The organism is Actinophytocola sp. (genome assembly GCF_035762905.1).
Classification (GTDB): domain Bacteria; phylum Actinomycetota; class Actinomycetes; order Mycobacteriales; family Pseudonocardiaceae; genus DASYTH01.
On record NZ_DASUCC010000131.1, the window covers coordinates 1 to 114202 of the forward strand.

Genomic DNA, 114202 nt, shown 5'->3' on the forward strand with positions numbered 1-114202 from the left:
GACGTCGTCAAGGCGTGGAAGGCCCAGGGGCGCCCCGGCGGCCGCGTCGAGCTCCTCGCCCGCCTGGCGCGGGTGGACGGCGTGTACGTGCCGTCCTTCTACGCCGTCTCCTACGGTGCCGACGGCGCGATCGCCGCCGTCCAGCGCACGCGGGACGACGTCCCGGCGCGGATCGGCAAGCGCACCGTCATGGACCTCGACGAGTGGCCCTACCCGAAGACCCCGCTGGTGCCGCTGGCCGAGAGCGTCCACGAGCGCATGAGCGTCGAGATCTTCCGCGGCTGCACCCGGGGCTGCCGGTTCTGCCAGGCCGGGATGATCACCCGCCCGGTGCGCGAGCGGTCCATCGACGGCATCGGCGCCATGGTCCACACCGGACTCGAGGCCAGCGGCTTCGAGGAGGTCGGCCTGCTGTCCCTGTCCAGCGCCGACCACTCGGAGATCGCCGAGATCACCAAGGGCCTCGCCGACCGCTACGAGGGGACCAACACCGGCCTGTCGCTGCCGAGCACCCGGGTGGACGCGTTCAACATCGACCTGGCCAACGAGCTGTCCCGCAACGGCCGGCGCTCCGGCCTGACCTTCGCTCCGGAGGGCGGCAGCGAACGGATCCGCCGCGTCATCAACAAGATGGTGTCCGAAGAGGATCTGATCCGGACGGTCAGCGCCGCCTACGCCAGCGGCTGGCGACAGGTGAAGCTGTACTTCATGTGCGGTCTGCCCACCGAGACCGACGAGGACGTGCTGCAGATCGCCACGATGGCGCACGAGGTGATCAAGGCCGGGCGGGCGGCCAGCGGCCGCAAGGACATCCGGTGCACGATCTCGATCGGCGGGTTCATCCCCAAGCCGCACACCCCGTTCCAGTGGGCGGCCCAGGCCGATCCGGACACTGTGGACGGCCGGCTGCGCAAGCTGCGTGCCGCGGTCAACTCCGACCGCGGCCTCGGCCGCAACATCGGAATGCGCTACCACGACGGGGAACCCAGCCTGATCGAGGGTCTGCTGTCCCGCGGCGACCGCAGGGTGGGCCGGGTGATCGAGCGGGTTTGGCGGAACGGCGGCCGGTTCGACGGCTGGAGCGAGCACTTCTCCTACCGGCGCTGGGTGGACGCGGCGGCCGCCGAGCTCGAGCCGCTCGGCGTGGACCTCGCCTGGTTCACCACCCGGGAGCGGCCGGAGTCGGAGACCTTGCCGTGGGACCACCTGGACTCCGGTTTGGACAAATCCTGGCTGTGGACGGACTGGCAGGACGCGCTGGACGCGCGGGAGCAGGACGACTGCCGGTGGACCCCGTGTTTCGATTGTGGCGTCTGCCCGTCGATGGGAACGGACATCCAGATCGGACCGACCGGGCGAAAACTGCTTCCGCTGACCCCGGTGTAGCGGTGTTCACCCGCATCGGGTGATGCGACACCGCTCGGTCGTGCGCAGTCTTCGGGCACTGTTGGCCATTACGCGCCCCCGAGGAGCTGGGATGACGCTCTGGGAATTCATGCTGTCAATCTTCTGGTTCATGCTGCTGTTCGCCTGGATCTGGCTGCTGATCATGATCATCAGCGACGTGTTCCGGGACCACGAGTTGTCCGGCTGGTCAAAGGCGCTGTGGACGGTGTTCCTGGTCTTCATCCCGTGGCTCGGTGCACTGGTGTACCTGATCGCCAGGGGCGGGTCGATGCAGGAGCGGGCCATGGCACACGAGGCCCGCAACATGGCGGATCTTCGGCGCTACGTGCAGACCGCGGCACCGGCCAGTGCGCCCAGCCCGGCCGACGAACTGGCCAAGCTGGTCGACCTGCGCGACCGCGGCGCGATCTCGCCGGAGGACTTCGACCGGGCCAAGGCACTCGTCCTTGGCGAGAGGCACGCTTCGACGGTCTGACCGGTCAGGTCCGCGGAGGTGAACGCCAAGCCGCTGGTCGCCCTCGGCGCAGCGCAGTTCCTGATGGTGCTGGACACCTCCGTGATGAACGTGTCGATCAGCCAGCTGGTGGAGGACTTCGACACCGACGTCACCACGATCCAGGCCGTGATCACGGTCTACACGCTGGTGATGGCCGCCTTCCTGATCACCGGCGGCAAGCTCGGTGACATCCTCGGCCGGCGGCGTGCGTTCGCGATCGGCATGGTGGTCTACGGCGTCGGGTCGCTGCTCACCGCGGTCGCCCCGACGCTGCCGGTCCTGGTGATCGGCTGGTCGGTGCTGGAGGGGCTGGGCGGGGCGCTGGTGCTCCCCGCCCTGGCCGCTCTGGTCGGCGGCAACTTCACCGGGGCGGACCGGGCGATGGCCTACGGCGTGATCGGCGGCCTGGCCGGCGCCGGCATCGCGGTCGGCCCGCTGCTCGGCGGCTGGGTCACCACCTACCTCACCTGGCGGCTGGTGTTCGCCGGCGAGGTCGTCGTGGTCGTGTTCATCCTGCTGGTGCTGAACTGGATCACGGATGTGCCGCCCACCGGCCCGCGCCGCCGGCTCGACGCCGTTGGCGCGGCGCTGTCCGTGCTCGGCCTCACCCTCGTCGTCCTCGGGGTGCTGCAGAGCTCGGTGTGGGGCTGGCTGATGCCGCGCGATTCGCCGATCACCATTCTCGGCTTCGCGCTCACCCCGTTCGTGATCGGCGCCGGGCTGCTGACCCTCGGGCTGCTGCGTTCCTGGCTGCGGCACCGGGAGGAGCAGGGCCGCGAGCCGCTGGTGCGCTGGGCGCTGATGGACATCCCGCCGTTGCGCGCCACGCTGTCCACCCTGCTCGCCCAGAACCTGATCCTGCTCGGCCTGTTCTTCACCATCCCGCTGTACCTCCAGGTGGTGCTGGGTCACGACGCGTTCCAGACCGGGCTGCGGCTGCTACCCGTCTCGATCACCATGCTGATCACCGCGATGAGCGCGCCCCTGCTCAACCGGTTCCTCACGCCCCGCCAGGTGGTCCGGCTGGGCTTCGCCGTGCTCGTGCTGGCCACGCTCTGGCTGCTCGCCGCCGTGGAACCGGAGCTCAACGAAGCCTCGTTCGCGCTCGCTATGGCGGTGCTGGGCATCGGCATGGGCCTGCTCGCCGCGCAGCTCGGCAACGTGGCCCAGTCCAGCGTCGGCGAGAACGACCGGAGCGAGGTGGGCGGCCTGCAGTACACCGCCCAGAACCTCGGCTCCTCGCTCGGCACCGCGTTCATCGGCTCGATCCTGATCGGCGTGCTCACCGCCGCGACCCAGTTCGGCATCGCCGCCCGCCCGGAGATCTCCCAGGCGGTCCAGGACGAGATCGGCGTCGCGGTCCACAGCGGCGTCAACTTCGTCCCGGTCGACCAGGTCCGTGCCGCCCTCCAGGACGCCGGCATCCCCGGCGACGAGGCCGCCGCCCTGATCGAGACCTACGCCGACGCCCAGCTGCTCGGCCTGCGGGTCGCCTTCCTCACCGCCTCCGCCATCGCGCTGCTGAGCCTGTTCCTCACCCGCAACCTCCCCAACACCCGCCTGGCCACCCGCCCGAACCAGCCCAGAGAGCCCGCCGCGACCGGCTAGGTGTACTGCCCCGTGGATCTTGTGTGAAAGTCCGCACCCGGCCAACAGCTACCTCAGGGGACCGTGACGGCACCCAGCCACAATCAACCCGCTAACCGCACCTCCGCTGGAACGCAACAACAGCAGTTAATCCTCGGAGAGGCGGGCTAGCTAGCTCACTGCGTCGAGCGCGTCGACCATGCCGTGGCCGTGGAAGCTATTGTACGGGGCGTAGCCGGTGCAGTAGGCGTCCTGCGCACCGGTGCCGTGCAGGTCGTAGTCGTCCGGGCAGGGCACCGCGTCCGCCTGGGTGGTCAGCATTCGGGTCAGCTCCTGCGGCGAGGCCTTCGGATGCCGCGCGGCCAGCAGCGCGGCCACCCCGCTCGCGTGGGGTGCCGCCATGGACGTGCCGCAGGACTGGGCGTACCCGCCGGGCACCGTGGACAGCACGCACTGGCTGGCCTTCTGCCGGCCGGTGACCACCTCGCCACCCGGCGCGGTCACGTCGACCACGCCCAGCCCGTAGGAGCTGTAGCTGGCCTTCAGCCGCTGCGGCCCGACCGCGGACACCGCGACCACCCCGCGCAGCCCGGCTGGCAGCACCCGGCAGCTGCTGTCCAGCCGCCGGGCCAGGTCGACGCCCTCGTTCGTGGCGGCGGCGACGGTCAGCACCCCGTGCCGGGTGCTGTACTCCACGGCCCGCCGGACCGCCTCCTGGACGACGTGCTCGCCGTCCCGGTTGCAGGTCATCTGCCAGGGGTCGACGAAGTAGCTGTTGTTCGTGATGGTCATCCGCTTGGCCGTGGCCCACATCAGGCCGCAGACCGCGTACTCGGGGTAGATGTACCCGTCGTCGTCGACCACCTTGACCGAGGCGATCCGCACGCCCGGTGCCACTCCGGTGATCCCGCGCCCGTCGTCGGCGGCGGCGATCGTGCCGGCCACGTGGGTGCCGTGCGGGGACGCGGTCGGCTCCCAGGCGGATCGGTCCGGGTCGGGCCGGCCGGTCAGGCAGCCCGCGGACAGATCCGGGTCCAGCGCGCTGCGCAGGTCCGGGTGGTTCGGGTCAACCCCGGAGTCGAGCACCCCCACCACCACGTTCCGGTTACCGGTGCTGATCCGGTGCGCCGACTGGGCCTTGATCAGGGTCAGGTCCCACTGCTCGGCACCGCGGTCGGTGGCGGGCACCGCGCCCGGGTCGGCGGTGACCAGGTCCCGGGTCGAGGCGGTCTCGTCCGGCTTGCGCGCGGTGGCGTCGTGCTCCCGTTCGGCACTGAACGCCCGGTCCTTGCCCAGCCGTTCGACGAACCGCCGGTAGGCCGAGATCGCCACGGCTACCCCGATCTCGGGGTAGTAGGCGACCAGCTCACCACATGCCCGGGTGATCTCCTCGCCGGCCGTGTGCTCGTCCGGGTTGCCGTCGAACAGCACGAGGTAGCGCCACGCGGGGCCGCCGGTCGTGCACGCAGGCACGGCGGCGGCGTCGTCCGGCTTGGCTTCGGCGACGCTGCCGCTGGTCAGCGGTACCGACACCAGGACAGCGACACCAACCACTGCCGCCCTCGCGCGCCGGAGCAGAGGCACAGGGACGAGACCTCCATCGTGTGGACGATCGGTTTGGGGGCACCGGCCTCCCGGCCGGACGGTAGCCAGCCAACCGCGACCAGACAAGCGCGGCACCCGAATTCGACTGCGAGTACCGTCCCAGCCGGCCCACCTCACCACCAGCGGAGCAACTCGCTTCCCACCGTTAGGAGTACCGCTGAGCCGCGACGACAGGCCCAATCCATCCCCGGAACCCGTGCAGAAGGTGCGGGTGCGCTACGCCAAGCGGGGACCGCTGCGGTTCACCTCACATCGTGACGTCGCCCGCGCGTTCGAGCGCGCGCTGCGCCGGGCCGGGGTGCCGATGGCCTTCTCCCAGGGCTTCAGCCCGCACCCGAAGATCTCCTGGATCGGCGCGTCGCCGACCGGGGTGGCCAGCGAGGCCGAGTACGTGGAGATCCAGGTGATCGAGCGGATCGACCCGGCCGGGCTGGTGCCCCGGTTGGACGCGGCCATGCCGCCCGGCCTGGACGTGCTCGAGGCCGTCACGGCGACCGGGGGCTCGCTGGCCGAGGAGATCGAGGCCAGCCGCTGGGTGATCGAGTTACCCGGGGTGAACGCCGACCGGTTGCGCTCCGCCACCGGCCGGTTGCTGGCCGCCGATCACGCCTGGGTCGAGCGGCTGACCAAGCAGGGCATGCGCAGCATCGATGCGCGACCCGCCGTGGTTACGGCGGAGGTGTCGGGCGATTCCGGGGCGTATGGGATACTCGAGGTGGTCGTTCGGCAGGTGACTCCTGCGGTACGGCCGGACGACGTGCTGAGTGCGCTTCGCGTCGTCGCCGCTCTGGAACCGCCGGTACCCGCGAAGGCGACCCGGATGGCCCAAGGGCGGCTCGACGACAGCGGAGGTCTGTCCGACCCGTTGGCCCGGGACAGGGCCGCGGCATCCGGGTGGACGCTGCGGGAGCCGACTCGGCGCGAAGTGGACTGACCTGCCGCGACACGGTCGCCGGATGTGCGCGTTCCGGAGGCCCGCGGCACAGAGGCGAGGATTCCCGCCGCATGGCGGCGGAATGAAGCAACAGTCTCCATCGCGCGCGATGGAGCGAGACAACTACAGGGCCCCTGCGTGGCCGCGACCGACGAGTGCCGGCGCCCGATGGCGCCAGCCCAGTTGGCCGCGCCCGGGGGCGAAGGAGCTACATGTCGGAAAAGTCGACGCCTGCCGGGCAGACCGGCGGGAACACTTCTGCATCCCCCACCCCCAACCTGGCCGCGATCCCGGACCGGGTCAGGGTCCACGCGCTGGCCAAGCTGCTCGATCGCAGCAGCCGCGAGGTGCTCGACACCCTGACCGACCTCGGTGAGGACGGGCGCAGCGCGCAGTCCAGCATCACCCGCGCCGTCGCGCTCAAGGTGGCCGAGACGCTGCTCGGCAGCGCGCCGGAGCCGGAGCCCGAGCCGGCGGCGTCCAACGCGCCGGTCCGGCCGCCCGCCCCGCCGCTGCCGGTGTTCGCCTCGGCCTCCCCGTTGTTCCTGCCGCCGGACCCGAGCCAGGCACCGGCCAAGCCGCCCCGCGAGGTCCGTGAGGTCCGTGAGGTCCGGGACACGGTCGTCGAGGAGCCGGAGGAGGACGAGGAGATCGAGTCCGCCGACGATCTCGGCGACGATGGCGAGGGCGCCGGCCGGCGTCGTCGGCGCCGGGGCCGGCGTGGTCGCGGCCGGGGCAAGGGCGGCCACGACGATGACACCGCCGAGGACGACACCCCGGACGAGGAGCCGCCCGCGGAGAAGCCGGCCAGGGCCAAGAAGTCCAAGGAACCCAAGGAGAGCAAGGAGCAGGCGGACGGGCCTGCTGGCGCGGACGACGAGGCCGAGGGCGTGGTGGAGACCGCCAGCCAGCGGCGCCGCCGCCGGCGTCGCCGCCGGGGTGGCGACGACTCCGGGACCGTCGAGGACGATCCGCCGAACACCGTGGTGCACGTGCGGGAGGCGCGCGAGGAGCGCTCCGACGGCGGCGCCGAAGCCCGGGACGAGGTGCGCAGCGTACGCGGCTCGACCCGGTTGGAGGCCAAGCGCCAGCGTCGCCGCGACGGCCGGGAGGCCGGTCGCCGGCGCGCCCCGATCCTGTCCGAGGCCGAGTTCCTGGCCCGGCGGGAGTCCGTGGACCGGGCCATGGTGATCCGGGAGCGGGGTGACCGCACGCAGATCGCGGTGCTCGAGGACGGGGTGCTGGTCGAGCACTTCGTGACCACGTCGGGCAGTGGTTCGCTGGTCGGCAACGTCTACCTCGGCCGGGTGCAGAACGTGCTGCCCAGCATGGAGGCGGCGTTCGTGGACATCGGCCGGGGCCGCAACGCCGTGCTCTACGCCGGCGAGGTCGACTGGGACGCCGCCGGCCTGGAGGGCAAGGCGCGCAAGATCGAGCAGGCGCTGTCCACCGGGGACAGCGTGCTGGTGCAGGTCACCAAGGACCCGGTTGGGCACAAGGGCGCCCGGCTCACCACCCAGATCAGCCTGCCCGGCCGGTTCCTGGTCTACGTGCCGGGCGGCGGGGCCACCGGGATCTCCCGCAAGCTGCCGGAGAACGAGCGGCGGCGGCTCAAGGACGTGCTCAAGCGGGTGGTGCCGGAGGACGCCGGCGTGATCATCCGCACCGCGTCGGAGGGCATCAGCGAGGAGGAACTGGGCCGCGACGTGCGCCGGCTGCAGGCGCAGTGGCAGGTGATCAACGACAAGACCAAGGGCGCCAACGGGACCAAGAAGGCCAACGCGCCGTCGCTGCTCTACGAGGAGCCCGACCTGCTGATCAAGGTCGTCCGCGACCTGTTCACCGAGGATTTCTCGGCGCTGGTCGTCGAGGGCGCGGGGGCCTGGGAGACCATCGACCCCTACGTCCGGCACGTCGCGCCCGAGCTGTCCGAGCGGCTGCGCCGGCACGTGTCCAACACCGACGTGTTCGCCGAGTTCCGGATCGACGAACAGCTGGTGAAGGCACTGGACCGGAAGGTGTGGCTGCCGTCCGGCGGCTACCTGGTGATCGACCGCACCGAGGCGATGACCGTCATCGACGTGAACACCGGAAAGTTCACCGGATCGGGTGGCAACCTCGAGGAGACCGTGACTCGGAACAACCTGGAGTCGGCGGAGGAGATCGTCCGCCAGCTCCGGCTCCGGGACATCGGCGGGATCATCGTCATCGACTTCATCGACATGGTCCTGGAGTCCAACCGGGACCTGGTCCTGCGCCGGCTGACCGAGTGCCTCGGCCGGGACCGCACCCGGCACCAGGTCGCCGAGGTCACCTCGCTCGGCCTGGTGCAGATGACCCGCAAGCGGGTCGGCACCGGTCTGCTCGAGGCGTACAGCACCCCGTGCGAGCACTGCAAGGGGCGTGGCGTCCTGGTCACCAGCGATCCGGTGACCAAGTCCGGCGGCAACGGCCAGGCCGGCGGAGCGCAGGGCGGTGGCGGCCGGCGCTCCCGCGGCGGCGGAGACAAGGACAAGGACAAAGACAAAGAGTCGGCCAAAGACGCCGTGGCCAGCCAGGCCGCCAAGGCCGTCCGCGGCATCGCCAAGGCCAGCGGCGTGACCGCCGCCGAGCAGGAGGCCGCCCCACCGGTCGCCCCCGAGCCGGAGGCGGAGTCGGCCGCGCCGGTCGCCGCCGAGCCGGTGGCCGCGCCGCCGGTGCGGACCCCGGTCACCCCCCAACCGGTGGAATCGGCCGAGGTTCCCGCTGCTGAGAGCCCGGTTGCCGGTGAGTCGGAGATTGCTCCCGTGGAGCCGGTCGGGGCTTCCGTTGCCGCCGAGCAGGAGTCCGCGGGGTCGGCCGAGTTCCCGGTTGTCGGCGAGCCGGAGGCCGTTGCGGCGGATTCGGCCGAGGCCGCCGAGCCGGTTGGCGCTGCCGCGACCGCGGGTCGGGATGCCGAGTCGATCGAGGCTCCGGCCGCCGGATCCCCGATCGCCGGCGAGCCGGATGCAGGTTCGGTGGAATCGGCCGAGGCTGCGGGTGCGGTTGTTGCCGGGTCGGAGCCGGTCGGTGCCGCCGAGCCGGACTCTGTGGCGCGGGCCGAGGCCCCGATTGCCGGTGGGTCGGAGGCCGTTGCGGCGGATTCGGCTGAGGTTGTCGAGCCGGCTGGTGTCGCCGCGACCGCGGGTCGGGATGCCGAGTCGATCGAGGCTCCGGCTGCCGGGTCTCCGGTTGTCGGCGAGCCGGATGCAGGTTCGGTGGAATCGGCCGAGGCTGCGGGTGCGGTTGTTGCCGGGTCGGAGCCGGTCGGTGCCGCCGAGCCGGACTCTGTGGCGCGGGCCGAGGCCCCGATTGCCGGCGAGCCGGATGTCGTTGCGGCGGATTCTGCCGAGGCTTCGCCGGCTGAGGCTGCCGAGCCGGCCGGCGCCGAGACCGTGGGCCCGGATGCCGAGTCGACCGAGGCCCCGGCTGCCGAGTCCCCGGTTGCTGCCGACCCGGATTCGGCGGAGCCGGTCACCGCCGAGTCGGACTCCGTGACGTCGGCCGAGGCCCCGATTGCCGGCGGCTCGGCTGCCGGTGCAGCGGAGTCGGCCGAACAGGCTTCGGGTGAGCCCGAGGTACCGTCCACCGGCGAGCCGGCGGTCGCCGCCAGCTCGTTCGGGGCTCCGGAGCGCGGCGCGGGTGGCTATCTCCCGTACTCCGCGCCGGCCGGCCCGGCGGGGGAGCACGCGGACGAGGAGTCGGCCGAACAGCAGCCGGAGGAGCAGGGCGCGCTGTACAACAGCCGGCGCCGGCGGGCCGCGGTCCGTCCGGCCGGGCCTCCGGTCTCGGCGAACACCGATGGCTGAATACCGGACCCGGTTTGACCCCCGTTCGGCGCGGCACGTAATCTTTACTTCGGCCCGCCGCTCACGGTGGGCCGTGTCGTGCGCGAGACCGCTGACGCCCCATGGCCAGCACGGACGTCGCGTGACCCCCAGTTTTGATCTATCCGTCGAGTAGCAGGAGAGTTGCGTCCCGATGTACGCGATCGTCAAGACCGGCGGCAAGCAGTACAAGGTGGCTGTCGGCGACGTCGTCGAGGTCGAGAAGCTCGAGGGCGAGCCGGGCACCGAGCTCACCTTTCCGGCGCTGCTCGTCGTCGATGGTGACGACGTCACCACCGATGCGGCCGCCCTGGCCAAGGTCTCGGTGACCGGCAAGGTCGTCGAGCAGTCCAAGGGCCCCAAGATCCGCATCCACAAGTTCAAGAACAAGACCGGCTACCACAAGCGGCAGGGGCACCGGCAGAAGCTGACCCGTGTCGAGGTCACCGGCATCAAGACCAAGTAGGGGAGCAGATCAGCCATGGCACACAAGAAGGGTGCGTCCAGCTCCCGCAACGGTCGCGACTCGAACCCGCAGTACCTCGGCGTCAAGCGCTACGGGGGCCAGGTCGTCAAGGCCGGAGAGATCCTGATTCGTCAGCGTGGCACCAAGTTCCACCCGGGCGTGAACGTCGGTCGTGGCAGCGACGACACGCTGTTCGCGCTGGCCGCCGGTTCGGTCCAGTTCGGGACCAAGCGCGGTCGCAAGACCGTCAACATCGTCCCGGTCGAGGCCTGAGCGCCCGATTCGGAAGAGCATGACCCTCGACGAGGGGCGGGCCACCGTGAAACGGCCCGCCCCTCGTCGTCGTTCGAGAGGAAGATCCAGTGTCCCGGTTCGTTGACCGCGTCGTGATCCATGTGGCCGCGGGCAACGGCGGCAACGGCTGTGCCTCGGTGCATCGCGAGAAGTACAAGCCGCTGGGCGGGCCGGACGGTGGTGACGGTGGCAACGGCGGCAACGTGACCCTGGTGGTGGACAGCGGCGTGCACACGTTGTTGGACTTCCACTTCCGGCCGCACGCCAAGGCGGCGAGCGGCCGGCCGGGCCAGGGCAGCAACCGCGATGGCGCGGCCGGCGACGATCTGGAGCTGCGCGTTCCGGACGGGACCGTGGTGCTGACCGAGGCCGGGGAGGTGCTCGCCGACCTGGTCGGCAACGGCACCCGGTTCGTGGCCGCCCGGGGCGGCCGGGGCGGGCTCGGCAACGCCGCGCTCGCCTCCAAGGCGCGCAAGGCTCCCGGGTTCGCGCTGCTCGGCGAACCCGGCGAGGCCCGCGACCTGGTGCTCGAGCTGCGTTCGGTGGCCGATGTCGGGCTGGTCGGGTTCCCCTCGGCCGGCAAGTCCTCGTTGATCTCGGTGCTGTCCGCGGCCCGGCCGAAGATCGCCGAGTACCCGTTCACCACGCTGGTGCCCAACCTGGGCGTGGTGACGGCGGGGGAGGCGGTGTTCACGATGGCCGACGTGCCCGGCCTGATCCCGGGGGCGAGCGAGGGCAAGGGCCTCGGCCTGGACTTCCTGCGGCATATCGAGCGGTGTGCGGTGCTGGTGCACGTGGTGGACTGCGCCACCTACGAGCCGGACCGCGACCCGGTGTCCGATGTGGACGCACTCGAGGCGGAGCTGGCCCGGTACACCCCGGCACTCGGCGGCGAACTGGCCGACCGGCCGCGGGTCGTGGTGCTGAACAAGGTCGACGTGCCGGACGCGCGTGAGCTGGCCGAGCTGGTGCGGCCGGACCTCGAGGAGCGCGGGCTGCGGGTGTTCGCCGTGTCCACGGTGACCCACGAGGGACTGCGGGAGCTGTCGTTCGCGCTGGCCGCCGTGGTGGAGGAGGACCGGCGTACCAGGCCGCCTGCGGCACCGACCAGGATCGTGCTGCGACCGTCCGCTGTGGACGACGCGGGGTTCACCGTCGAGGAGGATCCCGACGAGCCCGGGGCGTTCGTGGTGCGCGGCGACCGGCCGGAGCGGTGGGTGCGGCAGACCGACTTCGGCAACGACGAGGCCGTCGGCTATCTGGCCGACCGGTTGGCCCGGCTCGGGGTCGAGGAGGCGCTCGCCGGGCTCGGCGCGTTGCCGGGGTGTCCGGTGTCCATCGGCGGGATCACGTTCGACTGGGAGCCGTCCACCCCGGCCGGGATCGCGATGCTCATGCACCAGCGCGGGTCCGATCCGCGGCTCGAGCAGAGCCTGCGCACGACCGCCGCGGAGCGCAAGGCCGCCAAGCGGGCCCGCCGCGGGCTTGACGGGGAGGAAGCCGACGAGGAATGAGCGTCTCCGCCGGAACCGTCCCGGACACCCGCACCCTGGTCGCGAACGCCCGCCGGGTCGTGGTCAAGGTCGGATCCTCGTCGCTGACCACGGCGGCGGGCGGGCTGGATCCCGCCCGGCTGGACGCGCTGGTCGACGCGATGGCCGCCCGACGGACCGGGGGCAGCCAGGTGGTGCTGGTGTCCTCGGGTGCGATCGCAGCCGGCCTCGCGCCCCTGGGCATTCCCCGTCGCCCGGCCGATCTGGCCACCCAGCAGGCCGCCGCCAGCGTCGGCCAGCTTGCCCTCGGACACGCCTACGTCGCCTCGTTCGCCCGGCACGCCCTCACCGTCGGCCAGGTTCTGCTCACCGCCGATGACGTGGTGCGCCGCGCGCACTACCGCAACGCGCAGCGGACCTTGTCCCGCCTGCTCGCGCTCGGTGTGGTGCCGGTGGTCAACGAGAACGACACCGTGGCCACCGAGGAGATCCGGTTCGGCGACAACGACCGGCTGGCCGCCCTGGTCGCCCATCTCACCGGCGCCGACGCGCTGATCCTGCTGTCCGATGTGGACGGACTCTACGACGGCGACCCCCGGCTCGGCGACGCCCGCCGGATCGACGAGGTGCACAGCCCGACCGATCTGCACGGCGTCAACGTGGGCGCGGGCCGCTCGTCCGGGCTCGGCACCGGCGGCATGGCATCCAAGCTGCAGGCCGCCCGGCTCGCCGCCGCCGCGGGCATCCCGGTCCTGCTCGCCGCCGCCTCCGCCGCCCCCCGCGCCCTCAGCACGGCCGACGTGGGCACCGCCTTCGCCGCCAGCGGCCGCCGGCTGTCCGCCCGCCGGTTCTGGCTCGGCTACGCCGCCGGTGCCGCCGGCACGCTCCACCTGGACGACGGCGCGGTGTCCGCGGTCGTCACCCGCCGCCGGTCCCTCCTGGCGGCCGGCATCACCGCGGTCACCGGCACCTTCGAAGCTGGCGACGTGGTCGACCTCGCCGATCCCGCCGGCACCGTGGTGGCCCGCGGAGTGGTCGCCTTCGACTCAACCGAACTCCCCGCCCTGATCGGCCAGTCCACCCACCACCTCCCCACCGAGCACCGCCGCGAGGTGGTCCACGCCGACGACCTGGTCCCGTTCCGGCACTGATCACTCGCGCCGTGCGGACTCAGGACGGGTGGAGGTGGCGGACGAGCCGGGACAGTTGGTCGGCGTAGCGCTCGGCGAATGCGGGGGTGTCCGGGTCCGCTCCGCAGACCATGCGGGCCACCTTGGGCAGGGTGACGCCGGCGCAGGCGGCCGCGAACAGGGCGAGGAACAGGTAGGCCGGGTCGAGGTCGTCCGGTAGCTCGCCGGCCTCCTGGCGGCGCCTCAGTTCCGCGACCTGGGTCTGCATGAACCCGTAGTCGGCAGCCTCGTCCGGGGTGCTGGACTCGGTGTCCAGATTGGACCAGACCATCAGCCTGGCCCAGTCCCGTTCGTACAGGTTGCTCATCACGAAGCCCGCCAGCACGGCGTCCAGCGGCAGGTCGGACTGGGACAACTCGCCGCTGGCCCGCTGCCACCGGGTGGTGAGTTCCTTGTAGAGACCTTCCTTTCCGCCGAAGTAGTAGGAGATCAGCTGCTTGTTCACGCCGGCCCGGTCGGCGATGTCGCTGATCCGGGCCGCGGCGAACCCCCGCGCGCCGAACTCGGCTTTGGCGGCGTCCAGGATGCGCGCCTTGGTGCGCTCGGGGTCTCGTTGCCGCTCGCCGGACCCGGGCGATCGTCGAGGAGTTCGCGCGGTCATGCGGACACCGTAGTCAATCGTCACATTTATCATCCTATGGGTTGACTTAATCAACTCAAGAGATGATTATAGTGAGCATCGAGGATCCGACAAGGAGAAGGCCGATGTCCCAGCACTCACAGGTAGCGATCATCGGTGGCGGAACCGGCGGGCTGTGCCTCGCACAGGCCCTGCGTCGAGCGGGCGTCAGTGTCGCGGTCTACGAGCGCAGCCGCACCCGGTCCGAGCGGCTGCAGGGCTACCGCGTGCACATCAACCCGCAGGGTTCGCAGGCGTTGCACGAATGCCTGCCGGCCGAGCGTTGGCAGGCATTCGTCGACACCTGCGGCACCTCGGGCGGAGCGTTCGGGTTCGTCACCGAGCAGTTGGACGAGCTGATGCTGATCGAGGACGAGCTGACCTCCGGCGTCGAGCGCGACCCGACCCGGGCACACCATTCGGTCAGCCGGATCACCCTGCACCAGGTGCTGTCCGCCGGCCTGGACGGCGTTCTGCACCACGACAAGGAGTTCCGCCACTACTCGCGCGGCCCGGACGGAACGGTCACCTGCCAGTTCGCCGACGGCACGACCGCCACCGCCGACGTGCTGGTCGGTGCGGACGGTGCGGCATCCCGGGTGCGGGCGCAGTATCTGCCGCACGCCGAACGAGTCGACACCGGCATCAAGACGATCGCCGGCAAGTTCCCGCTCACCGAGCGGACCAGGAAGCTGCTTCCGGCCCGGATCGTCGACGGCCCGAACACCGTGCTGCCACCTCGGGGCTGCGGCATGTTCATCGCACCGCACGACCTCGGTGACGGCATCGCGGTCACCGCCGACGGCATCGGCGGCAACGACGCGACCCTGACCCACGACACGGTCCTGTTCGACAACACCACGAGCTACGTCATGTGGGTCTACGCCGCCGCCGACCACCACTACCCGGCCGATGTCGCACTGTCCGACCTGGACGGCCGGCAGCTGCGGGACCTGGTCGGTCGGATGATCGCGGACTGGCATCCCGCGCTCCGCCGGCTGGTGGCCGACTCACCGGCGCAGAGCGTCTCCTTGCTGCCGATCCGAACCTCGGTCCCGGTCGCGCGGTGGGAGAGCACGAACATCACGTTGCTCGGGGACGCGATTCACAGCATGACCCCGTTCCGAGGCATCGGTGCGAACACCGCCCTTCGGGACGCGACCCTGTTGGCCCGCAACCTGATCGCCGCCTTCCGGGGCGAACGTGGCCTACTCGACGCCATCTCCGACTACGAGATCCAGATGACCGGCTACGGGTTCGCCGCGGTCCGCGACTCGCTGCGCACCGCCAAGCAGTTCATCTCGGACAACCGGACGGGCCGGCGCATGTTCCGCATCGTGCTCCGCTTCTTCTCCGCGGTACCTCCTCTCAAGCGCAGGGCGTTCAGTGACCAGGGCAACAAGTAGCGGTCCTGGTACTGGGGGTGGGTAGGTCTGGGGGCCGGGTTCGCCGACCCCCAGACCTACCCGTGTTCGCCGGGTTCAGCTGGTCACCGCCAGGGCAAAGGGCAGGACCGCCGGGGCGCCGGCGTCGCGGAGCAGTTTGGCCGCGAGCGTCATGGTCCAGCCGGTGTCGACCATGTCGTCCACGAGCAGCACCGGTCCGTCGAGCGTGGCCAGTCGGGACTCGAGGTCCGGTTCGACTCGCAGCGATCGCCACAGCTGACCCAGCCGCTGCGCGCTGTTCAGCCGGGCGCCGTCCATCGGCTCAACGGTGACCCGTCCCAACGGGGGCAGCCGGCCGACGGTGGCGATCCGCTCGCCGACGCTGGCGACCAGCCTGGGGCGACGGCTCGACCCCATGGTGACCACGCCCACCGGCCGGGCGGACCACTGCCACGCGGCCAGCACCGCGACGCACGCGTTGAACAGGTCGTCGGGCACCGGAGCGTCCGCCGTGCCGGAGAACAGCTCGCGTAACCGGTTGCCCCAGCCGATGTCGGTGAGCCGGCCGACCGCTCGTCCGGGTTCGGCGGCCTCGCCGGGGGCCACCTTGCCGGACAGCGGCACCCCGAGCGCGGCCATCCCGGTCGGCCACACCCGCCGTGGTGCCACCTCGACGCCCGGCCGGCGTAACCGCTCCCCGGCCGCGGCCGCGGCGACCTCCGAGACCTCGGTAGCCCACCGCCGGCCGGTGCAGTTGTCACACCGGCCGCACGGCGCCGCGTGCGGATCGTCGAGCTGGCGGAGCAGGAACTCCATCCGGCATCCGTCGGTGCGCTGGTAGGCCAGGATCGCCTGCTGCTCGACCTGCCGGGCGGCGGCGATGCTGCGGTACCGCTCCGCGTCGTAGCTCCACGGCTGCCCGGTGGCCACCCACCCACCACGGACCCGCTGCACCGCGCCGTCCACGTCGAGCACCTTGAGCACCATCTCCAGCCGGCTGCGGGACAGGTCGACCATGGGCTCGATGCCGGCCACCGACAGCGGCCGGCCGGCGCCGGCGAGTGCGGCGAGCACCTGGCGCACCACCGGCTCCGCCGGGAAGGCCAGCGACCCGAAGTAGGCCCAGATGTCCCGGTCCTCGGTGCCGGGGAGCAGCAGCACCTCGGCGTGCTCGACCGCCCGGCCGGCCCGGCCGATCTGCTGGTAGTAGGCGATCGGCGACGGCGGGGCACCGAGGTGCAGCACGAATCCGAGGTCCGGTTTGTCGAAACCCATGCCCAGCGCTGACGTGGCCACGAGCGCCTTCACCCGGTTGTCCAGCAGATCCCGCTCGGCCTGCTCCCGCTCGGTCGGATCGGTCCGGCCGGTGTAGGACGCCACCGCGAATCCCCGGTCGCGCAGGAATGAGGCGACCTCGGACGCGGCGGCGACGGTGAGCGTGTAGATGATCCCGGAGCCGGGCAACTCGCCGAGCCGGTCGCCCAGCCAGGCGAGCCGGGCCTGCGCGGTGGGCAGCGTGATCACGGCCAGCCGCAGGCTCTCCCGGTCGAGAGCGCCGCGCAGCACCAGGGTGTCCCGGTCGCCGAGGCCCAGCTGGTCGGCAACGTCCCGGACCACCCGGTCGTTGGCGGTGGCGGTGGTGGCCAGGACCGGCACGCCGGCCGGCAGGTCGGCGAGCAGGGTGCGCAACCGCCGGTAGTCCGGCCGGAAGTCGTGTCCCCAGTCGGAGATGCAGTGCGCCTCGTCCACCACGAGCAGTCCGGCCGACGCGGTCAGCTCGGGCAGCACCGTGTCCCGGAAGTCCGGGTTGTTGAGCCGTTCCGGGCTGATCAACAGGACGTCGATCCTGCCGTCCAGCACGGATTGCTGGATGTCGCGCCACTCGTCCATGTTGGCCGAGTTGATCGTCGCCGCGTGCACGCCGGCCCGGGCCGCGGCCGCCACCTGGTTGCGCATCAGGGCGAGCAGCGGCGAGACGATGATCGTCGGGCCCTCGCCCAGATCCCGCAGCAGGGCGGTGGCCACGAAGTACACGGCCGACTTCCCCCAGCCGGTTCGCTGGACGACCAGCGCCCGGCGGCGGCCGGCGACCAGGGCCTCGATGGCCGTCCACTGGTCGTCGCGCAGGCGGGCTTCGGGTCCGGCCAGGGCCCGGAGGCGGTGTTCCGCGGATTCGCGAAGGGCGTGTTCGTCCATGGCTCCACCCTGACGGAGGGGACCGACGTTCGGCCAGTGACAGGCCGTACGAATGGACCGTTCGTACGGGTTGGTCGTGGCGCCGGTTCGGAAAAGTTCAGACTTTCTCGCCGGTTCGCGTCATCACCGGGGTGCCCGTCTGGTCTCAACACGCGGAGCCCGCATGGTCGGCGCGGCTTCGCTAGTGACGTGGGCGGTGTCTCGTCCCGGGAGACGCCGCCCACACCTGGCCTGACCGGTTCACCGGTGGCCCTACGCTGGTCGGACTATGGCTGAGCACAAGCGCATCGGGATCATGGGCGGAACGTTCGACCCGGTGCACCACGGACACCTCGTCGCGGCCAGCGAGGTGCAGTCCCGGTTCGAGCTGGACGAAGTGATCTTCGTGCCCACCGGCCAGCCCTGGCAGAAGAGCCATCAGTTGGTGAGTCCGGCCGAGGACCGCTATCTGATGACGGTGATCGCCACCGCGTCCAACCCCCGGTTCTCGGTGAGCCGGGTCGACGTCGACCGGGGCGGTACCACCTTCACCATCGACACCCTGCGTGATCTGCGCGCCGTCCACCGGGATGCCGAGCTGTTCTTCATCACCGGCGCCGACGCCCTCGAGCAGATCCTCACCTGGCGGGAGGCCGACGAGCTGTTCGACCTGGCGCACTTCGTCGGCGTGACCCGGCCGGGTTACGACCTCAACGACCACCATCTGCCGAGCGGCGCGGTCAGCCTGATCGAGGTGCCGGCGATGGCGATCTCGTCCACCACCTGCCGGGCGAGGGTCGCCGCCGGCAAGCCGGTCTGGTATCTGGTCCCGGACGGGGTCGTGCAGTACATCTCAAAGCGTGGTCTGTACGCGCCGGCCTGAAATCCCGCACGGTCAGGCTGGCCGTCGCGGGTACTCTCGAGGAATTCTGTATCCCGGCAGTTCGGACAAGGGGAGTGACGTGTCAGCAACGCACGATGCGCGCAGGCTGGCTCTGGTGGCCGCGACCGCGGCGGCGGACAAGAAGGCCAGCGACGTGATCGTGCTGGACGTCTCCGATCAGCTGGTGATCACCGACTGCTTTGTGATCGCGTCCGCGCCGAACGAGCGGCAGGTGGGCGCGATCGTCGACAACGTCGAGGAGAAGATGCGCGACGCCGGCACCAAGCCGGTCCGCCGGGAGGGCGCCCGCGAGGGCCGGTGGGTGCTGCTGGACTTCGTGGACATCGTCGTACATGTCCAGCACGCCGAGGAGCGCGCCTTCTACGCCCTCGAGCGGCTGTGGAAGGACTGCCCGCGCATCGACTTCGATCCGCTCGCGGGAGGGGAGGGCGGCGGGCAGTGACATTGCGTCGGATCGTGCTGTGGCGGCACGGCGAGACCGACTACAACGCGACTGGCCGGATGCAGGGCCATCTCGATGCGGCGCTGACCCAGGTCGGCTGGAACCAGGCCAGGTTCGCGGTTTCGGTGTTGGCCAGGTTCGCCCCGGACCTGGTGGTGGCCTCGGACCTGCGCCGGGCGACCGACACCGCCACCGTGTTCACCAACGCGACCGGCGTCCCGTTACGCATCGACAAGCGGCTGCGGGAAACCAATCTCGGCATCTGGCAGGGCATGACCAGCGCTCAGATCGACGAGCAGTGGCCCGGCAGTCGGCAGAACTGGCAGACCGATTCGACCTGTTCCCCACCGGGCGGCGAATCCCGGGTGGAGGTCGCCGCCCGGGCCTATGAGGTGGTGGCCGACCTGGACCGCGACGACGTGTCGACCGCGATGCTGTGCGCACACGGCGGCCTCGCCACGGCCCTGACCGGCCACCTACTCGAGTTGCCGGTCATCGCGTGGGCCAAGCTCGGGGGCATCGGCAACTGTCACTGGACGGTGCTCGAGCGGCGGCTGACCAGCGGGATGGCCTGGCGCCTGATCCAGTACAACGCGGGGATCACCGGCTAGACATGACACCGACGGTGTTGCTGTTCGGCGATTCGCTGAGCTTCCACGGGCCGGACGGGCCGCATCCGGCCGACGACAAGCGGCTCTGGCCGAACGTGGCGGCCTCCGCGCTCGGCGGCACCACCGAGATGGTCGCGGGGTTCGGCTGGACGGCCCGCGACGCGTACTGGGCGCTGGTCGGCGACCCGCGCGTCTGGACCCTGCTGCCCAAGGCGGACGTGCTCGTGCTCGCGGTCGGCAGCATGGACACGCTGCCCTCGCCGCTGCCCACCTATCTCCGGCTCGGCCTGCGCTACCTGCGCCCGGACCGGCTGCGCCGGTGGGCCCGGGGCGGCTACCTGGCCGCCCAACCCTGGCTGGCCCGGGCCACCCGGGGCCGTCCGGCGGCGTTGCCGGCCCGGCTCACGGTGCGGTACCTGGACCAGATCCTGGTGTCCATCCGGGCCCTGCGGCCGGACCTGCCCGCGGTCGGCGTGCTGCCGCCGGTGCATCGGGCCCACTCGTACGGGTTCGTGCACACCGCCCGATCGGGTGCGGTCGAGGCGATCCGCGCCTGGGGGCAACGTTCGGACGTGCCGCTGCTCGATCTCGCGGCGCTGACCGGTGACCACGTGCTGGGTGGGCACGGCAACCCGGACGGGATGCACTGGGGCTGGGAAGCCCATCAGGTGGTGGGGGACGAACTCGCCGGGGTCATGCGCTCGCTGCTGAAGACCCAGGGCCACCCGTAGGCTCACCGTTCGTGCCCGTCACTGTCGTCACCGACTCCACCGCGCACCTGCCGGAGGGCTTCGCCGCCCGGCACGCGGTCCGCGTGGTTCCGCTGCGCGTGCTGGTGGACGGGCGCGCGGGACGCGACGGCGTGGACATCGGCCCGGCCGAGTTGGCCGCCGCGTTCGCGAGCCGGCGCACCGTGACCACCTCCAGGCCCAACCCCGACGAGTTCATCCCGGTGTACCGGGAGCTGCTGGACTCGGGCGCGTCCGCGGTGGTCTCGGTGCACCTGTCCCGGGAACTGTCCGGTACCTGGGAGTCGGCCCGGCTGGCCGCCGAGGAGGTCGGACCCGATCTGGTGCGGGTGGTCGACTCGCGCACCACGGTGATGGGGTTGGGGTTCGCGGCGCTGCGGGCGGCGGCCACCGCGGCCGGTGGCGGATGCGCCGAGGAGGTCGAGCGGGCCGCGGTCCAGGCGGCGGCGCGCAGCCGGGCCTTTTTCATGCTCGAGACGTTGGAGTACCTGCGCCGGGGCGGCCGGATCGGTTCCGGCGCCGCGCTGCTGGGGACCGCGCTGGCGGTGAAGCCGGTGTTGCATGTGGACAACGGCCGGATCGTTCCGTTGGAGAAGGTACGGACCACCGGGCGGGCGCTGACCCGCCTGGTGGATCTCGCCGTCGCGGCAGCTGGGAACGAGTTCGTGCAACTCGCCGTGCACCACCTGGACGCGCCGGACCGGGCGGTCGAGCTGGCCAACCGGCTCGACGAGCGGATTCCACACTCGTCCGGGTGCGTGGTTTCCGAGGTGGGCGCGGTGATCGGAGCGCACACCGGTCCGGGGATGCTTGGTGTCGTCGTCTGTCCTGATGCGAGTCCGGCGTAACCGCAACGGTTGTACACAACCCATCGAACTGTCCACAGTTGACCATCCACACGCGACGGTTTGACGCTCCACCCGCATAGCGTCGGTGCCATGTTGCTCACCACCACCCGACGGGCCGACCGGGAGTTCCCGGCGCGCAGCCGGCTCACCCGCATGTCCACCGATCCCGGCGCCACACCACCGAATCCCTCCGGCGACCTCGCCGCCGACCAGGAATGGCTCGAGGCCGGCACCCCATCGGCCCAGGCTGAACCGCGCGGTGCCCCATGGTGGCGGCGCGGCCGGCCGGGCCGGCTGGTGGAGCGCTGGTTGCCCGGCGCGGATCCGCCGCGTCGCCGGCTGTCGTTCGGGCTGCTCGCCGGGCTGGCCCTGGTTCTGGCGGTGGCCGTCGGCGTCACCCTCTCCTCGGGCGGCGTGCGGGAACCCCCGCCCGGTCTCCCCGTCGCGCAGGCCGTTCCGGATCCGGCACCCATGCCGTCCACCGCCGCGGCGACCGGCGGCTCGATCGTGGTCAGCGTCGCCGGCCGGGTCGTGCGTCCCGGGCTGGTCACCCTGCCGGACGGGGCCCGCGTCGCCGATGCCGTGCAGGCGGCCGGCGGCCCGGCGCCGGGCGTCGACCTCAGCATGCTCAACATCGCCCGGCGCCTCACCGACGGCGAGCAGATCAACGTCGGCATCCCCGCCGCACCGGAGAACGCCGTCCCGGCGGCCCCGGACGTGCCGGACAAGGTCGACCTGAACACCGCCTCGCCGGCTCAGTTGGACGCCCTGCCCGGCGTGGGCGCGGTGACCGCGCAGCGGATCGTCGACTGGCGCATCCGGCACGGCCGGTTCATCCGGGTCGAGCAGCTGCGTGAGATCGACGGGATCGGGCCGGCCCGGTACGGCCAGCTCAAGGACCTGGTGGCGGTCCGATGACCGAGTCGGTGGAGCGGGCGGCGCCGGAATGGCGGCTGGTGCCGGCGGCGGCCTCGGTCTGGCTGGCCACGCTGGTGGGCCTGCTCGTGGACTGGCGGCTGGCCGCGGTGACCGGTGCGGTCGCCGCCCTGGCCGGGCTGGCGGTGCTGCTCGGCCGAGGCGATCGGGCTGCCCGGCTGGGGACGGGCATCTCGCTGCTGGCATGCGGGTTGGCGGTGGCCGGGCCGACCGCCTTCCGGCTGCAGGGAGCGGCCGAGGACTCGTTGCGCGCGTTCGCCGCTCGGGGCGCCTTCGGCACGTTCCGGGTGGAGCTCGCCGAGCGTCCCCGCCCGGTGAGCTCGCCCGGCTTCGGTGGCCGCCAGGGCGGTGTGCGGGCGGTCGTCGTGCCGGCCGTTGTGCGCCACGCGGTGGTCGACGGGCAGCGGATCGCCACCACCGGAGCGGTACTGGTGATCGCTTCGGTGGCCGGCTGGTCGACCCTGCTGCCCGGTCAGGACGTGGATGTCGACGCCGTACTGGCCCCGGCCGAACCGGGCGGGATGACGGTCGCGGTGCTGCGCGTCCGGGGACCGCCGCGGGTGCAGAGCGAGCCGGCCGGGTGGCACCGCGTCGCCCAGTCGCTGCGGACCGGGCTGCGGCAGGCCGCCGGGGTTCTCGACCCGGAGCCGGCCGGGTTGCTGCCGGCCCTGGTCGTGGGCGACACCGATGGGGTGCCCCGGCAGGTGGTCGAGCAGTTCCAGGCCGCGGGTACCGCGCACCTGCTCGCGGTCAGCGGAGCCAACCTGGCCATCGTGTGCGTCGCGGTGCTGCTGCTGTTGCGGGCGCTGCGGCTCGGTCCACGCGGCTGTGCGGTGGGTGCCGTGCTGGCGCTGATCGGGTTCGTGGTGCTCGCCGGCCCGGAGCCGAGCGTCCTGCGCGCCGGGGTGATGGGTGCCGTCGGTCTGCTGGCGTTGGCGATCGGCCGGGACCGGGCGGCGCTGCCGGCGCTGTGCGGGTCGGTGATCGTCCTGGTGCTGGTGGATCCCGGAATGGCGGTCAGCGTCGGCTTCGCACTGTCGGTCATCGCGACCGGCGGCCTGGTGCTGCTGGCGCCGCGGTGGGCGAGCGCGCTGGCGGCTCGTGGCGTCCCGCGGGGTCTGGCCGAGGCGATCGCGGTGCCGGCGGCCGCCCACCTGGTGACCGCGCCGGTGATCGCCGGACTGGCCGGGCAGGTCAGCCTGGTGGCCGTGCTGGCCAACCTGCTCGCGGCGCCGGTGGTGGCGCCGGCGACGGTGCTGGGTGTGCTGGCCGCGGTGACCGGACCGGTCGCTCCGTGGCTCGCGGAGCTGCTCGCCCGGTTGGCCGGTCCCGAGCTGAGCTGGCTGCTGCTGGTCTCCCGGCACGCCGCGCGCCTGCCGGGCGCCACCCTCGGCTGGCCGGCGGGTTGGTGGGGCGCGCTGGCGCTGGTCGCGATCGTGGCCGTCGGGCTGGCGGCGGTCCGGGTCCGTCGGGTCCGGGTGATCATGGCCATCGGGTTGGGGGTGCTGTTGCTCGTGGCGGTTCCGGTGCGGGTGATCGCGCCCGGCTGGCCGCCGGACGGTTGGGCGATGGTGGCCTGTGACGTCGGGCAGGGTGACGCGGTCGTGCTGTCCACTTCGGACTCCGGCCGGGCGGTGGTGGTGGACACCGGGCCGGAGCCGGGGGCGGTGGGGGACTGCCTGGACCGGCTGGGTGTGGACAGCGTGCCCCTGCTGATCCTGAGCCACCTGCACGCCGACCACGTCGGCGGGGTGGCCGCCGTGCTGGCCGATCATCCGGTCGGCGGGGTGGCGGTCGGCCCGGCCCGCGTGCCCGGCTGGGCCTGGGCGGAGGTGGCCGGGGCCGCCGCGCGAGCCGGGGTGCCGGTCGTCCAGCTCGGGGCCGGCCAGCGGCTGACCTGGCCCGGTCTGACCATCGACGTGCTGGGGCCGCAGCCGGGTGGGCCGCTGCCGCGAGCCGACGCCGAGGGAACTGAGATCAATGACGCTTCGCTGATTCTGCGGGCGGGAACGCGGGCCGGCCGGGTGCTGCTCACCGGCGACATCGAGCTGGCCGCGCAGACCGACCTGCTCACCGCCCGGGCCGACCTGACCGCGGAGGTGCTGAAGGTGCCGCACCACGGCTCGCGTTACTCGAGTCCCGACTTCCTGGACGCGGTCCGGGCCCGGATCGCGGTGGTGAGCGTCGGCTCGGGCAACCGGTACGGCCACCCGAGCGCGACGACCCTGGGCTTGCTCACCCGGCGGGGCACCCAGGTGCTGCGGACCGACATCGCGGGCGACAGCGCCATCGTTCCCGGGGACGCCGGACCTCGGGTGGTGACCAGGGGCCGGCCGCGCGCTCCACCCCGGCGGGCCGGTGATCAGCCGCTGAGGGCCTGGCGGACGGCGTCGGCGGACGGTGGGACGGTCGCTCGGGGCCCGATCCGGTCCTGGACCGCGTCCAGGGTCTTGAGGCCGTCGCCGGTGATCAGCAGGACGGTCTCGGCGTCCGGGTCGAGCTGACCGGTCTCGATCAGCTTCTTGGCCGTGGCCACGGTGACTCCGCCGGCGGTCTCGGCGAAGATGCCCTCGGTCCTGGCCAGCAAGCGGATGCCCTCGACGACCTCCTCGTCCGATACGTCCTCGATCGCGCCGCCGGTGCGGCGGACCGCGTCGAGCACGTACGGGCCGTCCGCGGGTGCGCCGATCGCCAGCGACCGGGCGATGGTGCTCGGCTTGACCGGGGTGACGACGTCGTGGCCGGCCTTGAAGGCGGCGGAGACCGGTGAGCACCCGGTGGCCTGGGCGCCGAACACCCGGTAGGGCGTCGGTTCCACCAGGCCGAGCTCGCCGAACTCACGGAACCCTTTGTCCACTTTGGTCAGTTGGGCGCCGGAGGCGATCGGCACGACGACCTGATCGGGCAGCCGCCAGCCGAGCTGTTCGGCCACCTCGAAGCCGAGCGTCTTGGAACCCTCGGCATAGTAGGGCCGCACGTTGACGTTGACGAACGCCCAGTCCTCGTGCTCCGCGGCGAGCTCGGTGGCCAGGCGGTTCACGTCGTCGTAGTTGCCGTCGACGGCGATCAGCGCGCCGCCGTAGACGGCGGTGGTCAACACCTTGGCGCGTTCCAGAGAGGAGGGAATCAGCACGACCGACTCCCACCCGGCCCGAGCCGCCGCGGCCGCGACCGCGTTGGCGAGGTTGCCGGTGGACGGGCAGGCCAGCACCCGGAAACCGAGCTGCCTGGCGGCGGCGAGCGCGACCGCGACCACCCGGTCCTTGAACGAGTGGGTGGGGTTTCCGGTGTCGTCCTTGACCCACAGCGACCGAACACCGAGCGCCGCGGCCAGCCGGTCGGCCTTCACCAGCCGGGTGAGGCCGGGTTCGGTGTTCGGATGAGCGTCCACATCGGACGGTACGGGCAGCAGTTGCCGGTACCGCCAGATGGACTTGGGCCCCGCTTCGATGTCGGCACGGGTGATCGCCGGAAACTCGTAGGCGACCTCGAGCGGGCCGAAACACTCGGCACACGCGAACTCGGCGGCGAGCGGGATACGGTGCCCGCACTCGCGGCAGGACAGCGCGCGCGCTGGGCCGAGGTCGAAGGCGGTGGTCGTGTTGTCTTGCACACTGGCATGTGTCATCGCGAGGTCACTCCTCATCTGTCCCGCGGTACGGGTCGGAATTGGCACCGTGGTCGTCGCCGTCCTCGCGATGAGGTGTGGCGAAACGCCGGTTGCCGGGGCTTCGTCGGGCCGTTCCCTCTGCCCCTCTGGATGAGCGGTATTCAGTTGTGATCACTCCGGGTCATCTCCCGGAGCCAACCAACACGTTACGGCACCGGGCCCCGATCCGGCCAACTCCGGTGTCCACTATTCGAGCGTGCTGCCAGGACCGTCGAACCGCTCTGGCACAGTTGCCGACGTGAAGGGACTACCCCGGTGAGTGCCCCCAGCGTGACTCCACCTCCTCTCCAACTCGTGCTCGGCGAGGAGGAGCTGCTCGTCGAGCGAGCCGTGCGGGCGGCCTTCGACACGGCCCGGCTGGCCGATCCCGCCGCCGAGCTGACCAGGGCACGGGTGGCTGATCTCACACCGCCTGAGCTCGCCGAACTGGTCAGCCCGTCGCTGTTCGCCGATGGTCGGGTGATCGTTCTGGACGGAGCGCACGAGGCCGGGCAGGAGATCGCCGCCGCGATCGGTTCGTATGCCCGGCAGCCCGCCGAGGGCATCGTGCTGGTGGTCGTGCACAACGGCGCCGGGCGCAAGCCGGCCAAGGATCTGGTCGGTGTGCTCAAGTCGGCCGGGGCGACGGTCGTCGAGTGCGCGAAGATCACCAAACCGGCCGACCGCGAGGCGTTCGTGCGCAACGAGATTCGGCGCGCGGGCGGCAAGAGCGACGGCGAGGCCGTGGTCGCGCTGATCGACGCGGTGGGCTCGGATCTGCGCGAGCTGGCGTCCGCGGCGGCCCAACTGGTGGCCGACACCGGCGGCACGGTGACCGAGGAGGCGGTCCGGCGCTATCACCGCGGACGGGCCGACGTGACCGGGTTCGCGGTGGCGGAGAAGGCGATCACCGGGGATGTCGCCGGTGCCCTCGAGTCCCTGCGCTGGGCGATGCAGCTCGGCGTTCCGCACGTGCTGGTGGCCGACGCGCTGGCGGACGCGGTGCGCACGGTGGCCAAGGTGGCCGGAGCCGGGCGGGCCGACCCGTACCGGCTGTCGTCGGAGCTGGGCATGCCCACCTGGAAGGTGCGCAAGGCGCTGGCCCAGTCCCGGGGCTGGCATCCGGTCGGCCTGATCGAGGCGATGCAGGTGGTCGCCGACGTCAACGCGGACGTGAAGGGCGTGGCCGCCGACCCCGACTACGCCCTCGAACGCGCGGTCCTCCGACTCGCCAAGGCACACCGCCTGCACGAGTGACGCCGGTGAAGGGTGACCTGGTTCGGGTCTGGAGCGGGGCGCGGCCCGGAGGCGCGAGCCGGATCGGGGGGCGAGCCGGATCGGGGGGCGAGCAGGTGGAGTCCGGGGGGGGTCTGGGTGGTGCGAAGCCCGGGGGCGCTGATCGGGGGGCGAACGGGCAGCCTGGTTCTGGCCTGGAACGGCGCGAACCCCGGTCGGCGGGGGCCTGACCGGGGTTCGGGCGGGTGGCTCAGATTTGGTTGGCGCGCTTGGCCATGGCGGACTTCTTGTTGGCCGCCTGGTTGGCGTGGATGACGCCCTTGCCGGCCGCCTTGTCCAACTTCCGGCTGGCGTCACGGAGCAAGGTGAGCGCCTGATCCTTGTCGCCGGCGTCGGCGGCCTCGCGGAACTTGCGGATCGCGGTCTTCACCGAGGACTTGACGGACTTGTTGCGCAGCCTGCGGCGCTCGTTCGTCTTGATCCGCTTGATCTGGGACTTGATGTTGGCCACGCGGTGAACTCCTCGGTGTCGATCACGGATTTGTCGTGCCGCAGCTGTGCTGGCCCCGCTCCCGGCTTGGCCGGGTAAACCGCGGGCTTCCTCCCTGACGGAATGCCGCACGGCACGACGGCTCAGAATAACAGCGGGTGAGCGTCACTCCGAAGCCGGGCCGGAGAACTCGGCCGGTCGCTTGGCCCGGATCGCGGCCACCCCCTCGACCACGTCCGGCCCGCCGAAGCCGAGGAACTCCAGTCCGAGGGACGCGTCGAAGATCGGCCCAGCCGAGCGCAGCCAGTTGTTCAGCGCGTACTTGGTCCAGCGGATCGCGCTCTGTGACCCGGACGCGAGCCGGGCGGCCACCTTGCGGGCGGTGTCGTGCAACTCCTCCGGCTCGACGCACAGCGAGACCAGACCGATCCGCTCGGCCTCCGCGCCGGACACCGGCTCGCAGGTCAGCAGGTGGTACTTGGCCTTGGCCATCCCGCACAGCAGCGGCCAGACGATGGCGGCGTGGTCGCCGGCCGCCACGCCGAGCCGGGTGTGCCCGTCGATGATCCGCGCGGTGCTGGCCGCGATCGACACGTCGGCCAGCAGGCCGACGACCAGCCCGGCGCCGACCGCCGGCCCCTCGATCGCCGAGACCACCGGTTTCGCGCAGTTGATCACGTTGTAGACCAGGTCGCGGGCCTCGCGGAGCACCCGGACCCGGACGGCGAAGTCCGCGGCCATGTCGGACACCAGGTCGAGGTCGCCGCCGGCGGAGAACACCCCGCCCTCCCCGCGGATGATCGCCACCCGCACGTCCGGGTCACCGTCGATCGTGGTCCACACCGCGGCCAGATCACGGTGTCCCTCGTGGCCGACCGCGTTGAGCCGGCCCGGTGCGGACATGGTCACCTCGAGCACCCCGTCACCAAGATCGGCGAAGCGCAGGCTCGGGTACAGACTGCCGTAGTCATGCATCGGACCATCCTGGCAGGAAAGCTGGTCACGACCTTGCTGGGCGGGGACCAGGAGCCGGGGCGGGGAACGGGAGGGCGCGGTGGGTCCGGTCGCGGTGGCGCTGGTGGTTGCGGCCGCGGTGGCGCACGCGGGATGGAACCTGTGCGCGAAGCGGGTGCCGCACGGCGGAGTGGTGTTCGTCTGGCTGTACGGGTCGGTGACGGCGCTGCTCTGCGTGCCGCTGGTGCTGGTCACCGTGCTGGGGTTCGGGGAGCAGCCGCGACCGGGTTGGGTGCTCGCGATGGCCGGGAGCGGGGTGCTGCACGTGACGTACTTCGTGCTGCTGCAGCGCGGGTACGCGGTGGGCGACCTCTCGGTGGTGTACCCGTTGGCCCGGGGATCGGGGCCGCTGCTCGCGGTGGTGGCGGCGGTGCTGGTGCTGGGCGAGCGGCCGGGGGTGACCGCGCTGATCGGCGCCGGGGCGGTGGTGGCCGGGATTCTGGTGATCGGCGGCGTGGGGCGGGGGAGTGCGGGCTGGTCGGCCGGGGCGCTGTACGGGCTGGCCACCGGGACGCTGATCGCGGCCTACACCCTGTGGGACGCCCGCGCGGTGACCGCGTGGGCGGTGCCGCCCGCGGTGCTGATGATGGGGTCGGCGCTGACCGAGTTCGTGGTGCTGAGCCCGGTGGCGCTGCGCAGGCGGGCGCGGGTGCGGGAGCTGTGGCGGGCGCACTGGGCGATGGTGCTTGCGGTGGCCGTGCTCTCCCCGCTGGCCTACCTGCTGGTGCTGTTCGCGATGCGGCTGGCGCCGGTGAGCATGGTGGCGCCGGCCCGGGAACTGAGCATCGTGTTCGCCAGCGTGGCGGCCTGGTTGCTGCTCGGGGAGCCGAACCCGGGACGGCGGCTGGTCGGTGCGCTGGTGGTGCTCGCGGGTGTGGCGGCGATCGCGATGTAGGAGGCTGGACCGCGTGGAGTTCTTGAGCAGCCGGGTGCTGCTCCGGCCGCGGGACCGCGACCGGTCGGTGGCGTTCTACCGGGACGTGCTCGGACTGGCCGTGTACCGGGAGTTCCCGGGCGGCACGGTGTTCTTCACCGGCACCGGACTGCTGGAGGTTTCCGGCAAGGGCGAGGCCGGACCGGGGCCGGACGTGGGGCTGTGGCTCCAGGTTCGGGATCTGGCCGGCACCGCGGCGGAGCTGGCGCGCCGGCAGGTGCCGGTGCTGCGCGAGCCGCGCGAGGAGCCGTGGGGCCTACACGAGATGTGGATCTCCGACCCGGACGGGCTGCGGATCGTGCTGGTGGAGATCCCCGAGGATCACCCGTTGCGCCGCGACCAACGGGACTGATCGGTTCACCGCACGTTCGCACGGTCCCTGCTCGACGGGTTGCCGCCGGGCACGGGCGGTGCGCCTAGCCGAACTTCTCGGCGAAGATCATCCCCGGACCGGGGCGGCCGATGCCGGGTGGATAGGGCAGCGGCCCGGCGGGTGGGTCCGGCTGGGCGCCGCCGAGGATGGTTCGGGTCAGGGCGTTGCGTTCGGCGAGCAGGTCGTCCAGGGCCGAGCGCAGGATCGGTTCGTCCAGACGCACCGGGACGTCCGGCGAGCGGTCCAGCGCGATCAGCACCGCCCGGCGGGCCAGTTCCCGGATGAACGAGGCGGTGACGCCTTCGGTGGCCGCCACCAGCGCGTCCGGATCGGGTAGGTCCAGCTCGACGTCCCGGGTGTAGAGCCGGAGCAGTCGCTCCCGACCGCCTGCGTCCGGTCGCGGGATCTCGACCGCGAGGTCCACCCGGCCGGGCCGGTCGGTGAGCGCGTGCTCGAGGACCTCGACCCGGTTGGTGGTCAGCACGAACGTCACGTCCGCGTCCGCCGCGACGCCCTCCATCTGGTTGAGCAGCTCGAACAGCAGCGGGTTGCCGGTGGGGGAGAACATCCGGTCCTGCGCGATCAGGTCGACGTCCTCGACCACCACGACGGACGGCTGCAGCCGGCGGGCGAGCGTGGTGGCCGCCTCGATCATGCGCAGTGCCTGGCCGGACACGATGATCGCGGTGCTGCCGGTCAGCCGGCTGAGCAGATAGCGCACCGTGTGGGTCTTTCCGGTGCCGGGCGGCCCGTGCAGCAGCAGCCCGCGCTTGAGATGCTGCCCGGCGGCCAGCAGGGCGGCCGAGCGTCCGGCGGCCAGCACCACGTGCCGCTCGATGGTCTGCAGCACACCAGCCGGCAGCACCACGTCGTCGGCGGACAGCTCCGGCCGGGGCTGGAAGGCGACCAACTGGTTGCCGCGATGTTCGTTGAACCCGAAGGTGAGGATCTGGCCGCGGAACACGTCCCGTTCCCGCATCAGCGTGCTGACCCGCTCGCGCACCTCGGTCGCCGTGCCGCGGTCGGCGGCCAGGACCTGGAGCGTGCAGGTCGGCTCGCCGTGCTCGGCCGGGCCACGCACCGCCAGCACCACCGGGGTGCCGTCCGGCGCGACGGTTGGCACCAGGCCGAACCGCACCGCGTCCATGCTGCTCTCCGGCCCGATCGCGACGCTGAGGTAGTCCACCGCACCCAGCTTGAACATCCCGTGGCCGGACGAGGTCAGCATGTCCATCAGGTCGTTGTGCATGCGCATGGTGCCGGCGATGCCGAACCAGGTGGCGTCCGGCGAGTGCTCGGCGAGGTAGGCGTCCAGACCGCGTTGCAGGTTCGCGTGTTCCCACGCCGGCCAGCGTTCGAGCACGTTGGGGATCTCGCCGATCGGGCAGCCGATGTGCTCGGTGATCAGGGTCCCCAGCCGGGAGTCGCCGTCCTCGGCGAGGACCCCGTCGGCCGCCCGCAGGACGTCGCGCAGCGAGCGGGCCAGGGTTCGGGCGGATTCGGTGTCCAACACGGGCTCGGTCACCTTGCCGAGAATGGCACAACGACACCGCCCGGGTCGTAAGGTTTTCCCATGAGGCGCGCGTTTCCGGTGATCTGCACGGCGGTCCTGCTCACCGGCTGCGGGGCCGCGAACCAGCCCCGGTCGACGGAGGTTCGGCAGAGCCAGGTGGTGATCAGCGCGACCGCGTCCGGCAGTGCGCGGGTGATCCCGGCGCAGCTCGCGTTCACCGGCAAGACGGTGGACGGCCAGGACTTCGCCGGCGCGGACCTGGCCGGGACGCCGGCCGTGCTGTGGTTCTGGGCACCGTGGTGCCCGAAGTGCCAGGGCGAGGCCGAGGACATCGCCAAGGTGGCCAAGGAGAACGAGGGCTCGGTGAAGTTCGTGGGCGTCGCCGCGCAGGACGAGGTGCCGGCGATGCGCGCGTTCATCGAGGAGTACGGGCTCGGCTCCTTCCCGCACATCGCCGACACCGAGGCCCGGGTGTGGCAACGGTTCGGCGTGTACGCGCAGCCGGCCTACGCGTTCATCTCCGCCGACGGCACGATCGACCTGCAGACCCGGCAGTTGCAGACCGACGACCTGAACCGGCGCGTCCGCGCGCTGGCCGGCTGACCGGCGCCGGTGCCGGAAGGCCTCACGTTCGCACTGGTCGCCGGGATGCTGGCGACCGTGAACCCGTGCGGGTTCGCGCTGCTGCCCGGCTACCTGGCGCTGGTGGTGGCCGGCGGCTCGCGCACCGCACGGCTTGGCCGGGCGGTGCTGGCCAGCGCGCTGATGACCGCGGGCTTCGTCGCCGTGTTCGGGGTGTTCGGGCTGCTCAGCGGGCAGATCGCCGGCATCGCCCAGCGCTACCTGCCGGTCCTGACGGTACTGGTCGGACTGGCCCTGGTGGTCGCCGGCGGGCTGCTGCTGGCCGGCCGGGAGCTGAGCCTGCTGCTGCCCCGGCCGGCGCGCGGCGCCCCGACCGGACGGGTCGCGTCGATGCTCGGCTACGGCGTGGCGTTCGCGGTGGCCTCGCTGTCCTGCTCGATCGCGCCGTTCCTCGCGGTTGCCGGGGTCGCACTGCGCCGCGGTGACCTGGGCTCCGGGCTGTCCGCGTTCCTCGCCTACGCGCTCGGCATGGGTCTGGTGGTCGGGGTGCTCGCCGTGGCCGCCGCGCTGGCCAGCACGACCGTGGCCACCGGAATCCGCCGGCTGTTCCCGTATCTCGGCCGGATCGGCGGGGCATTGCTCCTGCTCACCGGCGGCTATGTGGCCTACTACGGGTGGTACGAGCTGCGGCTGTTCCACGCCGATGGGGCGGCGTCCGATCCGGTGGTGGACGCGGCCGGCCGGGTGCAGGGCGCGCTGGCCGGCCTGCTGGACGCGATCGGCCCGGTTCCGCTCGTGCTCGCCCTGATCACGCTGGCCACCGGCCTGCTGTTACTGAGGCATCGGCGTGTGACCAGCGCGGCATGGGACGATGGGCGGGTGCCCGTTGATCCCGATAAGGAATCTGAGTGACCACGTTCGCCGACACGACGTTCACGGCCCCTGAGCTGATCCGCAACTTCTGCATCATCGCCCACATCGACCACGGCAAGTCGACGCTGGCGGACCGGATGCTGCAGCTCACCGGCGTGGTCCAGGAGCGCGACATGCGCGCGCAGTACCTCGATCGGATGGACATCGAGCGCGAGCGCGGGATCACGATCAAGGCGCAGAACGTGCGGCTGCCCTGGCAGGTGGGCGGCCGGGACCACGTGCTGCACATGATCGACACGCCGGGCCACGTGGACTTCACCTACGAGGTGTCCCGGGCGCTCGAGGCGTGCGAGGGCGCGGTTCTGCTGGTGGACGCGGCGCAGGGGATCGAGGCCCAGACGCTGGCCAACCTCTACCTGGCGCTGGACAAGGACCTGACGATCATCCCGGTGCTGAACAAGATCGACCTGCCGGCCGCCGACCCGGAGAAGTACGCCGCGGAGCTGTCGCACATCATCGGCTGCGACCCGTCCGACGTGCTGCGGGTGTCGGCGAAGACCGGCAAGGGCGTGCGGGAGCTGCTCAACGAGGTGGTGCGGCTGGTGCCGCCGCCGACCGGGAACCCGGACGCACCGGCCCGGGCGATGATCTTCGACTCGGTGTACGACACGTACCGCGGCGTGGTCACCTACATCCGGGTGGTGGACGGCAAGATCACCCCGCGGGAGCGGATCCGGATGATGTCCACCAACGCCACGCACGAGCTGCTCGAGGTGGGCATCATCTCGCCCGAGCCGAAGCCGAGCGTGGGGCTCGGGGTGGGCGAGGTCGGTTACCTGATCACCGGCGTGAAGGACGTCCGGCAGTCCCGGGTCGGCGACACGGTGACCCGGGAACGCAAGGGCGCCACCGAGCCGTTGGCCGGGTACCGGGAGCCGCGGCCGATGGTCTACTCCGGACTGTATCCGGTGGACGGTTCGGACTACCCGGATCTGCGCGAGGCGCTGGACAAGCTGCGGCTCAACGACGCCGCGCTGAGCTACGAGCCGGAGACGTCCTCGGCGCTGGGATTCGGTTTCCGGTGCGGGTTCCTGGGTCTGCTGCACCTGGAGATCGTGCGCGAGCGGCTGGAGCGGGAGGCCGGCCTGGACCTGATCTCCACCGCGCCCAACGTGGTCTATCGCGTGGTGATGGAGGACGGGGTCGAGCATATCGTGACCAACCCGTCGGACTGGCCGGCCGGCGGAAAGATCTCCGAGGTCTACGAGCCGATCGTGAAGACGACGGTGATCGCGCCGTCCGACTACATCGGCTCCATCATGGAACTGTGCCAGGGCCGCCGCGGCCAGCTCGGCGGGATGGACTACCTGTCCACCGACCGCGTCGAGCTGCGCTACACCCTCCCGCTCGCCGAGATCATCTACGACTTCTTCGACGCACTGAAGTCCCGTACCCGCGGCTACGCCTCGCTCGACTACGAGGAGGCCGGCGAGCAGACCTCGGATCTGGTCAAGGTGGACATCCTCCTGCAGGGCGAGACGGTCGACGCGTTCAGCTCGATCGTGCACCGCGACGCGGCGTACAACTACGGCACCCGCATGGCCGCCAAGCTGCGCGAGCTGATCCCCCGTCAGCAGTTCGAGGTCCCCATCCAAGCCGCCATCGGCTCCCGCGTCATCGCCCGCGAAACCATCCGCGCCATGCGCAAGGACGTGCTCGCCAAGTGCTACGGCGGCGACATCACCCGCAAGCGCAAACTGCTGGAGAAGCAGAAAGAGGGCAAGAAGCGCATGAAGATGGTGGGCCGCGTCGAGGTCCCCCAGGAAGCCTTCGTCGCCGCCTTGTCGACCGACGAGTCGCCCGACAAGGCGAAGTCCAAGAAATAGTTGTAGCCGCTCACTGATCACTCGATCAGGCGAAGCGCGAGGAATAGCCCCGAATGCTGTCGGCGTGGCGTGCTGGGATTGACCCGCGCCGAGAGAGGAGGGTTATGACAGCAGGCCCGTTCACCGTCGCCGACCTGGAGGCGATGCCGGACGACGGCAACGCTACGAGCTCATCGACGGGACGATGATCGTGAGTCCCACACCTGGTTTGCGCCACCAGGTAGTGCTGTTCGAACTGGCCATCGCGTTGGAACAGGCGTGTCCCAAGCATCTTCTCGTGATCTTGGGGCCCTTCGCGGTCCGCCCGTCGTCGACCATGGAACTCCAGCCGGACGTGCTTGTAGCACGCCGGGCGGATCTGACCGATCAGCTTCTGCCTGTCGCTGCCGTGCTTGCTGTCGAGGTGCTCTCGCCCAGCAGCGCCCTCCTCGACCTGAATACCAAGAAGGCGAGCTACGAGCGGATCGGAGTGCCGAGCTACTGGGTGGTCGATCCGCAGGAGCTGGCCGTCGTCGTTTTCGAGCTGGACGGCGCCGGTCGTTATCAGCAGGTGGCCGAGGTCAAGGGCGAGGACGTGCTCGAGGTCGAGCGGCCGTTTCCGGTGCGGATCGTGCCGGTGGAGCTGTTGGACGAATCGGAGTGAGCCGGAGCGGCGTGTGCAATCGGTGACGAGGGCGCAGGTCGTGGGTATCGTGGGGGCAAGCGTTCCGAGGCGCTTGCGGTCCGCGCGAAGGGCTGAGCCTGCTCGGGAGTCGGTGAATGTGATCGACGTTCGGACCCTCCTTTCGGCCTGACGATGCGGACCGCAGGCGCATCGGAAGGAGGCCGTGATGCTGGCCTATCCTCTGCCCGCCAACCCATCCCTGGAACAGCTGCACAAGCAGGCCAAAGAGGTCCGGGACCGGGTTCGGAGCGGCGATCCCGTCAAGTCGGCGCTCGAGGCGCGGGAGATGGCGGTTCAGCTGCATCCTCGCTGGATGGGTGTCGCTCCGCTTGGCGCCGGGTGGGTCGCGTTCACCCTGGCCGACGCGCAGTTGGTCGTTGCTCGGTGGTACGGCTTTCCCAGTTGGCGCCGGCTCCGCGATTACGTCGCCGTCGTTGACCGGTTCGGCCGGTCGCCGCAGCGTCGCCCGGTCAACGACGCCGGACTGGCCGACGAGTTCCTGCGGTTGGCCTGCCTGACCCACTGTTCCAGCTTCGGCTTCGGGCCCAAGGCCGGTGAGGAGGGCGACGACCCGCGGCGGAGGGCCGAGGCCCGCCGGTTGCTGGCGGCGCACCCGGAGTTGGCCTCGGCCAGCATCCACACCGCCGCGGCGGTCGGCGACGTCGACGCCGCCCGGGTGCTGCTGGCCGGCGACCGGTCGCTGGCCGAGCGGGAGGGCGGGCCGCACGGTTGGCCGCCGCTGCTCTATCTGACCTTTTCCCGGCTGAACAGCACCGAGGCGAACCACTCCACGCTGGAGGTGGCCCGGCTGCTGCTGGTGAACCTCGCCGATCCCAACGCCGGCTACCTGCCCGACGGCCAGCCACCCCCGGTGACCGCGCTCAGCGGCGCGTTCCGCGGCTACCACGATCCGGTCAACCAGCCGGCGCATCCCCATCGGCTGGCGCTGGCCCGGCTGCTGCTCGACGCCGGTGCCGACCCCAACGACGCGCGCGCCCTGCAGAACGTGTGCGGCTACCCGCATGATGACGACGACGCGGGTTTGTCGCTGCTGCTCGAATACGGGCTCGGTCGCCCGTCCGGCGGGCCGTGGCGGTCCCGGCTCGGCACTCGGTTGCCCACCCCGGCGCAGCTGATCCAGGACCAGCTCCGCCATGCCGCCGGGTCGAACCTGGTCGACCGGGCCCGGCTGCTGCTGCGCCGGTGCGCCGAGACCGGCATCGACATCGACGCCCCACGCGAGGGACCCGACGCCGGCACAACCGCATACGAGCTTGCGATGATCTTCGGAAACACCGAGATCGTCGACCTGCTCACCCCGGCCGGGGCCCAGATCACACCGCTGGACCCGACCTTCGAGCTGGTCGGGGCGTGCATGCGCGGGGACCGCCCGGCCGTGGACCGGTTGCTGGCCGCCGACCCCGGCCTCGCCGAGCGGACCGTCCACACCCCATGGTGGCCGGATCCGCTCACTCAGGCCGCCGCCCTCAACCGGCCGAACGCCATCGAGCTGCTGGTCTCGGTCGGCTTCCCGGTCAACGACGGGAAGGTGTCGGCGCTGCACATCGCCGCGCTGACCGGCCATCTCGACGTCGTGCGGCTGCTCGTCGACCTCGGCTCCGACCCCACCGCCGAGGCCGTCAGCGACACACCCGGCACGCCCGTGCAGTGGGCCCGGTACACCAATCAGCAGGAGGTGATCGCCTACCTCACCCGGGTGATCGATGCCGCGAGTTAGGTGTCCAGCAGGGAGATCTGGCGGATCTTGTTCATCGCGTCGAGGGCGGCGACCTTGTAGGACTCGGCGAGGGTGGGGTAGTTGAAGACGGCGTCGACGAGGTAGTCGACGGTGCCGCCGCAGCCCATCACCGCCTGTCCGATGTGGACCAGCTCGGTGGCGCCGGTGCCGAACACGTGCACGCCGAGCAGGGACCGGTCATCCGGGGACACGAGCAGCTTGAGCACGCCGTAGGAGTCGCCGATGATCTGGCCGCGGGCCAGTTCGCGGTAGCGGGACACACCGACCTCGAACGGGATCCGGTTCTCGGTGAGCTCGTCCTCGGTGCGGCCGATGTAGCTGATCTCGGGAATCGTGTAGATGCCGATGGGTTGCAGGGCGTGCATCGCCCGCACCGGCTCGCCGCAGGCGTGGTGGGCGGCGAGCCGGCCCTGTTCCATCGACGTCGCCGCCAGCGCGGGGAAGCCGATCACGTCGCCGACCGCGTAGATGTCCGGCACGGCGGTGCGGAAGTACTCGTCGACGGTGATCCGGCCGCGGGCGTCGGCGGACAGGCCGGCGGCCGGGAGGTCGAGGTTGCCGGTCATGCCCTGCCGCCCGGCCGAGTACATGACGGTCTCGGCCGGGATCTTCTTGCCGCTCTCCAGGACGGTGACCGCGCCGCGCTCGTAGCGCCGAACCGCGGCCACGGTCTCGCCGAACCGGAACGTCACCGCCAGGTCGCGCAGGTGGTACTTGAGCGCCTCGACCACCTCGGTGTCGCAGAACTCGAGCATCCTCATCCGCTGCTCGATCACGGTCACCTTAGTGCCGAGCGCGGCGAACATCGAGGCGTACTCGATGCCGATCACCCCGGCGCCGACCACGATCATCGACTGCGGCACCCGGTCCAGCCCCAGGATCCCGTCCGAGTCGATGATCGTCTGCCCGTCGAAGTCCACACTGGACGGTCGGGCGGGTGTGGTCCCGGTGGCGATCACGACCTTGGCCGCGGTCACGTCCCGCTCGCTGCCCGAGCCGTCGGTCACCGCCACGGTGTGCGCGTCGAGGAACCGGCCCATGCCGGGGAGCACGGTGACGTGGTTGCGGGCGAGCTGGCTGCGGATCACGTCGACCTCGCGCCCGACCACGTGGTTGGTGCGGGCGGTCAGGTCGGTGATCGTGATCTCCTCCTTGACCCGGTAGCTCTGCCCGTATAACTCGCGCTGGCTCATGCCGGTGAGATAGACGACCGCCTCGCGCAGCGTCTTGGACGGGATGGTGCCGGTGTTGATGCAGACGCCGCCGATCATGTCTCGGCGCTCCACCAGGCCGACCCTGCGCCCGAGCTTGGCGGCGGCGATCGCGGCCTTCTGCCCGCCTGGCCCGGACCCCAGCACCAGCACATCGAAATCGCTCATGCCGGCACCTTCGCAAGCTCGGTGCCGGCCGACCCTGCCGCCTCGCAGGCTCGGCGGCAGGGCAGTGCCAAGGATTCGCTCGCAAGCTCGCTCATGGGCGCCAAGTCTTACGTGAGCGGCCTCGGTTACACTAGGGGCAAGGTCATGAGCGCCAGCGTCAAGCCCCGGCTTGCTGGCCGGCAACCCTCCAACCGCGGTGGGGTGCCCCGGGTGAGGACCTGGCCCTCCGCGAGGTGCGGGTTGGGCAAGCGCGGGCCCTCCCCGGGTCCGATGTGGACCTGGAGGCCCACCCGTGACCGTTGCCGTCGATCCCCGTGCCGTCGCGCTGCCCGCCGTCGCCGGCGCCCGGCTGGCCGTTCCGCTCGTGGACGGCACCCGCGTGCCGTACGCGAACCTCGATCACGCGGCCAGCGCGCCGTGCCTGGACGCCGTGCGGGACGCGGTGGACGAGCTGCTGCCCTGGTACGCCAGCGTGCACCGGGGCGCCGGGTTCGCCTCGCAGGTGTCCACCCGGGTCTACGAGCAGGCCCGGGACGCGCTGCGCCGGTTCACCGGGGCGCACCGTGCGGACACCGTGGTGTTCACCCGCAACACCACCGACGCGCTGAACCTGCTGGCCCGGGCGGTGCCCAGGGACACATCGGTGCTGCTGTTCGACACCGAGCACCACGCCGCGCTGCTGCCCTGGCGCGGCCCGAACGTGCGCCGGCTGGTCACCCCGGACCGGCCGGACGACGCGGTGGCCGCGCTGGACGAGGCGCTGCGCCGGTGCCCGACCGGCCCGCGCCTGGTGGTGGTGACCGGCGCGTCCAACGTCACCGGCGAGCTGTGGCCGGTGCGCCGGCTGGCCGAGGTGGCCCGGCAGCACGGCGCCCGGATCGCGCTGGACGCCGCCCAGCTCGCCCCACACCGCCGGATCGACATCCGGGCGCTGGACGTGGACTGGGTGGCGCTGTCCGGGCACAAGCTGTACGCGCCGTTCGGTGCGGGTGCGCTGGTCGGGCGCGCGGACTGGTTGCAGGCGGCGCCGCCGTACCTGGCCGGCGGCGGCGCCACCCGGCAGGTGCTGGCCCGCGGCGAGCAGCTCGGCGTGTCCTGGTCGGCGGTGCCGGAGCGGCACGAGGCCGGCACGCCCAACGTGGTCGGGGTGCACGCGCTTGCGGTTGCCGCCGACACACTCACCCGGCACTGGGAGCCGCTGGTCGCGCACGAACGGGCGCTGCTGGACCGGTTGCGCGCCGGGCTGGCGGCGATCCCGGGGGTGCGGGAGCTGAGCCTGTTCGGCGCCGGACAGGCGCGGGTCAGCGTGGCCAGCTTCGTGGTCGAGGGCCGGGACGCCGGGCTGCTGGCCGCGGCGCTGTCCGCCGAGCACGGCATCGGGGTGCGGGACGGGCTGTTCTGCGCACATGTGGCCACCCGCCGGTTGCTGGGGGAGGCGCAGCCCCGGGCGCTGCGGGCCAGCCTCGGGCTGGGTAGCACCGAGGAGCACGTGGACCGGTTCCTTGCCGCGCTGCGCGGGCTGGTGGCGCACGGCCCGGCCTGGACCTACGCCGAGGTGGACGGGCGCTGGGTGCCGTCGCCGGACCCGCGGCCGCTGCCGCCGTTCCTGTCCATCTGATACAGGCACAGGGCGCAGGTGGGCAGGTCGCCCGGGGGCGGGGCCAGTTCGGCGGGCGCGCCGCAGAGCGACCAGACCACCGGGACGGAGCGGAACACCAGGCGCGGGGTCGGGTCGGCGACCGCGTGCAGCCGCGGGGTGAAGATGCCCTGGAGCCAGGTCGCCATGCGCTGAACGTCGCACCTTGCAGTGAGCGACTGCAAGATAACCGATCGTGTGATTGCGTTGTCATCCTTGGGAACCGAAGGATTCGGCGCATGACGGAGAACCCGAATCCGAGCGTGCGCAGCCGGCAGGTGGCCAACCAGCTGCGGGCGCTGCGCGAGGACGCCGGCCTGACCGGAGCGGAGGTGGCCAAGCAGCTCGGCATGTCGCCGAGCAAGATCAGCCGGATCGAGACCGGACAACGGATGCTGAGCGTGGACGTGGTGGCCGCGCTGCTCGGGCTGTACCGGGTGCCCGAGCGGCACCGTGACCAGATTCTGGACCAGGTAAGGAAATCCGCCGAGCGCGGCTGGTGGGAGAGCCAGGGTCTCGGGCTGCCGGAGCTGTGGAAGGCACTGATCGACTTCGAGTCCCGCGCCACCCGGATCCAGAACTACGAGGCGCTCGTCGTGCCCGGCCTGCTGCAGACCGACGAGTACACCGGCGCGATCATCAAGGGCATCAACAAGGCCATGACCGAGTCGGAACTGAGCAATCTGGTGGCCTCGCGCCGGGCTCGGCAGACCGTGTTGCGGCGCCAGGACTTGCAGTTTCTCGCGGTGATCGACGAGGGCGCGCTGCGCCGGCCGATCCCGGAGGGTGGCCTGATGCGCGGCAACTGCGCCAATTGGCGGACTCGGCCGAGCGACCCAACATCACGGTACGTGTGGTTCCCTTGCAAGCGGGGCCATACGCCGGGCTTCGTGGGCCGTTCATCGTCATGGATTTCGCTGAGGAGCCAAGTCTCGTGCACATAGAGCATCAGAACGTTGGGTTGTTCTTGGATGAGCGGGAGGATATCGCGGCGTACCGTGTCACCCTCAGCAATATCCTGAACGTGGCACTGGAGCCGGGCGACTCAGTTGAGTTGATCTGCAGAATCGCCGCCGAGCAAGAGTGATGAGGAGGGGGCAATGTTCGCGAACTGGCGCAAGAGCAGCAGAAGCACCGCCAACGCCAACTGCGTTGAGATCGCCTTTTCGGATTGGCGCAAGAGCAGTCGCAGCACCGATACGTCCAACTGTGTTGAGATCGCCATGTCGTCTTGGTGCGAAGGCGGCCGGGGTGGCGACCGGGTGATCGAGACCGCCGTTTCGTCCTGGTGCGAGAGCAATCGGGGCGGTGACCGGGTGAAGCCTGTCGAGATCGACGCATGGTCCTGGTGCAAGAGCAGCCGGAGCACCGATACGGCGAACTGCGTGGAGGTGGCGGTGGGGGAGGCGGTGTTCGGGGTGCGGGACTCGAAGAACGCCGACGGGCCGATCCTCGTGTTTCCTCAGGCGAGGTGGGAGCCGACGAAGCGCATGATCTCCGGAAGGACCTTGTGCCAGTAGGCGTTGTCGTGGGCGCCCTTGGTGATGGCGGCGTGCTCGGGGTGGGCCTTGCGGATGAACTCGCGCGCCGGACCGGCGAACGAATCCTCTGAGCCGCACCAGAGGCCGATGGGCGCGGCACCGAGTTCGTCGATGTGCTGGAGCGGCTCGTGCTCGCGCCACTGGCGCTCGCTGGCGAACGCCTTGCGGGTCTCGGCGACCGACCAGCGCTGGAACAGGGCGGGGCTGGCGAGCGCCACGGCGCGGAGGTCGGGGCGGCGGCGGGCCAGGTTGAGCGCGCCCCAGCCGCCCATGGAGAAGCCCAGCACGGCCGTCGGCGCGGCGTGGCGGCGGTGCGCAAGCCAGCGGGGGACCTCCTCCACCAGCATGCGCATCGGGTCGTCGCCGCCGTGGTTCATGTAGTACATGCGGCCGCAGTCCACGGCGACGGCGGCGAACGGGGGAGCGCCGGCGCGCACCGCACCGGTCAGCAGGGCCGGGATGCCGAACGGGATGTAGTCGCGGGCCGCGCCGCCGCGGCCGTGCAGGATCAGGCACACCGGCAGCGGCCCGGCGCTCACCCCGGCCGGGCGCATGGTGACCAGCTCCACGTACATCCCGCGGGCCTGCGACCACACCCGCTCGACCAGGGCGTTGCCGGGTGCGGAGTCCTTCGTCACAGCCGGCACGGCGGACCGGGGCCGGCTCGCGATCGTGGGCGGGACCGGGGAGACCGGAACCGCCGCGCCGCCGGCCGCGCCGACCAGGCCCAACCCGAGCCCGCCCAGCAGCAACCGCCGCCGGGTGATCGGTGCTGCGGGCATGGCGGAAACCCTGGTCCTTCGCGGGAGACTGGCGACAGCATGGACAATAGGCTGATGAGCGAGCCCAGCACATACCCCCAACCACCTCGGCGCGGGTTCGTGCTGGCGGTGGTCGCCGCGGTCGTGCTCGCCGCCGACGTGCTCACCAAGATCGCCGTGGTCGCCTCGCTTGAGGGCGAGGCGCCGGTCCGGCTGCTCGGCGGCGCGGTCTACCTCCAACTCGTCCGCAACCCCGGGGCGGCGTTCTCCATGGCCACCGGGATGACCTGGGTGCTCAGCCTGATCGCGTTGTCGGTGGTGGTCGCGATCATCTGGATGGCGCCGAAGCTGCGCTCGATCGGCTGGGCGATCGGGCTCGGGCTGGTGCTGGCCGGCGCGCTCGGCAACCTGTCCGACCGGATCTTCCGGTCGCCCGGGCCGATGCGCGGGCACGTCGTCGACTTCGTCTCGGTGTTCGCCCCGAACGGCGACTTCTTCCCGGTGTTCAACGTGGCCGACTCGGCCATCGTGTGCGGCGGCGCGCTGATCGTGCTGCTCGCCCTGCTCGGCAAGGACTACGACGGGCGCTCCACGAAGGAGAAGGCCAAGGCCGGGTCGTCCGAGGCTCCGGCATCGTGAGTAGTGACCTGCGCACGCTGCCCGTCCCCGAAGGCCTGGACGGAATGCGCGTGGACGCCGGGCTGGCCAAACTGCTCGGACTGTCCCGCACGGCGGTCGCCGAACTGGCCGAGTCCGGCGACGTGCTGCTCGACGGCCGGATCGCCGGCAAGTCCGACCGGCTGGTGGCCGGCGCCACGCTCGAGGTGAGCCTGCCGGCACCGGCCGCCCCGGTAACCGTGGCCCCGGTGCCGGTGCCCGGGCTGATCGTGCTGCACCAGGACGACGACATCGTGGTGGTGGACAAACCCGTTGGCGTCGCGGCACATCCGAGCCCCGGCTGGACCGGTCCGACGGTGATCGGCGGCCTCGCCGCGGCCGGGATCCGGGTCTCCACCTCGGGCGCGGCCGAGCGGCAGGGCGTGGTGCACCGGCTCGACGTCGGCACCACCGGGGTGATGGTGGTGGCCAAGAGCGAGCACGCCTACACCGTGCTCAAGCGCGCGTTCAAGGAACGCACGGTGGACAAGATCTACCACGCGCTGGTGCAGGGCCACCCCGACCCGACGGTCGGCACCATCGACGCGCCGATCGACCGGCATCCCCGGCAGGACTACAAGTTCGCCATCGTCGCCACCGGCAAACCGGCGGTCACCCACTACGAGGTGCTCGAGGCGTTCCGCGCCGCGTCCCTTGTGGACATTCGGCTGGAGACCGGCCGCACGCACCAGATCCGGGTGCACTTCGCGGCGCTGCGGCACCCGTGTGTCGGCGACCTCACCTACGGCGCCGACCCGGTACTCGCCCGCCGGCTCGCCGTGACCCGGCAGTGGCTGCACGCCCACACCCTGGCCTTCGACCACCCCGCCGACGGCCGGCGGGTGGAGTACACCTCCGCCTATCCGGACGACCTGTCCGCCGCACTGGAGCTGCTGCGCGCGGAGAGCTGACCGGCGCCGCGCACAGCGCGGCCGGTCCGTTGGGCGAGTCCCCGGGCCGGGCAGCCGAACCCCTGGCTCGGGAGGATGCGCCGAGCGGCGCATTGTTGCGCAGCACGGTGACATGAGTTGGCAGATCGTGGTGCTGGAATCGGGGACTCGCGCATGAAGTAGAGACTCGCCGGGCTGAATCGGCTGCTCGGTTGCTGGACCCGGGGACTCGCCGAGGATCGCGGCGACATTCGGCGAGTTGCCGACTCGGGCACCCGAGTTGCCGACTCCGGCACCCGAGTTGCCGACTAGGGCACCTGAGCCACCAACTTGGGGCACACGAGCTGCCACCTCGGGGCCGAACCCGGTCAGCCGACCGGGCCCGCGCCTGCGGCGCGGCCCGGCGCCGCAGGCGCCGGGCCAGACCCTGGCGTCGTGCCCGACTTGGCAACACCCGGTCGGGAACCGGCCAGGTCGTCCTAACTTTCTATTGTCCAGTTGAGGGTGCGGGACTGATCGTCGGGGCGCGGGCTCCAGCGCACCGAGCTGATCACGGTGCTCTCCGGGACGACGTAGACGGTGTGACCGCCCGCGGTCTCGCCCGGCGCGACGCCGATCCGGTGCGGCGGGCGGGAGGACAGCGACACCGGGGCTTTGGCGATGGTCCGGCCGTCCGGGGTGACCAGCACCAGGTACAGGTCGGGCAGGCTCTGGAACGGCACGCCGCCGCGGTTGGTCAGCTCGGTGTGCACAACCACGGAGCGCTCGCCGTCCTGCAGCCGGTAGCCGGCGGCGGTGAACAGGTAGTCGGCCGGGTCGACCACCTCGACCAGCTGGATGGCCAGGCGCTCGCCCTCGAGGCCCTCGGTGAGCAGGGTCGCGCCGACGGTGCCGGTGCGGGCGCCGTTGGCCGGGCCGGACCGCGCGGTCGGCACCGTGAGGTCCTGCGGCGGCTGGTCGCCGCGCGCCCAGGACGCGGTCTGCGGCGGACCCCAGGTGCTCATCGGCTGCGGGAACGGGTTGCTGGGTGGGCCGGTCTGCGCCGGAACCGGGTTGCTCGGCGGGGGCGGCGGGTACGGGCCGCTCGGCACCGAGTACGCCCCGGACGGCACGCCGGGCGCAAAGCCGCCGGGGGCCGGTGTGGGGTAGGGCTGCGGGTAACCGGCCGGCGGGGCGTAGGCACCGGGCTGCGGCCGGGCGGCCAGCGCCGCGCGTAACCGGTTGGGATCGCACTCGACGCCGACCAGCAGCGGCAGCCCGGAGGCGGACAGCGCGACCAGCCGGGACGCCACCTCACGCGGATCCATGCCCAACCGCGCGGCGATGTCGTGCACCGCGGCCCGGCCCATCTCGGCCACCAGGCTGAGCAGGCGGACGTCCACCGGATCCGTTGCGACCACGATTCGAGACGCTACCCGTTCCGGGCGGGCATTGGGTCGATTGCCGCGCGCGCCACCTGCGGGATCGGGATCTTGGTACTAGTTGTCATACTCCCCTAAGTAATAGAAGATTTCTGGCGCCCCTCGACGATGAGAAAGGTGCCCACATGCGACGGAAGATCTTCCTGGCCGCGGCGGTGTCCGCCACGCTGGCCCTGTCCGGGTGCCTGGGACAGCAGCAGGACAGCGACACCGAAGGCAACGCCAACCAGAACGCCGACGCCAAGGACGTCACGCTCACCATCACCTCCAACTCCGTGGCCGGCGGCAAGAACGCGCTCGGCGCGGCCTGGATCACCGACTGGGTCATCCCGAAGTTCACCGAGGCGCAGAAGGCCAAGGGAGTCAACGCCACGGTCAAGTTCGACGGCATCGGGTCGGACGACAAGGACTACAAGACCAAGATCGCACTGGACTTCAACACCGGCGGCGGCGGTGACGTCGTCGAGATCGACGGCATCTGGCTCGGCGAGTTCGCCCAGGCCGGCCAGGTCAAGCCGCTCGACGAGCTGGTCGGCGCGGACAAGGTGGACTCCTGGGACGGCTGGGGCCAGATCCCGGACGCCGTCGAGGCGCTCGGCCGGTTCGAGGACAAGCGCTACGGCGTCCCGGTCGGCACCGACGGCCGGGTGCTGTTCTTCAACAAGAAGCTGTTCGCCCAGGCCGGACTGCCGGACAACTGGCAACCCAAGAGCTGGGACGACATCGTCGCGGCGGCCGAGAAGCTCAAGACCCTGTCCGGGGTCGTCCCGATCCAGCTCAACGCCGGCACCGTGATGACCGAGGCGACCACCATGCAGGGCGTGCTGCCGCTGCTTGCCGGCACCGGCAAGACCGTCTACCAGGACGGCAAGTGGCTCGGCGCCAGCCAGAACGTCAAGGACGTGCTCGGGTTGTACCAGCGGATCTACGGCAGCGGGCTGGGTGACCCGCTGCTCCAGCAGGAGGCCAAGGGCCGGGACCGGTCGTTCGCCCTGTTCGCCGAGAACAAGATCGGCATCCTGCTGGAGAGCGACTACTTCTGGCGCTCGGTGGTCGAGCCGAACAAGGGCGTGGCCAAGATGGCCGACCGGAACACCGCCGTCGGCTGGGCGATGGTCCCGGCAAGGACCGCCGGCTCCGGGGTCGGCGGCCAGGACTTCGTCAGCATGTCCGGCGGGGCCGTCCGGGTGGTCAACCCGCACACCAAGTACCCGCAGCAGGCCTGGGAACTGCTCCAGTTCATGAACTCCTTCGAGGCCACGAAGGCCAGGCTGGCCGGCACCGCGCAGATCACCCAGCGCGACGACGTCAACAAGGAGGTGCTCTCCGGCGACCCGATGCTCAGCTTCGTGGCCGCCAAGGTGCTGCCGATCACCCGGTTCCGCCCGGGCCTTGCCGACTACCCGAAGGTGTCCGCGGCGCTGCAGCAGGCGACCGCCGACGTGATCACCGGCAAGAGCCCGGACGAGGCCGCCGCCACCTACCAGGACGCTCTGGTCAAGGCGGTGGGTCAGGACAAGGTCGCCGGTGGCTGACCCCGGGGTCGGCGCCGCGACGCTGGTCGAGGCTCCCCGGCCGGAGGAGCCCCGGCCGGCGCGCGGTGCCACCCGGATCGACGGCGCCGGGCTCGGCGTGTCGCGGGCGCTCGGGTTCGTCGCGCCCGCGCTGCTGCTGATCGGGATCTTCCTGATCTTCCCGGCGCTGTGGACGATCTACATCGGGCTCACCGACTACCAGCTCACCGGGCCGGCGTCGGTGGCGCCGGCCGTGGTCGGGCTGGGCAACTATCTCGAGGCACTGGCCGACCCGCTGTTCGGCAACGCCCTGTGGCTGTCCGTGCTGTTCGTGCTCGGCTCCGCGGTGATCGGGCAGAACGTGCTCGGCTTCGCGCTTGCCTGGACGCTGCGCTCGGCCGGGCCGGGACTGCGCCGCACGGTCGAGGCGCTGGTGCTGCTGTCCTGGATCCTGCCCGGCGTCGTGGTCGCCTACCTGTGGGTGGCGGTGCTGTCCCGGGACGGCGGCACGCTCAACGCGATGCTGAACACGCCCGGGGTGGCCTGGCTGATCCAGTACCCGATGACCTGCCTGATCGTGTTCAACATCTGGCGCGGCACGGCGTTCTCGATGATGCTGTACGGCTCGGCGCTGGCCGCGGTGCCGCCGTCGCAGATCGAGACCGCGCGGATGGTCGGCGCCAGTCGGCTGCAGACCGTGCGGGACGTGGTGTTCCCGCACATCCGCGGGCACGTGCTGACCAACACGCTGCTGATCAGCCTGTGGACGTTCAACGACTTCACCCCGTTCCTGCTCACCGCGGGCGGCCCGAACCACCAGTCGGAGACGCTGCCGGTGTTCATCTACCAGCAGGCGATCGGCGGCGAGGGCAACGGCCGGCTCGGCTACGCCTCGGCCATCTCACTGCTGTTGCTGCTGGCCAACCTGGTGCTGGCGCTGGTGTATCTGGGTGTGCTGCGCAGGAGGCGGGCATGAGCGGACTGGTGCTGCGCCGGATCGGCTACACCGTGTTCATGGCGGTGGTGCTGGCGTTCTTCGCGATTCCCATGCTGTGGCTGGCAAGTGCGCCGTTCGACAGCCGGCCCGGGCTCGGGCTGCGCTGGCCGGACTGGACGCTGGACAACGTGCGGGCCACCTTCGAGCACCCGTATGCGCTGGGCTCGCTGGTCAACTCGCTGATCCTGTGCGTGGTGGCGACCGCGGTGACCACGCTGTGCGCGACGCTGGCCGCCTACGCGCTGTCCCGGGTACGCATCCCCGGGCGGGACGTGCTGCTGTACGTGTTGCTGTTGCTGTCCAGCGTGGTCACCGGGACCGCGGCGATGGTGCCGATCTTCGTGATGATGAAGCAGCTCGGTCTGATCAACTCGCACTACGGCACCGCGCTGGTGATCGCCGCGGGCATGCTCCCGGCGGCCATCTTCATCCTGAAGGATTTCGTGGACGCGGTGCCGCGCTCCTACGAGGAGTCCGCCCGGGTGTTCGGCGCCTCGCCTGGCCAGGTGCTGCGGCACGTCGTGCTCCCGGTGGCCCGGCCCGGGATCGCCACCATCCTGGTGTGGTCGTTCGTGCAGGCCTGGGGCAACTTCCTGTTGCCGTTCCTGCTGCTGCGCGACGTGGAGACCCAGCCGGGCGCGGTGCTGCTGCAGACGCTGCGGGACGAGGGCGGGACCGCGAACCTGACCGTGATCCCGGTGTTCTCGCTGCTGTACTCGATTCCGGTCGTCGCGCTCTATCTGTTCGTCAGCAAGCGGTACGGGTTCCGCTTTCATGGAGGGATCAAGGCCTGATGGCGGGAATCGAGCTGACCGGACTGTCCACCGTGTACCCGAACGGGGTGCGCGCGGTGGACTCGCTGGACGTGAGCATCAAGGACGGCGAGTTCTTCGCGCTGCTCGGGCCGTCCGGGTGCGGCAAGACCACGCTGCTGCGCACCATCGCCGGGCTGGAGCCGGCCACCTCGGGCACCGTGTCGATCGGTGCGCGGGACGTGACCAGGGTCGAGCCGGGGCAGCGCCGGGTGGCCATGGTGTTCCAGGACTACGCGCTGTTCCCGCACATGTCGGTGGCGGAGAACATCGCCTACCCGCTGCGGGTGCGGCGGGCGCCCCGGCCGCGGCAGCGTGAGGTGGCGGCGCGGACCGCGGCCGACCTCGGGCTGGACGGGCTGCTCGAGCGCCGGCCGGGTCAGCTCTCCGGCGGGCAGCAGCAGCGGGTGGCGCTGGCCCGGGCCATCGCCGTGTCGGCCGACGTTCTGCTGCTCGACGAGCCACTGTCCAATTTGGACGCCCGGTTGCGGCTGGAGGCCCGGACCTTCCTCAAGCGGCTGCAACGGGAGCTGGGCCTGACCACCGTGTTCGTCACGCACGACCAGGCCGAGGCGCTCGCGCTGGCCGACCGGATCGCGGTGATGGAGGCCGGCCGGATCCGCCAGCTCGGCAGCCCCCGGGAGATCTTCCAGCGCCCGGGCAGCACCTTCGTGGCCAACTTCATCGGCTCCACCCCGATGAACCTGCTGCCCGGCGCGGTCCGGTCCGGTGCGGTCGAGGTGGCCGGCACGTCGTTGACCGAGGTCGACCTTCCGGACGGAACCGAGGTGGTGGTCGGCATCCGGCCGGAGTACCTGACGCTGGGGGAGGAGGGCATCCCCGGCACGGTGTCGATCGTGGAGAACCTCGGGATCACCTCGCTGGTCACCCTCGAGTGCGCCGACGGCACCCTGATCGGCGTCACCGTTCAGGAACATGCCGAACCCCGGATCGGCGCCCAGGTCAGTGCCGCCCCCCAGCCCGGCAGGCTGCTGCTCTACGGCCAGGACGGCGTGTTGCTCGGCTGACCCGGCCACCCGCCGGGCTGGCGGCGCAGCCACTGGACGACCGAGCCGGTGCACGCCAGCGCCAAGCTGATCACCGGCATGATCGCGAGGAAGGTCGCGCTGCCGATCATCACCACCTTCATGCCCAGCGTGTCCTCGTCCACACCGGGCAGGGTTGCGAAGGCGATCAGGTAGACCAGGCAGATCGCCAGCTCGAGCGCCGTGCCGATGATGAGGATGGTCCGGCCGGTGCCGTGCACGAGCTGGACGCCACCCGCGATCAGCAGCGCGACGCCGACGAGCTGGGCCAGCAGCACCAGCCAGGCGACCCCGGAGGCGAACTCGTCCTGGGTTTCACCGCTGGCCACGCCGATCATGCCGAAGCAGGTGGTGAGCAGCGTGATCCCGGCCTGGACGAAGGCCAGCACGGCGGCCGCGGTGGCCGTCCCCGGCCGGAAGCCGGCCGGCGCGTGCTGCGGCGGATACTGCGCTGAATACTGCGGCGGATACTGCGGATAGCCGGCGGCGGGATAACTCGGTGCGCTCGGGTAGATGCTCGGTTGGGGGATCCCGCCCGGGGGTGACGGCGGGCTGGCGAACGGCGGAAAGTGACTGCCCTGGTATGGAGTTCCCTCAGGCTGCTGACTCGGGTCCTCGGGTGACTGGTCTTGGGGCGCACCGTCCATGCCAGACAGTCTACTTCGGATCGACCTGCGGGCCTCACCCGGAGCTACTCCGTGATCGTGCCGATGCGGGCCGGAACCGGGGCGAGGAACGGGATGATCGCGCCAGGCGCCGGCCGGTCCGCTACGAGCGCACGCGGCCGGTCCCGCCGCTACCGAAGGTCCGACCGCACCATGCCGTAGATCACCTCGTCGTGCCACGCGCCGTTGCGGAACGCCGCGCCGCGCAGCACGCCCTCCCGGGTGAAGCCGGCCCGTTCGAGGGCGCGCTGCTCGGCGATGTTGTCGATCGAGGTGCCCGCCTGCACGCGGTTCTGCGTGGTGTGCGCGAACAGGTAGTTCACCAGCAGTCGCTGCGCCTCGGTGCCGAGCCCTTGGCCGCGCCACTGCGGCCACAGCGCGAGCCCGAACTCGACGCACTCGAACGCGGAGCCGGGGTTGGTCAGCCGCCAGTTGACGAACCCCACCCGCTCGCCGTCGAGCGTCTCCACCATCAGCGTCCAGCGCGGCGCGCCGAGCAGTCGGTTCTCCTGCCAGCCCGTGCGCCAGAACCGGGGGTCGCGAAACCCCGCCCAGTTGAACTCCCCGATGGCCTCGGGGTCGGCGAGCATCCGCTCCAGGTGGTCCAGGTCCTCCTCGGCGACCGGCCGCAGCCGGACCCGACTCCCCTCCGGCGCGCCGACCGCCTCCGGAGACCGGGTCACGCCAGGGCGGCGTCGAGTGTGATCTTGGTTCCGGTGAGCGCCTTGGAGACCGGGCAGTTCTGCTTGGCGCTCTCGGCGACCTCGGCGAACGCGGCGGCGTCGAGGCCCGGGATGGTGGCCCGCACGGTCAGGTGGATGCCGGTGATCCCCTCGCCCGGCTGGAAGGTCACGTCGGCCTTCGTGTCCACGGTCTGCGGCGGCGTGCCGGAGGTGGCGAGCTGGTGCGACAGCGCCATCGAGTAGCAGGTGGCGTGCGCGGCGGCGATCAGCTCCTCCGGGCTGGTCTTGCCGTTGGCCTCCTCGGCCCGCGAGGGCCAGCTGACGTCGTAGGTGCCCAGCCCGGACGAGTCGAGCGACACGGTGCCGGAGCCCTCCAGCAACGAGCCGTTCCAGTGCGCGTTCGCGGTTCGTGTTGTCGCCATGGACGAATCAGATCAGACCGGACCCTCGTCGAGCAGCGCGGGGTGTGCCGGATCGTCCATTCGGACGGCGGTGTCCGCGGTCAGCAGGGGACGCACCTCGGCGTCGTACCGGGCGTACGCCGGCAGCGCCCAGGCCTCCGCCGCCCCGTCCCCGGTCCGCCGGGCCAGCGCCGGGGCGGACATCCAGAGATGCACGGTGTGGTCGAAGGCCAACCCCCGACCGAGCAGCAGCTCGCCGTCCAGCACCAGTACCGCGTCCCCGGCCAGGTTCAGGTAATCGGCCCGGGTGGCCCGGTCGGTGTCGGCGTTCCACAGCGACGGCAGCACCCGGCCGGACCCGCCGGGTTTCATCGGGTCGAGCACCTCGCGGGTCAGGCCGCCGGCGTCCAGCCAGTCCTCGTAGCGGGCGTCCGGGTTCTGTTTGCCCCGCTCGAACCGCAGCGACGCCGGGCGGAGGAAATCGGCCGCGGCCACCCGCAGCACCGGCCGGCCACGCAGTCGTAGGGCCTCGCCCAGCGCATCGGCAAGCCCGCCGGGGCCGGCCGGCGGCGCCCCGTCCACCGCCACCCGGAGCCGACCGGCACGCCGGGTGATCATCTCGATCAGCTCGGCGACCAGCCGCTCGGCGGACACCGGTCGGAAGCGCACGGGCACCAGTATTGTCGGGCCCCCGGGGTAGAACGGTGGGGTGCTCGACACGCCTCGCCGGTTGACCCTCAGCCGCTTCGATCTCGTCGTAGGGTGATGCCTCGTGGCGGCTGACTCCTTCGTTCATCTTCATGTGCACACCGAGTACTCGATGCTTGACGGCGCCGCCAAGGTCACGCCCCTGCTCGAGGAGGCCAAGCGCCTCGGGCAGCCCGCCGTGGCCATGACCGACCACGGCAACCTGTACGGGGCCGACGAGTTCTACCAGACCGCAAACCGGGTCGGCATCAAGCCGATCATCGGTATCGAGGCCTATCTGGCGCCGGTGAGCCGGTTCCACAAGAAGCCGGTGTTCTGGGGCGACGCCCGACAGCGCGACACCGACGAGCTGGGCGAAGGCGGCGACGTCTCCGGCGCAGGCGCCTACACCCACATGACCATGTGGGCGGCGAACTCGGCCGGGCTGCGCAACCTGTTCGCGCTGTCGTCGCTGGCCAGCCTGCAGGGGTACTACCGCAAGCCGAGGATGGACCGGGAACTGCTGGCCGAGCACGCCACCGGGATCATCGCCAGCACCGGGTGCCCGTCCGGCGAGGTGCAGACCCGGCTGCGGCTGGGACAGCCCGCCGAGGCGCTGCAGGCCGCGGCCGACTACCGGGACATCTTCGGCGCCGAGAACTTCTTCCTCGAGCTGATGGATCACGGTCTGCCGATCGAGCGCTCGGTCCGCGACGGGCTGCTGGACATCGGGCGCCGGCTCGACCTGACCCCGCTGGCCACCAACGACTCGCATTACGTCACCAAGGACCAGGCCAACGACCACGCCGCGCTGCTCTGCGTGCAGTCCGGCAAGACGATCACCGACCCGAACCGGTTCAAGTTCGACGGCGACGGCTACTACCTGAAGTCCGCGGCCGAGATGCGCGAGCTGTGGGACGGCCAGGTGCCCGGCGCTACAGACGCCACGCTGTTGATCGCGGAGCGGGTCGAGTCCTACGCCGAGGTGTACTCGCACGTCGACCGGATGCCGATGTTCGACGTGCCGGCGGGGGAGACCCAGGCGACCTGGCTGCACAAGGAGGTCATGGCCGGGCTGCACCGGCGGTTCCCGGGCGGCATCCCGGACGGCTACGTCGAGCGGGCCGAGTTCGAACTGAACGTGATCAACCAGAAGGGCTACCCGGCGTACTTCCTGGTCGTGGCCGACCTGGTCAACCACGCCAAGGACGTCGGCATCCGGGTGGGGCCCGGCCGGGGCTCGGCGGCCGGCTCGCTGGTCGCCTACGCGCTGGGCATCACCAACCTCGACCCGATCCCGCACGGCCTGCTGTTCGAGCGGTTCCTCAACCCCGAGCGGCCGTCCATGCCCGATGTCGACATCGACTTCGACGACCGGCGGCGCGGCGAGATGGTGCGCTACGCCACCGAGAAGTACGGCGTGGACAAGGTGGCCCAGGTCATCACGTTCGGCACGATCAAGACCAAAGCGGCGATCAAGGACGCCGCCCGGGTGCTGCACGGCCAGCCCGGGTTCGCCATCGCCGACCGGATCTCCAAGGCGCTGCCGCCGCCGATCATGGCCAAGGACATCCCCCTGTCCGGCATCGTGGATCAGACCCACGAGCGGTACGGCGAGGCCGCCGAGGTGCGCACCCTGATCGAGACCGACCAGGACGTCGCCAAGATCTTCGAGACCGCCCGGGGCCTTGAGGGGCTGATTCGCAACGCCGGTGTGCACGCCTGCGCGGTGATCATGTCCTCGGAACCGCTGATGAACTCGATTCCGCTGTGGCAGCGGGACGACGGGTCGATCATCACCGGCTGGGACTATCCCTCGTGCGAGGCCATCGGCCTGCTGAAGATGGACTTCCTGGGGCTGCGCAACCTGACCGTGATCGGTGACGCGATCGACAACATCCGGGCCAACCGGGGCTCCGACATCGATCTGGAAACCCTCGCGCTGGACGACCCGGACACCTACAAGCTGCTCGGCCGGGGCGACACGCTGGGTGTGTTCCAGTTGGACGGTGGCGCGATGCGCGACCTGCTGCGCCGGATGCAGCCCACCGGGTTCGACGACATCGTGGCCGTGCTGGCCCTGTACCGGCCGGGTCCGATGGGCATGAACGCGCACAACGACTACGCCGACCGGAAGAACAACCGGCAGAAGATCACACCGATCCACCCGGAACTGGAAGAGCCGCTGCGTGAGATCCTGGCCGAGACCTATGGCCTGATCGTGTACCAGGAACAGATCATGCGCATCGCGCAGAAGGTCGCCGGCTACTCCATGGGACGCGCCGACGTGTTGCGCAAGGCGATGGGAAAGAAGAAGAAGGAGGTCCTCGAGAAGGAGTACGAGGGCTTCGACGAGGGCATGCGCGCCAACGGGTTCTCCAAGGCGGCGGTGAAAGCCTTGTGGGACACCATTCTTCCGTTCGCCGGGTACGCGTTCAACAAGTCGCACGCGGCCGGCTACGGTCTGGTCTCCTACTGGACGGCCTACCTCAAGGCCAACTATCCGTCGGAGTACATGGCCGCGCTGCTGACCTCGGTGGCGGACAACAAGGACAAGTCGGCGGTGTACCTGTCCGAGTGCCGCCGGGCCGGGATCAAGGTGCTGCCGCCGGACATCAACGAGTCCGGGCTGCGCTTCGCCGCGGTCGGCACCGACATCCGGTTCGGGCTCGGCGCGATCCGCAACGTCGGGGCCAACGTGGTCGAGTCGATCATCGAGACCCGGTCGAAGAAGGGTGCCTACGTCTCGTTCACCGACTTCCTGGACAAGTCCGAGCTGGTCTGCTGCAACAAGCGGGTGATCGAGTCGCTGGTGAAGGCCGGCGCGTTCGACTCCCTCGGGCACACACGGTTGTCGCTGGTGCAGGTGCACGAGGAGGCGGTGGACGCGGTCGTCGGGCTCAAGCGGCAGGAGGCGATGGGTCAGTTCGACCTGTTCGGCGACTTCGGCGGCGGTGAACCGGCGGTGGACGCCTCGCCGCTGGCCCATCTCAAGATCAGCTCCGAGGAGTGGGCGCGCAAGCAGCTGCTCGGCTTCGAGCGGGAGATGCTCGGGTTGTACGTCTCGGCGCACCCGCTGGACGGCGCCGAGCGGTTGCTGCGCAAGCACGCCCCCAAGCCGATCGCCGAGATCCTGGCCGACCCGCCCAAGGAGGGCGAGCTCGTGCTGTCCGGCATGATCTCCGCGCTCGAACGCCGGGTGAACAAGCAGGGCGAGCCGTGGGCGATCTGCACGGTGGAGGACCTGGACGCCTCGATCGAGGTGCTGTTCTTCCCCAAGTCCTACTCGGTGTTGTCGATGGACCTGGTCGAGGACGCGGCCATCGCCGTCAAGGGCCGGGTGAACTGGCGCGAGGACAAGATGTCGGTGTTCGGCTCGGGGCTGATTCCGTTGGACATCAGCGACATCGAGCACACCCCCGGCGCCCCGCCGCCGTTCGTGTTGCTGTGCAATCCCAACAAGCTCAACGACGACGTGGTCGGCGAGCTCAAGCACACCCTGTCGGCACATCGTGGTGACACCCCCGTTCATCTCAAGTTCGCGCACAAGGACAACGGCGTCACCCTGGCTCTGGACGACTACCCGATCACCGTCACCCCGGCATTTCTCGGCGAGATCAAAGCTATCCCTGGAATAACCGTCGACGCGTGACCGCGCGGTCGCCCCGCGAGTCCCCGTTTCCAGCAACCGAGTTGCGTCTTCTAGTCCGGCATGCCGCGCTCGACGACTTCGTCAGCAGGGCGCGGTGGCCGCCGCACCGGATGCTGGCCGAAGTGCGGATCGCCGGACAGCCGACCATTGTGGACACAGCGGTCCGGAGTAAGGGAAGGTCGACGAGATGTGCGCAACCCGGTCCAAGCGCTGGCGGGATCTGTCGCCCGGTCAGCGGCGGATGGTCGTCCTGGGGGGAGTGGTGCAGGTGGCGTTGGCCGCTGTCGCGTGGATCGACCTCGGCCGGCGTCCGGCAGAGCGGGTGCGGGGGCGCAAGGCGGTGTGGGCTGTGGTGATCGCGATCAATTATGTCGGGCCGATCGCCTACTTGTGTTGCGGCCGGACCAAGGGCGGGGTCGACGGGGGCAGGACGTAGCCTGCGGGCGTGGATGTCAGGGAGCTGCTGGCGCTGGACCGGGCGCATGTGTGGCATCCGTACGGGCCGATGCCGGGGCTGGCGGAGCCGCTGGTGGTCGAGTCGGCGCGCGGGGTGCGGCTGCGGCTGGCGGATGGGCGTGAGCTGATCGACGGGATGTCGTCGTGGTGGGCGGCCATTCACGGGTACCGGCATCCGGTGCTGGACCGGGCGATGGTCGAGCAGGCCGGGCGGATGAGCCATGTCATGTTCGGCGGGCTCACCCACGAGCCGGGAGTGCGGCTGGCGCACCGGCTGGTCGAGATCACTCCGGAGCCGCTTGAGCACGTCTTCCTGTGTGACTCGGGCAGCGTCTCGGTCGAGGTCGCGATCAAGATGTGCCTGCAGTACTGGCGGTCGACCGGCCGGCCGGACAAGCGCAGGCTGCTGACCTGGCGCGGCGGGTACCACGGGGACACTTTCCACCCGATGAGCGTGTGCGACCCGCACGGCGGGATGCACAGCCTGTGGCGCGGGGTGCTGCCGGAGCAGGTGTTCGCCGGGATGCCGCCGGTCGGCTTCGAGCACGACTACGTGGCACACCTGGCCGAGCTGATCGAGGCCCACGCCGGCGAGCTCGCGGCGGTGATCGTCGAGCCGGTCGTCCAGGGCGCAGGCGCGATGCGCTTCCACGATCCGCGGTACCTGCATGTGCTGCGTGAGCTGACGCTGGCCAACGACGTGCTACTGATCTTCGACGAGATCGCCACCGGATTCGGCCGGACCGGCACGCTGTTCGCCGCCGACCACGCCGGGGTCAGCCCGGACGTGATGTGCCTCGGCAAGGCGATGACCGGCGGTTACCTCTCGATGGCCGCGACGCTGTGCACCGCGAAGGTGGCCACCGGAATCTCGGCGGGTGCCGTGCCGGTGCTGGCGCACGGTCCGACGTTCATGGCCAACCCGCTGGCCGCAGCGGTGTCCCGCGCCTCGATCGACCTGCTGCTCGAGTCGGACTGGCAGAGTACGGTCAAACGCATCGAGCTGGAACTGGCCAGCGGCCTCGCCCCGGCCGCCGCCCTGCCCGGCGTTCGCGACGTCCGCGTCTTGGGGGCGATCGGAGTCGTGCAGCTGAACCACCCGGTGGATGTGTCCGAGGCGACCCGGACTGCGGTGGACGCGGGGGTGTGGCTGCGCCCGTTCCGGGACGTCATTTATACAATGCCGCCGTTCATCTGTGAAAATGGTGAAATCCGGGCGATTGCGAACGCCGTTGTCGCGGCCGCCGCGGCCGCCGGCTAAATGGTATTTGGTAATAGCCTTCTGGCCAGTTCCGCGTCGGTCGGCTCGATCAGCACCGACCCGTCCGGAAGCACCACCACCGGGATGTTGGTCCGCCCTTCGGCCAGCTCAATGGCCCTGTCGCGGGCAACGGCGTCGCGCTCGACATCGACGTCGGTGAATGGCACCTTGTTGTTCCGCAGCCATGCCTTGGCCTGCCGGCAGTCCCCACACCACTCGGCGCCAAACACGACGACGTTTTCGCTCCCACCCATACGCACGGCACGGAATATACCCAACCCCCGGACGCACGTGGGTGGTGCAATCGGGTTGGGTCTAATCTGACTCTCCGTGAGTGTGCTCGTGCTCAGCGGAACCGGTACCGGGGTCGGAAAAACCGTCGTCGCGGCGGCGGTCGCGGCGCTCGCGCTGGCCGCGCGCCGCCGGGTCGCGGTGCTCAAACCGGTGCAGACCGGGGTCGGCCCGGACGACCCGGGCGATGTCGACGAGGTGGTCCGGCTGGCCGGCGACCTGACCGGTCTGGAACTGGCCCGGTTCGCCGACCCCCTGGCCCCGGCGACCGCGGCCCGGCTGGCCGGCCGGCCGGCCGTGCGCCCGGCCGACATCGCGGCGGCCGCGGTGGAGCTGAACCGCACGCACGGCCTGGTGATCATCGAAGGGGCCGGCGGGCTGTTGGTCCGGTTCGACGACGAGGGCGGCACCCTCGCCGACGTGGCCTGGGCGCTCGGCGCGCCGGTGCTGGTGGCCGCCGAGGCCGGGCTGGGCACGCTGAACGCCACCGCGCTGACCACCGAGGCGTTGCGCCGCCGGGGGATCGGCTGCGCCGGGGTGGTGGTCGGATCCTGGCCGGCCGAGCCCGACCTGGCCGCCCGGCACAACCTGGAGGATCTGCCGGCGGTGGCGGAGGCGCCACTGGCCGGGGTGCTGCCGGCCGGCGCGGCCGCGCTGGACCGGGCCGAGTTCCTGGCCACGGCCCGGCGTTCGCTGGCCCCCGGGCTGGGTGGCGAGTTCGACGCCGAGGATTTCGCCATCGGGCAGCTCCGCGCGGGCTGATCGAGCCGCGGTGACTGACGTCTCGCTCGGACCGATCGGGTGTGCGGCAGACTGGCGCGAGACGTCGATCCACTGAGGAGGAAACCGTGACCGCCGCCGCCCAGCGAACCGACGACACGCTGCTCGACGCGGCCAGGGAGCAGGTACTCGAGCGCGGCGAGGGGCTCCGCGAGGACCAGGTGCTGCGGGCGCTGCGCGTCGGCGACGAGCGGCTGCCCGACCTGCTCGCCCTCGCCCACGCAGTGCGGATGCGGTGGTGCGGCCCCGAGGTGGAGGTCGAGGGCATCGTCAGCCTGAAGACCGGCGGATGCCCGGAGGACTGCCACTTCTGCTCCCAGTCCGGCCGGTTCCCCACCCCGGTGCGCTCGGCCTGGCTGGACATTCCGGGGCTGGTCGAGGCGGCCCGGCAGACCGCGGCGACCGGGGCCACCGAGTTCTGCATCGTGGCGGCGGTGCGCGGGCCGGACGCCCGGTTGCTGTCGCAGGTCCGGGACGGCATCGCGGCGATCCGCGCGGCCGGCATCGAGATCCAGATCGCGTGCTCGCTCGGCATGCTGACCCAGGCTCAGGTGGACGAGCTGGTCGGAATGGGGGTGCACCGGTACAACCACAACCTGGAGACCGCGCGGTCGCACTTCCCGGCGGTGGTCACCACGCACACCTGGGCGGAGCGCTGGGAGACGCTGCGGATGGTGCGGGACGCCGGGATGGAGGTCTGCTGCGGCGGCATCATCGGGATGGGGGAGACGGTCGAGCAGCGGGCCGAGTTCGCCGGGCAGCTCGCCGAGCTGGACCCGCACGAGGTGCCGCTGAACTTCCTGATCCCACAGCCCGGCACGCCGTACGAGACGTACCCGGTGGTGGCCGGCCGGGACGCGCTGCGCACGGTGGCGGCATTCCGGCTGGCGATGCCGCGCACGATGCTGCGGTTCGCCGGCGGGCGGGAGTTGACCCTGGGCGATCTCGGCGCCGAGCAGGGCATGCTCGGCGGCATCAATGCGATCATCGTCGGCAACTACCTGACCAACCTCGGCCGGCCCGCGCAGCAGGACCTGAACATGCTGGCGGAGCTGAAGATGCCGATCAAGGCGCTGAGCGACACGTTGTGAGTGAGCTTGCGAGCGAACCAATGTCACAGGGCGTCCGATCACGGCGGCTCCGAGCCTGCGAGGAGGCGGCGTGAGCGAGCTTGCGAGCGAACCAATTTCACAGGGCGACGTGAGCGAGCTTGCGAGCGAACCATCGGGTACTGCCCCGGCGCCGAGTCTGCGAGGCGGTGGGGTTCGGCGGCACCGAGCTTGCGAGGCGCCGTTGTGACCGGTGGGTTTTGTGTGCGGTGCGGGCAGCCGGCCGGTACGGGCGAGCACGCCGCGTGCCTCGGGTTGCGGGCCGAGCTGGAGCCGCCGCGGTTCTGCCGGGAGTGCGCCCGGCGGATGGTGGTGCAGGTGACCCCGGCGGGCTGGACCGCGCGGTGCAGCCGGCACGGAGAGTGCTCCTCCTCCGGCCCGGCGCCGGCAACGGACTAGTGTCTTCGGGGTGTCGACCCCAGCCGATCACCCGCCGCCCGAGTCGGGCTGGGTCGTCGGCCTACCCACCCCGCTGCCCTGGCGGCCGCCACCCAGGGTGATCATCCGGGCCGACCTGGTGCCGGCCGTGATCGTGTTCGTGGCCGTGGGGCTGCTGGGGATCGGCATCGGGTGGATCTGGTCGCTGATCGCCCCGCCGCAGCGGATGCGGGTGCTGGCCGACCGGCAGGTGCCGCTGCCGGTGGAGAGCTACCACAAGTTCGACGATCTGGCCCTGTTCGTGTTGCTGTCGCTGGGGGCCGGGCTGGTCACCGGCACGGCCCTGTGGTTGTTGCGCGGTCGCCGCGGCCCGGTGGTCATGGTCGCCGCGGTGCTCGGTTCGTTCGGTGCCGCGGCGCTGGCCATGGCGCTGGGACTGGCGTGGGCGCAGGCTCGGTACGCGCTGCCGGAGGCGCCGACGGTCGGCGACGTGGTCGCCCAGGCACCGGTGCTCGAGACCGCGTGGTGCGTGCTGGCCTGGCCGCTGGCCACCGCGCTCGGCTACGGCATCCTGTCCGCCTGGAACGGTGCCGACGACCTGGATCGCTGACCGGTGTTCAGTTCAGGCTGAACTCGGTCTGGAACTCGGCCGGGGGAGCGGGAACCGCGCGCAGCGAGGTGAGGATCCCGGCCTCGCGGTTGAGGATCTTGCGGACCATGCGCAGGCGGTGCAGCGGGCGGATCTCCTCGAGCAGGCGCTGGCGGTCGTCGATGGTGAGCAGGCAGTCGGAGGCCAGCAGGTGAGCCAGGCCCGCGGCGTCGGTGTCCTCGGGTGGTTCGGACCAGTCGCCGCCCTGCCAGGCCGCATGGCAGTAGCGCCGGTGCGCGGACCGGGCGCCGTGCGACAGGATCCGGATCGCCTCGTCGCCGATGCTCGGCGGGTCCGCGTCGGGCACCCATTCGATCGCGCCGACCAGGTACGGCGCGCTGGTGCTGTCGATGGCCAGCAGCCGGAACCGCCGCTCGCCCATGGTCACCACGTCGAACCGGCCGTCCGGCAACCGTTTCGCCGCGCGCAGCAGCGCCGAGCAGCCGTAGGCCCGGACCTGGTCCACCGAGGTCACCTCGAGGTCGAGCGATGGCCGCAGCGCCACCACGCCGAAGCGCTTGCCGGGCACCACTCCGGTGACCAGATCCACGGTCAGCTGCCGGTAGCGCGGCTCGAAGATGTGCAGCGGCAGTCTCGCTCCCGGCAGCAAAACGGTCTGCAGCGGGAAGAGCGGGAGCGACTCGGGCACGGATTCAAACTACGACGACGAGTTCAAGATCGCTTTCTGGTGTCTTCCACCCGGGTGGGCGGACGCAGCACGGCGAACGGGTCGGTGACCGCCATGCTGCGCTTGGCGAAGGTGAACAGCGCGGCCGGACGGCCGCCGGCCCGGCCAGGCACCGCGGTCTCGCCGGTGGTCTCGAGCAGCCCGCGCCGGGACAGCACGCGTTGCAGGTTGGTGGCCGACACCCGGTACCCCAGCGCCGCCGAGTACAGCCCGCGCAGCGCGGAGATCGTGAACACCGGCGGGGCGAGCGCGAACCCGATGTTGGTGTAGGAAAGCTTGGCGCGCAGCCGGTCCCGCGCTCGAAGAACGATCGACTCGTGGTCGAACGCGGTGGGCGGCAACGCGTCCACCGGATGCCAGCGGGTGTCGGCCGGGATGGCCGGGTCGTTGTCCGACGGCACCAGCCCGAGGAACGCGGTCGCCACCACCCGCGGACCCGGCACCCGGTCCGGTGCGCTGAACACGGCGAGCTGTTCTACGTGCGCCAACTGCCGAACGTCGACCTTCTCGGCGAGCTGGCGCTTGATCGACCGTTCCACGTCCTCGTCGGTCCGCAGCCGGCCGCCGGGCAGCGACCACCGGTGTGCGTGCGGCTCCATTGCGCGTTCCCACAACAGAACTTGAAGTGATCCCGCTCTCACCTGTAGCACCGCGCCCAGTACTTCATGGGCGAGCGGTGCGGCGGCGGTGGTAGCATCGGCCATGTTTTCGCCCCTAAGGCGAAAACCTCCGGTCAACTCGACCCGGATGGCACACGGAGGAGCACATCATGGCCGCGACCGCCTCTCTGGAGCTGGGATCCGATCTCACACCGTACGGGGGAGTGGTTCCCGACGCGGGCTGGCGCGCCGAAATCCGGCGGCTGGCCGAGGAACAGAACGCGGTGCTGCTCGCGCACAACTACCAGCTGCCGGAGATCCAGGACATCGCCGACCACACCGGCGACTCGCTCGGCCTGAGCCGGATCGCGGCGACCAGCGACGCGGCCACCATCGTCTTCTGCGGCGTGCACTTCATGGCCGAGACCGCCAAGATCCTCAGCCCGGACAAGCGGGTGCTCATCCCGGACGCCCGGGCCGGCTGCTCGCTGGCCGACTCGATCGACGCCGCGCAGCTGCGCGCCTGGAAGGCCGAGCACCCCGGTGCCGTGGTCGTCTCCTACGTCAACACCACCGCGGAGGTGAAGGCGGAGACCGACATCTGCTGCACCTCGTCCAACGCGGTCGACGTGGTCCGGTCCATCCCGGCCGACCGCGACGTGCTGTTCCTGCCGGACCAGTTCCTCGGGGCGCACGTCAAGCGCGAGACCGGCCGGCAGAACCTGCACATCTGGGCCGGCGAATGCCATGTGCACGCCGGGATCAACGGCACCGAACTGGCCGAGCGGGCCGCCGCCAACCCGGACGCGGACCTGTTCGTGCACCCCGAGTGCGGCTGCGCGACCTCGGCGTTATATCTGGCCGGCGAGGGCATCGTGCCCAGCGAGCGGGTCAAGATCCTGTCCACCGGCGACATGGTCACCCAGGCCCGGGCCACCCGGTCCCGGTCGGTGCTGGTGGCCACCGAGATCGGCATGCTGCACCAGCTCCGCCGGGCCGCTCCGGAGATCGAGTTCACCGCGGTCAACGACCGGGCCTCGTGCCGGTACATGAAGATGATCACGCCCGCGGCGCTGCTCCGGGCACTGCGAGAAGGACGCGACGAGGTGCACGTCGACCCGGCGATCGCCGAGCGGGCCCGCGGCGCGGTGCAGCGCATGATCGAGATCGGCAAGCCAGGAGGCGGGGAATGACCGTCCGCTGGGAGGCCCGGGCCGACCTGGTCGTGGTCGGCACCGGGGTGGCCGGGCTGACCGCCGCCCTTGCCGCGCACGCCCTGGGTCTGCGGGTGCTCGTGGTGACCAAGTCCGCGGCCGACGACGGCAACACCCGGTGGGCGCAGGGCGGGATCGCCGCCGTGCTGCCCGAGGCACACGAGCCGGGCGACACGGTGGCCCGGCACGCGGCGGACACCCGCCTCGCCGGCGCCGGGCTGTGCGACGAGGCGGCGGTCGCGGCGATCATCGCCGGCGGGCCGGCCGCGGTGCACCGGCTGCGCCGGCTGGGCGCCGCGTTCGACCTGGGTGCCGACGGGACGACATTGGCCCGTGGCCGGGAGGGTGGGCACAGTGCGTTCCGCGTGGTACACGCGGGCGGCGATGCCACCGGCGCCGAGGTGGAGCGGGCGCTGCTGGCCGCGGCGCGCGACGGCCGGGTGCCGATGCTCGAACGGCACGTGGCCGTGGACACGCTGCGCACGCCGCTCGGCGCGGTGGCCGGGCTGCTGGTGCTGGACGGTTCCGGCGAGTTGGGCCGGATCGGGGCGCCCGCTGTGCTGCTGGCCACCGGCGGCCTTGGCCAGCTCTACCAGGCCACCTCCAACCCGGCGGTGGCCACCGGGGACGGGATCGCACTGGCGCTGCGCTCCGGCGCGCCGGTCGCCGACCTGGAGTTCGTGCAGTTCCACCCCACCGTGCTCTACACCGGAGCCGGCGCGCGCGGCCGCTGCCCGCTGGTCACCGAGGCGGTGCGCGGCGAGGGCGCGGTGCTGATCGACGCGACCGGTGCCCGGGTGATGGCCGGCGTGCATCCGCTCGCCGACCTCGCGCCGCGCGACGTGGTGGCGGCGGCGATCACCCGCAGGCTGGCCGAGGAGCCCGGCGGGGTCAACGACCACGTGTTCCTGGACGCCACCGGGATCGGCGCCGAGCCGTTCCGCCGCCGATTCCCGACCGTCTACCGGGCGTGCCTGCGGGTGGGCGTGGACCCGACCAGGGAGCCGATCCCGGTCGCCCCGGCCGCGCACTTCTCCTGCGGCGGCGTGACGTCCACCGTGGCCGGGCGCACGCCGGTCACCGGCCTGTACGCGGCCGGCGAGGTGGCCCGGACCGGGCTGCACGGCGCGAACCGGCTGGCGTCCAACAGCCTGCTCGAGGGGTTGGTGGTCGGTGGCTGGGCGGCCGAGGCGGTGGCCGCGGACCTGGCGGGCGGCCGGCTCGCCGATCCCCGGCAGGCCGAGCGGCCCGCGCTGCCGGTCGCTCCGGTCGCCGAGCGGGACCTGCTGCAGCGGGTGATGAGCCGCTACGCCGGGATCGGCCGGGACGGCGAGGATCTCGCGGTGATCGGCTCGGTGCTCGACATGTCCGCTGTGGACAGTCCGCTGGCCAGCCGGGAGCTGGTCGAGGACGCCGCGCTGACCCTGACCGCCCGGGCGCTGATCGCCAGCGCCGCCGAGCGCACCGAGTCCCGCGGCTGCCATGTGCGCACCGACCATCCGGCGCCCGACCCGGCCTTGGCGCGCAGCCTTTCGGTCCGGCTCACCCCGTCCGGCCAGCCGATGCTCGCCGGCCGCGGTCTGATCAGGAGTGTCGCGTGAGCGGAGCTTGCGGAGCGAAACATCGAGCACTGCCCGGCCGCCGAGGGACGAGGCGGCCGGGCAGCCAGCATCGAGCTTGCGAGGTGCTGGCGTGACCGAGGAGTTGGAGCTGGACCTGGATCTGGACCGGGTGATCACCGCCGCGCTCGACGAGGACCTGCGGTACGGGCCGGACGCGACCACCGTGGCGACCGTGCCGGCGGACGCCGTGGCCACGGCGGAGCTGACGCCCCGACGGGCCGGCACGCTCGCCGGGGTCGGGGTGGCGCTGGCGGTGTTCGAGCGGGTGCTCGGCTCGGTCGAGGTGCTGCATCGGGCCACCGACGGCTCGCCCGCGGTGCCGGGAAGTCCCGCGCTGGTCCTGCGTGGCTCGGTGCGCGGGTTGCTCACCGCCGAGCGCACCGCGCTCAACCTGGTCTGCCATCTGTCCGGGGTGGCCACCGCGACCGCCGCCTGGGTGGCCGCGGTGGCCGGCACCGGGTGCGCGATCCGGGACACCCGCAAGACGCTGCCCGGCCTGCGGCTGCTGGAGAAGTACGCGGTGCGCTGCGGCGGCGGGGTGAACCACCGGTTCGGTCTCGGCGACGCCGTGCTGATCAAGGACAACCACGTGCTGGCCGCGGGTTCGGTCGGCAAGGCCCTTGCCGCCGCCCGCGCGCACGCCCCCGGCCTGCCCTGCGAGGTCGAGGTGGACAGCCTGGAGCAGCTCGACGAGGCGCTCGCCGAGCGCGCGGAGCTGGTGCTGCTGGACAACTTCACGGTCGAGTGGTGTGCCGAGGCGGTCGGCCGGGCCGCGGGCACCCCGACCCGGCTGGAGGCCTCCGGCGGCCTGACCCTGGACGTGGCGCGCGGCTACGCCGAGACCGGGGTGGACTTCCTGGCGGTCGGCGCGCTGACCCACTCGGCGCCCGCGCTCGATCTGGGTCTGGATCTGTGCTGAGCTCTTGTCCGACCGCTATACACACGGTGTAGTGTCCGCCGCATGATGAAGCTCACGGCCACCGTACTGGCCGCGGTGCTGCTGGCCTCGGCGTGTACCGCGTCCGGCCCGCCACCCTCGGTACCGGACCTGGCCGCCCGGGGGACCACGCTCACCACTGCGACGCTCACCCGGCAGGATCTGGCCAACAAGGTCAGCCTGTCGGCCAAGGTCACCATGAACCCGATCTTCGGTCTGGTGGCGCCGATGGACGGACAGATCCGGTTCGTCGACGTGAAGCCGCCGAACGGCACGCCGATCAAGCCCACCAAGGTGGCCACGGTGAGCGCGCGCGGCAAGCAGCCGGCCACCCTGGAGGTCCCGGCCGGCGCGACCTTCGCCGGGCGGCTGGTGGACGACAAGTCGACGGTCACAACCGGAATGCCGGTCGTGTCGGCGAAGTACGTCGGGTACGGCATCGTCGCCGACATCGACGGCGCCGACGCCTACAAGCTTTCCGACCAGCTCGGCACCGTGCAGGCGCAGGTGAAGAACGGGCCGGGGCCGTTCCCGTGCACCGTGCTCGGCACCATCGCGGCGCTGCCCGCCGGCACGATCCCCGAACCGCCTGCGCCCCCGGCCCCGCCGCAGGACCAGCAGCAACAGGTGCCGGGCGCGCTCCAGCCGGTGCCGCCCCCGGCCCAGCCCGACTCCGGCAACGGGGACCAGGGCGGTTCCGAGCCGACCGGGCTGCGCCTGGTGTGCACCGCGCCGGCCGACGTGAAGCTGATCAACGGCGCCGCTGCCACCATCGAGGTGATCACCGCGCGGGCCAGCCAGGTGCTGGTCGCTCCGGTCGAGGCCGTTGCCGGACGGCAGGGCGCCGGGCAGGTCGACGTGATCGGCCCGGACGGCAGCCGGCAGACCACCCAGGTCGAGTTAGGCCTGACCGACGGCCGGATGATCGAGATCAGGTCCGGGCTGACCGGCACCGAGTCCCTGGCCGTCCCCGGGCCCAACCTGCCGGACGCGCCGGGCGGGCCGAACGAGCAGGGCGGACCCGGCGGGGTAATCCGGAAATGACCCCGCTCATCCAGCTCACCGGGATCAGCAAGACGTTACGGGGGCAGGGCAAGCCCCGGTCCGTGCTGACCGGCCTCGACCTGACCGTCCACAGTGGAGAGAGCGTCGCCATCCTCGGCCGGTCCGGATCCGGCAAGAGCACGCTGCTCAGCCTGATCGGCCTGTTCGACCGGCCGGACAGCGGCCAGTACCTGTTCTGCGGCAACGACATCAGCCGGATCGGGGAGCGCCGGTCGGCCCGGCTGCGCAGCGACGAGTTCGGTTTCGTGTTCCAGCGCTTCTTCCTGCTCAAGCACCTCACCGCGGCGCAGAACGTGGCCATGGCGCTGGTGAACGGGCAGGGCTGGCTGCCCCGCCGCAAACGCCGCGCGCGGATCATGGCCGCACTGGACCAGGTCGGGATCGCGCACCTGGCCAAGCACAAGCCGGCCCGGCTCTCCGGCGGCGAGCAGCAGCGGGTGGCGATCGCCAGGGCCCTGGTCCGCGAGCCGCGGGTGCTGCTGGCCGACGAGCCGACCGGGGCGCTGGACACCGAGACCGGCAACCTGGTCGTGGACGCGTTGCAGGCCACCACGGCGCGCGGCTGCGGGCTGATCCTGGTCACCCACGACCATGATCACGCCGCCCGGATGGGCAGCATGCTGCGGCTGGCCGAGGGCGCGCTGCACCGGGCGGAAGCGCGGGTGCCGGCATGATGCGGCTGTCCGGCCGGGCCCGGTCCGCGATGATCATCGGCGGCCAGGGCATCCGGTCCCGCAAGCTGCGCACGCTGCTGTCCATGATCAGCCTGTTCCTCGGCGTGCTGGCCGTGGTCACCGTGCAGGCCGGGCTGGAGATCGCCAACCGGGCCCTGCTCTCCGACGTCGAGCTGACCCGGGGCCGGGATGGCACGGTCGTCATGTACATGCCGCCGTACGAGGTGGCCACGCCGATCGCCATGGACACGGTCAAGGACCGCTCGGACGCGGTGGCGATGATCAACCTCGAGGCCGTAGTCGGTGAGCCGGGGGTCACCCCGGTCAACCCCGGCGGCTCCCCGTTCGACCAACCCGGCGCCTTCTACGGCGGGCCGAGCAGTCCCAGCCAGCAGTCACAGGACCAGGGGCGGCCGACCGGCGCGGCGATCGCGGTGCGCCTGGTCGGCCTCAGCGGCGACATCCGTCAGTTCCGCCCGTTCCAGACCGACTCGGGGGAGTGGCTCGACTTCAGCGGCCCGCCGGAGCTGAGCCCCCGGATCGTGCTCAACCGGGAGGCCGCCAAGGGGTTCAACCGGTTCCGCGTCCCCGCCGAGATGCGGATGTCGGGCGCCAAGCTCAACCCGACGCCGAAGATCGTCGGGGTGGTTCATGACGCCGACTACGGTCCGGTCGCCTACGTCCGCGCCGACGAGCTGCAGAACTGGGTGTCGGCCGCCGAACTCGGCCAGATGGGGGTGTCGCTGATGCTCTCCCCGACGGCCACCGGGGTGGAGCAGACGCTGCGCGCCCGGCTGATCGCCCAGGGGGTGGACAAGGACACCATCTACCGGGAGTCGATCAACTCCCGGGAGCAGTTCACCGACCAGCTCGGCCTGTTGCGCTGGATCTTCTTCGGCATGGCCGCCCTGGTCCTGCTGATCGGCGTCGCCGGCATCCTGAATGTCGGTCTGGCCACCGTGGGCGAGCGGGTCGAGGAGTTCGCCCTGCGCCGTGCCGTCGGCATGCCCCGGCTGCTGCTTGCCGGCATCGTGCTGTCCGAGACGCTGATCATCGGCATGCTCACCGCCCTGGCGGCGATCGGTGCCGGCGTCGTCGGCCTTGAGCTCGCCGGCCGCGTCCTCGGCGACCGCGAACCGTTCCTGCGCGATGTCACGTTCCCCTGGCAAGCCGGCGTCGCCGGGGTGATCGCCGGCCTCGCCGCCGGTGTCCTCGGCGGCCTCATCCCCGCCATCCGCGCCGCCCGCATCCCGATCGCCACCGTGATGCGCGCCTGACTGCCGGGTTACAGCCGCCGGTTGGCCAGGACCGGGATCGTGCGGCGGGTGTGCGCCACCAGCTCGGTGTCCACGTCGACGACCAGCATGTCCGGGTCGGGTCCGGCCTGGGCGTGCACCCGGCCCAGCGGGTCGGCCACGGTGCTGTAGCCGATTCCGGTGGGCGCCTTGGGGTCGGGGACGTGCGGGTCGGCCTGGCCGCAGGCCAGCACCCAACAGGTCGAGTCCAGCGCGCGGGCCCGGACCAGCAGCTCCCACTGGGCGAGCTTGCCCTCACCGGCGCCCCACGAGGCACCCAGCAGGATCACCGCGGCGCCCTGGTCGGCGAGCGCGGTGAACAGCGCCGGGAACCGGATGTCGTAGCAGGTGGCGACGCCGAGCACGGTTCCGTCCAGCGGCACGGTCACCGGCGAGTGACCCGGCGCCACCGTCTTCGACTCCTCGAAACCGAACGCGTCGAACAGGTGGATCTTGTCGTAGCCGAGGTGCTGGCCGCGACCGGTGATCAGCTGCGTGTTGTAGACCCGCCCGTCCGGCGCCGGGGTGAACATCCCGGCCAGCACCAGCACGTCGTGGTCGGCGGCGATGCCCCGCACCGCGGTCGCCCACGGCCCGTCCAGCGGCTCCGCGATCGGGCCGAGCGGGACGCCGAACCGGGCCATGGTCGCCTCGGGGAACAGCACCACCGACGCCCCCTCCGCCGCCGCCCGCGCCACGCTGGACTGCACCTCGGCGAGGTTGGCGCCCGGGTCTTCGGTAGCGGTGATCTGGCACAGGGCTACACGCATCGGTCCAGCCTCGCATACGCCGCACAACGGACGGTGGACGCCGGATAGGGTCGGGCATCGTGCTCCTCGTGTCCCGCCTCCGCACCGTGGCGCTGCTCGCCGCGCTGTGCGGCGTGACCGCCGCGTGCACCGCCGACCCGCCGTCCCCGGCGTCCGGCGACCCGGCCGGGACCTCGCTGGTGCTCGCGGTCGCCGACGAGCCGGCCACCCTGCATCCGCTCGCCGGGTTCGCCGAGCACGGCGCCGCGAAGCTCTACGACGGGCTGGTCGAGCACCGGGCCAACGGCTCGCTGCGGCCGGCGCTGGCCGAGCGGATGCCGGAGCCGGCTCCGGACGGCCGGTCCTGGACGGCCCGGCTGCGCACCGGCGTGACGTTCTCCGACGGCAGCAACTTCGACGCCAAGGACGTGGTCGGCACCTACCGCGCGCTGCTCGACCCCGCCTTCGCATCCTCGGTGCGCCAGCGGTTCCCGATGCTGACCGGGGTCTCCCAGGTCGACTCCACCACGGTCCGGTTCGACCTGGCCCAGCCCTACGCCCCGTTCGACGAGCTGCTCGTGCTCGGCATCGTGCCGAGCGAGTCGCTGGCCACCCCCGGCCCGGTCGCCGCAAGCGCCACGCCGCCAGGGACCGGGCCGTACCGGTTGACCGACTGGCGGCGCGGCCAACAGCTGACCCTGGAGGCCAACCCGTCCTATTTCGACGGTCCGCCGGTGATCAAGAAGGTCACCGTCGAGTTCATCCCCGAAGACGACGCCCGGGCCGCCCGGATGAAGGACGGCAAGCTAGACGGCACGGCGCTGCCTCCCACCGTGGCCCGCACGTTCGAGAACGCCGACGGTCTCCAGGTGGTCGCGCACTCCGCCGCCGACCTGCGCGCGGTGCTGATGCCGGGCGGAAACCCGGCCACCGCCGACCCCGCGCTGCGCCTGGCGCTCAACTACGGGATCAACCGCAAGGCCATGGTGGACGGCCAACTCGCCGGCAAGGGCACCGCGGCGTCCACGCCGCTGCCGGACGTGCTCGCCGAGTTCGTCGAGCCGAGCGCCGCCTACCCCTACGACGTGACCAGGGCGCTGGATCTGCTCGGCGAGGCCGGCTGGACGCCCGGCACCGACGGCACCCGGACCCGGGGCGGGGTGCCGGCCGCGTTCACCCTGCTGTATCCGACCGACGACACGCTGTCCCGGGACCTGGCCGCCGCGTTCGCCACCGCCGCGCAGGGGATCGGGATCCGGGTGACCGTCGAGGCCGCGGAGGCCACGGCCATGCTCGCCCGGTCGGACCGGGACGCCGTGCTGGTCGAGTTCGGTGACCCGTTCGACCCGGACTTCCGGCTGTACTCGCTGCTGCACGGCAAGGTCAACGCCACGGTGGACGCGGCACTGGACACCGGGCGCACGACCACCGACCCGGCGCAGCGGGCCACCGCGTACCGCCGGCTGCAGCGCGCCTACCTCACCGCGCCGCCGATGATCGTGCTCGTCGCGCCCGCCCACACCTACGTCATGCGGGACAGCTGGACCGGCTACCAGCCGGTGATCGACGGCACCGGCCCGGACTTCACCTGGGGCGCCTGGTGGAACCTGAACAAATGGACGCCGCGCTGAGGGGCATACCCTGAGGACCATGCTCACCCGTATCGACCTGCGTGACCGGGTCCCGTCGCCGGCCGAGCTGCGCGCCACACTGCCGCGCGCCGAGCTGGACGTGGACGCGGTGCTGCATCAGGTCCGGCCGCTGGTCGACGCGGTGCGCGATCGCGGCGTGCCCGCGGTGCTCGAGCTGACCGAGCGGTTCGACCGGGTGCGGCCGGAGACCGTGCGGGTGCCGAGGGAGCGGCTCGCGGCGGCGCTGCGCGAGCTGGAGCCGGCGGTCCGGGCGGCGCTGGAGGAGTCGATCGCGCGGGCCCGCGCGGTGCATGCCGAGCAGCGCCGGGCCGATGTCACCACCCAGGTGGTGCCCGGCGGAACGGTCACCGAGCGGTGGGTGCCGGTGGCCCGGGTCGGCCTGTACGCGCCGGGCGGCCGGGCCGTGTACCCGTCCAGCGTGATCATGAACGTGGTGCCGGCGCAGCTGGCCGGGGTGGAGTCGCTGGTGGTGTGCTCGCCGCCGCAGGCCGAGTTCGGCGGGCTGCCGCATCCGACGATCCTGGCCGCCGCCGAGCTGCTCGGCGTGACCGAGGTGTGGGCGGCCGGGGGAGCCCAGGCGGTCGCGCTGCTGGCTTACGGCGGGGTGGACACCGACGGCACCGAGCTGGACGCGGTGGACATGGTCACCGGGCCGGGCAACGTCTACCTGACCGCGGCGAAACGGTTGCTGCGCGGGGTGATCGGCATCGACGCGGAGGCCGGGCCGACCGAGATCGCCGTGCTGGCCGACGCCACCGCCGATCCGGTGCACGTGGCCGCCGACCTGATCAGCCAGGCCGAGCACGACACCCTTGCGGCCAGCGTGCTGGTCACCGACTCGGTCGAACTGGCCGACGCGGTCGACCGCGAGCTGGTCCGTCAGGTGGCCGCCACCAAGCACAGCGAGCGGATCGACATCGCGTTGCGCGGCAAGCAGTCCGGCTGCGTCCTTGTGTCCACTGTGGACGAAGGGCTGCGGGTGGTGGACGCCTACGCCGCCGAGCACCTGGAGATCCAGACCGCGGACGCGCGCGGGGTGGCCGCCCGGGTGCGCAACGCCGGCGCGGTGTTCGTCGGGCCGCACGCCCCGGTCTCGCTCGGCGACTACTGCGCCGGCTCCAACCACGTGCTGCCCACCGGCGGCTGCGCCCGGCACTCGTCGGGCCTGTCGGTGCAGACCTTCCTGCGCGGCATCCACGTCGTGGACTACACCGAGGACGCGCTGCGCGCGGTGGCGGACAAGGTGGTCGCGCTGGCCAACGCCGAGGACCTGCCGGCGCACGGGCAGGCCGTGACCGCGAGGTTCCCGACATGATCGGCGAGGAGGTCGGGCTCGGGGATCTGCCGCTGCGGGCCGACCTGCGCGGCCGCACCCCGTACGGCGCGCCGCAGCTGGACGTGCCGATCCGGCTCAACACCAACGAGAACCCGTACCCGCCGCCGGCGTCGCTGGTCGCCGACATCGCCGCGGCCGCCGCCGAGGTGGCGGCGACGCTGCACCGCTACCCGGACCGGGACGCGGTGGCGCTGCGCACCGACCTGGCGGCCTACCTGGCCGGCTCGACCGGGGTGCCGCTCGAACCGGGGAACCTGTGGGCCGCCAACGGATCCAACGAGATCCTGCAACAGCTGCTGCAGGCGTTCGGCGGGCCGGGCCGGATGGCGCTCGGGTTCGAGCCGTCCTACTCGATGCATCCGATCATCGCCGCCGGCACCCGCACCGAGTGGGCGCCGACCCCGCGCCGGGACGACTTCACCGTGGACGCGGCCAAGGCCACCCGGATCGTCGCCGAGCGCGCGCCCGACGTGGTGTTCCTGACCAGCCCCAACAATCCGACCGGCGGGTCGATTCCGCTCGACGACCTGCGCGAGGTGGTGCGGGCCGCGCCGGGGTTGGTGGTGATCGACGAGGCGTACGCGGAGTTCTCCGGGCGGCCGAGCGCGGTGCGGCTGATCGAGGAGTACCCGGCGAAGGTGGTGGTGACCCGGACGATGAGCAAGGCGTTCGCGTTCGCCGGCGGCCGGCTGGGTTACCTGGCCGCCGCGCCGGCCATCGTGGCCGCCCTGCTGCTGGTTCGGTTGCCCTATCACCTTTCCGCGCTCACCCAGGCCGCGGCAAGGGCGGCGCTGCGGCACGCCGGGCAGACGCTGCGCTCGGTGCACGCGCTGGCCGCCGAGCGGGACCGGGTGGTGGAGTCGTTGCACGGGTTGGGTTTCGCGCCGGTGCCCAGCGACGCGAACTTCGTCCTCTTCGGACGGTTCGGCGACGAGCGGGCGGCGTGGCAGGCGTACCTGGACCGCGGGGTGCTGGTCCGGGACGTGGGCATCGGCAACCATCTGCGGGTCACCATCGGCACCCCGGCGGAGAACGACGCGTTCCTGGAAGCGAGCAAGGAGATCAGGTGAGCGGAGCGAACCGTTCGACACAGGGTGTGAACCGAATCGCCAAGGTCGAACGGATTACCAAGGAGTCCAAGGTCACCGTCGAGATCAACCTCGACGGCAGCGGCACCGCCGACGTGGCCACCGGAGTGCCGTTCTACGACCACATGCTCACCTCGTTCGGCGTGCACGGGGCGTTCGACCTGACCGTGGCCGCCACCGGGGACGTCGAGGTGGACGCGCACCACACGGTGGAGGACGTGGCGATCGTGCTCGGCGAGGCGATCCGCACGGCGCTGGGCGACAAGAAGGGCATCCGGCGGTTCGGCGACGCCTGGATCCCGATGGACGAGACGCTGGCGCACGCCGCCGTGGACGTGTCCGGCCGGCCGTACTGCGTGCTGACCGGGGAGCCGGAGTCGCTGGTGAGCTTCGTGGTCGGCGGCAACTACCCGACCGTGCTCAACCGGCACGTGTTCGAGTCGCTGGCCTTCCACGCGCAGCTCGCGCTGCACCTGCGGGTGCTGCACGGACGCGACCCGCACCACATCACCGAAGCCCAGTACAAGGCGCTGGCCAGAGCGTTGCGGGCGGCGGTGGAGGCCGATCCGCGGGTGGGCGGAATCCCGTCCACGAAAGGTGTGCTGTGATGGCAACCTCGGACCGGTCTAGATCGTCTTTCGGGGTATGGGGATGAACCGAAGGAAGGTCCTTGGAGTTGGGGCGGCCGTCGCCGCCGGCACCGCGCTCGGTCCCGGGCTTGTGCCCGGGCTCCAGCCGAGTTCGGCCATGGCGCAGGAAGGCGACGTGGCGACCACCCCGGAGGCGGCCCGGCGCAAGGTGGCCCGGGTGTACCAGCGGGAGATCGAGCGGGCCGGCGGGACCTGGTGGTCGGCGATCAGCGTGGCCGGCGGGCCGGCGGTGTCCGACGACGCGGACACCGTGGTCGAGGCGTACAGCGTGAACAAGATCGCGGTGGCCACCGCGGTACTGGACAAGATCGACCGCGGGCTGCTGACCCTGGACCAGCGGGTGGACGTGCCGGCGTCGATCGTCATCCAGGACACCGACGGGGTGTTCGCGCTGGACCGGGCGTACCCGAGCACGGTGACCCTTGGCCACGTGATGTCGCTGCTGCTCACCGTGTCGGACAACACGTGCGTGCGGCTGTGCGGGCTGGTCTGCCCGGCGCTGGAGCTGAACGAGATCCTGCGGGCCAAGGGTTTCGTGGCCACTCAGGTGGTGCCGGTGGCCAACCCGAACCGGTTCTTCCTCGGCCGGACCACGCCCAACGAGACGCACCGGCTGCTGGAGATGCTGGTCGGCGGCACGCTGCTGTCGCCGACGTCGACCGACTACCTGCTGAACGTGCTGCGTTCGCTCAGCGCGTTCACCGACGGCGTGCGGCTGGAGCTGACCTCGACCGAGCGGCTGCGGGTGGCCACCAAGGCCGGGTGGTTCGCCGACGGCCGCAACGAGGCCGGGGTGATCTTCGACGCGGTCGGTGCTCCGGCGGCGATCTACGCCATGTTCGCCTCCGGCACGTTCACCGGTGACCCGGCCGTGAACGTGGACAACTTCGGCGCCACCCACCCGGCGCTGCGGGCGCGGGCCAAGCTCGGCCGGACCATGATCGACGCCGTGGCCCGGCTGTCCACGCCGGCCGCGCGCACCTTCGGGGCGAAGGCATACCGGCCGGTCAACGGCGGCTAAGCTGCTCGCCCGTGTCCAAGGAGATCGCCGTCATCCTGCTGGTCGCCCTCGCCGGCTTCCTGCTCGGTGGGGCCTACACCACCTGGAAGACGGCTCGCTCCCTGGCCATCACCCTCCTGGTCGCCGCTGCCCTTGCCGTCATCGGCGCGATCCTCTGGCTCCTCTGACCACAACCGGCAACTCAGAGGGCCCGCACGGACAACTCAGCTGACCGCATCCGGCAACTCGCCGAGGATCCCCAGCGTGCCTCCGCGAGTCCCCGGCCCCAGCACTCGAGGTCTCGGGTCCGGGCCGATGAGTTGTCACCTCGGGCACAACCTCAAGGTCGGGCCCGGCGCCTGCGGCGCCGGGCCGCGCCGCAGGCGCGGCCGGGCGGCGGCCGTAGGTACCCGGTGCGAACTGGCGTTTCGTGTGCCCCGGGTTGGCGACTCGGGTGCCTGAGTCGGGAACTCGCCGTTCGTGGCCGGTGATCCTCGGCGAGTTCCCGGGTCGGGCAGGCGGGTTCGCGGTCCCTGCACGCGAGGTCTCGGTTTCGGGTCGGTGAGTGGCTGGGTCCGGGCTGGGGAGTTGCCATGTCGGGAACAACCTCAAGGTCTGGCCCGGCGCCTGCGGCGGCGGGCCGCGCCGCAGGCGCGGGCCCCCGGGCGGCGGCCGCAGGTTCCGGTGCGAACTGGCGTTTCGTGTGCCCCGGGTTGGCGACTCGGGTGCCTGAGTCGGGAACTCGCCGATGTCGGCGATCTCGGCGAGTCGCCGGGTCGGGCGGGCGAGTCGCCGGGTCGGGCAACCGGGTGGAGGGTTCCGGGCCGGCGAGTTGCCGGGTCGGGGTTGTCAGCCCGGTTCCGGGGCGCCCTTGAGGATGGAGGCGCCGGGGCCGAGGCCCGCGAGGCGGTCGTCGTGGTTGATCAGGGTGCAGGATTTGAGCGAGAGGCAGCCGCAGCCGATGCAGCCGGTGAGGCGGTCGCGCAGCCGATGGAGGGCGGCGATCCGGGCGTCGAGTTCGGTGCGCCAGGTCCGGGAGAGCCGGGCCCAGTCCGATTTGGTCGGGGTGCGGGCGTCCGGGAGGGTGGCCAGGGCGTCGCGGATCTCCTCAAGGCTCAGGCCGACCCGTTGGGCGGTGCGGATGAACGCCAGCCGGCGTAGCACGGCGCGGCGGTAGCGGCGCTGGTTGCCGGCCGTGCGCTCGGCGGCGATCAGACCCCGCTCCTCGTAGAACCGCAAGGCGGTGTGCGGGACCCCGCTGCGCTCCACCACCTCGCCGATGGTCAGCGTGTCGGGCAGCTTCGGCACGCACCGGACCCTACCCTCGACCCTCCACCATGGTCGAAGTTAGCCTTGCACCCGTGGCACGAGTGGTGATCCTGGACTACGGGTCGGGCAACCTGCGGTCGGCCGAGCGCGCGCTGCGCCGGGTCGGCGCCGACGTCCTGGTGACCCCCGATCATCAGCTGGCGCTGGACTGTGACGGTCTGGTGGTGCCCGGGGTCGGCGCGTTCGCTGCGGTGATGGCCGGGCTGCGCGGGGTGCGCGGTGACCGGATCATCGGCAAGCGGGTGGCCGGCAACCGTCCGGTGCTGGGCATCTGCGTCGGTATGCAGGTGCTGTTCGAGCGCGGGATCGAGCACGGTGTGCAGACCGAGGGCTGCGCCGAGTGGCCCGGCACGGTGGACCGGCTGGAGGCCGAGGTCGTGCCGCACATGGGATGGAACACGGTGCGTGCGCCGGAGGGGTCGGTGCTGTTCGACGGGATCGATCCGGAGCGCCGGTTCTACTTCGTGCACTCCTACGCCGCCCGGAGCTGGGAGCTGGACGCCCGGCCGCCGTTCCCCGAGCCCAAGGTGACCTGGGCCGACCACGGCGGTGACTTCGTCGCGGCGGTGGAGAACGGCCCGCTCTCGGCGACCCAGTTCCACCCGGAGAAGTCCGGCGACGCCGGTGCCGAGCTGCTACGCAACTGGCTCAAAGCTCTGGCCTGAGCCGGTTCTGGATGTTGACGAACTCGGTGTCCGGGTCCTTCACCAGCCGGTGAATGGTCTCGATGGCCAGGCAGGGCCACATGGCGTCGCAGGTGCGGCAGTGATCGCCCTGCGGGGTGTTGTGCAGGGCGGCCACACCCCGGATGACGGTAATGAGGTCCTCGATCAACGCCCGGGCGGATTCGGTTTCCGCATCGGACCACGGCCAGTGACCGGTGGCCAGCGTCTCGGCGTCGTCCAGATGCCGGTAAAGATCTTCGCGCAGCATTCGAAATGCGTCGCTGACCAGTGGAGACAGTTTCTTCATGCCGGCACCTAAGCGTTTGACCCACCAGCAGCAAAGAGTCCAACCGGCTGACAAATTGCTTGCACGCGGGGCAACCCTTAACTTTTTCGCTATGCGTGATCAGGCTACGGTACGCAGCCGCGAACTGGGTGAGGGGCTCCGCCTCGCCATGGAGAAGGCCGGGTTCAGCGGTCGCGACGCCGCGCGCCGGCTGGGATGGTCGGACAGCAAGGTGTCAAGGCTCCTCACCGGACTCCGCGCCGGCACCGAAGTGGACGTGTCGGCCTTCCTGGCGGTCTGCGGGGTGAAGGGCAAGGAACGTCAGCGGCTGTTGAGCCTGTGCCGGGAGCAACACACCCCGGGCTGGTTCCAGCAGCACGGTTCCCGGCTGCCCCGGCAGGTCAGAACCCTTGTCGATCACGAGAACAAGGCCGTGTCCATCGGCGACTACCAGTCCACGATCGTTCCCGGCCTGCTTCAGACCGGGCATTACGCCCGCGCGCTCATGAAGGCGTCGGGCGCCGTGCCGCCTGATGAGATCGATGATCGAATCGCCGCCCGGCTCGCTCGGCAGAACCTGCTCAGCCGAGATCGCCCGCCGACATTCACCTTCTTCCTGCACGAGTTTGTTTTGCACCTGCCGGTCGGCGGTCCGGTCGTGATGTCCGATCAACTGCACACGCTGTTGCGCATGTCGGTTCGTCCGAACCTGACGCTCCGTGTCCTGCCGGCTGCGATAGGCGCGCACGCGGCCGTCGCAGGCAACTTCACCCTCATGGAGTTCGCAGAGTTCAAGCCTGTCGTCTATCTGGACAGTGAAACGTCCAGTCTGTTTCTCGAAGAACCGGAAGAGATATCGGCATACAAGCGAATCCTGGCCTCGCTGTCGAACATCGCGCTCGGTGAGAGAGAATCCAGAGACATGATTGCCGGCGCGGCAACCGAACTCTATGCGGATCGAGAGAACCATGATCATCTGGCGGAAGAGCAGCTTCAGCGCTAACGGTGGCAACTGTGTCGAAGTGGGCTGGCGGAAGAGCAGCTTCAGCGCCAACGGCGGGAGCTGTGTGGAGGTGGGGTGGCCGGCCCAGCGTGCGGCGGTGCGCGACTCCAAGAACATCTCAGGACCGACCATCGACTTCCCGATGGCGAGGTGGCGGGTGTTCGTCGCTAACCTGCAGCGGTGACCTTCTACCTCCTGCCGGCTGTGGACGTGGCCGACGGCAAGGCCGTTCGGCTGGTCCAGGGTGCGGCCGGCACCGAGACCGACTACGGCGACCCGCTGGACGCCGCGCTTGCCTGGCAGTCCGCCGGCGCCGAGTGGGTTCACCTGGTCGACCTCGACGCGGCGTTCGGCCGCGGCGACAACCGCGAGCTGCTGGCCGAGGTCGTCGGCCGGCTCGACGCCCGGGTCGAACTGTCCGGCGGCATCCGCGACGACGCCTCCCTGGCCGCCGCGTTGTCCACCGGCTGCGCCCGGGTCAACCTCGGTACCGCCGCGCTCGAGGACCCGGCCTGGTGCGCCGGGGCCCTCGCCGAGCACGGCGACAAGATCGCCGTCGGGCTGGACGTCCGGATCGGCGACAACGGCGAACACCGTCTGGCCGCCCGCGGCTGGACGAGGGACGGTGGCGACCTCTGGGAGACCCTGGACCGGCTCGACCGCGACGGCTGCGCCCGCTACGTGGTCACCGATGTCAGCCGGGACGGCACTCTCACCGGGCCCAACCACACCCTGCTCGCCGCCGTCTGCGCTCGCACCGACGCCCCGGTCATCGCCTCCGGCGGGGTGTCCACAGTAGACGACCTCGTCGCTCTGGCCGGCCTAGTCCCCGCCGGCCTCGAGGGCGCCATCGTCGGCAAGGCTCTCTACAACGGCAACTTCACCCTGGAAGAGGCGCTGGCGGCGACCCGGTCGCGCTGATCTCCTCCGGCATCCAGTGGCCCACCACTTCCCGGATCGCCGCATCCCGCCCGCGCCGCAACCCGGTCACCGTCCGGCCCACCCCCCCCTCGGTCAGACCCTCGAACACCACACTCTCCCGGGACAAGGTCACCCGTCCGATCTCCGCCCACGGCAGCGGGTCCGCATCCCCGGCGCACCACACCCCCATCTCATCGACCACCAGGAGCGGTTCCCCGGCCCGCCGCCACGCCGTTGCCACGTCGTGCCGGCAATCGCGCAACGCCAGCGGCAAACACACCCACAGCGGCAAAGTGATCGCCCCGACCCCCACCAGGGCGATCGGCCCGGACTCGGCCGCCCCGAGCACCATGCCCGTACCCGGCAGAAAAATCGCCAGCAGCAACAGGATCGGCGGCACGCACTCCCGCGCCCGCCCCACCAGCACCCGCCACCGTCCGCGCCGGACGACCAGACTTCGCATCAGTCCAGTCTGACGCCGCCATCACCGGTGAAAAACGGGAAGTTTCCGGCTATCCGTCCAGGCTGATCGCGATCCCGACGCTGCCGTCCCGCCCACGCCGCACCAGGCTCCCGGTGATCGTCGCCCACCCCAGCACCCCGTACTTGGCTTTGATCAATCGCCGGGCCCGCTCCGTTCCCGCCCCGTCCAACACCCGCGCCCGCCCGTGCACGGCCACTCCACTCGCATTCCCCCGGAAATCACACGCCGCCACCTCGACGTCCCCACTGCGCCGGATCCGCTTCACCTTCCCGGCCTTCGCCGCCGACCAGATGACCAGCTCGTCCCCGTCCCGCACCACCCAGACCGGCGTCGGAACCCCCGTCCCATCCCGCCGAAACGACGTCACCAACACATACTTCCCCGCCGCCAAGCGATCCACTTCAGTCATGGCCAGCAGGCTAGCCGCGCCCCACTGAGAACCGCCTCATGACTGTCATGGCCGGACAGTGCCACGTAGCTACGGCGTGCGCCGCCTGAGGGTGGCGGCGCCGAGGATGAGGGCGGCGGTCGCGCAGGCGGCGACGATGAGGAGGTTGACGACGAGGGTGGAGTCGATGGTGGCGGAGTTGGTGACCTGGGTGAGGGCGTCGACGGCGTAGGAGAGGGGCATCAGGTCGGAGAGCCAGTTGAGCAGCCAGCCCATGGAGTCCCGGGGGACGAACAGGCCGCAGAGCAGGATCTGCGGGAGGACGAACAGGGGCATGAACTGGATGGCTTGGAACTCCGAGGTGGCGAAGGCGCTGACGAACAGACCGAGGGCCATGCCGAGCAGGGCGTCCAGCACGGCGATCAGCAGCAGTGTCCACAGTGCACCGGCGATGTCCAGGCCGAGCCAGGTCAGGCAGATCGTGGCGGCGACGGTCACCTGGACGACGGCGACGAGGCCGAACGCCAGGGCGTAGCCGAACAGCAGGTCGAGCTTGCCGATCGGCATGGTCATCAGGCGTTCCAGGGTCGCCGTGGTGCGCTCGCGCAACGTCGTCACCGAGGTCACCAGGAACATGATCAGGAACGGGAACACGCCGAGCAGTGCGGGCGCGAAATGGGAGAACAGCACCTGGTCGTTGAGCACGTAGCGGAGCAGCACCATCAGCAGGGACGGCACCAGCACCAGCATGGCCACGGTGCGGTGGTCGTGCCGCAGCTGGCTCAGGATCCGGCGGGTGGTGGCCACCGTGAACGTAGTGCTCATTGTCCCACCCGCACCAACTGCAGGAACGCCTGCTCCAGGTCGTGCACGCCGGTCGTGGTGCGCAGGCCCGACGGGCTGTCGTCGGCCAGCAGCCGGCCCTCGCGCAGCAGCAGCAACCGGTCGCACCGGGCCGCCTCGTCCATCACGTGGCTGGACACCAGCAGCGTCACCCCGCCCGCGGCCAGCCGGTGGAACAGCCCCCACAGCTCGTCACGCAGCACCGGGTCGAGCCCGACCGTCGGCTCGTCGAGGACCAACAGCTCCGGCGTGCCGAGCAGGGCGACCGCCAGGTTGGCCCGGCTGCGCTGCCCGCCGGAGAGTTGGGCGACCACCTTGTCGGCGTGGTCGGCCAGGTCGACCTCGTCGATCACCCGGCGCACGTCGCCGGCCGGTGCCCGCAGGATCGCCGCGAAGTACCGCAGGTTCTCGGTGACCGTGAGGTCGGCGTAGATCGACGGGCTCTGGGTCGCGTACCCGATCCGGCTGCGCAGCGGCGGGCTGCCGGCCGGCACGTCCAGCACGGTGACCGAGCCGCCGGCCACGATCTGCACCCCGACGATCGCCCGCATGAGCGTCGTCTTCCCGCAGCCGCTCGGCCCGATCAGGCCGGCGACCTGGCCTTTCGGCACGGTGAAGCTGATCGAGCGGAGGACGTCGCGGCCGCCCCTGCGGACCTCGAGCGCATCGACGACGATGGCCGAATTAGTCATGTGTTTAATTCTGCGTCCGATGAGTTCCCGCCGTCAAGAGAGGTAGTGCTGCAGCACCGGGGCCACCAGCGCGACCAGCTCGTCCTCGCCGGCCGAGGCGATCGGCTCGACCCCGACGATGAACCGGACCATGGCGATGCCCATGACATGCGAGACCATCGCGGTCAGCGCGAGCCGGGGGACGCCGAGCGCCTCGGAGATCCGGGCCAGCATCACCCGCTCGATGAACTGGCGCATCATCACCGCGGCCCGCTCGTTCGTGGCCACCGAACGCATCAGGGCGAGGAACGAGGCCCGGCTGTCCGGTTCCCGCCACAGTTCGAGGAACATCCGCAGCAGCCGTTGCGCGGTCTGTTCGCGCGGGCCGTCGAGCAACGTGGCCACCACCCGGCCGGGATCGATCGGCAGGTTCAGCGCGGCCAGGAAGACCCGGTCCTTGGTGCCGAAGAAGTGATGCACCAGCGCCGGGTTGACCCCCGCGTCGGCGGCGATCGCGCGGATCGTGGTGCCGTCGTAGCCGCGCTCGCCGAACTGCTGGCGGGCGGCGGAAAGGATGTGCTCCCGCGTCTCCGTTTGCCCGGGACGGCGGCCAGTGCGCGCCATGCACCCCAGTATTGCCACACCGTAGGCTCGTCGGCATGCCAGTAGCGGTTCGGGTGATTCCGTGTCTCGACGTGGACGCCGGCAGGGTGGTGAAGGGCGTCAACTTCGCCAACCTGGTCGACGCCGGTGATCCGGTCGAGCTGGCCGCCGCCTACGACGCCGAGGGCGCCGACGAGCTGACCTTCCTCGATGTCACCGCGTCCTCTTCGGACCGGGAGACCACCTACGACGTGGTCCGCCGCACGGCCGAGCAGGTGTTCATCCCGCTCACCGTCGGCGGCGGGATCCGTGCGGTGTCCGATGTGGACCGTCTGCTGCGGGCCGGCGCGGACAAGGTCAGCATCAACACCGCCGCGATCGAGCGGCCGGAGCTGCTGCGCGAGGCGGCCGACCGGTTCGGCTCGCAGTGCATCGTGCTGTCGGTGGACGCCCGGCGGGTGCCCGGCGACGCATGGTTCGAGGTGACCACGCACGGCGGCCGGCGAGGCACCGGGATCGACGCGGTCGGCTGGGCGGCGCGCGGGCAGGAGCTCGGGGTGGGGGAGATCCTGCTCAACTCGATGGACGCGGACGGCACCAAGGCGGGATTCGACCTGGAGCTGATCCAACTGGTGCGCGCCGTGGTGGACGTCCCGGTGGTGGCCAGCGGCGGCGCGGGCGCGGTGGAGCACTTCGCCCCGGCGGTGTCGGCCGGCGCGGACGCGGTGCTCGCCGCCAGCGTGTTCCACTTCGGACAGTTGCGGATCGGCGAGGTCAAGCTCGCGCTGCGCAACGCCGGGGTGGAGGTCCGGTGGAACTAGCGCCCGAGATCGCCGCGCGGCTCAAGCGCAACCCCGACGGTTTGGTCTGCGCGGTCGCCCAGCAGCGCGGCACCGGTGAGGTGCTGATGGTCGCCTGGATGAACGACGAGGCCCTCGCCACCACGCTGGCCACTCGGCGCGCCACCTACTTTTCCCGCAGCCGCGGCCGGTTGTGGGAGAAAGGCGAAACCTCCGGCCACATCCAGCACGTGCACGAGGTGCGCCTCGACTGCGACGGCGACACCGTGCTGCTCACCGTCGATCAGACCGGCCCCGCCTGCCACACCGGCACCCGCACCTGCTTCGACGACGGCCGGATCAATCCGCCAGTTCCCACAACAGCCGGTAATACGTGATCCGCTCCGGGTCCGGTGCGATCCCGTATGCGTCCAGCAGGGGGTTTTCCCAGCCCAGGCCGTAGTTCCACTGGGTACTCCAGGTGGCGATGGCGAGGTCGGCCCAGCGGTCGGCAAGACCGAGCGCGCCAAGGTCGACGGGGCCGGTGCACCCGCCGTCGTCGCCGACCAGGGTGTTGGGAGCGCAGGCGTCACCATGGCAGACCACCAGCGTCTCGACCGCCGGGATGTCGGCAAGCACATCCAGTGCGCGCTCGACGGTTCCGATGTGGTGAAAGTCCTCATGCCAGTTCGCCGGATCGATCCGGCCCGCCACCGCCCGGGACCGCGCCCGGCGCAGCCGCAGTTCGGCCGACCAGTCGAACGGGCAGTCCGCGACGGGCAAGGCCGCATGCAGGTCCCGCAGGCCGACGCCGATGGCGCGGACCGCTGTGCCCGGGTCGCGTTTCCAGTGCTCGTCCACGGCCATTCGGCCGGGCAGGCCGTCGGTGACGATCCAGGTTCCGGTCTCGTCCGAGCCCGTGTCGAGTACCCGCGGCACCGCCGTGAACCGCACCGCCCAGCGCAGCCGCGCCACCTCGGCCGCGAGATCGATGCCGGTGCCGGGCGGCGTCCACTTCACGAACCGGCGGACGTCGTCCGGCCCGATCTGAAAGGTCAGGCCGCCGAGTTCGTTCTGCCATACCGCGCGCACCGGCCGTCCGGCCGCGAGCTCGACGACGGCCGCGGGGACCTGCACCGGTCCCTCGGGCAACCTGGCGATCACCGCGGTCAGCTCAGGTCGCCGGTGAGGTAGCGCTGCACGTTGGGGGCGGCGGCGCGGACGATGGTCTCGATGTCGGCGGAGGCGATGGGTTCGAACTTGACCACGTAGCGGGCCATGCCGATGCCGACGATCTGGGAGCCGACGAGGCTGCCCCGGAACTGGGGGGTGTCCGGGGCGACGGCGCCGGCGATGCGGGTGAACACCTGCTTGACGAAGAAGTCGTTCAGCAGGTGGGCGGCCTGCTCGTGGCTGGAGACGCTGCGCACCAGCGCGGTGAAATGGCCGCCGCCGGTGGCGTCCCAGGTGGTGAGGAAGGTGCGGACCAGGCGTTCGCCGAGGGTGTCGGTGGGGCCGGCGGTGAGCCGATCGAGGAGGTCCTTCGGGTCGAACGGAAGTTGGAGGACGGCCTGGACGAACAGGCCCTCCTTGCTGCCGAACCAGTGGTTGACCATGGCGGCGTCGACGCCGGCTCGGGTGGCGATGGCCCGGACGGTGGCGCCGTCGTAGCCCTGCTCGGAGAACACCTGCCGGGCCGCGTCGAGCAGCGCGGTCTTGGTGTCCGTCCCGCCGGGTCGGCGGCCGCGGCGCCGGGCCGGCCGGCCCTCGGCTTGCTCCACCGTCACCGGTACATCATGCGCCCCGGCGCAAGCTTGTTCAACATATGATGAATTCGGCCTCGGTCATTCGCGACAGGCGGGCAAGGGTCACACGGCACAATCAGATCCATGGTGAGCATGCTCGAGGTGTCCGCGAGCCCCACGACGGGCATGGGCGCGATCAGCCCCACCCGCGCGGAGTTCCACGAGCTCGCCGCCGACCGGCGGGTCATCCCGGTCGTGCGCCGCCTGCTCGCCGACGCCGAGACCCCGGTCGGGGTCTACCGCAAGCTCGCCGCCGGCCGCCCCGGCACCTTCCTGTTCGAGTCCGCGGAGAACGGCCGCTCCTGGTCGCGCTGGTCGTTCGTCGGCGTGCACAGCGCGGCCGCCCTCACCGCGGACGGCGGCGCCGCACGCTGGACCGGCACCCCGCCGGTCGGCCTGCCGATGGACGGCGACCCGCTGGTCGCCCTGCGCGAGACCGTCCGGCTGCTGCACACCGACCCGCTGCCGGGCCTGCCCCCGCTGACCGGCGGCATGGTCGGCTACATCGGCTACGACGTGGTGCGCCGGCTCGAGCGGCTGCCCCAGCTCGCCGAGGACGACCTGCGGCTGCCCGAGCTGGTCATGCTGTTCGCCACCGACCTGGCCGCCCTCGACCACCACGAGGGCACGATCACCCTGATCGCCAACGCGGTGAACTGGGACGACACCCCCAAGCGGGTGGACGCCGCCTACGACGACGCGGTGCGCCGGCTGGAGGCGATGACCAACGCGCTGCAGACCTCGGCGCCGCCCACCGCCGCCGTGTTCGCCCGGCCCCGCCCGGAGTACCGGCGCCGGCGTACCCGCGACGACTACTGCGCCGCGGTGCGCAGCGCCAAGGAGGCCATCCGCGCCGGTGAGGCGTTCCAGATCGTGATCTCCCAGCGGTTCGAGATGACCACAACGGCCGACCCGCTGGACATCTACCGGGTGCTGCGCGCCACCAACCCGAGCCCGTACATGTACCTGCTCCGGCTGGACGGGTTCGACATCGTGGGCTCCAGTCCCGAGTCGCTGGTCACCGTGCGGGACGGCCGGGCCACCACGCACCCGATCGCCGGCACCCGATGGCGCAGCCCCGACCCGGAAGAGGACGAACTGCTGGAGAAGGACCTGCTGCACGACGAGAAAGAGCGCGCCGAGCACCTCATGCTGGTCGACCTCGGCCGCAACGACCTCGGAAGGGTGTGCGCGCCGGGCACCGTGAGCGTGGTCGACTTCTTCCGGGTCGAGCGGTACAGCCACGTGATGCACATCGTGTCCACGGTGACCGGGGAGCTGGCGCCCGGTCGCACCGCGTACGACGCCGTGGCCGCCTGCTTCCCGGCCGGCACGCTGTCCGGCGCGCCCAAGCCGCGGGCCATGGAGCTGATCGAGGAGCTGGAGCCGACCCGGCGCGGGCTCTACGGCGGCGTGGTCGGCTACCTGGACTTCGCCGGGGACTGCGACACCGCGATCGCGATCCGGACCGCCCTGCTCCGGGACGGGGTCGCCTATGTGCAGGCCGGGGCCGGCATCGTGGCCGACTCCGACCCGGTGGCCGAGGACACCGAGTGTGTCAACAAGGCCGGTGCCGTGCTGGCCGCGATCGCCACCGCGCAGACCATGCGCCCGGCTGGCGGCTGACGTGCTCCGCCGTCCACTGTGGACCATCGCGCTCGCCCTGCCGCTGGCCGCGCTGGCGTTGTGGGGTTCGTCCCGGCTGGGCTGGTCCAGCGAGGTGCGGCAGACGCCGGGCACCGGGGTCAGCACCACGGTAACCCGGACCGGCGCGGACTTCGCCCCGCTGGTGCCGCTCGCGCTGCTGGCCCTTGCCGGGCTGGCCGCGGCGCTGGCCATGGGCGGCTGGCCGCGCCGGGTGCTCGGCGCGGTGCTCGGCCTCGGCGGACTGACCGCGGCGTGCTACGCGGTGATTCCCTTGGCGGACTTCGTGACGTTCGGCCGTGTCCTGGCGCTGGCCGGCGGTGTCATGCTGATGACCGCCGGGATTGTGCTGGTGCTGCGGTCCGACCGGCTGCCCCGGATGGGGTCCAGGTACCAGGCCCGCGACCCGGACAATGTGGACGGCGACCTGTGGCTGGCGTTGTCGCAGGGTAAGGATCCGACTACCGAAGAACACCATCGTTGAATCCGACGGCGGACCCGGTGCGGAACCGCCGTACAGCACGGGGTTAGCATCCCACTGGCGGGAAGGGGCAAAAGCCTGTGGTGAGTGTTCTCGAGTCGATCATCGAAGGCGTGCGGGAGGATCTCGCCGCGCGCGAGGCGGCTCTCCCGTTCGACGACCTCAAGCGGCAGGCGGCGAAGGCTCCGGCGCCGCGGGACGCGATCGTGGCCCTGCGGGCGGCCGACATCGGCGTGATCGCGGAGGTCAAGCGGCGCAGCCCGTCCCGCGGTGAGCTGGCCCCGATCGCCGACCCGGCCGCGCTGGCCAAGGACTACGCCGACGCGGGTGCCCGGGTGATCAGCGTGCTCACCGAGCAGCGGCGGTTCGGCGGCTCGCTCGCCGATTTAGACGCCGTTCGCGCCGTGGTGGACGTTCCCTTGCTGCGCAAGGACTTCATCGTCAGTCCCTACCAGGTGCACGAGGCCCGGCTGCACGGCGCGGACCTGGTGCTGCTGATCGTGGCCGCGCTGGAACAGAACGCGCTGGTCGCCCTGCTGGACCGGGTCGAGTCGCTGGGCATGACCGCCCTGGTCGAGGTGCACACCGCCGAAGAGGCCGACCGGGCGCTGGAGGCGGGCGCCAAGGTGATCGGGGTCAACGCCCGCGACCTGCACACCCTCGAGGTGGACCGGGACGTGTTCGGGCGGATCGCCCCCGGCCTGCCGATGGACGTGGTCAAGGTGGCCGAGTCGGGCGTGCGCGGCCCCGGCGACCTGATGGCCTACGCCGGCGCCGGTGCGGACGCCGTGCTGGTCGGCGAGGGCCTGGTGGCCAGCGACGACCCGAAGGCCGCCCTGGTCCAACTGGTCACCGCGGGGTCGCATCCGGCGTGCCCGCGGCCGAGCCGGTGAACCGGCCGTCCGGCCCACCGGACTCGGACGAGCAACCGCCCGAGCACGGTCCGGACGAACAGGGCCACTTCGGTCCCTACGGCGGCCGGTTCATGCCGGAGGCGCTGATCGGCGCCCTGGACGAACTGTCGGCCGAGTACGACAAGGCGCGCATCGACCCGGAATTCACCGGTGAGCTGAACCGCCTGCTGCGCGAATACGCCGGTCGGCCCTCGCTGCTGACCGAGGTGCCGCGGTTCGCCGAACACGCCGGCGGGGCCCGGATCTTCCTCAAGCGCGAGGACCTCAACCACACCGGCTCCCACAAGATCAACAACGTGCTCGGCCAGGCATTGCTCACCAAGCGGATGGGCAAGAAGCGAGTGATCGCCGAGACCGGCGCCGGCCAGCACGGGGTGGCCACCGCGACCGCCTGCGCCCTGATGGGCCTGGAGTGCGTGGTCTACATGGGCGAGGTGGACACCCAGCGGCAGGCGCTGAACGTGGTCCGGATGCGGCTGCTCGGCGCCGAGGTCATCCCGGTCAAGTCCGGTTCACGCACGCTCAAGGACGCGATCAACGAGGCGCTGCGCGACTGGGTGACGAACGTGGACACCACGCACTACCTGCTCGGCACGGCCGCGGGTGGGCACCCGTTCCCGGTGCTGGTGCGCAACTTCCACCGGATCATCGGGATCGAGGCGCGGGAGCAGATCCTGGAGCAGGCCGGGCGGCTGCCGGACGCGGTGACCGCGTGCGTCGGCGGCGGGTCCAACGCGATCGGCATCTTCCACGGGTTCATCGACGACCCCGGGGTTCGGCTGGTCGGGTTCGAACCGGGCGGGCACGGGATCGATTCCGGCGAGCACGGCGCCACGCTGTCCGAGGGCAGCCCGGGGATGCTGCACGGCGCGCGGTCCTACCTGCTGCAGGACGAGGACGGGCAGACCATCGAGGCGTACTCGATCTCGGCCGGGCTGGACTACCCGGGGGTCGGGCCCGAGCATGCCTGGCTCAAGGACACCGGCCGGGCGGAGTACTACCCGGTGACCGACGACGAGGCCATGGCCGCCTTCCAGTTGCTGTCCCGGACCGAGGGGATCATCCCGGCGATCGAGTCCGCGCACGCCCTGGCCGGGACGTGCCGGCTGGGCGCGGAGCTCGGGCCGGACGGGCTGATCGTGGTGTGCCTCTCCGGGCGCGGTGACAAGGACATGGACACCGCGGCGACCTACTTCGGCTTCAAGGACTGAGGCGATGGGACGGCTGGACCCGATGTTCGCCGCCACCCGGGCGGAGGGCCGGGCGGCGCTGGTCGGCTACCTGCCGGCGGGCTATCCGTCCGTGGAGTCCTCGATCGAGCTGCTGCTCGGCATGATCGACGCCGGGGTCGACCTGGTGGAGGTCGGCGTGCCGTACTCGGACCCGGTCATCGACGGGCCGACGATCCAGGCTGCCGCGGATGCCGCGCTGCGTGCCGGGTTCCGGCTGCGGGACGTGTTCCGGGTGGTGGAAGCGGTTTCTGCGGCCGGCGGCCGGGCCGTGGTGATGACCTACTGGAACCCGGTGCACCGCTACGGCGTCGAGGCGTTCGCCCGGGACCTGGCGGCGGCCGGCGGGCTGGGCATGATCACCCCGGACCTGATCCCGGACGAAGGCCCGGACTGGCTGGCCGCCTCCGATGCGCACGGGCTGGACCGGATCTACCTGGTCGCGCCGTCGTCCACCGAGGAGCGGATCGTCCGGACCGTGGCGGCCGCCTCGGGCTTCGTGTACGCGGCCGCGGTGATGGGCGTCACCGGGGCGCGGGACGCGGTCGGGAGCGCCGCCGCCGGGCTGGTGGAGCGGACCCGCAAGCACACCTCGCTCCCGGTCGGCGTGGGGCTCGGGGTGCGGTCCGGGGAGCAGGCGGCCGAGGTGGCCGGGTTCGCCGACGCGGTCATCGTGGGGTCGGCGCTGGTGACCCGGGCCGCCGAGGGGATCGAAGCGGTTCGGTCACTCACCGTTGAACTCGCCGCGGGGGTGCGCCGGCCCACCGTGGGGCTCTCCGTGTCGTGAACCCCGGTCGCGGATGGGCTTGAGTCGCCCATTACGGTGAGCGCCGTGCTGACTGCCTCGAGTGCCTTGCTGGCCAGCTTCCCGAGCCCCGACCGGGGCGTGTGGCATATCGGCCCGATCCCGATCCGTGCTTACGCGCTGTGCATCATCGCCGGCATCATCGTGGCGATCTGGTGGACCGAGCGCCGATTCGTCGCGCGCGGCGGGCAGCCCGGGACCGTGATCGACGTGGCCGTGTTCGCGGTGCCGTTCGGCCTGATCGGCGGCCGGCTCTACCACGTCGCCACGGACTACGACCGGTACTTCGGGCCGGGCCGCAACCCGATCGACGCGTTCAAGATCTGGGACGGCGGGCTGGGCATCTGGGGGGCGATCGCGCTCGGCGCCGTGGGTGCCTGGATCGGCTGCCGGCGCCGCGGGGTGCCGCTGCCGGCGCTGGCCGACGCGGCGGCGCCGGGCATCGTGGTGGCGCAGGCCATCGGACGGCTCGGCAACTACTTCAACCAGGAACTCTTCGGCGGCGACACCACCCTGCCGTGGGGCCTGGAGATCTACCGCCGGGTGAACGAGCAGGGTGATCTCGACCCGCTCGGCGGCGTGGCGATCAGCAACATCCCCGAGCGCATCGTCCACCCGACGTTCCTCTACGAACTGCTGTGGGACCTCGCGGTGGCCGCCCTGGTGGTGTGGGCCGACCGCAAGTTCCGCCTCGGGCACGGCCGCGCGTTCGCGCTCTACGTCGCCGGCTACACCGCCGGCCGGTTCTGGATCGAGCTGATGCGCACCGACCCGGCCAAGGACATCCTCGGCATGCGGGTCAACGCCTGGGTCTCGATCATCCTGTTCATCGGCGCCGTCGCCTACTTCGTCTGGGCCCGCAAACTCGGCCCGCGCGAGGACCTCGCCGCCCTCACTGCCCCACCCACCGAGGACACCGAGCCCGCCGCCGCCGACGACGCCGACGAGGCGGACAAGCCGGCCGGCGACACGGCCTCCGACACCGAGCCGGACCAGACCGAGCCCGACAAGACCGAGCCGGAAGAGTCGGAGCCGAAGTCGGAGTCGGAGTCGGAGCGGACCCCGGTCGCCGAGGCCGAGGAGGAACCGGCCAACGTCCCCGCCGGCAAGCCCGCCGACGCCGGCGACGACAAGCCCACCGAAGACCCCAAGCCGTAACCCGGCGCCCGCGCGGCTGCGCCGCGCGGGCGCGGCGCAGCCGCAGCGCCCGCAGACCGCCCGATGGGCCGACGCTGCTGCCCGGAGCCGGCGACTCGGCGGTTTCGAGCCGGCGACCCGCTTGCTGTAACTGCCATCTCGGGTGCTCGAGTCGGCAACTCGGCGGTCGCCGAGCAGGCGATTCGCTTGCTGGAACTGGAAACTCACCGGCCCGGAACGGCAGTTCGGTTGCTGGAGGCGGTGGTTCGCCGAGGTGGGTCAGGGGGTTACCAGGCCGCGGCCGGTGATCAACGGCAGGTCGAGGGCGGTGAGCAGGCCGGGGGGTGCGGCGACGACCGCCGGGATCGCGTTGACCAGGCGCATGGCGGTGGCCTTGAGGCCGGCGGTGTTGTGGTCGCCGTCGGAGCCGAGCAGGCGCAGGTCCAGGGTGTAGTTGGGTTCGCCGGTGATGGTCACCCGATAGCAGCCGGCGCCGGCCGGTTGCGGCCAGTCCGGGCCGAGGTCGGGGTGCAGGCGGGTGACGTGTTCGAGGACGCAGACGGCGCGGGCGCCGACCATGCCCCGCACCTCGAAGCGGAGTGCGGCGGCGGTGCCCGCTTCGATGCGACCGGCGGACACCGGGATCGGGAACGGTGCGGGGAGGCGTTCGTAGGACTCCTCGACCCGGTCCAGGGTCACGCCGAGGCCGGCGGCGAGCTGGCGCACCACGCTGCCCCAGGCCAGCGACAGTACGCCGGGTTGGAGCAGCAACGGCTTGTCGTCCAAGGGTTTGCCGAAGCCCATGATGTCGAACAGCACCTTGGCGTTGTCGTAGGTGCTGTAGTCCAGGATCTCCAGGCAGCGGACCTCGTCGATGCGCTCGCACACCGCGGTGAGGACCAGCGGGAGCCAGTCGTTGGCGAAACCGGGGTCGACGCCGTTGACCCACAGGGACGCGCCGCCCTCGACGGCGGCGGCGCGCAGCGGGTCGGTCACCGAATCCGGCACCACGCCGGCCGGGAACTGGAGGAACACCGGCGAGCTGGACACCACGTTGATCCCGGCACGCAGGAACCGGGCCAGGTCCTCGCACGCCTCCATCAGCCGGTCGTCGGCCATCGCCGCGTACACCACGCAGTCCGGCCGCAGGGCGATCAGCGCGTCGGCGTCGGCGGTGGCCGCGACACCGAGCGTACGGCCAAGACCGGCCAGCTCGCCGGCGTCCCGGCCCACCTTGTCCATTGTGGACACCCAGACCCCGGCCAGGGTCAGGTCCGGCCGGGCGTCGATCCCGGCGATCGCGTGCCGGCCCACGTTTCCGGTGCTCCACTGCACCACCCGGTAGGTCACGACAGGTCCGGCAGGCCGAGGTCGAGGTTGGGTGCCTGGGTGCCGCCGTCGACCTCGATCACCTTTCCGGTGACGAAACCGCCGGCGGGGGAGGCGAGCCAGAGCACGGTGGCCGCGATCTCCTCGACGTTTCCGATCCGCCGCAACGGGGTCGCCTGTTCCATCCGCTGCCGGATCTCGTCGTTGGTGAGCACGATCGACAGCGCCGAGGTGGCCACCGAACCGACCGCGATGGCGTTGACCCGGATCCGCGGCGCCAGGTCGAACGCGGCCAGCTCGGTGAAGTGCGCGAGCGCCGCCTTCGCCGTGCCGTAGGCCAGAAAGCCGCGCCCGCTGACCCGGCCCATCACCGAGGAGATGTTGACCACCGCGCCGCCGCCGTGCTCCAGCATGACCGGCACGGCCGCGCGGGTGAGCGCGTGTGCGGTGCCCACGTTGAACCGGAACGCCTCCTCGAGGAAGTCCGGCTCGGTTTCCAGGAACGGCCGGGGATAGGTGCCGCCGACGTTGTTGACCACGATGTCCAGCCGGCCGAACTCGGCATTGGCAGCGGGCGCCAGCGCCGCCGCGGCGTCCAGCGACGACAGGTCGGCCGGCACGACCAGCGCGCGCCGCCCGGTTTCGGCGATCCGCTTGGCCACCTCGGCCAGGTCGCTCTCGGTGCGCGCGGAGATCACCACGTCCGCGCCGGCTTCGGCAAGTGCCACCGCCGTCGCCGCCCCGATCCCGCGCCCGGCGCCGGTCACGACGGCGACTTTGTCGCTCAACCCGAACAGATCCAGGATCACGCCGGAAACCGTAACACGTTCTATTCGGTCCGGGAGGGGGCGACGACCAGGTGTCCGCGGACCGTGCGCAGCACCTCCACCTCGGCCGCATAGTGCCGGTGCACCACCGCGCTGGTGAGCACCTCGGCCGGCGTCCCGGCAGCCACCACCCGGCCGCCGTCGAGCAGCAGCAGCCGGTCGGCGTACTGCGCGGCGAAGGTCAGGTCGTGCAGCGTGCTCACCACCGTCGTGCCGTCCTCCGAGCGCAGCCGGTCGACCAGGTCCAGCAGCGCCTGGGCGTGGCCGATGTCCAGGCCGGTGGTCGGCTCGTCGAGCAGCAGCAGCCCGGCCTGCTGGGCCAGCACCCGAGCCAGCACCGCGCGTTGCCGCTCCCCGCCGGAGAGCGTGCGCAGCGCCCGGCCGGCCAGCCCGGACAGGTCCAGCCGGGCCAACACCTGCTCCACGATCTCCAGGTCGGCCCGGCCCTCCCGAGCCAGCGGACCCAGGTGCGGGGTGCGGCCGAGCAGCACGTAGTCGGTGACGGTCAGGCCCTCGGGCAGCACCGGAACCTGTGGCGCGTAGCCGATCCGCCTGGCCCGCTCGCGCGCGCCGAGCGCCGCCGCGGGCGCACCGTCGAGCAGGATCTCCCCGGCTCCGCGGACCAGCCCGGCGATCGCCTTGAGCAGGGTGGACTTGCCGGCCCCGTTCGGTCCGATGACGGCCAGCCAGCCACCCGCCGACACCTCGGCGCTCACCCCGGCGACCACCGGGTCCGCGCCGTACCCGGCGCTCACGCGGTGCAGCGCAAGCGCGGTCACGGTGTTCATGGTTCGCTCCCGCTCGGCCGCTGCTGGTGCCGGCTTCCTTCGTGCGCTGCTCGCCGCTCGTTCCTCGCGGCTGCGCTGCTCCTCAGTCCAGCCGGCACCGCGGCCTCCCGTCCGCTCACGGCAGCCCCCGGCGGTTCATCCGCAGCACCAGGATGAAGAACGGCGCCCCGGTGAACGCCGTGATCACCCCGATCGGCAGCTCGGCCGGGGCGAACGCGGTCCGCGCGATCTCGTCGGCCGCGATCAGGAACGCGGCGCCGCCGACCAGCGACAGCGGCACCACCACCCGGTAGCTCGCCCCGGCCAGCAGCCGCATGATGTGCGGCACCACGATGCCGACGAACCCGATCAGCCCGCTCACCGCGACCGCGGCGGCGGTGGCCAGCGACGCGGCCAGCAACACGACCAGCCGCACCCGGCCCGGCCGCACGCCGAGCGAGGCCGCTTCGGCGTCGCCGACCGCCAGCACGTCCAGCAGCCGGGCGCACAGGCACAGCACCACCGCCGACAGCGCGATGTAGGGCAGCACCAGCAACACCTCGTGCCAGCCGGACGTGGACAGCCCGCCGAGCATCCAGGTGTAGACCTGCTCGATCGTGTCGGTGTTGAGCTGCTGGGCGAAGGTCTGCACGGCGGTGAGGAACGCCGCCACCGCGATCCCGGCCAGCAGCAGCACCGCCGGCCCGCCGCCGGCCGAGCTGCCGAGCAGCCAGGTCAGCCCCACCCCGCCGAGCGCCCCGGCGAACGCGGCCAGCGGCAGCGGGTCGACCAGCCAGCCGGTGGTCTGCGGCGCGGCGACCACGACCAGGGTGGCCGCCATGCCCGCCCCGGCCCCGGCACCGAGCAGGTACGGGTCGGCAAGCGGGTTGCGGAACACGCCCTGGAACGCCGATCCGGCCACCGCGAGCGCGGCACCGACCAGCCCGGCAAGCACCACCCGGGGAACCCGGATCTGCCAGACGATGGCGGCCTCCTGCGCGGACAGCGGGGAGGTGCCGCCGGTCACCTGGGCGATCAGCTCGCCGGCCACCCGGGTCCAGCCGAGACCGGCGGCCCCGATCAGCGTCGCGCTGACCATCACCGCGACCAGCACGAGCACCGCCACCGCGAGGGTGACCGGGGCCAGCCGGGTGGGGCGGGTCAGGTTCGCCACCGGTGACTCAGCCGGCCTTGCCCACCGCCGCCGCGACCGCGCGCACCAACTCCACGATCCGCGGCCCCCAGCGGGAGGCGAGGTCGTCGTCCAGCTCCACCACGTTGCCGGTGCGCACGGCCTTGATCGTGTCCCAGCCCGGCCGGGCGGCGACCGTGCCGGCGTTCTGCCCGCAGCACCTGGTGTCGGCCAGGAAGATCAGGTCCGGGTTCGACCGGACCACGTGCTCGGTGGACAGCTTCGGATATCCGCCGGACTCCGCCGTGTCGGCCGGGTCGGCGATGTTGGTCAGCCCGAACAGCCCGTACACCTGGCCGATGAACGTCTTCGAGGTCGCGGCGAAGAGCTGGGTGTCCAGCTCGTGGTAGTAGCTCAGCTGTTTGCGGGGCGTCTCCGCGACGATCTTCTCGATCTCACTTCGGGAGCCGCTGGCCAGCTTCTCGGCCTCGTCGGAGTGTCCGGTCGCCGCGCCGAGCACCTGGAACTGCGCCCAGACGTCCTTGAGGTCGGCGGGGGCGGGCAGGAACAGCACGGGTGTGTCGAGCTTCGCCATCCCGGCGGCCAGATCGTTGGCGTCGTGCTGGGCGATCACCAGGTCGGGCCCGTAGTTGGCGATCGCCTCGATGTTCGGGGTCAGGCCGGACAGCGTGGTTTTCGGGGCCTCGGCGGGAAAGTTGGACTGGTCGTCGACGGCGACCACCTGTTTTCCGGCGCCGACCGCGAACAGCGCCTCGGTGCTGCTTGCCGACAGCGAGATGATCCGCTCGGGCCGGCGCTCGATGGTGATCTGGTTGCCGTCCGGCGTCGGGATCCGCACCGGGAAGCCCTGGGAACTCGCGGTGGCGGTCGACCCGCCGGCCGGAGCCGCCGGTTCCTCACGGTTGGCGCAGCCGGCCGTGGCGACGGCCAGCAGCAACGGAACTACCACGGCGAGGCGTCGCGCGCGCCCGCGCTGGGTGGGGACTGTGGACAAACCTGCACCTCACGGTCGTCGGGCTGGCAACCGACGCTATCACCGGCTAGGCGGAGTCCCGCTCGACAAGCTCTGTGGGGAGTACCACGGGTCCGCCGGTGGGGTGGCCGCCGATCTGGATCAGCAGCAGTTCGGTCATGGTGCGGGCCTGCTCGACGATGGGCTGGCGGATCGTGGTCAGCGCCGGCTCGGTGTGCTGGGCCAGCTCGATGTCGTCGTAGCCGACCACCGCCACGTCGTCCGGGACGCGGCGACCGGCGGCGCGCAGGGTGCGCAGCGCCCCGACGGCCATCATGTCGTTGGCGGCGAACACGGCGTCCAGGTCGGCCGCCCGGTCCAGCAGCTCGGCCATGGCCTGCTCGCCGGAGGTGCGGGTGAACCGGCCGTAGGCGACCTGGCCGGCCGCCTGTCCGGCTCTGGCCAGGGCCCGGTGGTAGCCGGTGAGCCGGTCGGTGGCGGCGGTCATGTCCGGCGGCCCGGCGATCGTGGCGATCCGGGTGCGCCCGGCGGCGACCAGCCGCTCGGTGGCCAGCTGCCCGCCGCCGACGTTGTCGCTGTCCACGTAGACCAGCCCGGAGATCGGGCGGTCCGGGCGCCCGCCGACCACGGTGGGCACCCCGGCCCGGATCAGGACCTGCGGCAGCGGGTCGTCGGCGTGCATGGATGCGAGCAACACCCCGTCCACGTGACCGCTGCGCACGTAGTCGGCCAGCCGCTCGTGCTCGGCGTCGTTCTGCGCGTTGACCAGCACAAGCTGCACGCCGGTGCCGGTCAGCGCCTGGCTGGTGGCGATGATGATGCTGGCCAGGTAGGGGTCGGCGAGCACGGTCGCGTCCGGTTCGCGCAGCACCAGCGCGATCGAGTCGGTCCGCCGCTTGACCAGGCTGCGCGCCGCCCGGTTGGGCACGTAGCCCAGCTCCGCGATGATGCGGTCGACCAGGTCCTTGGCCTCCGGCGACACCCGGGGCGAGCCGTTGATCACCCGGGACACCGTCGCCCTGGACACCCCGGCCGCCGCGGCCACCGTGTCCAGGGTCGGCTGCTGCCGGTGCTCGGTCATGCCGCAGTCACCTCGCAAGCTCGCTCACTGCTTCAACCCGTTCGCTCTGATCACCTCGCGGTACCAGTGGGCGCTGTCCTTCCACACCCGGCGCTGCGTCGCGTAGTCCACGTGGACGATGCCGAACCGCTTCGAATAGCCGTAGGCCCACTCGAAGTTGTCCAGCAGCGACCAGACGAAGTATCCCCGAAGGTCGACGCCGGCCTCGATCGCGTCGTGCACCGCGGCCAGGTGCTCGCGCAGGTAGGCGATCCGTTCCGGGTCGCGCACCGCGCCGTCGGAGTTGACCAGGTCGTCGAACGCCGCGCCGTTCTCGGTGATCATCAGCGGGATGCCGGGGTACTCGGTGTGCACCCGGTGCACCAGCGCGCGCAGGCCGCCGGCGTCGATCGGCCAGCCCATCGCGGTGGCCGGGCCGGTCGACTCGACGAACCGCACGTCGGCGCAACCCGGCCAGGGCGACGGCCCATCCGGCCCGGTGCCGCCGCCGTCGACCAGGGTCGGCGCGTAGTAGTTGACCCCGAGCACGTCGATCGGCGCGGCGATGGCCGGCTCGTCGCCGGACCGCACGAAGCCCCAGTCGGTGATCTCGTCGGTGTCGGCCAACAGGTCGGCCGGGTAGCGGCCGCGCAGCAGCGGGTCCAGGAACAGCCGGTTGCCGAGGCCGTCGATCCGGCGCACCGCGTCCGCGGCGGCGGGGGTGTCGCTGGCCGGCTCGACCGCGTGCAGGTTCAGCGTGATCGACACCTGGGTGCCGGCCGGCAGCGCCGCGCGCAGCGCCGCCGTGCCGAGGCCGTGCGCGAGCAGCAGGTGGTGGGCCGCGCGCAGGGCCAGCGCGGGGTCGGTACGCCCGGGGGCGTGCACGCCGGCCGCGTAGCCGAGGAACGCCGAGCACCACGGCTCGTTCAGCGTGGTCCACAGCGGGACCCGGCCGCCAAGCCGGTCGGCCACCAGCACGGCGTACTCGGCGAACCGGGCGGCGGTGTCCCGGGCGCCCCAGCCGCCGGCGTCCTCCAACTCCTGCGGCAGGTCCCAGTGATAGAGCGTGAGCACCGGCCGGATGCCGTGCTCGAGCAGCGCGTCGACCAGCCGGTCGTAGTGGTCCAGCCCGCGCGGGTTGGCCGGGCCGCGCCCGCCCGGCTGCACCCGCGGCCAGGACACCGAGAACCGGTACGCCGGCAGGCCAAGCTCGGCCATGAGCGCCACGTCTTCCCGGAAGCCGCGGTAGTGGTCGGCGGCCACGTCCCCGGTGTCGCCACCGCTGACCTTGCCCGGGGTGTGCGAGAACGTGTCCCAGATGGACGGTCCGCGGCCGTCGGCGGCGGTGGCGCCCTCGATCTGGTACGCCGCGGTCGCCGCGCCCCAGAGGAACCCCGGTGGAAACGTCCTGGTCATCCCTTCACCGCCCCCTGCATGATGCCTCCGATGATCTGCCGGCCGAGGAGCAGGAACACGATCAGCATGGGGAAGGTGGCGATCACGGTTCCGGCCAGCACCAGCGAGTAGTCGACCTCGATGCCACCCGCGGTGTTGGCGATGGCCACCTGCACCGTGGGGTTCTGCGTGTTGAGCAGGATCAGTGGCCAGAACAGGTCGTTCCAGTAGGTGATGAAGGTCAGCAGGCCGAGCACGGCCGCGCCCGGCCGGGCCACCGGCAGCACCACGTTCCAGTAGATCCGCCAGGTGCTTGCTCCGTCCACCCGGCCGGCCTCGAGCAGTTCGGTGGGCATGGCCGAGGACAGGAACTGGCGCATGAAGAACACGCCGAACGCGGTCACCAGCGCCGGGACGATCACGCCGCGCAGGTCGTTGGCCCAGCCGAACCACTGGGTGACCATGATGTACAGCGGGATGATCGCGAGTTGGGTCGGCACCAGCATGGTGGCCACGACCAGACCGAACAGCGCGCCCCGGCCGCGGAAGCCCAGCTTGGCGAAGGCGAAGCCGGCCAGCGTCGAGGTGATCACCACGGCGACCGTGATGGTGCCGGCCACGATCGTCGAGTTCACCAGTGCCAGGCCGAAGTTGCCCTGCTCGTATGCGGCGGACAGGTTGTCCCACAGGTTTCCGCCGGGCACCAGCGGCGGCGGGTAGGCGCCGACCGCGGACTGGTCCCGGGAGGAGACCACGACCGACCAGTACAGCGGAAAGGCGGAGATCACCACGACCGCGATCAGCAGCGCGTACACCGGCCACTTGGCGGCGTCGGCCGGTCCCACGACTCGTCGTCTGGCCATTGCGCGCTCCTATCCGTCCGCCGAGCGGATCCGGCGGACCAGCAGGAAGTTGACCAGCACGATGACCACGGTGATCAGGAACAGGGTCCAGGCGATCGCGGCCGCGTAGCCGTACCGGCCGTTGGTCCAGAACTGTTGGTACAGATAGAGAACGACGGTCTGGAACTCGCGTTCCGCGCCGCCGTTGTGGTTGCGTGTGGTGTCGAACAGGAACGGCTCGACGAACAGCTGCAACGCGCCGACGGTGGACACGATGGCGGTGAAGATGATCGTCGGACGCAGGCTGGGGACGGTGATCGACCACAGCTGCCGCCACCGGCCGGCGCCGTCGATCGCCGCGGACTCGTAGAGGTCGAAGGGAATGGTCTGCATCGCGGCCAGGTAGATCAGCGCGTTGTAGCCGGTCCAGTGCCAGGTCACCATGACCGACACCGCGAACCAGGACGCGGCTTTGCTTGCCCGCCAGTCGATCGGGGCGTCGGTGAACGGCGAGAGCACCCAGTTCAGCAGCCCGAAGTCCCTGGCGAAGATCTGGTTGAAGATCAGGGCCACGGCCGCGACCGAGGTCACGTACGGCACCAGCACGCCCATCCGCAGGAACAGCCGGCCGCGCAGCCGGTAGTTGAGCAGATGCGCGATGCCCAGTGCGAGCAACAACTGCGGCACCGTGGAGACCAGCCCGATGCCCACCGTGTTGAGCAGCGCGTTCCAGAAGTTGTCGTCGGAAAGCAGTGCCCGGTAGTTGTCCAGACCGACCGAGACGTCCTCGCTGCCCGGCCGGCGGGGGCTCCACGCCGTGGTCGAGATCAGCGCGGTGTAGATCATCGGGAACAGCCCGAACACCCCGAACAGCAGGAAGAACGGCGCGACGTAGAGGTACGGCGAGCCGTTCACGTCCAGCCGGTAGAGCCGGGACCGCCAGACCTGCCGGCGGGGGCTTCTCGGTGGACTCGCGGGCCGCCACCGGAGGCGTTCCGGTGGCGACCCGCGAAGCGCGCTGCGGGTCATCCGGTTCCCGTCGCGGCCTTGATGTCGTTCATCGCGTTCGTCCAGGCCGTGTTGGGATCGGTGCCCTGCTCGACGCTGTTCAGCGCGTCGGAGAAGGTTTGGCCGATGATGCCGCTCTGCGGGCCGACCACCTGCGCCGGCGCGTTGGCAAGGGAGGCCGGGAAGATCTTGCCGGCCGGCGCGTTGGCGAAGAAGTCGGAGACGAAGTCGGCGACCTCGGGCATCGTCCAGGTGCTCTTCTGGCTGGGGAAGTTCCCGATCGTCTTGAAGATCTTGACGTTCTGCTCGGGCGCGGTCAGCCACTTGGCGAGTTCCACCGCGGCCGCGGTGTTCTTGCCCTGGCTGGGAACCGTGACGTAGGAGCCGCCCCAGTTGCCCGAGCCGCCGGGGATCGTGGCGATGTCCCACTTGCCGGCGGTCTGCGCGGCGTTGGACCTGATGTAGCCCATCATCCAGGCCGGGCAGGTCACGGTGGCGAACTGGCCCTGCTGGAAGCCGGTGTTCCACTCCGGGGTGAACTCGGGCAGCGCCGCGGACTGACCGGCCTTGATCGCGCCGACGGTCAGGTCCCAGGCGGCGCGGACCGCCGGGTTGCGCTCGACGATCAGCTCACCGGCGCCGTCGTAGAAGGTCTCCTTCTCGTTGCCGAGCACGCCGGTGAACACGTGCCCGCCCGCGTCGAACCACTTGACGTTGGCCGGGGCCCGGCTCAGGAACCGGTTGCCGGTATCCACGTAGGCTTGCCAGGTCCGCCACAGCGCGGACACCTCGTCCCGGTTGGTGGGCAGGCCGGCCTGGGCGAACAGGTCGGTGCGGTAGCACATGGCCAGCCCGCCGATGTCGGTCGGCAGCCCGATCAGCGCCTTGTGGTCCGCTGTGGACGCTCGCGCGACGATGGCCGGGGTCCACTGGCCGGCGTCGACGCCCTGGTCGAGGTAGTTGACGAACTTGTCCGGTTGCCCGACGTAGCCGGCGATCTGCCCGACCTCGATCACCTCGAGGTCCGCGGTGCCGCTGCCGGCGGTCAGCCGGGCCTGCAGGTTCTGATGGTGGGCGCCGAAGTCGCTGCGGTTCTCGACGATCTTGACGTTGGTGTGCGTCCGCTCGTACTCGTCGTAGAGGGACCGGTCGGCGGGCAACGAGAAGTTGTCGCCGAAGACGTTGATCGTCAGGGTGACGGGCGCGTTCGGGTCGCCGCCTGAATCGCCGCCGGACGAGCAGGCCGCGAGGGTCAGGGCGGTCACGGTGAGCAACCCGACCAGCGCGCGTCGCTGTGCACTGCGCATGGATGCCTCCTGAGGGCGTGAGAGCGCTCTCACGGTATTGCCTCTGTCAAGACCAGCCGCCGGAACCGGCTCCCGCGCCGGGAGGCAGCAGGGAGCGGGAGCCGGTCCGGCGCCCCCGGTCAACGGATCGGACATGTCCTCAGTGGCCGAAGGTGAACCAGTTGACGTTGACGAAGTCCGCCGGCTGACCACTGGTGAACGTGAGGTACACGTCGTGCACCCCGGTGACCGGGCTGATGTTCGCCGGCACCGTGCGCCAGCTCTGCCAGCCGCCGGTGTTGGCGATGGCGAAGCTGCCGACCGGTGCGTTGCTCGGGCTGTCCAGCCGGACCTCGACCAGGCCGCTGACCCCGCCGCCGGCCCCGGACGCCACCCTGGCCACGAACTGCCTGGCCGGGTTGGCGCTGAAGTCGATCCGGTTGTAGCGGGTCCAGTTGCCGTTGTTGACCGCGCCGATGTTCTGCCCGCCGCCGGTGTCGGTGGTGCCCTCGACGATGACCCCGTTCTGCTGCTGGAAGCTCTCGGCCTGCAGGGTCGTGTAAGCGTTCCCACCGCCCCCGCCGGGTGGCGGAGTGGTGGTCGTCGTGGTCGGCGGCGGGGTGCCGCCACCGCCCCTGGTCCACACCGCGACGTAGTCGACGATCATCGGCACGCCGGGCACGGTGGCCGCGGTCGGGGTGCCGATTCCGGCCACGCCGTTGGGGAATCCGCCGCCCATCGCGACGTTGAGCAGGATGAAGTAGCCGGCGTGGGTGGTCATGTTGTTCCAGGTGCCGGCGTCGAACTGGTTCTGGTTGATCTGGTGGTACTGGGTGCCGTCCACGTACCAGCGCAGTTGTTGCGGGGAGATGCTGGCGTCCCACTCGAACCGGTAGGTGTGGAAGGCCGACTGGCAGGACGAGCCCGGGCAGGCCCGGTTGGCGCCGATGCCGTTGAACTCGTTGCACGGCCCGCCGGGTGCCACTCCACAGTGGAGCACGCCCCACACGGAGTTGATCCCGTTGACGTTCTCCATGATGTCGAACTCGCCGACCGCGGGCCAGTTGAAGGTGCCCCGGTACGGTCCGCCGAGCGCCCAGAACGCCGGCCAGTAACCGAGTGCGGCGTTGCCGGTGATGTTGGGCATCTGGATGCGGCCCTCGATCCGCATGACGCCGCCGGACGGCGGCCGGAAGTTCGCCCGTTGCGTCTCGATCCGGGCCGAGGTCCAGTTGCCGGCGCCGTCCCGGCGCGGCGTGATCCGCAGGTTTCCAGTGCCGTCAAGGGATACGTTCTGTGGACTGTTGGTGTAGCTCTGGATCTCGCCGGTGCCCCAGTTCGGCGGGCCACCGGGGTAGCTGTGCCCGATGTCGAAGATCCAGTTGGCCCCGGATGGCAGGGAACCGTTGGGGCCGTTGAAATCGTCGGCGAACGAGAGGGTCCAGCCGGCCGGTGGCGGCGGCACGTCGGCCTGGGCCGACATGGTGAGTGGGACGGTGACGAGCAGGGCCGCGGCGGCCGCGCCGAGAGCGAGCCGCCACGCTCGGCCAGACCGCCGGGCCGCCGGCGGGGAGTGCAGGGTTGGGCCGGGCATGGGTGACCTCCTTGTCAACCCGAGGGATGCCAGCAGGGTGTTTGTTGCTGCGAGCAACAAACTAGAGCAATGAAAGCGCTCTCACGACGGGTTGTCAATGCCTGGCCACCCTGAGCCATCGGCCGGACCACGAAACGATCATGGGCGGCCGGCGCGGCCGCCGAACGTCCAGGTAGACCGAACAGTGACCAGCGCCGCACATCCGAAATCGGGGCGCGCGAGTTATCCTGAGGTTACGTGGGATCGCCCGAACATGGACGTTCGGCGCTGTATCGCTTGGATCATGGCCGACGTTACGTCCGTGACAACAATTCAGTCGCTCGATGGGTGCCTACGCGTTTCGCGGCTGTTAAGCTCAGGTCAACACGCGGGCCACCGGAGTCCCGCGCCCAGGAACCGGTTCGCCGAACTGAGCGCGAGGACGACTGAGGGAGGTCGACGCGTGATGTACTCCGCCTTCCCCACCCCCCAGGGGCTCTACGATCCCGCACAGGAGCGGGATTCCTGCGGTGTGGCCATGGTTGCCGACATCCGCGGTCGTCGCTCGCACGGCATCGTCGCGGACGGTCTCACGGCGCTGGCCAACCTCGAACATCGCGGCGCCGCCGGCGCCGAGCCCACCAGCGGCGACGGCGCGGGCATCCTGATCCAACTGCCCGACGAACTGCTCCGGGCCGAGGTGGACTTCCCGTTGCCCGAACCGGATCCCAACGGCGCGCACACCTACGCCACCGGCATCGCCATGCTGCCCGCCGATCACCAGCAGCGCACCGAGGCGGTCGAGCTGGTCGAGCGGATCGCCAAGGAGGAGGGCCTGGTGCTGCTCGGCTGGCGGGAGGTGCCGGTCGCGCCCGCGCTCGCCGAGGTCGGACCGACCGCCCTGTCGGTGATGCCGCACTTCGCCATGCCGTTCGTCGCCGCGCAGGCCGACCGGGGTGGACGGTGCCGCAGCGGCATCGACCTCGACCGGATCGCCTTCTGCCTGCGCAAACGGGTCGAGCGGGAGAGCGCGACGGCCGGCTGCGGCGTCTACTTCCCGTCGCTGTCCGCCCGGACCATGGTCTACAAAGGAATGCTGACCACCGCGCAGCTGCCGGTGTTCTTCCCCGACCTGACCGACGAGCGGCTGGCCAGTGCCATCGCCCTTGTGCACAGCCGGTTCTCCACCAACACCTTCCCGTCCTGGCCGCTCGCCCACCCGTTCCGGTTCGTCGCGCACAACGGTGAGATCAACACGATCCGGGGCAACCGCAACCGGATGCGCGCCCGCGAGGCGCTGCTCGCCTCCGATCTGGTCAGCGGCGACCTGAGCCGGCTGTACCCGATCTGTGACCCGGACGGCTCCGACTCCGCCTCCTTCGACGAGGTGCTCGAGCTGCTGCACCTCGGCGGCCGCAGCCTGGCGCACGCGGTGCTGATGATGATCCCGGAGGCGTGGGAGAACCACACCACCATGGATCCCAAGCGGCGCGCCTTCTACCAGTTCCACTCCAGCCTGATGGAGCCGTGGGACGGTCCGGCCAGCGTGACCTTCAGCGACGGCACGGTGGTCGGCGCGGTGCTCGACCGCAACGGCCTGCGCCCGGCCCGCTGGTGGCGCCTTGCCGACGACCGGGTGGTGCTGGCCAGCGAGACCGGCGTGCTGGACGTGCCGCCGGAGCAGGTCGTGGCCAAGGGCCGGCTGCAGCCCGGCCGGATGTTCCTTGTGGACACCGCGGCCGGCACGATCGTGGACGACGACGAGATCAAGGCCGAGCTGGCCGCCGCCCTGCCGTACGAGGACTGGGTGCACGCCGGCCTGCTCAAGATCGCCGACCTGCCGGACCGCGAGCACGTCGTGCAGACCCACGAGTCGGTGCTGCGTCGCCAGCTCACCTTCGGTTACACCGAGGAGGAGCTGAAGATCCTGCTCACCCCGATGGCGCTGACCGGGGCCGAGCCGATCGGGTCGATGGGCACCGACACCCCGCCGGCCGCGCTGTCCAAGCGGTCCCGGCTGCTCTACGAGTACTTCAAGCAGAACTTCGCGCAGGTGACCAACCCGCCGCTGGACGCCATCCGCGAGGAGATCGTCACCTCGGTGCAGCGCATCATGGGCCCGGAGCAGAACCTGCTCGAGCCGGGACCGGCCTCCTGCCGGCACATCCAGCTGCCCTACCCGGTGATCGACAACGACGAGCTGGCCAAGCTGATCCACGTCAACGACGACGGCGACCTGCCCGGCTTCGCCTGCACCGTACTGCCCGGTCTGTACGAAGTGGACGGTGGCGGGCCGGCGCTGGCCGCGGCGATCGAACGGGTCCGCCGGGAGGCCTCCGAGGCCATCGCGGCCGGCGCCCGCACGCTGGTGCTCTCCGACCGGGACTCCGACCACCGGATGGCGCCGATCCCGTCGCTGCTGCTGGTCTCCGCCGTGCACCACCACCTGGTGCGCACCAAGGAGCGGCTGCGCGTGGCACTGGTCGTGGAGACCGGCGACGCCCGGGAGGTGCACCACATCGCGTTGCTGCTCGGCTACGGTGCCGCGGCGGTCAACCCGTACCTGGCCTTCGAGACCATCGAGGACCTGCTCACGCACGGCGCGATCACCGGGATCGAGCGGCACACCGCGGTTCGCAACTACGTCACCGCGCTGGTCAAGGGCGTCCTCAAGATCATGTCCAAGATGGGCATCTCCACCGTCGGCGCCTACACCGCGGCGCAGGTGTTCGAGGCGTTCGGGCTGGCCGGCGAGGTGCTCGACGAGTACTTCACCGGCACCATCTCCAAGCTCGGCGGGGTCGGGCTGGACGTGATCGCCGCCGAGGTCGCCGCGCGGCACCGCCGGGCCCACCCGGACAACCCGGCCGGGCGCGAGCACCGCCGGCTCGAGGTGGGCGGCGAGTACGCCTACCGGCGCGAGGGCGAGCTGCACCTGTTCACGCCGGAGACGGTGTTCCTGTTGCAGCACGCGAGCAAGACCCGCAGGGCGGACGTGTACCGCAGGTACACCGCCGAGGTGGAGCGGCTCAACCGGGAGGGCGGCGCGCTGCGCGGCATGTTCCGGTTCCGCTCGACGTCCGAGACCGGACGCGAGCCCGTTCCGATCGACGAGGTGGAGCCGGTCGAGGCGATCCTCACCCGGTTCAACACCGGCGCCATGTCCTACGGCTCGATCAGCGCCGAGGCGCACGAAACCCTTGCCATCGCGATGAACCAGATCGGCGGGCGGTCCAACACCGGCGAGGGCGGCGAGGACGCCGACCGGCTCTACGACCCGCGCCGCCGCTCGGCCATCAAGCAGGTCGCAAGTGGACGGTTCGGCGTCACCAGCGAGTACCTGGTCAACGCGGACGACCTCCAGATCAAGATGGCCCAGGGCGCCAAGCCCGGGGAGGGCGGCCAACTGCCGCCGAACAAGGTCTACCCGTGGATCGCCCGCACCCGGCACTCCACCGCCGGGGTCGGGCTGATCTCCCCCCCGCCGCACCACGACATCTACTCGATCGAGGACCTGGCCCAGCTCATCCACGACCTGAAGAACGCCAACGAGCACGCCCGCATCCACGTCAAGCTGGTCAGCGAGGTCGGCGTGGGCACGGTGGCCGCCGGGGTCTCCAAGGCGCACGCGGACGTCGTGCTGATCTCCGGTCACGACGGCGGCACCGGCGCGTCCCCGCTGAACTCGCTCAAGCACGCCGGGACACCGTGGGAGATCGGCCTGGCCGAGACCCAGCAGACGTTGATGCTCAACGGGTTGCGCGACCGGATCACGGTTCAGGTGGACGGTGCGATGAAGACCGGGCGGGACGTCATGGTGGCCGCGCTGCTCGGCGCCGAGGAGTACGGGTTCGCCACCGCGCCGCTGATCGTCGCCGGCTGCGTGATGATGCGGGTCTGCCACCTGGACACCTGTCCGGTCGGCGTGGCCACGCAGAACCCGGAGCTGCGCAAGCGCTACACCGGCCAGGCCGAGCACGTGGTCAACTACTTCCGGTTCGTCGCCCAGGAAGTGCGGGAACTGTTGGCGGAGCTCGGGTTCCGCACCATCGACGAGGCCGTCGGGCACGCCGAGATGCTGGACGTGGACGACGCGGTCGAGCACTGGAAGACCGGCGGGATGGACCTGCGGCCGGTGTTCGACGTGCCGGCGACCCGGTACGAGGGAGCCCGGCGCCGGGTGCGGCCGCAGGACCACGGCCTGGAACACGCGCTGGACCGCACGCTCATCCAACTCGCCGAGGCGGCGCTCGAGGACGCCCATCCGGTGCGGCTGGAACTGCCGGTGCGCAACGTCAACCGCACCGTTGGCACCCTGCTCGGCTCCGAGGTGACCCGGCGCTACAACGGGCAGGGGCTGCCGCCGGACACCATCCACATCACCCTCACCGGGTCGGCCGGCCAGTCGCTCGGCGCGTTCCTGCCCGCCGGCATCACGCTGGACCTGATCGGCGACGCCAACGACTACGTCGGCAAGGGCCTGTCCGGCGGGCGGATCGTGGTCCGGCCGGCGCCCGAGGCGCCGTTCGCCGCCGAGCAGCAGGTGATCGCCGGCAACGTGATCGGCTACGGCGCCACCGGCGGCCAGTTGTTCCTGCGCGGCCGGGTGGGGGAGCGGTTCTGTGTGCGCAACTCCGGCGCGGTGGCGGTTGCCGAGGGCGTCGGCGATCACGCGTTCGAGTACATGACCGGCGGCCGCGCGGTGGTTCTCGGCCCGACCGGGCGCAACCTGGCGGCCGGCATGTCCGGCGGCATCGCCTACGTGCTCGACCTCGACCCGGCGCTGGTCAACATGGCCATGGTCGACCTGCAGCGGCCGGGCGCGGAGGACCTGCGCTGGCTGCGCGAGACCGTCGAGCGGCACTGGCAGCTCACCCAGTCCGCCGTGGCCGCGTCCCTGCTCGGCGACTGGACCAGGCGGGCCAGGTCGTTCACCAAGGTGATGCCGCGCGACTACCAGCGGGTGCTCGAGGCGGCGCGGATCGCCCGGGCCGAGGGCCGGGACGTCGACGAGGCGGTCATGGAGGCATCGCGTGGCTGACCCGAACGGATTCATGAAGCACCCCAGGCAGGATCCGCCCAAACGGTCCAAAGTGGACCGATTGGCGGACTGGCGTGAGGTGTACGTCGAGCTGGACCGCGGCGAGCGGGACCGGCAGGTCCGCACCCAGGCCGCCCGGTGCATGGACTGCGGCATCCCGTTCTGCCACTCCGGCACGGCCGGCTGTCCGCTGGGCAACCTGATCCCGGAGTGGAACGACCTGTCCCGGCGCGGGGAGTGGGAGGACGCCAGCGACCGGCTGCACGCCACGAACAACTTCCCGGAGTTCACCGGACGGCTGTGCCCGGCGCCGTGCGAGTCGGCCTGCGTGTTGTCGATCACCCCGGAGGCCGGCGGGCCGGTGGCGATCAAGCGGATCGAGCAGGCGATCGCGGACATCTCGTGGGACCGGGATCTGGTCCGGCCCCGGCCGGGCTCGGTGTCCACCGGTCGCCGGGTCGCCGTCGTCGGCTCCGGCCCGGCCGGTCTGGCCGCCGCGCAACAGCTCACCCGCGCCGGTCACGAGGTCACCGTGTTCGAACGGGACGACCGGCTCGGCGGCCTGCTGCGCTACGGCATCCCCGAGTTCAAGATGGAGAAGAAGGTCCTCGACCGCCGGCTCACCCAACTGCGGGCCGAGGGCACCCGGTTCATCACCGGCTGCGAGGTCGGCGGCACCGGGCCCGGCGCGCTGTCGGTCGCCGATCTGCGCGCCCGGTTCGACGCGGTCGTGCTGGCCGTCGGCGCCCTGCGCGGCCGCGACGCCGACCTTCCCGGCCGGTTGCTCGGCGGCGTCCACCTCGCCATGGACCACCTGGTCCCGGCCAACAAGGAATGCGAAGGCGACGGCCCGACGTCGATCTCCGCCGCCGGCAAGCATGTGATCATCATCGGCGGCGGCGACACCGGCGCCGACTGCTACGGCACCGCCACCCGGCAGGGCGCCCGCTCGGTCACCCAACTCGACCAGTACCCGCGCCCGCCCGACGTGCGCGACGACGACCGCAGCCCCTGGCCGGTGTGGCCGTGGATCCTGCGCACCTATCCCGCGCACGAGGAGGCCGGCTCCCGCCGCTTCGCCGTGTCCGTGGAACGCTTCGTCGGCGACGACTCCGGCAACGTCCGCGCCGTCGAGCTCCGCGAAGTCAAGGTGCACAAGGATCCGGTGACCGGCGCCCGCGAGGTCGTCCCCGTCGGCGACCACGTGGAAACCCTCCCCGCCGACCTGATCCTGCTGGCGATCGGCTTCGCGGGCGTCGAACACCTCCCCCTCCTCGGCGGTCTTGGCATCACCCTCAATCCCCGCGGCGTCATCTCCTGCGGCCCCGACTGGCAGACCTCCGCCCCCGGCGTCTTCGTCTGCGGCGACGCCCACCGCGGCGCATCCCTCGTCGTCTGGGCCATCGCCGAAGGCCGCTCAGCCGCCCACGCCGTTGACGCCTACCTCATGGGCGCCTCCGACCTCCCATCCCCCGTCCACCCCACCGCCCTCCCCTTGGCAGTGGTATAGAAACGACCAAGTGGAACCCCCGGCTCCGTTGAGCCGTACGGCCACCCCGCTCCACGAGCTATCCTCGGGCGAATTCCTCTGGCCGGTAGTCCTTGCCACGGCGGAGGGCTACCCAATTGGTGTCATAATCGATTTCGGTGCCATCGAGTGCTTCTGCGAGCCATCGAGTAGCTATCACCGTTCCGGAGTCGCGAACACCGAATATGAAAAGCGTCCTGGAGTCTAAGCCCACTGCGCAACAGCCGACCGTTTCATCGTCGTCGCAATGAACCACTCGTTGGCCGCCCGCGACTACTTCCCAGCCATTTCCCAGTGAATCAGTGAGGTCGCACTCCAAGGCGACGAAGGGTTCCAGGGTCGTCCGGACGAGTGGGCCTCCAACGACAACTCGCATGCCTTCCTTGGCTTCGTCGCTTGCCCCGATGGTAATCGCAGCCAAAGGGTCGGCGCATTTCGTACGTTCCAGCAGTTGGTGACGAATTTCCAGGGCGCAGGCCACATCGGCGGCACTGAGCCGGGAACTGGCGAGTATGTGAACCTCGCTCTTGACGAGCTGACGAAGTGCGTCCGTGAGACGCGGCCGGTCGGATACGGTATCGGGTGTCAGATCTCGTTGGGAGCGCATTAGCTTCTTGTCGCGGCGCCAACGAAATTTCGTCAGCATCGCGCGAGCAAAGCTGTGCCCGCCGTAGTATGCCAGCCCGGCAACTATCACTGGCCCCAAGAAGAGTAAACCCAATGATGACTCGAACGGCACGAGTGCTAATGATCCGAATGTGCCGATAACGCCAATCTCGGCGGCTACCCGGTTGCATGCATCTGTCAAATCTCCCAAGCGAATTCGGTATTCACGAACAATACTCTTCCGATCTCGACCGGTGGTGATCAGTTTCAGGCCATCCGATAACTCAAGAAGAGGGCCTGCGGGCGGAAGCTCGAGCTCCTCCAGTTCGCCTTCAAGACTCCTAAGTATATATTCGTATCGTTCCAGCCAGGTTCGCCACGGAAGAACGACATTTCGAAGCGCGCCTCGGCCGGTTAGATACTGCGTAAACCGTCCATGTAACCAACGTTCGCAGGCTGCAATCTCTCGAGCAGTCGCCCCGGGTCGTGATAGTACGAACGCCATTAACCGATCGAGAAGTTCGACGGCTCCGGCATAGTACTCGAGTGCTCAGGCAACCTGCGTCAACCCACTTCCCACAGTGGATGGTCAACACGTGCGGTCGTGCCAGGGGCGGATGCCGGTGGTGAGGAAGGTGGTGACGGTGTTGTCACCGCAGGGGTTGCCGTTGGCGACGTAGGCGTTGTGGCCGCCGGAGTCGACGATGACGATGCGGGCCCGGTGCAGGAGGGCGAGCCGCATGTGCAGGGCGCCGACGAGCGGGGTGGCCGGGTCGCGGCGGTTCTGGATCATGAGGATGTTGGCCGGACCGGTGGCGGCGATGCGGGTGGCCGGTTCGGCGGGTCGGTGCGGCCAGAAGGCGCACGGGCGGATGTTGACCGGCATGCCGTCGGTCAGCGGGTAGGTGATCCGGTTGCGGGCGACCGCGCCGGCGTGGTCCTGCTCTGGTCCCGGCCAGGCCACGTCGTTGCAGGCGGTGGCGGTCTGTACGGCGATGAGGTTCTCGAACACGGCGGGCGGGGGAAGTGGGATGGCCGGGGCCGGGGCGCCGGTCGCCGCGGCCTGCAGGAACGCGGCGAGTTGAGGGAACCTGGCATCGGACTCGAGCGAGTTGAACATGACGGCGCGCAGGTTGGCGCCGGTGAGGTCGGGGCGCGGGTTGCGGTCCAGTGCTTCGCCGAGGCGCAGATAGTTGTCCCGCACGGCTTCGGGTGTGCCGCCGAGAGCGGGGTGGTTGGCAACGGCCCACGCGGCGAAGTCGGGGAAACGGTCCTCGGCGCCCCGGCCGAAGTTCGCGCTCCAGCCGCGCGCGACCCGGTGCGGATCGGGATCGCTGGAGCTGTCCAGGACCGTCCGATCGGTGCGCTCGGGGAACATCGTGGCGTACACCGCGCCGACGTAGGTCCCGTAGGACACGCCCCAATAGGACAGTCGGGTCTCGCCGAGTGCCTGGCGGATCCGATCGATGTCGCGGGCTTCGTTGCGGGTGCTGATGTGCCGGATCAGCGCTCCACCGTTGCGGATGCACGCCTCGGCGATCCGGCGGGCGCGATCGACGTTCGCGGAGACGTCGCCGCCCGGGCCGGGCCAGGGGTGGAGCACGGTCGGGTGGGAGTCCCGCGGTTCCAGGCCGCAGGAGACCGGCGTGCTGTGCCCGACGCCGCGCGGGTCGAACCCGACGATGTCATAGCGGTCCAGCACCGATTGCGGCAGCCGCAGGCCGTGCGTGCTCGGCCGCGCCAGCCCGGAACCCCCTGGCCCGCCAGGAACCAACAACAGCACCCCTCGGCGCGCCTGCGGGGTGGCCGAGCGAATCCGGGAGACCGCAAGGGAAATCTCCGCACCCCCGGCCGAGCCGTAGTCCAGCGGAACCCGCACCGTCGCGCACTCCTGCCGCGCGTCCAGCACCACCCCCGGTGTGGCCGGGCACGGCCCCCACACCAGACCGGGCGCCGCCGCCGCCCCGACCGGCAGGCCGGACCCGACCAGCAAGGCCACCAACGCCGTTACCCCCACGATTCCCCTCATGCGGCACAGTGTCGGCAACCAGGCGTGCGGGCGACCATCCGGCTAGCCCCCGTCTTGCCACTATCGTGGCTGGGGTGACCGCTGAGTTGCCGCACCGTGCGATGACCGATTCCGGAGGTCTGGCCCTGCGCCCGTTGCCGACCGGTGCCGCGCTTCTGCTGGAGCAGTTGGCGGCCCCGCCTCGGTTGGTCGCGCACCTGCGCGCGGTTCACGATGTGGCTTGCCAACTGACGGACTGGGTCCAGCAGCACTATCCCGATGTGACGTTCGATCGGGACGCGGTGTTGTTCGGTGCGGCCACGCACGACATCGGGAAGGTCGTGCATCCCAACGAGCTGTCCGGGCCGGGATCGGCTCATGAGCAGGCCGGCTATGAGCTGTTGCTGGATCGTGGCGTCGAGGAGAACCTGGCGCGGTTCGCGCGGACGCACGCGTCGTGGACGACCGCCGGGGTGGGCGTGGAAGACCTGTTGGTCAGCCTCGCCGACAAGGTGTGGAAGGCCAAGCGCGTTGCGGACCTGGAGCAGCTGGTGACCGAACGCCTGACGGCCGCGAGCGGCCAGCAGCCCTGGGAGGCGTTCCTGGCGTTGGACGATGTCGTTGACCGGATCGCGGCTGACGCCGACCTCAGGCTGGCGTTCCAGGCGAGCTATCCGATCGCGGTGGGTAGCTGAACCCGACCGGGTCGTCGCCGCGCTAGATGAGATCGCCGGGTGGGTGGGCGACGGCTTCCTTGAACAGGCTGACCAGGGTGTCCCGGTCCAGGTCGGACAGTCGTCTGAAGCGGATGCAGCTTTTGCCGACGGAAGCGTTGGGCAGGCGGGGGGCGTAGCTCTCGGCGAGGTAACCGCCGGGCGGGCCGCCGGTGACGTAGAGGGAGACGTAGCGCTTGTTGCTGGCGAACGAGATGACCGCCGAGTCGCCCTCGCGGCCGGAGGCGTAGCGGTAGTGGTAGGCACCGTAGGCCGGGATGCCGAACCGCATGGTCGGCTCCAGCTCCGGAACCGCGCCGCGGATCAGCTCGTGCAGGGCGCGCAGGTCGGTGCGGCGCGGCTCGGGAAGGGCGTCGAGGTACTCGTCGTGGGTGGTGGCGTCGGATATTCCGTACATGCGCCCAGGCGATCACATCGAGTGGCAATTGTCATCACTCCGGAAGCGGTATGGCCTCGCGGACCGTGATGTTAGTTTCTGGCGTATTGACCCATTAGTTGGGAGGGTGGTAACGCGATGAGGCGAACGGTCTGGTTATCGGCGATCGTGCTGGCGGCGGCCGTGGTGGCCGGTCCCGGGGTGACGGCCGCGGCGGAACCGGCCGCGACGCCGACGGTGCACCTGGGTGCCACGACCCAGGCCGAGGCGGCCGCGGTGGCGGCGTTCTGGACGCCGGAGCGGATGCGGCAGGCGGTGCCGCTGGACAGCCTGCTCGACCCGGTGGACGCCAAGCGGCTCAGTCCGGACGTGGCCCGCGGAGCACCCCAGGTGGTCGCGCCGACCCCGGCCGACGTGACCCCGCTGGCCTTCCCGAACGGCGGGTCCGCGTGGACCGGTGCCGGCGCGGTGGTCAACACCGCCGGGCGGGTGTTCTTCACCTTCCAGGGCCGCAC

108 protein-coding genes, 3 pseudogenes and 2 riboswitches (1 of these 113 cut by a window edge) are annotated in these 114202 nt (G+C 71.3%); of the genes and pseudogenes, 69 read left to right on the forward strand and 42 right to left on the reverse strand.

The annotated features are described in order from the left end of the window. From VFV67_RS27785 to VFV67_RS27795, 3 genes are all read left to right on the forward strand, one after another. On the forward strand, window positions 1–1386 hold a 1386-nt coding region (locus VFV67_RS27785), incomplete at its 5' end, for a TIGR03960 family B12-binding radical SAM protein (RefSeq protein ID WP_326473618.1). 91 nt (window positions 1387–1477) lie between these two features. Continuing rightward, the gene (locus VFV67_RS27790; RefSeq protein ID WP_326473619.1) at window positions 1478–1882 is read left to right on the forward strand and encodes an SHOCT domain-containing protein; all 405 of its coding nucleotides are present in this window, start codon (window positions 1478–1480) and stop codon (window positions 1880–1882) included. An 18-nt stretch (window positions 1883–1900) separates the two neighbouring features. Then, window positions 1901–3511, forward strand: coding sequence for an MFS transporter (locus VFV67_RS27795; RefSeq protein WP_326473620.1), 1611 nt, complete (start codon window positions 1901–1903; stop codon window positions 3509–3511). Between the two features lie 150 nt (window positions 3512–3661). Here the strand turns inward: VFV67_RS27795 and VFV67_RS27800 are convergent, their stop codons facing one another. After that, complete coding sequence (locus VFV67_RS27800; RefSeq protein ID WP_326473621.1) at window positions 3662–5023, reverse strand: S8 family peptidase; 1362 nt, start codon at window positions 5021–5023, stop codon at window positions 3662–3664. Window positions 5024–5291: 268 nt separating this feature from the next. On the opposite strand from VFV67_RS27800, the gene VFV67_RS27805 reads away from it, so the two are divergent. The 6 genes and pseudogenes from VFV67_RS27805 to proB all read left to right on the forward strand — a co-directional run bounded on the left by VFV67_RS27805 (window position 5292) and on the right by proB (window position 13278). Then, a complete protein-coding gene (locus tag VFV67_RS27805) occupies window positions 5292–6029 on the forward strand; it encodes a TIGR03936 family radical SAM-associated protein (RefSeq protein ID WP_326473622.1) in 738 nt (245 codons plus the stop codon). Window positions 6030–6241: 212 nt separating this feature from the next. Beyond that, window positions 6242–8935 (forward strand): annotated as a pseudogene (locus VFV67_RS27810) (Rne/Rng family ribonuclease); the annotation flags it as partial. 1093 nt (window positions 8936–10028) lie between these two features. Further along, window positions 10029–10340 carry a 50S ribosomal protein L21 gene (rplU, locus tag VFV67_RS27815; RefSeq protein ID WP_326473623.1) on the forward strand — a complete coding sequence of 104 codons (312 nt, stop codon included), beginning with the start codon at window positions 10029–10031 and terminating at the stop codon, window positions 10338–10340. Between the two features lie 15 nt (window positions 10341–10355). Next, window positions 10356–10613: a 50S ribosomal protein L27 gene (rpmA, locus tag VFV67_RS27820; protein ID WP_326473624.1), complete on the forward strand. Its 258-nt coding sequence runs from the start codon at window positions 10356–10358 to the stop codon at window positions 10611–10613. A gap of 89 nt (window positions 10614–10702) precedes the next feature. Next, on the forward strand, window positions 10703–12148 hold the full coding sequence (obgE, locus tag VFV67_RS27825) for a GTPase ObgE (RefSeq protein ID WP_326473625.1): 1446 nt from the start codon (window positions 10703–10705) through the stop codon (window positions 12146–12148). Then, window positions 12145–13278, forward strand: a complete 1134-nt coding sequence (gene proB, locus VFV67_RS27830) for a glutamate 5-kinase (protein WP_326473626.1) — start codon at window positions 12145–12147, stop codon at window positions 13276–13278. Before obgE ends, proB begins: the two co-directional genes overlap by 4 nt. A 19-nt stretch (window positions 13279–13297) precedes the next feature. On the opposite strand, the gene VFV67_RS27835 is transcribed toward proB, so the two are convergent. Further along, a complete protein-coding gene (locus VFV67_RS27835) occupies window positions 13298–13918 on the reverse strand; it encodes a helix-turn-helix domain-containing protein (RefSeq protein ID WP_326473627.1) in 621 nt (206 codons plus the stop codon). A gap of 104 nt (window positions 13919–14022) precedes the next feature. Here VFV67_RS27835 and VFV67_RS27840 point away from each other — a divergent pair, with 104 nt between their 5' ends. Next, complete coding sequence (locus tag VFV67_RS27840) at window positions 14023–15342, forward strand: NAD(P)/FAD-dependent oxidoreductase (RefSeq protein ID WP_326473628.1); 1320 nt, start codon at window positions 14023–14025, stop codon at window positions 15340–15342. 75 nt (window positions 15343–15417) lie between these two features. Here the strand turns inward: VFV67_RS27840 and VFV67_RS27845 are convergent, their stop codons facing one another. Continuing rightward, the gene (locus VFV67_RS27845) at window positions 15418–17517 is read right to left on the reverse strand and encodes a RecQ family ATP-dependent DNA helicase (protein ID WP_326473629.1); all 2100 of its coding nucleotides are present in this window, start codon (window positions 17515–17517) and stop codon (window positions 15418–15420) included. A 268-nt stretch (window positions 17518–17785) separates the two neighbouring features. On the opposite strand from VFV67_RS27845, the gene nadD reads away from it, so the two are divergent. From nadD to VFV67_RS27880, 7 genes and pseudogenes are all read left to right on the forward strand, one after another. Continuing rightward, window positions 17786–18379 carry a nicotinate-nucleotide adenylyltransferase gene (gene nadD / locus VFV67_RS27850; protein ID WP_326473630.1) on the forward strand — a complete coding sequence of 198 codons (594 nt, stop codon included), beginning with the start codon at window positions 17786–17788 and terminating at the stop codon, window positions 18377–18379. Window positions 18380–18458: 79 nt separating this feature from the next. Further along, window positions 18459–18842 (forward strand): ribosome silencing factor, encoded by a 384-nt coding sequence (gene rsfS, locus VFV67_RS27855; protein WP_326473631.1) that lies wholly within the window; start codon window positions 18459–18461, stop codon window positions 18840–18842. Beyond that, complete coding sequence (locus tag VFV67_RS27860) at window positions 18839–19453, forward strand: histidine phosphatase family protein (RefSeq protein ID WP_326473632.1); 615 nt, start codon at window positions 18839–18841, stop codon at window positions 19451–19453. The genes rsfS and VFV67_RS27860 overlap by 4 nt, the downstream gene beginning before the upstream one ends. Before the next feature lie 2 nt (window positions 19454–19455). Continuing rightward, window positions 19456–20184 carry a diglucosylglycerate octanoyltransferase gene (octT, locus tag VFV67_RS27865; protein WP_326473633.1) on the forward strand — a complete coding sequence of 243 codons (729 nt, stop codon included), beginning with the start codon at window positions 19456–19458 and terminating at the stop codon, window positions 20182–20184. A gap of 11 nt (window positions 20185–20195) precedes the next feature. After that, window positions 20196–21050: a DegV family protein gene (locus VFV67_RS27870; RefSeq protein WP_326473634.1), complete on the forward strand. Its 855-nt coding sequence runs from the start codon at window positions 20196–20198 to the stop codon at window positions 21048–21050. 90 nt (window positions 21051–21140) lie between these two features. Beyond that, window positions 21141–21968 carry a ComEA family DNA-binding protein gene (locus tag VFV67_RS27875; RefSeq protein WP_326473635.1) on the forward strand — a complete coding sequence of 276 codons (828 nt, stop codon included), beginning with the start codon at window positions 21141–21143 and terminating at the stop codon, window positions 21966–21968. Further along, window positions 21965–24337, forward strand: a pseudogene (locus VFV67_RS27880) (DNA internalization-related competence protein ComEC/Rec2); the annotation flags it as partial. The gene VFV67_RS27875 and the pseudogene VFV67_RS27880, both read left to right, overlap by 4 nt. A gap of 11 nt (window positions 24338–24348) precedes the next feature. On the opposite strand, the gene thrC reads toward VFV67_RS27880, so the two are convergent. After that, window positions 24349–25614, reverse strand: a complete 1266-nt coding sequence (gene thrC, locus VFV67_RS27885) for a threonine synthase (RefSeq protein ID WP_326473636.1) — start codon at window positions 25612–25614, stop codon at window positions 24349–24351. Between the two features lie 11 nt (window positions 25615–25625). Further along, a riboswitch (SAM riboswitch) is annotated at window positions 25626–25753 on the reverse strand. Between the two features lie 158 nt (window positions 25754–25911). Here thrC and holA point away from each other — a divergent pair. Beyond that, entirely contained in the window at window positions 25912–26892 is a 981-nt protein-coding gene (gene holA / locus VFV67_RS27890) for a DNA polymerase III subunit delta (protein ID WP_326473637.1), read from the forward strand. 229 nt (window positions 26893–27121) lie between these two features. On the opposite strand, the gene rpsT is transcribed toward holA, so the two are convergent. Then, a complete protein-coding gene (gene rpsT, locus VFV67_RS27895) occupies window positions 27122–27382 on the reverse strand; it encodes a 30S ribosomal protein S20 (protein WP_326473638.1) in 261 nt (86 codons plus the stop codon). A 144-nt stretch (window positions 27383–27526) separates the two neighbouring features. Next, the gene (locus VFV67_RS27900; RefSeq protein WP_326473639.1) at window positions 27527–28336 is read right to left on the reverse strand and encodes an enoyl-CoA hydratase/isomerase family protein; all 810 of its coding nucleotides are present in this window, start codon (window positions 28334–28336) and stop codon (window positions 27527–27529) included. 79 nt (window positions 28337–28415) lie between these two features. Between VFV67_RS27900 and VFV67_RS27905 the strand changes: the two genes are divergently transcribed. Both VFV67_RS27905 and VFV67_RS27910 read left to right on the forward strand, forming a co-directional pair. After that, window positions 28416–29270 (forward strand): EamA family transporter, encoded by an 855-nt coding sequence (locus VFV67_RS27905; RefSeq protein WP_326473640.1) that lies wholly within the window; start codon window positions 28416–28418, stop codon window positions 29268–29270. Between the two features lie 13 nt (window positions 29271–29283). Beyond that, a complete protein-coding gene (locus VFV67_RS27910) occupies window positions 29284–29661 on the forward strand; it encodes a VOC family protein (RefSeq protein WP_326473641.1) in 378 nt (125 codons plus the stop codon). A 64-nt stretch (window positions 29662–29725) separates the two neighbouring features. Here VFV67_RS27910 and VFV67_RS27915 read toward each other — a convergent pair whose 3' ends face one another. Beyond that, a complete protein-coding gene (locus VFV67_RS27915) occupies window positions 29726–31207 on the reverse strand; it encodes an ATP-binding protein (RefSeq protein WP_326473642.1) in 1482 nt (493 codons plus the stop codon). A 48-nt stretch (window positions 31208–31255) separates the two neighbouring features. On the opposite strand from VFV67_RS27915, the gene VFV67_RS27920 reads away from it, so the two are divergent. The 5 genes from VFV67_RS27920 (at window position 31256) to VFV67_RS27940 (ending at window position 36938) form a co-directional block, all read left to right on the forward strand. Further along, complete coding sequence (locus VFV67_RS27920) at window positions 31256–31798, forward strand: redoxin domain-containing protein (RefSeq protein WP_326473643.1); 543 nt, start codon at window positions 31256–31258, stop codon at window positions 31796–31798. 45 nt (window positions 31799–31843) lie between these two features. Further along, on the forward strand, window positions 31844–32689 hold the full coding sequence (locus tag VFV67_RS27925; RefSeq protein WP_326473644.1) for a cytochrome c biogenesis CcdA family protein: 846 nt from the start codon (window positions 31844–31846) through the stop codon (window positions 32687–32689). Continuing rightward, the gene (lepA, locus tag VFV67_RS27930; RefSeq protein WP_326473645.1) at window positions 32686–34536 is read left to right on the forward strand and encodes a translation elongation factor 4; all 1851 of its coding nucleotides are present in this window, start codon (window positions 32686–32688) and stop codon (window positions 34534–34536) included. Before VFV67_RS27925 ends, lepA begins: the two co-directional genes overlap by 4 nt. Window positions 34537–34720: 184 nt before the next feature. Next, on the forward strand, window positions 34721–35179 hold the full coding sequence (locus VFV67_RS27935; protein ID WP_326473646.1) for a Uma2 family endonuclease: 459 nt from the start codon (window positions 34721–34723) through the stop codon (window positions 35177–35179). A 187-nt stretch (window positions 35180–35366) separates the two neighbouring features. Then, on the forward strand, window positions 35367–36938 hold the full coding sequence (locus VFV67_RS27940) for an ankyrin repeat domain-containing protein (protein WP_326473647.1): 1572 nt from the start codon (window positions 35367–35369) through the stop codon (window positions 36936–36938). Here the strand turns inward: VFV67_RS27940 and sthA are convergent. Continuing rightward, window positions 36935–38338 (reverse strand): Si-specific NAD(P)(+) transhydrogenase, encoded by a 1404-nt coding sequence (gene sthA, locus VFV67_RS27945; protein WP_326473648.1) that lies wholly within the window; start codon window positions 38336–38338, stop codon window positions 36935–36937. The genes VFV67_RS27940 and sthA overlap by 4 nt on opposite strands. A gap of 140 nt (window positions 38339–38478) precedes the next feature. After that, a riboswitch (SAM riboswitch) is annotated at window positions 38479–38595 on the forward strand. Window positions 38596–38630: 35 nt separating this feature from the next. On the opposite strand from sthA, the gene VFV67_RS27950 reads away from it, so the two are divergent. Further along, complete coding sequence (locus VFV67_RS27950; protein WP_326473649.1) at window positions 38631–39956, forward strand: aminotransferase class V-fold PLP-dependent enzyme; 1326 nt, start codon at window positions 38631–38633, stop codon at window positions 39954–39956. Here VFV67_RS27950 and VFV67_RS27955 read toward each other — a convergent pair. Next, the gene (locus VFV67_RS27955) at window positions 39884–40123 is read right to left on the reverse strand and encodes a hypothetical protein (RefSeq protein WP_326473650.1); all 240 of its coding nucleotides are present in this window, start codon (window positions 40121–40123) and stop codon (window positions 39884–39886) included. The two genes, VFV67_RS27950 and VFV67_RS27955, sit on opposite strands and share 73 nt — an antisense overlap. Window positions 40124–40213: 90 nt before the next feature. Here VFV67_RS27955 and VFV67_RS27960 point away from each other — a divergent pair. Together VFV67_RS27960 and VFV67_RS27965 are read left to right on the forward strand one after the other, a co-directional pair. Further along, a pseudogene (locus VFV67_RS27960) lies at window positions 40214–41061 on the forward strand (helix-turn-helix domain-containing protein). A 13-nt stretch (window positions 41062–41074) separates the two neighbouring features. Continuing rightward, window positions 41075–41494: a DUF397 domain-containing protein gene (locus VFV67_RS27965; RefSeq protein WP_326473651.1), complete on the forward strand. Its 420-nt coding sequence runs from the start codon at window positions 41075–41077 to the stop codon at window positions 41492–41494. Here the strand turns inward: VFV67_RS27965 and VFV67_RS27970 are convergent. Next, entirely contained in the window at window positions 41437–42297 is an 861-nt protein-coding gene (locus VFV67_RS27970) for an alpha/beta hydrolase (protein ID WP_326473652.1), read from the reverse strand. The two genes, VFV67_RS27965 and VFV67_RS27970, sit on opposite strands and share 58 nt — an antisense overlap. Window positions 42298–42351: 54 nt before the next feature. On the opposite strand from VFV67_RS27970, the gene lspA reads away from it, so the two are divergent. Both lspA and VFV67_RS27980 read left to right on the forward strand, forming a co-directional pair. Then, window positions 42352–42915 (forward strand): signal peptidase II, encoded by a 564-nt coding sequence (lspA, locus tag VFV67_RS27975; RefSeq protein ID WP_326473653.1) that lies wholly within the window; start codon window positions 42352–42354, stop codon window positions 42913–42915. A 44-nt stretch (window positions 42916–42959) separates the two neighbouring features. Continuing rightward, on the forward strand, window positions 42960–43844 hold the full coding sequence (locus tag VFV67_RS27980) for an RluA family pseudouridine synthase (protein WP_326473749.1): 885 nt from the start codon (window positions 42960–42962) through the stop codon (window positions 43842–43844). Window positions 43845–44302: 458 nt separating this feature from the next. Here the strand turns inward: VFV67_RS27980 and VFV67_RS27985 are convergent, their stop codons facing one another. After that, window positions 44303–45223 carry an AsnC family protein gene (locus VFV67_RS27985; protein ID WP_326473654.1) on the reverse strand — a complete coding sequence of 307 codons (921 nt, stop codon included), beginning with the start codon at window positions 45221–45223 and terminating at the stop codon, window positions 44303–44305. A gap of 146 nt (window positions 45224–45369) precedes the next feature. Here VFV67_RS27985 and VFV67_RS27990 point away from each other — a divergent pair, with 146 nt between their 5' ends. Genes VFV67_RS27990 through VFV67_RS28005 form a run of 4 tightly spaced genes read left to right on the forward strand, consistent with a single transcriptional unit; the run spans window position 45370 to window position 49595 of the window. Next, window positions 45370–46779: an extracellular solute-binding protein gene (locus VFV67_RS27990; protein ID WP_326473655.1), complete on the forward strand. Its 1410-nt coding sequence runs from the start codon at window positions 45370–45372 to the stop codon at window positions 46777–46779. Continuing rightward, window positions 46772–47734, forward strand: coding sequence for a sugar ABC transporter permease (locus tag VFV67_RS27995; protein WP_326473656.1), 963 nt, complete (start codon window positions 46772–46774; stop codon window positions 47732–47734). Before VFV67_RS27990 ends, VFV67_RS27995 begins: the two co-directional genes overlap by 8 nt. Then, on the forward strand, window positions 47731–48549 hold the full coding sequence (locus VFV67_RS28000) for a carbohydrate ABC transporter permease (RefSeq protein ID WP_326473657.1): 819 nt from the start codon (window positions 47731–47733) through the stop codon (window positions 48547–48549). Before VFV67_RS27995 ends, VFV67_RS28000 begins: the two co-directional genes overlap by 4 nt. Continuing rightward, complete coding sequence (locus tag VFV67_RS28005) at window positions 48549–49595, forward strand: ABC transporter ATP-binding protein (protein WP_326473658.1); 1047 nt, start codon at window positions 48549–48551, stop codon at window positions 49593–49595. Before VFV67_RS28000 ends, VFV67_RS28005 begins: the two co-directional genes overlap by 1 nt. Here the strand turns inward: VFV67_RS28005 and VFV67_RS28010 are convergent. The 4 genes from VFV67_RS28010 to VFV67_RS28025 all read right to left on the reverse strand — a co-directional run bounded on the left by VFV67_RS28010 (window position 49565) and on the right by VFV67_RS28025 (window position 52031). Beyond that, window positions 49565–50260: a hypothetical protein gene (locus VFV67_RS28010; protein ID WP_326473659.1), complete on the reverse strand. Its 696-nt coding sequence runs from the start codon at window positions 50258–50260 to the stop codon at window positions 49565–49567. The two genes, VFV67_RS28005 and VFV67_RS28010, sit on opposite strands and share 31 nt — an antisense overlap. 149 nt (window positions 50261–50409) lie before the next feature. Beyond that, complete coding sequence (locus VFV67_RS28015) at window positions 50410–50961, reverse strand: GNAT family protein (RefSeq protein ID WP_326473660.1); 552 nt, start codon at window positions 50959–50961, stop codon at window positions 50410–50412. After that, window positions 50958–51383 carry an OsmC family protein gene (locus tag VFV67_RS28020; RefSeq protein ID WP_326473661.1) on the reverse strand — a complete coding sequence of 142 codons (426 nt, stop codon included), beginning with the start codon at window positions 51381–51383 and terminating at the stop codon, window positions 50958–50960. The genes VFV67_RS28015 and VFV67_RS28020 overlap by 4 nt, the downstream gene beginning before the upstream one ends. A 12-nt stretch (window positions 51384–51395) precedes the next feature. After that, a complete protein-coding gene (locus VFV67_RS28025) occupies window positions 51396–52031 on the reverse strand; it encodes a uridine kinase (protein WP_326473662.1) in 636 nt (211 codons plus the stop codon). Between the two features lie 103 nt (window positions 52032–52134). On the opposite strand from VFV67_RS28025, the gene dnaE reads away from it, so the two are divergent. The 3 genes from dnaE to VFV67_RS28040 all read left to right on the forward strand — a co-directional run bounded on the left by dnaE (window position 52135) and on the right by VFV67_RS28040 (window position 57418). Continuing rightward, a complete protein-coding gene (gene dnaE / locus VFV67_RS28030; protein ID WP_326473663.1) occupies window positions 52135–55701 on the forward strand; it encodes a DNA polymerase III subunit alpha in 3567 nt (1188 codons plus the stop codon). 241 nt (window positions 55702–55942) lie between these two features. Next, complete coding sequence (locus tag VFV67_RS28035) at window positions 55943–56137, forward strand: PLDc N-terminal domain-containing protein (protein WP_326473750.1); 195 nt, start codon at window positions 55943–55945, stop codon at window positions 56135–56137. 9 nt (window positions 56138–56146) lie between these two features. Next, window positions 56147–57418, forward strand: coding sequence for an adenosylmethionine--8-amino-7-oxononanoate transaminase (locus VFV67_RS28040; protein WP_326473664.1), 1272 nt, complete (start codon window positions 56147–56149; stop codon window positions 57416–57418). Here the strand turns inward: VFV67_RS28040 and VFV67_RS28045 are convergent. Then, the gene (locus tag VFV67_RS28045) at window positions 57415–57672 is read right to left on the reverse strand and encodes a glutaredoxin family protein (protein WP_326473751.1); all 258 of its coding nucleotides are present in this window, start codon (window positions 57670–57672) and stop codon (window positions 57415–57417) included. The genes VFV67_RS28040 and VFV67_RS28045 overlap by 4 nt on opposite strands. A gap of 76 nt (window positions 57673–57748) precedes the next feature. On the opposite strand from VFV67_RS28045, the gene bioD reads away from it, so the two are divergent. From bioD to VFV67_RS28065, 4 genes are all read left to right on the forward strand, one after another. After that, window positions 57749–58471 carry a dethiobiotin synthase gene (gene bioD, locus VFV67_RS28050; RefSeq protein WP_326473665.1) on the forward strand — a complete coding sequence of 241 codons (723 nt, stop codon included), beginning with the start codon at window positions 57749–57751 and terminating at the stop codon, window positions 58469–58471. A gap of 86 nt (window positions 58472–58557) precedes the next feature. Beyond that, window positions 58558–59580, forward strand: coding sequence for a biotin synthase BioB (bioB, locus tag VFV67_RS28055; RefSeq protein ID WP_326473666.1), 1023 nt, complete (start codon window positions 58558–58560; stop codon window positions 59578–59580). A gap of 204 nt (window positions 59581–59784) precedes the next feature. Then, the gene (locus VFV67_RS28060) at window positions 59785–59997 is read left to right on the forward strand and encodes a hypothetical protein (protein ID WP_326473757.1); all 213 of its coding nucleotides are present in this window, start codon (window positions 59785–59787) and stop codon (window positions 59995–59997) included. A gap of 10 nt (window positions 59998–60007) precedes the next feature. Further along, entirely contained in the window at window positions 60008–60586 is a 579-nt protein-coding gene (locus VFV67_RS28065) for a DUF2567 domain-containing protein (RefSeq protein ID WP_326473667.1), read from the forward strand. 7 nt (window positions 60587–60593) lie between these two features. On the opposite strand, the gene VFV67_RS28070 is transcribed toward VFV67_RS28065, so the two are convergent. Then, on the reverse strand, window positions 60594–61274 hold the full coding sequence (locus VFV67_RS28070) for an LON peptidase substrate-binding domain-containing protein (RefSeq protein ID WP_326473668.1): 681 nt from the start codon (window positions 61272–61274) through the stop codon (window positions 60594–60596). A gap of 23 nt (window positions 61275–61297) precedes the next feature. Further along, on the reverse strand, window positions 61298–62017 hold the full coding sequence (locus VFV67_RS28075) for an NUDIX hydrolase (RefSeq protein ID WP_326473669.1): 720 nt from the start codon (window positions 62015–62017) through the stop codon (window positions 61298–61300). A 65-nt stretch (window positions 62018–62082) separates the two neighbouring features. Between VFV67_RS28075 and nadA the strand changes: the two genes are divergently transcribed. From nadA to VFV67_RS28105, 6 genes are all read left to right on the forward strand, one after another. Next, window positions 62083–63105, forward strand: coding sequence for a quinolinate synthase NadA (gene nadA / locus VFV67_RS28080; RefSeq protein WP_326473670.1), 1023 nt, complete (start codon window positions 62083–62085; stop codon window positions 63103–63105). Continuing rightward, a complete protein-coding gene (locus VFV67_RS28085; RefSeq protein ID WP_326473671.1) occupies window positions 63102–64727 on the forward strand; it encodes an L-aspartate oxidase in 1626 nt (541 codons plus the stop codon). Before nadA ends, VFV67_RS28085 begins: the two co-directional genes overlap by 4 nt. A gap of 91 nt (window positions 64728–64818) precedes the next feature. Continuing rightward, window positions 64819–65667, forward strand: a complete 849-nt coding sequence (gene nadC / locus VFV67_RS28090) for a carboxylating nicotinate-nucleotide diphosphorylase (protein WP_326473672.1) — start codon at window positions 64819–64821, stop codon at window positions 65665–65667. 42 nt (window positions 65668–65709) lie between these two features. Next, window positions 65710–66729 carry an efflux RND transporter periplasmic adaptor subunit gene (locus VFV67_RS28095; protein WP_326473673.1) on the forward strand — a complete coding sequence of 340 codons (1020 nt, stop codon included), beginning with the start codon at window positions 65710–65712 and terminating at the stop codon, window positions 66727–66729. After that, window positions 66726–67424, forward strand: a complete 699-nt coding sequence (locus VFV67_RS28100) for an ABC transporter ATP-binding protein (protein ID WP_326473674.1) — start codon at window positions 66726–66728, stop codon at window positions 67422–67424. Before VFV67_RS28095 ends, VFV67_RS28100 begins: the two co-directional genes overlap by 4 nt. After that, window positions 67421–68701 carry an ABC transporter permease gene (locus VFV67_RS28105; protein WP_326473675.1) on the forward strand — a complete coding sequence of 427 codons (1281 nt, stop codon included), beginning with the start codon at window positions 67421–67423 and terminating at the stop codon, window positions 68699–68701. The genes VFV67_RS28100 and VFV67_RS28105 overlap by 4 nt, the downstream gene beginning before the upstream one ends. Before the next feature lie 8 nt (window positions 68702–68709). Here the strand turns inward: VFV67_RS28105 and VFV67_RS28110 are convergent, their stop codons facing one another. After that, window positions 68710–69489, reverse strand: coding sequence for a carbon-nitrogen hydrolase family protein (locus VFV67_RS28110; protein ID WP_326473676.1), 780 nt, complete (start codon window positions 69487–69489; stop codon window positions 68710–68712). A gap of 59 nt (window positions 69490–69548) precedes the next feature. Between VFV67_RS28110 and VFV67_RS28115 the strand changes: the two genes are divergently transcribed. The 6 genes from VFV67_RS28115 (at window position 69549) to VFV67_RS28140 (ending at window position 75382) form a co-directional block, all read left to right on the forward strand. After that, window positions 69549–71099 (forward strand): ABC transporter substrate-binding protein, encoded by a 1551-nt coding sequence (locus tag VFV67_RS28115; protein ID WP_326473677.1) that lies wholly within the window; start codon window positions 69549–69551, stop codon window positions 71097–71099. 19 nt (window positions 71100–71118) lie between these two features. After that, window positions 71119–72435, forward strand: a complete 1317-nt coding sequence (gene hisD, locus VFV67_RS28120; RefSeq protein ID WP_326473678.1) for a histidinol dehydrogenase — start codon at window positions 71119–71121, stop codon at window positions 72433–72435. Next, the gene (locus VFV67_RS28125) at window positions 72432–73526 is read left to right on the forward strand and encodes a histidinol-phosphate transaminase (RefSeq protein ID WP_326473679.1); all 1095 of its coding nucleotides are present in this window, start codon (window positions 72432–72434) and stop codon (window positions 73524–73526) included. The genes hisD and VFV67_RS28125 overlap by 4 nt, the downstream gene beginning before the upstream one ends. A gap of 26 nt (window positions 73527–73552) precedes the next feature. Further along, window positions 73553–74152: an imidazoleglycerol-phosphate dehydratase HisB gene (hisB, locus tag VFV67_RS28130; protein ID WP_326473752.1), complete on the forward strand. Its 600-nt coding sequence runs from the start codon at window positions 73553–73555 to the stop codon at window positions 74150–74152. Between the two features lie 139 nt (window positions 74153–74291). Next, complete coding sequence (locus VFV67_RS28135) at window positions 74292–75215, forward strand: serine hydrolase (protein ID WP_326473680.1); 924 nt, start codon at window positions 74292–74294, stop codon at window positions 75213–75215. Window positions 75216–75226: 11 nt separating this feature from the next. Beyond that, complete coding sequence (locus VFV67_RS28140) at window positions 75227–75382, forward strand: hypothetical protein (protein WP_326473681.1); 156 nt, start codon at window positions 75227–75229, stop codon at window positions 75380–75382. 661 nt (window positions 75383–76043) lie between these two features. On the opposite strand, the gene soxR is transcribed toward VFV67_RS28140, so the two are convergent. Continuing rightward, on the reverse strand, window positions 76044–76502 hold the full coding sequence (gene soxR, locus VFV67_RS28145; protein ID WP_326473682.1) for a redox-sensitive transcriptional activator SoxR: 459 nt from the start codon (window positions 76500–76502) through the stop codon (window positions 76044–76046). Between the two features lie 62 nt (window positions 76503–76564). Here soxR and hisH point away from each other — a divergent pair, with 62 nt between their 5' ends. Next, on the forward strand, window positions 76565–77188 hold the full coding sequence (hisH, locus tag VFV67_RS28150) for an imidazole glycerol phosphate synthase subunit HisH (protein WP_326473753.1): 624 nt from the start codon (window positions 76565–76567) through the stop codon (window positions 77186–77188). On the opposite strand, the gene VFV67_RS28155 is transcribed toward hisH, so the two are convergent. Beyond that, complete coding sequence (locus VFV67_RS28155; RefSeq protein ID WP_326473683.1) at window positions 77172–77495, reverse strand: hypothetical protein; 324 nt, start codon at window positions 77493–77495, stop codon at window positions 77172–77174. The genes hisH and VFV67_RS28155 overlap by 17 nt on opposite strands. A 91-nt stretch (window positions 77496–77586) precedes the next feature. Here VFV67_RS28155 and VFV67_RS28160 point away from each other — a divergent pair, with 91 nt between their 5' ends. From VFV67_RS28160 to priA, 3 genes are read left to right on the forward strand one after another with little or no spacing between them, the layout of a single operon-like run. Next, window positions 77587–78477, forward strand: coding sequence for a helix-turn-helix transcriptional regulator (locus tag VFV67_RS28160; RefSeq protein ID WP_326473684.1), 891 nt, complete (start codon window positions 77587–77589; stop codon window positions 78475–78477). After that, window positions 78443–78661 (forward strand): DUF397 domain-containing protein, encoded by a 219-nt coding sequence (locus VFV67_RS28165; protein WP_326473685.1) that lies wholly within the window; start codon window positions 78443–78445, stop codon window positions 78659–78661. Before VFV67_RS28160 ends, VFV67_RS28165 begins: the two co-directional genes overlap by 35 nt. Beyond that, window positions 78658–79398, forward strand: coding sequence for a bifunctional 1-(5-phosphoribosyl)-5-((5-phosphoribosylamino)methylideneamino)imidazole-4-carboxamide isomerase/phosphoribosylanthranilate isomerase PriA (gene priA / locus VFV67_RS28170; RefSeq protein WP_326473686.1), 741 nt, complete (start codon window positions 78658–78660; stop codon window positions 79396–79398). The genes VFV67_RS28165 and priA overlap by 4 nt, the downstream gene beginning before the upstream one ends. On the opposite strand, the gene VFV67_RS28175 is transcribed toward priA, so the two are convergent. The 5 genes from VFV67_RS28175 to VFV67_RS28195 form a co-directional block, all read right to left on the reverse strand. After that, a complete protein-coding gene (locus VFV67_RS28175) occupies window positions 79358–79861 on the reverse strand; it encodes a hypothetical protein (RefSeq protein WP_326473687.1) in 504 nt (167 codons plus the stop codon). The genes priA and VFV67_RS28175 overlap by 41 nt on opposite strands. A gap of 49 nt (window positions 79862–79910) precedes the next feature. Beyond that, entirely contained in the window at window positions 79911–80291 is a 381-nt protein-coding gene (locus VFV67_RS28180; protein WP_326473688.1) for a PPOX class F420-dependent oxidoreductase, read from the reverse strand. A gap of 69 nt (window positions 80292–80360) precedes the next feature. Beyond that, window positions 80361–81095: an ABC transporter permease gene (locus VFV67_RS28185; protein ID WP_326473689.1), complete on the reverse strand. Its 735-nt coding sequence runs from the start codon at window positions 81093–81095 to the stop codon at window positions 80361–80363. Continuing rightward, the gene (locus VFV67_RS28190; protein ID WP_326473690.1) at window positions 81092–81805 is read right to left on the reverse strand and encodes an ABC transporter ATP-binding protein; all 714 of its coding nucleotides are present in this window, start codon (window positions 81803–81805) and stop codon (window positions 81092–81094) included. The genes VFV67_RS28185 and VFV67_RS28190 overlap by 4 nt, the downstream gene beginning before the upstream one ends. A gap of 33 nt (window positions 81806–81838) precedes the next feature. Then, complete coding sequence (locus tag VFV67_RS28195) at window positions 81839–82408, reverse strand: TetR family transcriptional regulator (protein ID WP_326473691.1); 570 nt, start codon at window positions 82406–82408, stop codon at window positions 81839–81841. 35 nt (window positions 82409–82443) lie between these two features. On the opposite strand from VFV67_RS28195, the gene hisF reads away from it, so the two are divergent. After that, window positions 82444–83208, forward strand: a complete 765-nt coding sequence (gene hisF, locus VFV67_RS28200) for an imidazole glycerol phosphate synthase subunit HisF (RefSeq protein ID WP_326473692.1) — start codon at window positions 82444–82446, stop codon at window positions 83206–83208. Beyond that, window positions 83199–83564, forward strand: a complete 366-nt coding sequence (hisI, locus tag VFV67_RS28205; RefSeq protein WP_326473693.1) for a phosphoribosyl-AMP cyclohydrolase — start codon at window positions 83199–83201, stop codon at window positions 83562–83564. Before hisF ends, hisI begins: the two co-directional genes overlap by 10 nt. On the opposite strand, the gene VFV67_RS28210 is transcribed toward hisI, so the two are convergent. Together VFV67_RS28210 and VFV67_RS28215 are read right to left on the reverse strand one after the other, a co-directional pair. Continuing rightward, window positions 83527–84330 (reverse strand): aminoglycoside 3'-phosphotransferase, encoded by an 804-nt coding sequence (locus tag VFV67_RS28210; protein WP_326473694.1) that lies wholly within the window; start codon window positions 84328–84330, stop codon window positions 83527–83529. The genes hisI and VFV67_RS28210 overlap by 38 nt on opposite strands. A gap of 5 nt (window positions 84331–84335) precedes the next feature. Further along, complete coding sequence (locus VFV67_RS28215; protein WP_326473695.1) at window positions 84336–84953, reverse strand: TetR/AcrR family transcriptional regulator; 618 nt, start codon at window positions 84951–84953, stop codon at window positions 84336–84338. A 102-nt stretch (window positions 84954–85055) separates the two neighbouring features. Here VFV67_RS28215 and VFV67_RS28220 point away from each other — a divergent pair, with 102 nt between their 5' ends. From VFV67_RS28220 to lgt, 6 genes are all read left to right on the forward strand, one after another. Then, entirely contained in the window at window positions 85056–86597 is a 1542-nt protein-coding gene (locus VFV67_RS28220) for an anthranilate synthase component I (protein ID WP_326473696.1), read from the forward strand. Between the two features lies 1 nt (window position 86598). After that, window positions 86599–87099: a Trp biosynthesis-associated membrane protein gene (locus VFV67_RS28225; RefSeq protein WP_326473697.1), complete on the forward strand. Its 501-nt coding sequence runs from the start codon at window positions 86599–86601 to the stop codon at window positions 87097–87099. An 80-nt stretch (window positions 87100–87179) separates the two neighbouring features. After that, window positions 87180–87989, forward strand: coding sequence for an indole-3-glycerol phosphate synthase TrpC (gene trpC / locus VFV67_RS28230; protein WP_326473698.1), 810 nt, complete (start codon window positions 87180–87182; stop codon window positions 87987–87989). Then, window positions 87968–89221, forward strand: a complete 1254-nt coding sequence (gene trpB, locus VFV67_RS28235; RefSeq protein WP_414636363.1) for a tryptophan synthase subunit beta — start codon at window positions 87968–87970, stop codon at window positions 89219–89221. Before trpC ends, trpB begins: the two co-directional genes overlap by 22 nt. A gap of 4 nt (window positions 89222–89225) precedes the next feature. Further along, window positions 89226–90026: a tryptophan synthase subunit alpha gene (gene trpA / locus VFV67_RS28240; RefSeq protein WP_326473699.1), complete on the forward strand. Its 801-nt coding sequence runs from the start codon at window positions 89226–89228 to the stop codon at window positions 90024–90026. Between the two features lie 36 nt (window positions 90027–90062). Then, window positions 90063–91202 (forward strand): prolipoprotein diacylglyceryl transferase, encoded by a 1140-nt coding sequence (gene lgt, locus VFV67_RS28245; protein WP_414636364.1) that lies wholly within the window; start codon window positions 90063–90065, stop codon window positions 91200–91202. A gap of 258 nt (window positions 91203–91460) precedes the next feature. On the opposite strand, the gene VFV67_RS28250 is transcribed toward lgt, so the two are convergent. From VFV67_RS28250 to VFV67_RS28300, 11 genes are all read right to left on the reverse strand, one after another. After that, window positions 91461–92531, reverse strand: coding sequence for a diacylglycerol kinase (locus VFV67_RS28250; RefSeq protein WP_326473701.1), 1071 nt, complete (start codon window positions 92529–92531; stop codon window positions 91461–91463). After that, window positions 92528–93319: an SDR family oxidoreductase gene (locus tag VFV67_RS28255; RefSeq protein ID WP_326473702.1), complete on the reverse strand. Its 792-nt coding sequence runs from the start codon at window positions 93317–93319 to the stop codon at window positions 92528–92530. Before VFV67_RS28255 ends, VFV67_RS28250 begins: the two co-directional genes overlap by 4 nt. Window positions 93320–93339: 20 nt before the next feature. Beyond that, window positions 93340–94116 (reverse strand): ABC transporter ATP-binding protein, encoded by a 777-nt coding sequence (locus VFV67_RS28260; protein WP_326473755.1) that lies wholly within the window; start codon window positions 94114–94116, stop codon window positions 93340–93342. A gap of 124 nt (window positions 94117–94240) precedes the next feature. After that, window positions 94241–95278, reverse strand: coding sequence for a FecCD family ABC transporter permease (locus VFV67_RS28265; protein ID WP_414636365.1), 1038 nt, complete (start codon window positions 95276–95278; stop codon window positions 94241–94243). Between the two features lie 7 nt (window positions 95279–95285). Continuing rightward, a complete protein-coding gene (locus VFV67_RS28270) occupies window positions 95286–96251 on the reverse strand; it encodes an ABC transporter substrate-binding protein (protein ID WP_326473703.1) in 966 nt (321 codons plus the stop codon). A 46-nt stretch (window positions 96252–96297) separates the two neighbouring features. After that, entirely contained in the window at window positions 96298–97311 is a 1014-nt protein-coding gene (locus VFV67_RS28275; protein ID WP_326473704.1) for a LacI family DNA-binding transcriptional regulator, read from the reverse strand. Window positions 97312–97335: 24 nt separating this feature from the next. Then, complete coding sequence (locus tag VFV67_RS28280) at window positions 97336–98706, reverse strand: GH1 family beta-glucosidase (RefSeq protein WP_326473705.1); 1371 nt, start codon at window positions 98704–98706, stop codon at window positions 97336–97338. Further along, window positions 98703–99548, reverse strand: coding sequence for a carbohydrate ABC transporter permease (locus tag VFV67_RS28285; protein WP_326473706.1), 846 nt, complete (start codon window positions 99546–99548; stop codon window positions 98703–98705). The genes VFV67_RS28280 and VFV67_RS28285 overlap by 4 nt, the downstream gene beginning before the upstream one ends. A 9-nt stretch (window positions 99549–99557) precedes the next feature. Continuing rightward, on the reverse strand, window positions 99558–100442 hold the full coding sequence (locus VFV67_RS28290; RefSeq protein ID WP_326473707.1) for a sugar ABC transporter permease: 885 nt from the start codon (window positions 100440–100442) through the stop codon (window positions 99558–99560). A 110-nt stretch (window positions 100443–100552) separates the two neighbouring features. Further along, window positions 100553–101842, reverse strand: a complete 1290-nt coding sequence (locus VFV67_RS28295; RefSeq protein ID WP_326473708.1) for an ABC transporter substrate-binding protein — start codon at window positions 101840–101842, stop codon at window positions 100553–100555. 139 nt (window positions 101843–101981) lie between these two features. Further along, window positions 101982–103415 carry a glycoside hydrolase family 16 protein gene (locus VFV67_RS28300; protein WP_326473709.1) on the reverse strand — a complete coding sequence of 478 codons (1434 nt, stop codon included), beginning with the start codon at window positions 103413–103415 and terminating at the stop codon, window positions 101982–101984. 442 nt (window positions 103416–103857) lie between these two features. On the opposite strand from VFV67_RS28300, the gene gltB reads away from it, so the two are divergent. Both gltB and VFV67_RS28310 read left to right on the forward strand, forming a co-directional pair. Further along, window positions 103858–108435, forward strand: coding sequence for a glutamate synthase large subunit (gene gltB, locus VFV67_RS28305; protein ID WP_326473710.1), 4578 nt, complete (start codon window positions 103858–103860; stop codon window positions 108433–108435). Next, window positions 108428–109945 carry a glutamate synthase subunit beta gene (locus tag VFV67_RS28310; RefSeq protein WP_326473711.1) on the forward strand — a complete coding sequence of 506 codons (1518 nt, stop codon included), beginning with the start codon at window positions 108428–108430 and terminating at the stop codon, window positions 109943–109945. The genes gltB and VFV67_RS28310 overlap by 8 nt, the downstream gene beginning before the upstream one ends. 58 nt (window positions 109946–110003) lie before the next feature. On the opposite strand, the gene VFV67_RS28315 is transcribed toward VFV67_RS28310, so the two are convergent. Beyond that, the gene (locus tag VFV67_RS28315; RefSeq protein WP_326473712.1) at window positions 110004–111074 is read right to left on the reverse strand and encodes a hypothetical protein; all 1071 of its coding nucleotides are present in this window, start codon (window positions 111072–111074) and stop codon (window positions 110004–110006) included. Between the two features lie 84 nt (window positions 111075–111158). After that, window positions 111159–112598 (reverse strand): alpha/beta hydrolase, encoded by a 1440-nt coding sequence (locus tag VFV67_RS28320; RefSeq protein WP_326473713.1) that lies wholly within the window; start codon window positions 112596–112598, stop codon window positions 111159–111161. A 74-nt stretch (window positions 112599–112672) separates the two neighbouring features. Between VFV67_RS28320 and VFV67_RS28325 the strand changes: the two genes are divergently transcribed. Continuing rightward, window positions 112673–113272: an HD domain-containing protein gene (locus VFV67_RS28325; protein WP_326473714.1), complete on the forward strand. Its 600-nt coding sequence runs from the start codon at window positions 112673–112675 to the stop codon at window positions 113270–113272. A gap of 22 nt (window positions 113273–113294) precedes the next feature. Here the strand turns inward: VFV67_RS28325 and VFV67_RS28330 are convergent, their stop codons facing one another. Beyond that, complete coding sequence (locus VFV67_RS28330) at window positions 113295–113708, reverse strand: DUF1801 domain-containing protein (RefSeq protein ID WP_326473715.1); 414 nt, start codon at window positions 113706–113708, stop codon at window positions 113295–113297. A 117-nt stretch (window positions 113709–113825) separates the two neighbouring features. Here VFV67_RS28330 and VFV67_RS28335 point away from each other — a divergent pair, with 117 nt between their 5' ends. Continuing rightward, a protein-coding gene (locus VFV67_RS28335; protein ID WP_326473716.1) for a peptidase crosses the window boundary here: on the forward strand, window positions 113826–114202 show its 5' portion. Its footprint extends 592 nt past the window's final position; only the first 377 of its 969 coding nucleotides appear in the window; it begins with the start codon at window positions 113826–113828; its stop codon lies beyond the right edge, outside the window.

Bases quoted from the DNA above. Each gene is read 5' to 3' on its own strand.
- VFV67_RS27790 (WP_326473619.1), top strand. From the start codon at position 1,478: ATGACGCTCTGGGAATTCATGCTGTCAATCTTCTGGTTCATGCTGCTG.
- rplU (WP_326473623.1), top strand. From the start codon at position 10,029: ATGTACGCGATCGTCAAGACCGGCGGCAAGCAGTACAAGGTGGCTGTC.
- rpmA (WP_326473624.1), top strand. From the start codon at position 10,356: ATGGCACACAAGAAGGGTGCGTCCAGCTCCCGCAACGGTCGCGACTCG.
- proB (WP_326473626.1), top strand. From the start codon at position 12,145: ATGAGCGTCTCCGCCGGAACCGTCCCGGACACCCGCACCCTGGTCGCG.
- VFV67_RS27835 (WP_326473627.1), bottom strand. From the start codon at position 13,918: ATGACCGCGCGAACTCCTCGACGATCGCCCGGGTCCGGCGAGCGGCAA.
- VFV67_RS27840 (WP_326473628.1), top strand. From the start codon at position 14,023: ATGTCCCAGCACTCACAGGTAGCGATCATCGGTGGCGGAACCGGCGGG.
- VFV67_RS27845 (WP_326473629.1), bottom strand. From the start codon at position 17,517: ATGGACGAACACGCCCTTCGCGAATCCGCGGAACACCGCCTCCGGGCC.
- nadD (WP_326473630.1), top strand. From the start codon at position 17,786: ATGGCTGAGCACAAGCGCATCGGGATCATGGGCGGAACGTTCGACCCG.
- octT (WP_326473633.1), top strand. From the start codon at position 19,456: ATGACACCGACGGTGTTGCTGTTCGGCGATTCGCTGAGCTTCCACGGG.
- VFV67_RS27875 (WP_326473635.1), top strand. From the start codon at position 21,141: ATGTTGCTCACCACCACCCGACGGGCCGACCGGGAGTTCCCGGCGCGC.
- thrC (WP_326473636.1), bottom strand. From the start codon at position 25,614: ATGACACATGCCAGTGTGCAAGACAACACGACCACCGCCTTCGACCTC.
- VFV67_RS27900 (WP_326473639.1), bottom strand. From the start codon at position 28,336: ATGCATGACTACGGCAGTCTGTACCCGAGCCTGCGCTTCGCCGATCTT.
- VFV67_RS27920 (WP_326473643.1), top strand. From the start codon at position 31,256: ATGAGGCGCGCGTTTCCGGTGATCTGCACGGCGGTCCTGCTCACCGGC.
- VFV67_RS27925 (WP_326473644.1), top strand. From the start codon at position 31,844: ATGCTGGCGACCGTGAACCCGTGCGGGTTCGCGCTGCTGCCCGGCTAC.
- VFV67_RS27935 (WP_326473646.1), top strand. From the start codon at position 34,721: ATGATCGTGAGTCCCACACCTGGTTTGCGCCACCAGGTAGTGCTGTTC.
- VFV67_RS27940 (WP_326473647.1), top strand. From the start codon at position 35,367: ATGCTGGCCTATCCTCTGCCCGCCAACCCATCCCTGGAACAGCTGCAC.
- sthA (WP_326473648.1), bottom strand. From the start codon at position 38,338: ATGAGCGATTTCGATGTGCTGGTGCTGGGGTCCGGGCCAGGCGGGCAG.
- VFV67_RS27955 (WP_326473650.1), bottom strand. From the start codon at position 40,123: ATGGCGACCTGGCTCCAGGGCATCTTCACCCCGCGGCTGCACGCGGTC.
- VFV67_RS27965 (WP_326473651.1), top strand. From the start codon at position 41,075: ATGTTCGCGAACTGGCGCAAGAGCAGCAGAAGCACCGCCAACGCCAAC.
- VFV67_RS27970 (WP_326473652.1), bottom strand. From the start codon at position 42,297: ATGCCCGCAGCACCGATCACCCGGCGGCGGTTGCTGCTGGGCGGGCTC.
- lspA (WP_326473653.1), top strand. From the start codon at position 42,352: ATGAGCGAGCCCAGCACATACCCCCAACCACCTCGGCGCGGGTTCGTG.
- VFV67_RS27980 (WP_326473749.1), top strand. From the start codon at position 42,960: ATGCGCGTGGACGCCGGGCTGGCCAAACTGCTCGGACTGTCCCGCACG.
- VFV67_RS27990 (WP_326473655.1), top strand. From the start codon at position 45,370: ATGCGACGGAAGATCTTCCTGGCCGCGGCGGTGTCCGCCACGCTGGCC.
- VFV67_RS28000 (WP_326473657.1), top strand. From the start codon at position 47,731: ATGAGCGGACTGGTGCTGCGCCGGATCGGCTACACCGTGTTCATGGCG.
- VFV67_RS28005 (WP_326473658.1), top strand. From the start codon at position 48,549: ATGGCGGGAATCGAGCTGACCGGACTGTCCACCGTGTACCCGAACGGG.
- VFV67_RS28010 (WP_326473659.1), bottom strand. From the start codon at position 50,260: ATGGACGGTGCGCCCCAAGACCAGTCACCCGAGGACCCGAGTCAGCAG.
- VFV67_RS28020 (WP_326473661.1), bottom strand. From the start codon at position 51,383: ATGGCGACAACACGAACCGCGAACGCGCACTGGAACGGCTCGTTGCTG.
- VFV67_RS28035 (WP_326473750.1), top strand. From the start codon at position 55,943: ATGGTCGTCCTGGGGGGAGTGGTGCAGGTGGCGTTGGCCGCTGTCGCG.
- VFV67_RS28045 (WP_326473751.1), bottom strand. From the start codon at position 57,672: ATGGGTGGGAGCGAAAACGTCGTCGTGTTTGGCGCCGAGTGGTGTGGG.
- VFV67_RS28075 (WP_326473669.1), bottom strand. From the start codon at position 62,017: ATGGCCGATGCTACCACCGCCGCCGCACCGCTCGCCCATGAAGTACTG.
- nadA (WP_326473670.1), top strand. From the start codon at position 62,083: ATGGCCGCGACCGCCTCTCTGGAGCTGGGATCCGATCTCACACCGTAC.
- VFV67_RS28085 (WP_326473671.1), top strand. From the start codon at position 63,102: ATGACCGTCCGCTGGGAGGCCCGGGCCGACCTGGTCGTGGTCGGCACC.
- VFV67_RS28095 (WP_326473673.1), top strand. From the start codon at position 65,710: ATGATGAAGCTCACGGCCACCGTACTGGCCGCGGTGCTGCTGGCCTCG.
- VFV67_RS28100 (WP_326473674.1), top strand. From the start codon at position 66,726: ATGACCCCGCTCATCCAGCTCACCGGGATCAGCAAGACGTTACGGGGG.
- VFV67_RS28105 (WP_326473675.1), top strand. From the start codon at position 67,421: ATGATGCGGCTGTCCGGCCGGGCCCGGTCCGCGATGATCATCGGCGGC.
- VFV67_RS28110 (WP_326473676.1), bottom strand. From the start codon at position 69,489: ATGCGTGTAGCCCTGTGCCAGATCACCGCTACCGAAGACCCGGGCGCC.
- hisD (WP_326473678.1), top strand. From the start codon at position 71,119: ATGCTCACCCGTATCGACCTGCGTGACCGGGTCCCGTCGCCGGCCGAG.
- VFV67_RS28125 (WP_326473679.1), top strand. From the start codon at position 72,432: ATGATCGGCGAGGAGGTCGGGCTCGGGGATCTGCCGCTGCGGGCCGAC.
- VFV67_RS28135 (WP_326473680.1), top strand. From the start codon at position 74,292: ATGGCGCAGGAAGGCGACGTGGCGACCACCCCGGAGGCGGCCCGGCGC.
- VFV67_RS28155 (WP_326473683.1), bottom strand. From the start codon at position 77,495: ATGAAGAAACTGTCTCCACTGGTCAGCGACGCATTTCGAATGCTGCGC.
- VFV67_RS28160 (WP_326473684.1), top strand. From the start codon at position 77,587: ATGCGTGATCAGGCTACGGTACGCAGCCGCGAACTGGGTGAGGGGCTC.
- VFV67_RS28165 (WP_326473685.1), top strand. From the start codon at position 78,443: ATGATCATCTGGCGGAAGAGCAGCTTCAGCGCTAACGGTGGCAACTGT.
- VFV67_RS28175 (WP_326473687.1), bottom strand. From the start codon at position 79,861: ATGCGAAGTCTGGTCGTCCGGCGCGGACGGTGGCGGGTGCTGGTGGGG.
- VFV67_RS28180 (WP_326473688.1), bottom strand. From the start codon at position 80,291: ATGACTGAAGTGGATCGCTTGGCGGCGGGGAAGTATGTGTTGGTGACG.
- VFV67_RS28185 (WP_326473689.1), bottom strand. From the start codon at position 81,095: ATGAGCACTACGTTCACGGTGGCCACCACCCGCCGGATCCTGAGCCAG.
- VFV67_RS28190 (WP_326473690.1), bottom strand. From the start codon at position 81,805: ATGACTAATTCGGCCATCGTCGTCGATGCGCTCGAGGTCCGCAGGGGC.
- VFV67_RS28195 (WP_326473691.1), bottom strand. From the start codon at position 82,408: ATGGCGCGCACTGGCCGCCGTCCCGGGCAAACGGAGACGCGGGAGCAC.
- hisF (WP_326473692.1), top strand. From the start codon at position 82,444: ATGCCAGTAGCGGTTCGGGTGATTCCGTGTCTCGACGTGGACGCCGGC.
- VFV67_RS28220 (WP_326473696.1), top strand. From the start codon at position 85,056: ATGGTGAGCATGCTCGAGGTGTCCGCGAGCCCCACGACGGGCATGGGC.
- trpA (WP_326473699.1), top strand. From the start codon at position 89,226: ATGGGACGGCTGGACCCGATGTTCGCCGCCACCCGGGCGGAGGGCCGG.
- VFV67_RS28275 (WP_326473704.1), bottom strand. From the start codon at position 97,311: ATGACCGAGCACCGGCAGCAGCCGACCCTGGACACGGTGGCCGCGGCG.
- VFV67_RS28280 (WP_326473705.1), bottom strand. From the start codon at position 98,706: ATGACCAGGACGTTTCCACCGGGGTTCCTCTGGGGCGCGGCGACCGCG.
- VFV67_RS28285 (WP_326473706.1), bottom strand. From the start codon at position 99,548: ATGGCCAGACGACGAGTCGTGGGACCGGCCGACGCCGCCAAGTGGCCG.
- VFV67_RS28295 (WP_326473708.1), bottom strand. From the start codon at position 101,842: ATGCGCAGTGCACAGCGACGCGCGCTGGTCGGGTTGCTCACCGTGACC.
- VFV67_RS28300 (WP_326473709.1), bottom strand. From the start codon at position 103,415: ATGCCCGGCCCAACCCTGCACTCCCCGCCGGCGGCCCGGCGGTCTGGC.
- VFV67_RS28315 (WP_326473712.1), bottom strand. From the start codon at position 111,074: ATGGCGTTCGTACTATCACGACCCGGGGCGACTGCTCGAGAGATTGCA.
- VFV67_RS28320 (WP_326473713.1), bottom strand. From the start codon at position 112,598: ATGAGGGGAATCGTGGGGGTAACGGCGTTGGTGGCCTTGCTGGTCGGG.
- VFV67_RS28330 (WP_326473715.1), bottom strand. From the start codon at position 113,708: ATGTACGGAATATCCGACGCCACCACCCACGACGAGTACCTCGACGCC.